At 51.5% G+C, this 115,343-nt stretch carries 92 protein-coding genes, 2 pseudogenes, 2 riboswitches and 1 other annotated feature (1 of these 97 running past the window's edge); of the genes and pseudogenes, 13 read left to right on the top strand and 81 right to left on the bottom strand.

Going from position 1 to position 115,343, the window contains the following annotated elements; all coding sequences use genetic code 11:
* From ACQ76X_RS17145 to ACQ76X_RS17135, 3 genes are all read left to right on the top strand, one after another.
* Nucleotides 1–909, top strand: the 3' portion of a protein-coding gene (locus ACQ76X_RS17145) for a glycosyltransferase (RefSeq protein ID WP_438495150.1). 105 nt of this gene lie to the left of the window's left edge; only the last 909 of its 1,014 coding nucleotides appear in the window; its start codon lies off the left edge, out of view; the stop codon is at nt 907–909.
* A gap of 363 nt (nt 910–1,272) precedes the next feature.
* On the top strand, nt 1,273–1,545 hold the full coding sequence (locus ACQ76X_RS17140) for a hypothetical protein (protein ID WP_438495149.1): 273 nt from the start codon (nt 1,273–1,275) through the stop codon (nt 1,543–1,545).
* 88 nt (nt 1,546–1,633) lie between these two features.
* The gene (locus ACQ76X_RS17135; protein ID WP_438495148.1) at nt 1,634–3,028 is read left to right on the top strand and encodes a SpoVR family protein; all 1,395 of its coding nucleotides are present in this window, start codon (nt 1,634–1,636) and stop codon (nt 3,026–3,028) included.
* A 210-nt stretch (nt 3,029–3,238) separates the two neighbouring features.
* On the opposite strand, the gene ACQ76X_RS17130 is transcribed toward ACQ76X_RS17135, so the two are convergent.
* The 4 genes and pseudogenes from ACQ76X_RS17130 to ACQ76X_RS17115 all read right to left on the bottom strand — a co-directional run bounded on the left by ACQ76X_RS17130 (nt 3,239) and on the right by ACQ76X_RS17115 (nt 11,208).
* On the bottom strand, nt 3,239–3,745 hold the full coding sequence (locus ACQ76X_RS17130) for a GyrI-like domain-containing protein (RefSeq protein WP_438495147.1): 507 nt from the start codon (nt 3,743–3,745) through the stop codon (nt 3,239–3,241).
* A gap of 104 nt (nt 3,746–3,849) precedes the next feature.
* Nucleotides 3,850–4,149: pseudogene (locus ACQ76X_RS17125) on the bottom strand (helix-turn-helix domain-containing protein); the annotation flags it as partial.
* 147 nt (nt 4,150–4,296) lie between these two features.
* Entirely contained in the window at nt 4,297–8,847 is a 4,551-nt protein-coding gene (locus tag ACQ76X_RS17120; protein WP_438495146.1) for an S-layer homology domain-containing protein, read from the bottom strand.
* Nucleotides 8,848–9,312: 465 nt separating this feature from the next.
* Nucleotides 9,313–11,208: a PrkA family serine protein kinase gene (locus ACQ76X_RS17115; protein WP_038588431.1), complete on the bottom strand. Its 1,896-nt coding sequence runs from the start codon at nt 11,206–11,208 to the stop codon at nt 9,313–9,315.
* Between the two features lie 248 nt (nt 11,209–11,456).
* Here ACQ76X_RS17115 and ACQ76X_RS17110 point away from each other — a divergent pair, with 248 nt between their 5' ends.
* Entirely contained in the window at nt 11,457–12,305 is an 849-nt protein-coding gene (locus tag ACQ76X_RS17110) for a DUF2161 family putative PD-(D/E)XK-type phosphodiesterase (RefSeq protein ID WP_438495145.1), read from the top strand.
* Nucleotides 12,306–12,308: 3 nt separating this feature from the next.
* Here ACQ76X_RS17110 and ACQ76X_RS17105 read toward each other — a convergent pair whose 3' ends face one another.
* The 5 genes from ACQ76X_RS17105 to ACQ76X_RS17085 form a co-directional block, all read right to left on the bottom strand.
* On the bottom strand, nt 12,309–13,082 hold the full coding sequence (locus tag ACQ76X_RS17105) for a hypothetical protein (RefSeq protein ID WP_438495144.1): 774 nt from the start codon (nt 13,080–13,082) through the stop codon (nt 12,309–12,311).
* Between the two features lie 24 nt (nt 13,083–13,106).
* Nucleotides 13,107–13,799, bottom strand: a complete 693-nt coding sequence (locus ACQ76X_RS17100) for an ABC transporter ATP-binding protein (RefSeq protein WP_438495143.1) — start codon at nt 13,797–13,799, stop codon at nt 13,107–13,109.
* Nucleotides 13,800–14,087: 288 nt separating this feature from the next.
* Nucleotides 14,088–14,663, bottom strand: a complete 576-nt coding sequence (locus ACQ76X_RS17095) for an HAD family hydrolase (RefSeq protein ID WP_438495142.1) — start codon at nt 14,661–14,663, stop codon at nt 14,088–14,090.
* Between the two features lie 546 nt (nt 14,664–15,209).
* Entirely contained in the window at nt 15,210–16,427 is a 1,218-nt protein-coding gene (locus ACQ76X_RS17090; RefSeq protein WP_438495141.1) for a PLP-dependent aminotransferase family protein, read from the bottom strand.
* Nucleotides 16,428–16,493: 66 nt separating this feature from the next.
* Nucleotides 16,494–17,150 carry a response regulator transcription factor gene (locus tag ACQ76X_RS17085; protein WP_076113063.1) on the bottom strand — a complete coding sequence of 219 codons (657 nt, stop codon included), beginning with the start codon at nt 17,148–17,150 and terminating at the stop codon, nt 16,494–16,496.
* 281 nt (nt 17,151–17,431) lie between these two features.
* On the opposite strand from ACQ76X_RS17085, the gene ACQ76X_RS17080 reads away from it, so the two are divergent.
* Nucleotides 17,432–17,839 carry a hypothetical protein gene (locus ACQ76X_RS17080; RefSeq protein WP_038588412.1) on the top strand — a complete coding sequence of 136 codons (408 nt, stop codon included), beginning with the start codon at nt 17,432–17,434 and terminating at the stop codon, nt 17,837–17,839.
* Nucleotides 17,836–18,903 (top strand): phosphodiester glycosidase family protein, encoded by a 1,068-nt coding sequence (locus tag ACQ76X_RS17075; RefSeq protein ID WP_438495140.1) that lies wholly within the window; start codon nt 17,836–17,838, stop codon nt 18,901–18,903. The genes ACQ76X_RS17080 and ACQ76X_RS17075 overlap by 4 nt, the downstream gene beginning before the upstream one ends.
* A 26-nt stretch (nt 18,904–18,929) precedes the next feature.
* Here the strand turns inward: ACQ76X_RS17075 and ACQ76X_RS17070 are convergent, their stop codons facing one another.
* From ACQ76X_RS17070 to ACQ76X_RS16975, 20 genes are all read right to left on the bottom strand, one after another.
* The gene (locus ACQ76X_RS17070; RefSeq protein ID WP_438495175.1) at nt 18,930–19,070 is read right to left on the bottom strand and encodes a hypothetical protein; all 141 of its coding nucleotides are present in this window, start codon (nt 19,068–19,070) and stop codon (nt 18,930–18,932) included.
* A 196-nt stretch (nt 19,071–19,266) separates the two neighbouring features.
* Entirely contained in the window at nt 19,267–19,521 is a 255-nt protein-coding gene (locus ACQ76X_RS17065) for an AbrB/MazE/SpoVT family DNA-binding domain-containing protein (RefSeq protein ID WP_341091264.1), read from the bottom strand.
* Nucleotides 19,522–19,645: 124 nt separating this feature from the next.
* On the bottom strand, nt 19,646–20,110 hold the full coding sequence (gene trmL / locus ACQ76X_RS17060) for a tRNA (uridine(34)/cytosine(34)/5-carboxymethylaminomethyluridine(34)-2'-O)-methyltransferase TrmL (protein WP_438495139.1): 465 nt from the start codon (nt 20,108–20,110) through the stop codon (nt 19,646–19,648).
* Between the two features lie 160 nt (nt 20,111–20,270).
* The gene (gene serC / locus ACQ76X_RS17055) at nt 20,271–21,362 is read right to left on the bottom strand and encodes a 3-phosphoserine/phosphohydroxythreonine transaminase (protein WP_038599110.1); all 1,092 of its coding nucleotides are present in this window, start codon (nt 21,360–21,362) and stop codon (nt 20,271–20,273) included.
* A 105-nt stretch (nt 21,363–21,467) separates the two neighbouring features.
* Entirely contained in the window at nt 21,468–22,352 is an 885-nt protein-coding gene (locus ACQ76X_RS17050) for a hypothetical protein (protein ID WP_438495138.1), read from the bottom strand.
* Between the two features lie 131 nt (nt 22,353–22,483).
* Nucleotides 22,484–25,219 carry a GH36-type glycosyl hydrolase domain-containing protein gene (locus tag ACQ76X_RS17045; RefSeq protein ID WP_438495137.1) on the bottom strand — a complete coding sequence of 912 codons (2,736 nt, stop codon included), beginning with the start codon at nt 25,217–25,219 and terminating at the stop codon, nt 22,484–22,486.
* 500 nt (nt 25,220–25,719) lie between these two features.
* A complete protein-coding gene (gene glnA, locus ACQ76X_RS17040; protein ID WP_038588392.1) occupies nt 25,720–27,144 on the bottom strand; it encodes a type I glutamate--ammonia ligase in 1,425 nt (474 codons plus the stop codon).
* 285 nt (nt 27,145–27,429) lie between these two features.
* Nucleotides 27,430–28,476 (bottom strand): 3-deoxy-7-phosphoheptulonate synthase, encoded by a 1,047-nt coding sequence (aroF, locus tag ACQ76X_RS17035; protein ID WP_438495136.1) that lies wholly within the window; start codon nt 28,474–28,476, stop codon nt 27,430–27,432.
* 337 nt (nt 28,477–28,813) lie between these two features.
* Entirely contained in the window at nt 28,814–29,770 is a 957-nt protein-coding gene (locus tag ACQ76X_RS17030; RefSeq protein WP_438495135.1) for a 4-hydroxy-3-methylbut-2-enyl diphosphate reductase, read from the bottom strand.
* Between the two features lie 58 nt (nt 29,771–29,828).
* On the bottom strand, nt 29,829–31,277 hold the full coding sequence (locus ACQ76X_RS17025) for a sensor histidine kinase (protein ID WP_438495134.1): 1,449 nt from the start codon (nt 31,275–31,277) through the stop codon (nt 29,829–29,831).
* Between the two features lie 2 nt (nt 31,278–31,279).
* A complete protein-coding gene (locus ACQ76X_RS17020) occupies nt 31,280–31,969 on the bottom strand; it encodes a response regulator transcription factor (RefSeq protein WP_438495133.1) in 690 nt (229 codons plus the stop codon).
* Between the two features lie 122 nt (nt 31,970–32,091).
* A complete protein-coding gene (locus ACQ76X_RS17015) occupies nt 32,092–33,744 on the bottom strand; it encodes a S1C family serine protease (RefSeq protein ID WP_438495132.1) in 1,653 nt (550 codons plus the stop codon).
* A gap of 335 nt (nt 33,745–34,079) precedes the next feature.
* Nucleotides 34,080–34,733 (bottom strand): response regulator, encoded by a 654-nt coding sequence (locus ACQ76X_RS17010; RefSeq protein ID WP_076113054.1) that lies wholly within the window; start codon nt 34,731–34,733, stop codon nt 34,080–34,082.
* A 3-nt stretch (nt 34,734–34,736) separates the two neighbouring features.
* Nucleotides 34,737–35,774: a HAMP domain-containing sensor histidine kinase gene (locus ACQ76X_RS17005; protein WP_438495131.1), complete on the bottom strand. Its 1,038-nt coding sequence runs from the start codon at nt 35,772–35,774 to the stop codon at nt 34,737–34,739.
* Nucleotides 35,775–35,776: 2 nt separating this feature from the next.
* A complete protein-coding gene (gene liaF / locus ACQ76X_RS17000; protein WP_438495130.1) occupies nt 35,777–36,865 on the bottom strand; it encodes a cell wall-active antibiotics response protein LiaF in 1,089 nt (362 codons plus the stop codon).
* Between the two features lie 274 nt (nt 36,866–37,139).
* A complete protein-coding gene (locus tag ACQ76X_RS16995; RefSeq protein WP_438495129.1) occupies nt 37,140–37,277 on the bottom strand; it encodes a hypothetical protein in 138 nt (45 codons plus the stop codon).
* A 126-nt stretch (nt 37,278–37,403) separates the two neighbouring features.
* On the bottom strand, nt 37,404–38,012 hold the full coding sequence (locus ACQ76X_RS16990; protein WP_438495174.1) for a 3D domain-containing protein: 609 nt from the start codon (nt 38,010–38,012) through the stop codon (nt 37,404–37,406).
* Nucleotides 38,013–38,367: 355 nt separating this feature from the next.
* On the bottom strand, nt 38,368–40,305 hold the full coding sequence (gene thrS, locus ACQ76X_RS16985; protein ID WP_076113052.1) for a threonine--tRNA ligase: 1,938 nt from the start codon (nt 40,303–40,305) through the stop codon (nt 38,368–38,370).
* Nucleotides 40,306–40,826: 521 nt separating this feature from the next.
* On the bottom strand, nt 40,827–40,997 hold the full coding sequence (locus ACQ76X_RS16980; protein ID WP_038588362.1) for a toxin-antitoxin system HicB family antitoxin: 171 nt from the start codon (nt 40,995–40,997) through the stop codon (nt 40,827–40,829).
* A 12-nt stretch (nt 40,998–41,009) separates the two neighbouring features.
* Nucleotides 41,010–41,852: an SPFH domain-containing protein gene (locus ACQ76X_RS16975; protein ID WP_438495128.1), complete on the bottom strand. Its 843-nt coding sequence runs from the start codon at nt 41,850–41,852 to the stop codon at nt 41,010–41,012.
* A gap of 190 nt (nt 41,853–42,042) precedes the next feature.
* Here ACQ76X_RS16975 and ACQ76X_RS16970 point away from each other — a divergent pair, with 190 nt between their 5' ends.
* Nucleotides 42,043–42,225, top strand: a complete 183-nt coding sequence (locus ACQ76X_RS16970; RefSeq protein WP_438495127.1) for a transcriptional regulator — start codon at nt 42,043–42,045, stop codon at nt 42,223–42,225.
* Between the two features lie 293 nt (nt 42,226–42,518).
* Here ACQ76X_RS16970 and ACQ76X_RS16965 read toward each other — a convergent pair whose 3' ends face one another.
* The 4 genes from ACQ76X_RS16965 to metA all read right to left on the bottom strand — a co-directional run bounded on the left by ACQ76X_RS16965 (nt 42,519) and on the right by metA (nt 50,699).
* Nucleotides 42,519–46,898 (bottom strand): bifunctional 2',3'-cyclic-nucleotide 2'-phosphodiesterase/3'-nucleotidase, encoded by a 4,380-nt coding sequence (locus ACQ76X_RS16965; protein WP_438495126.1) that lies wholly within the window; start codon nt 46,896–46,898, stop codon nt 42,519–42,521.
* Nucleotides 46,899–47,166: 268 nt separating this feature from the next.
* Nucleotides 47,167–48,303 carry a cyclic dehypoxanthinyl futalosine synthase gene (gene mqnC, locus ACQ76X_RS16960; protein WP_438495125.1) on the bottom strand — a complete coding sequence of 379 codons (1,137 nt, stop codon included), beginning with the start codon at nt 48,301–48,303 and terminating at the stop codon, nt 47,167–47,169.
* A 234-nt stretch (nt 48,304–48,537) separates the two neighbouring features.
* On the bottom strand, nt 48,538–49,716 hold the full coding sequence (locus tag ACQ76X_RS16955) for an aminotransferase class I/II-fold pyridoxal phosphate-dependent enzyme (protein ID WP_438495124.1): 1,179 nt from the start codon (nt 49,714–49,716) through the stop codon (nt 48,538–48,540).
* Nucleotides 49,717–49,781: 65 nt separating this feature from the next.
* Nucleotides 49,782–50,699 (bottom strand): homoserine O-acetyltransferase MetA, encoded by a 918-nt coding sequence (metA, locus tag ACQ76X_RS16950; RefSeq protein WP_438495123.1) that lies wholly within the window; start codon nt 50,697–50,699, stop codon nt 49,782–49,784.
* Nucleotides 50,700–50,817: 118 nt separating this feature from the next.
* A riboswitch (SAM riboswitch) is annotated at nt 50,818–50,951 on the bottom strand.
* Nucleotides 50,952–51,377: 426 nt separating this feature from the next.
* On the opposite strand from metA, the gene corA reads away from it, so the two are divergent.
* Nucleotides 51,378–52,313, top strand: a complete 936-nt coding sequence (gene corA, locus ACQ76X_RS16945; RefSeq protein WP_038588344.1) for a magnesium/cobalt transporter CorA — start codon at nt 51,378–51,380, stop codon at nt 52,311–52,313.
* A 97-nt stretch (nt 52,314–52,410) separates the two neighbouring features.
* Here the strand turns inward: corA and ACQ76X_RS16940 are convergent, their stop codons facing one another.
* From ACQ76X_RS16940 to ACQ76X_RS16855, 18 genes and pseudogenes are all read right to left on the bottom strand, one after another.
* Nucleotides 52,411–52,707, bottom strand: coding sequence for an immunity 53 family protein (locus ACQ76X_RS16940; protein WP_076111532.1), 297 nt, complete (start codon nt 52,705–52,707; stop codon nt 52,411–52,413).
* Nucleotides 52,708–52,924: 217 nt separating this feature from the next.
* Entirely contained in the window at nt 52,925–53,941 is a 1,017-nt protein-coding gene (locus tag ACQ76X_RS16935; protein ID WP_438495122.1) for an HRDC domain-containing protein, read from the bottom strand.
* Between the two features lie 209 nt (nt 53,942–54,150).
* Entirely contained in the window at nt 54,151–55,032 is an 882-nt protein-coding gene (locus tag ACQ76X_RS16930; RefSeq protein WP_438495121.1) for an ROK family protein, read from the bottom strand.
* 221 nt (nt 55,033–55,253) lie between these two features.
* Entirely contained in the window at nt 55,254–56,102 is an 849-nt protein-coding gene (locus ACQ76X_RS16925) for a hypothetical protein (protein ID WP_438495173.1), read from the bottom strand.
* Nucleotides 56,103–56,378: 276 nt separating this feature from the next.
* Nucleotides 56,379–57,119, bottom strand: a pseudogene (locus tag ACQ76X_RS16920) (cobyrinate a,c-diamide synthase); the annotation flags it as partial.
* Nucleotides 57,112–58,227, bottom strand: coding sequence for a cobalt-precorrin 5A hydrolase (locus tag ACQ76X_RS16915; protein ID WP_438495120.1), 1,116 nt, complete (start codon nt 58,225–58,227; stop codon nt 57,112–57,114). The gene ACQ76X_RS16915 and the pseudogene ACQ76X_RS16920, both read right to left, overlap by 8 nt.
* The gene (gene cobM, locus ACQ76X_RS16910) at nt 58,220–59,023 is read right to left on the bottom strand and encodes a precorrin-4 C(11)-methyltransferase (protein ID WP_438495119.1); all 804 of its coding nucleotides are present in this window, start codon (nt 59,021–59,023) and stop codon (nt 58,220–58,222) included. The genes ACQ76X_RS16915 and cobM overlap by 8 nt, the downstream gene beginning before the upstream one ends.
* On the bottom strand, nt 59,020–59,730 hold the full coding sequence (cobI, locus tag ACQ76X_RS16905) for a precorrin-2 C(20)-methyltransferase (RefSeq protein ID WP_438495172.1): 711 nt from the start codon (nt 59,728–59,730) through the stop codon (nt 59,020–59,022). The genes cobM and cobI overlap by 4 nt, the downstream gene beginning before the upstream one ends.
* A gap of 1,092 nt (nt 59,731–60,822) precedes the next feature.
* Nucleotides 60,823–62,052 (bottom strand): precorrin-6y C5,15-methyltransferase (decarboxylating) subunit CbiE, encoded by a 1,230-nt coding sequence (gene cbiE, locus ACQ76X_RS16900; protein ID WP_438495118.1) that lies wholly within the window; start codon nt 62,050–62,052, stop codon nt 60,823–60,825.
* Entirely contained in the window at nt 62,045–63,145 is a 1,101-nt protein-coding gene (locus ACQ76X_RS16895; RefSeq protein WP_438495117.1) for a cobalt-precorrin-5B (C(1))-methyltransferase, read from the bottom strand. Before ACQ76X_RS16895 ends, cbiE begins: the two co-directional genes overlap by 8 nt.
* 372 nt (nt 63,146–63,517) lie before the next feature.
* Nucleotides 63,518–64,192, bottom strand: a complete 675-nt coding sequence (locus tag ACQ76X_RS16890; protein ID WP_438495116.1) for a precorrin-8X methylmutase — start codon at nt 64,190–64,192, stop codon at nt 63,518–63,520.
* A 44-nt stretch (nt 64,193–64,236) separates the two neighbouring features.
* Nucleotides 64,237–65,022 (bottom strand): precorrin-6A reductase, encoded by a 786-nt coding sequence (gene cobK / locus ACQ76X_RS16885; RefSeq protein WP_438495115.1) that lies wholly within the window; start codon nt 65,020–65,022, stop codon nt 64,237–64,239.
* Nucleotides 65,023–65,027: 5 nt separating this feature from the next.
* Nucleotides 65,028–66,203 carry a sirohydrochlorin chelatase gene (locus tag ACQ76X_RS16880; protein WP_438495114.1) on the bottom strand — a complete coding sequence of 392 codons (1,176 nt, stop codon included), beginning with the start codon at nt 66,201–66,203 and terminating at the stop codon, nt 65,028–65,030.
* Nucleotides 66,200–67,774, bottom strand: coding sequence for a precorrin-3B C(17)-methyltransferase (cobJ, locus tag ACQ76X_RS16875; RefSeq protein ID WP_438495113.1), 1,575 nt, complete (start codon nt 67,772–67,774; stop codon nt 66,200–66,202). Before cobJ ends, ACQ76X_RS16880 begins: the two co-directional genes overlap by 4 nt.
* 126 nt (nt 67,775–67,900) lie before the next feature.
* Complete coding sequence (locus ACQ76X_RS16870; protein ID WP_438495112.1) at nt 67,901–68,743, bottom strand: energy-coupling factor ABC transporter ATP-binding protein; 843 nt, start codon at nt 68,741–68,743, stop codon at nt 67,901–67,903.
* Nucleotides 68,744–68,813: 70 nt separating this feature from the next.
* Complete coding sequence (gene cbiQ, locus ACQ76X_RS16865; protein WP_438495111.1) at nt 68,814–69,605, bottom strand: cobalt ECF transporter T component CbiQ; 792 nt, start codon at nt 69,603–69,605, stop codon at nt 68,814–68,816.
* Nucleotides 69,589–69,885, bottom strand: coding sequence for an energy-coupling factor ABC transporter substrate-binding protein (locus tag ACQ76X_RS16860; protein WP_038588318.1), 297 nt, complete (start codon nt 69,883–69,885; stop codon nt 69,589–69,591). Before ACQ76X_RS16860 ends, cbiQ begins: the two co-directional genes overlap by 17 nt.
* The gene (locus ACQ76X_RS16855; protein ID WP_438495110.1) at nt 69,885–70,649 is read right to left on the bottom strand and encodes an energy-coupling factor ABC transporter permease; all 765 of its coding nucleotides are present in this window, start codon (nt 70,647–70,649) and stop codon (nt 69,885–69,887) included. The genes ACQ76X_RS16860 and ACQ76X_RS16855 overlap by 1 nt, the downstream gene beginning before the upstream one ends.
* 262 nt (nt 70,650–70,911) lie before the next feature.
* Nucleotides 70,912–71,100: riboswitch (cobalamin riboswitch) on the bottom strand.
* A gap of 163 nt (nt 71,101–71,263) precedes the next feature.
* Between ACQ76X_RS16855 and ACQ76X_RS16850 the strand changes: the two genes are divergently transcribed.
* The gene (locus tag ACQ76X_RS16850; protein WP_438495109.1) at nt 71,264–72,241 is read left to right on the top strand and encodes an ArsR/SmtB family transcription factor; all 978 of its coding nucleotides are present in this window, start codon (nt 71,264–71,266) and stop codon (nt 72,239–72,241) included.
* A gap of 198 nt (nt 72,242–72,439) precedes the next feature.
* Here the strand turns inward: ACQ76X_RS16850 and ACQ76X_RS16845 are convergent, their stop codons facing one another.
* The 13 genes from ACQ76X_RS16845 to ACQ76X_RS16785 all read right to left on the bottom strand — a co-directional run bounded on the left by ACQ76X_RS16845 (nt 72,440) and on the right by ACQ76X_RS16785 (nt 82,607).
* Nucleotides 72,440–72,715 carry a DUF6171 family protein gene (locus tag ACQ76X_RS16845; protein WP_038588311.1) on the bottom strand — a complete coding sequence of 92 codons (276 nt, stop codon included), beginning with the start codon at nt 72,713–72,715 and terminating at the stop codon, nt 72,440–72,442.
* 13 nt (nt 72,716–72,728) lie between these two features.
* Complete coding sequence (locus tag ACQ76X_RS16840; RefSeq protein WP_438495108.1) at nt 72,729–74,225, bottom strand: alpha-N-arabinofuranosidase; 1,497 nt, start codon at nt 74,223–74,225, stop codon at nt 72,729–72,731.
* A 202-nt stretch (nt 74,226–74,427) separates the two neighbouring features.
* The gene (locus tag ACQ76X_RS16835; RefSeq protein WP_438495107.1) at nt 74,428–75,354 is read right to left on the bottom strand and encodes a 5'-3' exonuclease; all 927 of its coding nucleotides are present in this window, start codon (nt 75,352–75,354) and stop codon (nt 74,428–74,430) included.
* A gap of 28 nt (nt 75,355–75,382) precedes the next feature.
* Entirely contained in the window at nt 75,383–75,748 is a 366-nt protein-coding gene (locus tag ACQ76X_RS16830; protein WP_438495106.1) for an arsenate reductase family protein, read from the bottom strand.
* 415 nt (nt 75,749–76,163) lie between these two features.
* Nucleotides 76,164–77,150, bottom strand: a complete 987-nt coding sequence (locus ACQ76X_RS16825) for an RluA family pseudouridine synthase (RefSeq protein ID WP_438495105.1) — start codon at nt 77,148–77,150, stop codon at nt 76,164–76,166.
* 1 nt (nt 77,151) lies between these two features.
* Nucleotides 77,152–77,715, bottom strand: coding sequence for a cob(I)yrinic acid a,c-diamide adenosyltransferase (locus ACQ76X_RS16820; RefSeq protein ID WP_038588302.1), 564 nt, complete (start codon nt 77,713–77,715; stop codon nt 77,152–77,154).
* Between the two features lie 174 nt (nt 77,716–77,889).
* The gene (locus ACQ76X_RS16815) at nt 77,890–78,786 is read right to left on the bottom strand and encodes an alpha/beta fold hydrolase (RefSeq protein WP_438495104.1); all 897 of its coding nucleotides are present in this window, start codon (nt 78,784–78,786) and stop codon (nt 77,890–77,892) included.
* Between the two features lie 36 nt (nt 78,787–78,822).
* The gene (locus ACQ76X_RS16810) at nt 78,823–79,449 is read right to left on the bottom strand and encodes a TetR/AcrR family transcriptional regulator (RefSeq protein ID WP_438495103.1); all 627 of its coding nucleotides are present in this window, start codon (nt 79,447–79,449) and stop codon (nt 78,823–78,825) included.
* Nucleotides 79,450–79,633: 184 nt separating this feature from the next.
* Complete coding sequence (locus ACQ76X_RS16805) at nt 79,634–79,885, bottom strand: aspartyl-phosphate phosphatase Spo0E family protein (RefSeq protein ID WP_438495102.1); 252 nt, start codon at nt 79,883–79,885, stop codon at nt 79,634–79,636.
* 31 nt (nt 79,886–79,916) lie between these two features.
* Complete coding sequence (locus ACQ76X_RS16800) at nt 79,917–81,137, bottom strand: aminotransferase class I/II-fold pyridoxal phosphate-dependent enzyme (RefSeq protein ID WP_438495101.1); 1,221 nt, start codon at nt 81,135–81,137, stop codon at nt 79,917–79,919.
* Between the two features lie 13 nt (nt 81,138–81,150).
* Nucleotides 81,151–81,651 carry an Lrp/AsnC family transcriptional regulator gene (locus ACQ76X_RS16795; protein ID WP_038588292.1) on the bottom strand — a complete coding sequence of 167 codons (501 nt, stop codon included), beginning with the start codon at nt 81,649–81,651 and terminating at the stop codon, nt 81,151–81,153.
* Nucleotides 81,652–81,926: 275 nt separating this feature from the next.
* Nucleotides 81,927–82,313, bottom strand: a complete 387-nt coding sequence (locus ACQ76X_RS16790; protein ID WP_438495100.1) for a spore coat protein — start codon at nt 82,311–82,313, stop codon at nt 81,927–81,929.
* Between the two features lie 60 nt (nt 82,314–82,373).
* Entirely contained in the window at nt 82,374–82,607 is a 234-nt protein-coding gene (locus ACQ76X_RS16785; RefSeq protein WP_076111483.1) for a hypothetical protein, read from the bottom strand.
* Nucleotides 82,608–82,789: 182 nt separating this feature from the next.
* Here ACQ76X_RS16785 and ACQ76X_RS16780 point away from each other — a divergent pair, with 182 nt between their 5' ends.
* Nucleotides 82,790–84,028, top strand: a complete 1,239-nt coding sequence (locus tag ACQ76X_RS16780) for an NAD(P)/FAD-dependent oxidoreductase (protein WP_438495099.1) — start codon at nt 82,790–82,792, stop codon at nt 84,026–84,028.
* A gap of 69 nt (nt 84,029–84,097) precedes the next feature.
* Here the strand turns inward: ACQ76X_RS16780 and ACQ76X_RS16775 are convergent, their stop codons facing one another.
* The 12 genes from ACQ76X_RS16775 to ACQ76X_RS16720 form a co-directional block, all read right to left on the bottom strand.
* Nucleotides 84,098–85,648, bottom strand: coding sequence for a flavocytochrome c (locus ACQ76X_RS16775; protein WP_438495098.1), 1,551 nt, complete (start codon nt 85,646–85,648; stop codon nt 84,098–84,100).
* Nucleotides 85,649–86,307: 659 nt separating this feature from the next.
* Nucleotides 86,308–87,465 carry a DUF4367 domain-containing protein gene (locus tag ACQ76X_RS16770; protein WP_438495097.1) on the bottom strand — a complete coding sequence of 386 codons (1,158 nt, stop codon included), beginning with the start codon at nt 87,463–87,465 and terminating at the stop codon, nt 86,308–86,310.
* Nucleotides 87,447–88,004 carry an RNA polymerase sigma factor gene (locus ACQ76X_RS16765; protein ID WP_256718140.1) on the bottom strand — a complete coding sequence of 186 codons (558 nt, stop codon included), beginning with the start codon at nt 88,002–88,004 and terminating at the stop codon, nt 87,447–87,449. The genes ACQ76X_RS16770 and ACQ76X_RS16765 overlap by 19 nt, the downstream gene beginning before the upstream one ends.
* Before the next feature lie 506 nt (nt 88,005–88,510).
* Nucleotides 88,511–90,031, bottom strand: a complete 1,521-nt coding sequence (locus ACQ76X_RS16760; protein WP_438495096.1) for a serine hydrolase domain-containing protein — start codon at nt 90,029–90,031, stop codon at nt 88,511–88,513.
* 258 nt (nt 90,032–90,289) lie between these two features.
* Nucleotides 90,290–91,843 carry a M14 family zinc carboxypeptidase gene (locus ACQ76X_RS16755; RefSeq protein ID WP_438495095.1) on the bottom strand — a complete coding sequence of 518 codons (1,554 nt, stop codon included), beginning with the start codon at nt 91,841–91,843 and terminating at the stop codon, nt 90,290–90,292.
* Between the two features lie 260 nt (nt 91,844–92,103).
* A complete protein-coding gene (locus ACQ76X_RS16750) occupies nt 92,104–92,820 on the bottom strand; it encodes a response regulator (protein ID WP_438495094.1) in 717 nt (238 codons plus the stop codon).
* Nucleotides 92,821–93,117: 297 nt separating this feature from the next.
* Complete coding sequence (locus tag ACQ76X_RS16745) at nt 93,118–95,079, bottom strand: AraC family transcriptional regulator (protein ID WP_438495093.1); 1,962 nt, start codon at nt 95,077–95,079, stop codon at nt 93,118–93,120.
* Nucleotides 95,080–95,125: 46 nt separating this feature from the next.
* Nucleotides 95,126–96,730, bottom strand: a complete 1,605-nt coding sequence (dcuS, locus tag ACQ76X_RS16740) for a DcuS/MalK family sensor histidine kinase (protein WP_438495092.1) — start codon at nt 96,728–96,730, stop codon at nt 95,126–95,128.
* Nucleotides 96,731–96,767: 37 nt separating this feature from the next.
* Complete coding sequence (locus ACQ76X_RS16735; protein ID WP_438495091.1) at nt 96,768–97,976, bottom strand: MFS transporter; 1,209 nt, start codon at nt 97,974–97,976, stop codon at nt 96,768–96,770.
* A gap of 72 nt (nt 97,977–98,048) precedes the next feature.
* The gene (locus ACQ76X_RS16730; protein ID WP_231578399.1) at nt 98,049–98,591 is read right to left on the bottom strand and encodes a hypothetical protein; all 543 of its coding nucleotides are present in this window, start codon (nt 98,589–98,591) and stop codon (nt 98,049–98,051) included.
* Between the two features lie 134 nt (nt 98,592–98,725).
* Complete coding sequence (locus tag ACQ76X_RS16725; RefSeq protein ID WP_038588259.1) at nt 98,726–99,145, bottom strand: DUF350 domain-containing protein; 420 nt, start codon at nt 99,143–99,145, stop codon at nt 98,726–98,728.
* Nucleotides 99,146–99,175: 30 nt separating this feature from the next.
* A complete protein-coding gene (locus tag ACQ76X_RS16720; RefSeq protein ID WP_438495090.1) occupies nt 99,176–101,545 on the bottom strand; it encodes an endonuclease MutS2 in 2,370 nt (789 codons plus the stop codon).
* A 140-nt stretch (nt 101,546–101,685) separates the two neighbouring features.
* Here ACQ76X_RS16720 and ACQ76X_RS16715 point away from each other — a divergent pair, with 140 nt between their 5' ends.
* Nucleotides 101,686–102,033, top strand: coding sequence for a phage holin family protein (locus ACQ76X_RS16715; protein WP_038588253.1), 348 nt, complete (start codon nt 101,686–101,688; stop codon nt 102,031–102,033).
* Nucleotides 102,034–102,116: 83 nt separating this feature from the next.
* Here ACQ76X_RS16715 and ACQ76X_RS16710 read toward each other — a convergent pair whose 3' ends face one another.
* A complete protein-coding gene (locus ACQ76X_RS16710; protein WP_438495089.1) occupies nt 102,117–103,259 on the bottom strand; it encodes a diguanylate cyclase in 1,143 nt (380 codons plus the stop codon).
* A gap of 225 nt (nt 103,260–103,484) precedes the next feature.
* Between ACQ76X_RS16710 and ACQ76X_RS16705 the strand changes: the two genes are divergently transcribed.
* Nucleotides 103,485–103,877 carry a cupredoxin domain-containing protein gene (locus ACQ76X_RS16705; RefSeq protein WP_438495088.1) on the top strand — a complete coding sequence of 131 codons (393 nt, stop codon included), beginning with the start codon at nt 103,485–103,487 and terminating at the stop codon, nt 103,875–103,877.
* Nucleotides 103,878–104,078: 201 nt separating this feature from the next.
* Here the strand turns inward: ACQ76X_RS16705 and zapA are convergent, their stop codons facing one another.
* The 3 genes from zapA to pheS all read right to left on the bottom strand — a co-directional run bounded on the left by zapA (nt 104,079) and on the right by pheS (nt 109,991).
* A complete protein-coding gene (zapA, locus tag ACQ76X_RS16700) occupies nt 104,079–106,244 on the bottom strand; it encodes a cell division protein ZapA (RefSeq protein WP_438495171.1) in 2,166 nt (721 codons plus the stop codon).
* A gap of 206 nt (nt 106,245–106,450) precedes the next feature.
* Nucleotides 106,451–108,895 carry a phenylalanine--tRNA ligase subunit beta gene (pheT, locus tag ACQ76X_RS16695; protein WP_438495087.1) on the bottom strand — a complete coding sequence of 815 codons (2,445 nt, stop codon included), beginning with the start codon at nt 108,893–108,895 and terminating at the stop codon, nt 106,451–106,453.
* Between the two features lie 61 nt (nt 108,896–108,956).
* Nucleotides 108,957–109,991, bottom strand: coding sequence for a phenylalanine--tRNA ligase subunit alpha (pheS, locus tag ACQ76X_RS16690; RefSeq protein ID WP_076111454.1), 1,035 nt, complete (start codon nt 109,989–109,991; stop codon nt 108,957–108,959).
* Nucleotides 109,992–110,048: 57 nt separating this feature from the next.
* Nucleotides 110,049–110,337, bottom strand: a binding site (T-box leader).
* Nucleotides 110,338–110,943: 606 nt separating this feature from the next.
* On the opposite strand from pheS, the gene ACQ76X_RS16685 reads away from it, so the two are divergent.
* Nucleotides 110,944–112,545, top strand: coding sequence for a diguanylate cyclase domain-containing protein (locus ACQ76X_RS16685; protein WP_438495086.1), 1,602 nt, complete (start codon nt 110,944–110,946; stop codon nt 112,543–112,545).
* Nucleotides 112,546–112,653: 108 nt separating this feature from the next.
* Here the strand turns inward: ACQ76X_RS16685 and pulA are convergent, their stop codons facing one another.
* The gene (gene pulA, locus ACQ76X_RS16680; protein WP_438495085.1) at nt 112,654–115,050 is read right to left on the bottom strand and encodes a type I pullulanase; all 2,397 of its coding nucleotides are present in this window, start codon (nt 115,048–115,050) and stop codon (nt 112,654–112,656) included.
* Nucleotides 115,051–115,343: the final 293 nt, after the last annotated feature.

The raw sequence follows: 115,343 nt of genomic DNA, 5'->3' as shown, positions 1-115,343 counted from the left end.
AGCGGACCGGCTTACCGCGGAATCTTCGACATGGCCGAAGCCTTCGGCTGCACCGTCCTGACGCATGAGACCAACCTTGGAAAAGGACGCGCTCTAAAGACCGGCTTCCGGTATATCCAGGAGACCGGACTGTCCGGCTATGTAGTCTGCGCGGATAGTGACGGCCAGCATCTGCCTCATGATATTAAGCGGATTGTCGAGGTGCTCCAGAACCAGACCACACCCGGAATTGTGCTGGGCAGCCGCCGGTTCAGCGGCACCATTCCCCTGCGCAGCCGTTTCGGCAACTCGGTGACACGGGCAGTCTTTTCCCTCACTACAGGCACCAAGATCTATGATACACAAACCGGCCTGCGCGGCTTCTCCTTCCCGATGCTTGACTGGCTGTGCCAGATTCCCGGAGAACGGTTTGAGTATGAAATGAACATGCTGCTGACTGCCCATAGGGAGGGGTATACCCTTACCGAGAAATATATTGATACTGTGTATCTGGAAGATAATAAATCGTCCCATTTCCGGCCTCTGGTAGATTCCTTCCAGATTTATCTGCCGATTCTTATGTTCAGCACTTCATCGCTGCTGTCGGCCCTGCTCGACTTCACGCTGTTGTTCCTGTTCCAGACTCTCAGCCACAACCTGTTCCTGTCAGTCGCGGCCGCGAGATTGTGCAGCTCCATCTTCAACTATTCCATGAACCGGAAATATGTGTTCACCGGCGGCAAGGCGTCCAGGCTCCAGGAGTCGCTGCCCAAATACTTCGCGCTGGTCATTCTCGTGCTGTTGTTTAATTACGGGCTGCTCTATTTCTATAATGAAAAGCTGATCATCCCGCTTGTCGCCGCCAAGCTGCTGACTGAGGTCTCGATCTTCCTGTTCAGCTACTGGGCGCAGAGGAGGTTTGTGTACTGAGGCATGAAGCATTAAGAGGCTGTAAGACTGTAAGACTGCAAGACTGCAAGACTATAAGACTGTAAGACTGTAAGACTGTAAGACTGCAAGACTGCAAGACTATAAGACTGTAAGACTATACCTTTCGGGTTTGGTCGTGACTGCGGGGAATGTTTGGACTTCCGGCCGCTGTTATGGACCAATTTCCTGATTTCAAACCGCTGATCGCGGTAGAAATTGGTCCATAAAGGCGGACGCGTTCGCTCCTCCAGTTCCAAACTTCCCCTCCGTCACTTTCCCTTTTGGTTGGGTTTCAGACTAAATCAAAATCAAAACTAAAATTCAAGTTCAAGCTCAAAGTGCACCAAGTCCTTTCAACGAGGAATGGAATCTGAATCAGACTCCAGCGGGTCACAGGCAGCGGAAACCGCAGGAAAACGGGCCTTCCCGCCTGAGCCGGAGAAGGATATCGTCTGGTTCAACCAGCAGTATTCGACCGTGCTGGGGGACTGGCAACGCGACATTATGATAAGGCCTGTGGGTACCTACTCGAACGATCCGACTCTTCGATTACCATACTCCAATTTACACGAAGTCTATTTATCCAACTCCCGATTCACGGCATCATACTCACTCCCCTCCTCCCATATACATTAAGAAGAACAGAACCGATCTAACGGAACCTCTGCGGTCTAGCCGGAATAGGTTGCAGCAAACACAGCAAGCTGGAAGGAGCGATGGATTCATGCCCGGGGATGAGATTAAAGCGCTGGAGCGGGCGATTGCCGAGATCACGGAGATTGCGACCGGATTTGGGCTGGATTTTTACCCGATGCGTTATGAAATATGTCCTGCCGATATTATTTACACGTTCGGGGCCTATGGAATGCCTACCCGATTTGGACACTGGAGCTTCGGAAAAACGTTTCACAAAATGAAATCGCAATACGATTTCGGACTAAGCAAAATCTATGAGCTCGTCATTAACTCCAATCCCTGTTATGCCTTCCTGCTGGACGGAAACTCGCTGATCCAGAACAAGCTGATTGTCGCGCATGTGCTGGCGCATTGCGATTTCTTCAAGAACAACATGCGCTTCTCCATGTCCAACCGGGATATGGTCGAGAGCATGTCAGCCACAGCCGACCGGATTGCCGGCTATTCGGTGACCTACGGAAGGGATACTGTGGAGAGCTTCATTGACTCCGTGCTGGCCATTCAGGAGCATATCGATCCCAGCCTGATCCAGCCGCGCAAGCTGGGCAAAACCCATCTGCTGGAAGCCAAGATGAAGGAACGCAAGGATGCCCCAGCCGGCGGTAACGCTACGCCAAGTCCTTATAGCGAGCTATGGAATCTGGATCCGGCTTCAGCAGAGCCACAGGCAGCGGAAACCGCAGGAAAACGGGCCTTCCCGCCTGAGCCGGAGAAGGATATCGTCTGGTTCATCCAGCAGTATTCGACCGTGCTGGAGGACTGGCAGCGCGATATTATGACGATGCTGCGTGACGAAATGCTCTATTTCTGGCCGCAGATGGAGACCAAAATCATGAACGAAGGCTGGGCCTCCTATTGGCATCAGCGGATCATGCGCGAGCTGGACCTGACTCCTGAGGAGACAATTGAATACTCGAAGCTCAATTCCTCAGTCGTGCAGCCTTCGCGCCAGAGCCTGAACCCTTACTATCTGGGGCTCAAAATCTTTGAAGACATCGAACGCCGCTGGGACCGCGACAAAATGTTTGAGGTACGTGAACTGGATTCCGACATTTCATTTATCCGTAGCTACCTGTCCAAAGAGCTGGTTAATGACCTCGACCTCTATGTCTTTGAGAAAAAAGGTCCGGAATGGAAAATCACCGACAAAGCCTGGGAAAATGTACGCGATCAGCTCGTGCTCGCCCGGGTCAACGGCGGCTCTCCCTACCTTGTTGTTCAGGATGCCGATTACGAGCGCAATGGCGAGCTGCTGATCGCCCACCGCTACGAGAGTATTGAGCTTGACCTGAAATATCTGGAACGCACGCTCCCGCACATCTATGCCCTCTGGGGCAGGACCGTGCACCTCCAAACCGTAGTAGAAGACAAAAAAGCCCTTTTTACCTATGACGGTAAAAAGGTGCAGCGGAAGTTTGTGTAATAGATTGGTAGTAGCACATACTTTGTGCGAGCGGGCTATTGTTAAGGTCGCTACCCACAGCGACCTTAACAATAGGAATAAACAGGCAAAGGCTATGGAGGTGAGCGTAACGGAGAGAATTTTGGAACTGTAGGAGCGATAGCGGCCGGAAGTCCAAACATTCGCGCAGTGAAGCCCATTCACCGATCAGCCTTTGCCCCCTTTCAAATTTTACAGTCGCGCCCTCACCGGAACATAAATCTCCATCACCGTATCCACCCTGGAATGGCAGCGTTCGTCGTAGAACTCGTAATCTAGCTTGCCTTCGTCATAGACATACCCGCTATCCTTGAACCATTCCTCAAAGATATACTTCCAGGTGCACTTGATCACCTGAGCAAAATCCTTCTGCTCCTCATCCTTCGATGTATCCACGGGCGGTGTGGTGAATACCGCATAGACTGCCTCAGGCACTTCAACTGTCAGCATCTCATCGGTCACCCCGCTATAATCGTCAACGATCACGCCAAGCAGGTAAGTGGCGTTTCCGCTCTCAGCGGCTGGAACACATAAGCCGACTTCTCCGTGCCTTGGGGGTGCGAGAATTTCATACATATTGGATTCCAGATTCTCTCCATCATAATGGCTCCAGAAAGAAGCGATGTCCTTGGTATAATTGCCTTCGGCCACATTGGTTTCAATACCGTAACCAGCGACCTTAAAGGCCGGTTTATGCATATTAAATAACCTCCGATTTTGACAACAGAACCGCCCTGAAGATAACCGTCCATACGCGACGCATACTGTGATGGGCTATAGCCATAGGCCTTGCGAAACGCCTTAGTAAAACCGCTTGGCGTCTCAAAGCCATACTCCAGCGCAATATCAATAATTCTCCGCCCGCTGAACAATTCGACCGCTGCCAGTGACAGCTTCCGGCTCCGTACATATTCCATTACAGACATCTCCTTGCACAGACTGAATACCCGGCTAAAATGATATAGCGAATATCCGGCCTCGGCGGCAATCTTCTCAGCAGTCAGATTGTCTTTAATATTTTCCTCAATATAATCGATACATCTCTCAATATCCTTGCTGTAATTCAATGAGTCACCCAGCCTTTCCCCGTACGGTGATTTCATTATAACAAGCAGTTTGCAAGCGGGCTGTTCCTCGTTTGCTGTTCGGAAGCACACGCTAAAAAAACAGGCAAGCCCCGTATACCGGAGGCTTGCCTGTTGTATATATGATGCTTGTAAGCATATTGTGTTGCTGTGCAGGAGATCTGCTTAAGGAATCGTAATGGTCAGAGAATCCCCTGGATCTACGACTCCGGCTGAGGCTTTGAACTTCAGATTGAGCGTATAATCCTTGAAGTTATTCATGTCATTGACTCTATCGAGCTGGTAGTTTCCGTCAGGCAAGAGTACGGTGAATTTCCCGTCTTTTATTTGTCCTGAATACGAGTTGTTGTTGTCAGTGTCATGCAAGTATAGAACAACGCCAGTCATAGGTTTACCGCCTTTAGTAACTGTACCGGAATACTCCACAGGCACGGTAATCACAAGCGGATTTGGCACTGACTGTCCAGCTGCAACACTAAAGGAATAGTAGATTTTAATGTCCTTCTGACTGGCTTCATCAGTAAATTTATCCACTGTGTAGTCAGCCTCCGGGAGATACAAGGAGAACTGTCCGTCCTTGATTACAGCAGAGTATGCCTTGTATTCGCTGCCCCCGACACTGTGGAGAAAGATTGTTCCATTGGCAACTGGTGTTCCATCTGCACTAATGATTAAGCCCGAAACTTTTGGAGGAAGCTTCAGAATATACGGCTGCGGGTTAAGATGTCCATCAGTTACAGTGATGCCAGTATATAATGGAATATTCTCCCGGGTAACATTGTCGGTTACACTATGTATCTTATACTTTCCATCGGGAAGATAAAGACTGAATACGCCATTTTGTGAAGATGTACCATAGCTCGTATATGTCCCTCCATCAGTGCTAATATTTAAGTAGCTCCTACCAAGTGCTGTATCATCAGCATAGGTTACCTTGATCTCGCTCTTGAAAGGGATGGTAATATCCAGGATTTTCATTTGCTTATCAACAATTTCGAATGAGTAGAGCGGAATCGCTGAATTGTTATAGTCATAGGCTTCATACTTTCCCGGGGCCATGGCAAGCGTGAATTGTCCGTTAGTAACAGCAGTACTTGCTCCGATAGTCAAGCCTTTGAATGATAATTTGCCATCAGGAACCGCCGATCCGTCCGGATATTTAAGTGTACCCGTTACATTATTATTGGGGATCCTAATATCCAGCATGGCCGGGACCGGTTTCCCTCCGGCTACCGTAAAGTTGTAGGTGAGATAAATATTCTCCTGTGAGCCTGTGACGTTGTATCTGTGCACTTTATACTTGCCGTCAGGCAAGTAAGAGCTAAACTTCCCGTCCTTCACTTGAATCGTTATATAGGCTTGGGTGGTCTCTTCTGTAATGGACAGAAATCCATCCTTTATTGTTGAACCATCCTCGAATTGCAACGTCCCCGTTACATTCTTGAGTTGCACGATAACAGACAACGGAGCAGGTAAGCTTTTCTTATTCACTACTTTGAACTTATAGGAGATCTGTAACGATTCCTTGTTGTTTTTACTATAATGACTGACGATCTCATAATCTCCATCCTCAAGATAGAGCCTGAAAGATCCTTTTTCCACTTGGGCATCGATAGAAATAGGATTTGAAATATTTCGCTTAGTAATGTGCAGCGTACCATCCTCAATATCTCTGCCATCCGAATACTTTACAGTCCCTGCGACATTTTCCGAAGGAACGACAATGTATAGAGTGCTTGGAACAGTACGTCCTTCCGTTACTGTGAATGAATAGCTGAGTGGGGTCCTCTTGTTTTGTGCGTCGTAGAACATTTCTGCCTGATAAGTACCGTCCGGCAGAAAGAGCGCGAACCTGCTGTCTTTGATATCCGCATTATACTGGACTTTGGGACTGGTCGTACTGTACACATACAGTTTGCCTGAATCAATCGGATGGTTGTCTCCATCTACAATGGTTCCCGTAAGCTTCTTGGGAACGACAATCTTGATTGGATTAGGAGTAGATTGACCGCCCGCAATGGTCAAGCTGTAGTCCAGTGATATTCTCTCAGAATTATCTGTATTATGGAATTCACTCAACTGGTACGTGCCGTCAGGCAGGTAGACCTTAAATTGCCCATCAATCACCTGGGAAGAGTAGCTAGGATTGCTGTCACCTGTTGCAGTGTTCAGCACGAACACGGAACCATCGCCTAGAGGACTTCCATCTGAATAACTTAACGTTCCCTTGAACAGCTTCGGCAGCGTAATTTCAAGCGGACTCGGATTAGTCTGGCCGCCGGTCACACTGAACGTCTGGTTGACGCCCATCATCACCGTATTATCCGAAGAAAACAGATTATTGATACGATAATCCCCATCCGGCAAGTAGAGAGTGAACTGTCCTTCCTTTATTCCGGCAAAATAGCTTGAATTATTGCCGGAATCCGTCCGGCTCACATTCATCGTTCCGGAAGCAACCGGTGTTCCGTCGAAATTTTTGAACTTTCCCGTAACAGCTGCAGGTATTATAAAGCTTAGGGGACTCGGTGTGGAGTGTCCTCCTGTAATGGTGAACGTATAGTTCACTGCTATATTCTCTTGGATATCGGAACTATATAAACTATGGACCTGATAATTGCCGTCAGGCAAATACAGACTGAAGGCTCCGTTCCGGAGATCAACACTGTAATTGGAAGAAGGATTGGTATTGGAACTGCTGATACTCAGGCTTCCATTGCTGATGGTGCTGCCATCCGAAAATTGAATGGTTCCTGTCGATTTAGGAGACAACTTGAGTTCCAGCATCCCTGAATCCAGCTTCCCATCTGCAACCTTAAATGGATGGAACAAAGCGATAGTTTCTTGATTCTCCTGGATATAAAGCTTGTTTAAGTAGTACTGACCGTCCGGCAGCTCTATACTAAACCGTCCGTCCTCCAGCTCCACTTTATAAGAAGTTCCGACTCTATTCTCCATCCTGTAAAGATACAGGTATCCATCCCCAAGCATTGATCCGTCTGCATACGTAAAACTTCCCTTAACATTGCCGCCCAATACTGGCGGTGTTCCAGTTGGCTCCGGCGTTGCTGTCGCTACCGGTGTGGCTGTCACCACAGGTGTTGCTGTCGCTACCGGTGTGGCTGTCACCACAGGTGTTGCTGTCGCTACTGGCGTTGCTGTCACCACAGGTGTTGCTGTCGCGGCTGGCGTTGCTGTCGCCACTGGTGTTGTTGTCGCGGCAGGTGTTGCTGTCGCGGCTGGTGTTGCTGTCGCCGCTGGTGTTGCTGTCGCCACTGGTGTTGTTGTCGCGGCTGGTGTTGCTGTCGCCGCTGGTGTCGGGGTTGCCGTTGTCGACGGTACAGCCGGATTAGTGTTTCCCACCGCTGTTGGTGATGGCGTCGTAGCCGACTTGTCAACACCTCCAATCTTGACCTTAACATCGGAGCCGCTGTCTTTACCAGCTTCCAGCTTGACTGGCGAAGTTTCCATCGTAATGCCTACGGCATTGATGACCGCAGTGTCAATTTTACCTTTGCCTGTAACATCCAGGCCAGTATTGATATTCATCGTTGTGATGCTGGCTTCATTCATCAGTTTATTGCCTGTGGCTTCTTTAGCCACGTTTAGACTCTGAATCGTGCCTTCAGGAATATCTACAGCAATATTATGTGCTTGAATATTGACTTCCTTAAAGCTGCCTTTCAAGCTTATCTTGGCATTTGCCGGCAGCTCTTTCGATAAGGTTACTGCACTTACAGCTGCCCCCGTGATCGATTCAATCGCCGCTTCCGATTGAACCTGCAGATTGGCAACCGTTGTCGTTCCTTCTGCCACAATTCTTACACTGCCATTCTTTTTGTCGATGATGACCGTACCAAGAATGCTCTTGTCAAAATGAATGCTGTGAGCACCGCCGCCGGAGACGGTAGTCGTTCCCTTGACGGTCACATTCTCAAGGACCGCTTCGCCTTCTGCGATACCTTCTCCCAAGAGTAAATTACCGCTGATGGTCGTATTTCGGAGTTTGATATCCGGCGAGTTGATGATAACATTCTGAAGGGTTGCGGCATTCCCTGCTACAGGGCCATAGGTACCTGGTGTACTGTATGTTACGCTTACTGCAGAATTATGTATGTCCAGAGTTCTATCCAAAATAACTACAGCCTCGGCGCGGGTCGCCGGATCACCCGGATGAAAGCTGTTGTCTGCAAAGCCCTGCATGATCCCCTTCTCCTGCACTGCACTGATGGCGTCTTTGCACCATGCCGGACTGTCCGCTGTATCGCTGAAGTTGGCATCTGCTGTTGCAGTTAATCCGAGCAGTTTACTGACAATGACCGCTAATTCCTGACGGGTTACCTTCTTGCCCGGTCCAAAAGAGCCGTTGCCATATCCGCTAATGTATCCAGCAGCATTTGCTTTTAACAACTCCGGATACACCCAGCTTGAAGCTGCCACATCCTTGAACTCCACGGACTTGGTCTCCACAAATCCAAAGGATTTGTTGACTAATGAAACCAGTTCGGCTCTGGTGATGGGAGTGGCCGGTTTAAAGCGGCCACCTGGATATCCAGAGATGAAGCCTTTTTCCATCCACTTGCTAATTTGCGGTTCGGCCCAATTCCCGGAAATATCCGAAGCCGTCCCGGCGAATACGGAGGTATACGGAGATAGCGTGAAACAAATCACAAGTAATAAGGCAAAACCTTTCTTCAAAATATTCCTCTTCGACAAAATTCTTCCCCCCAATGATAAAAAAAATGAATCCGCTATTAAATTACACGATCTCCTAAATTTCGACTATAAGAAAAAATTGATTTCCTATGAAAATGTCGACTTTTGTATGTATTTTTGGTGTCTTTCAGATAGATTTGCACTTCTCGCGGACTGGGATGCAGCTTTTTCTCCATATTCGCTATATTTAACGGCATTTGCAGCATCATAAGGACTATACGGTCCGCGAATCTGGGGATATGTGCTCAAAGTACATAAATAAGTGCTGTTGCCCCCTGGACAAGTTCAGCATATGTCGTGCATCAGCTTTCTGCTTCAGCGTTTTGCATTCGCGTTCAGAAGTACATTTCACTTAAAAAACACCACAAAAAGGACCGCCTTATGGCAGTCCGCAGTGTTGCAGTTACATATAAAAGTATGCAGCTTGCAGATTTCTTGTTCGGAGAATGTGCCTAATGAATGCGGTCACCGGTTCAGCAAACTTCCGACATATTTCAGCAGCTCGTTGGCGCAGATCGGGCAGTAGTTATGCTCGTCAATCAGGCGTCTGGATACCTCGTTGATCCGTTTGAGCTGGCTTTCATCCGGCGTTTTGGAGGAGGTGGTAATCTTGACGATATCCTTGAGATCGGTAAACAGCTTCTTCTCGATCGCTTCCCGCAGCCTGTCGTGGTTGTTGTACTCAAACTTTTTGCCTTTGCGGGAATAGGCGGAAATACGGATCAGGATTTCTTCACGGAAAGCTTTTTTCGCATTTTCGGAAATGCCAATCTGCTCTTCAATGGAGCGCATCAGCCGCTCATCCGGCTCCATCTCCTCATCTGTCAGCGGATCACGAATTTTGGCCCAGTTGCAGAAGGCTTCGATGTTATCGAGATAATTCTCAAACAGCGTTTTGGCGGACTCTTCAAAAGAGTAAACGAACGCCTTCTGCACTTCGCTTTTGGCCAGAATATCGTATTCCTTGCGGGCGATGGATATGAAATTCAGATACCGTTCCCGTTCCTCCTTAGTAATCGAAGGGTGCTGATCCAAGCCATCCTTGATCGCCCGCAGCACATCCAGTGCGTTCATGCACTGCAGATCGCCTTTGATCAGGGCGCTGGAAATCCGGTTGATGACATAACGCGGGTCTATGCCTGACATGCCTTCATCCAAATATTCGGTTTGCATCTCCTTGAGGTCGGCTTCCTTGTAGCCTTCAACCTCTTCACCGTCATACATGCGCAGCTTTTTGATCAGGTCCATCCCCTGCTTCTTGCTCTCCTTCAGGCGGGTCAGGATTGAGAAAATCGCAGCGGCGCGCAGCGCGTGGGGCGCAATATGCACATGCTTCATGTCGCTTTGGGCGATCAGCTTGGCGTAGATTTTTTCCTCTTCCGACACTCTCAGGTTGTACGGCACAGGCATGACGATCATGCGGGACTGGAGCGCTTCATTCTTTTTGTTGGAGATAAAAGATTTGTACTCCGTTTCATTCGTGTGGGCAATGATCATCTCGTCCGCCGAAATCAATGCGAAGCGCCCGGCCTTAAAGTTGCCTTCCTGGGTCAGCGACAGCAGGTTCCACAAAAACTTTTCATCGCATTTGAGCATTTCCTGGAACTCCATCACTCCGCGGTTCGCTTTGTTCAGTTCCCCGTCGAAGCGGTAGGCGCGCGGATCGGATTCCGAACCGAATTCGGTAATCGTGGAAAAGTCGATGCTGCCTGTAAGGTCAGCGATATCCTGCGACTTCGGATCGGACGGACTGAAGGTCCCGATGCCCACCCGCTCCTCCTCCGACAGCAACACCCGTACAACCTTCACCTGCTCGATGTCGCCGTGGTATTCATTCTTCAGCCGCATTTGGCAGGAAGGGCAGAGATTGCCCTCGATCCGCACACCCAGTTCTCTCTCGATCTCAGGGCGAAGCTCCAGCGGAATCAAATGAAGCGGGTCCTCATGCATCGGGCAGCCTTCAATGGCATACACCGCTCCTGCATCCGTACGCGAATACTGCTCAAGGCCACGTTTCAGCAGAGTAACCAATGTCGATTTCCCTCCACTGACCGGTCCCATAAGCAGCAATATCCGTTTGCGTACGTCTAGACGCCGGGCTGCGGAATGAAAATATTCCTCCACCAGCTTCTCCACCGCCCGGTCGAGTCCAAAAATCTCCTGCTCAAAAAATTTATACCGCTTGCGTCCATTAATGTCCTCTACGCCGTGTGACTTGATCATGTCGTATACGCGGGAATGAGCTGTTTTAGCGGGAGAGGGGTCTTTTCTCAGCAGTTCTATATAGTCCTTGAAGGTGCCGCTCCACGCCAAACGGTCGTTCTCAGCCCGATACGAAGCTATACGCTCAAAAATATCCATTGCTCGCTACCTCCTCTTGCGCTCCTACTTGCTCCACAGCTTTAAAAGTGTATTACATACCTATGCGGCGAGCCCGGAATAGTTTACCTCTTTTTTGCTGTGCTATAATAGAGAATCATGATTTCCCTTATAAAATACCGGCACAAAGTGCGGGCTTGTCCTCCAAGCTTATTCAGACACTTTGCCATTCAACCGTAAACCTATAGATTCAGCTGGGGACGCAACATTAGGACACAGGAGTGACAAATATGGCCGTAAAGCATGAAACGGAGCTATATGCTCCTTTGAAGAGTTTTTTTGAGAGACAAGGCTATGACATCAAAGGCGAGGTGCGGACCTGTGATTTGGTAGGCCTGCGTGAGGGTGAGGAGCAGCCGCTGATCGTGGAGATGAAAAAATCGTTCAACCTCGCCCTGCTGCTGCAGGGGGTTGAACGATTGCGGTTAAGTCCCAACGTTTATCTCGCCGTGGAGCGCGTGCGTGACAAAAAAGGCGCGGTGAACCAGCGCTGGGGCGAGCTCAGCGGGCTATGCCTCCGCCTTGGCCTTGGGCTGATCACTGTGGTCTTTTACAAGACCAAGGCACCGCTGGTCGAGGTGCTCGCGGAGCCGGGCGACGCGCCGCCCCAGCCCCGCAGCCGCACACGGCGGCGCGAGCAGCTGCTCTACGAGTTCCGCGAGCGCAGCGGCGACTACAACACCGGCGGCAGCACGCGCGTCAAGCTCGTGACGGCCTACCGCGAGAAGGCGCTGCGCGTGGCACTCGCGCTGCAGGCCGCCGAGGCCGAAGCCGCCCTTGCGGCGGCCGGCCTCGCCGGGAAGCGCGCCGGACGCGGCGGCGCGCCAGGGGCAGACGCAGCAGCGGACGCCGCTGCGTCTGCCCTTAGCCCGGCGGCTGCGGACAGCCGGGCGAAAGCTCCGCTCGGCGTCACACCCGCCGAGCTGCGCAAGAGAAGCGGCGTACCGGGCGCCGCCGCATTCCTGCAGAAGAACTACTATGGGTGGTTCTTCCGGGTGGGGCGCGGCCGCTACACGCTCACTGCCGCCGGAACAGCGGCGCTGATCGAATATGCGAATATCACCGGAAGCCGAGCCTAAGCTTTATTTTCCATACAGCTCATATTTCCGTCCGTTCAGCAGAAGGGCTGCCCCACTGCCTGCAACACAGGCGACCAGCAGATTCATGCCAATAGACTGCCAACTGATCGTATCGTTAATATTGGCCGCCTGCTCCTGATTGATGGGACTGACCGTCAGCAGATTGGCGTATTGCTTGAAGGACTCATTAGCCGACGTTCCTATGCTCCAGTGCGAGCTGTCTTGGATAACCAGAGCGAACTGGACAGTAACAACCGCACCAATCAGGACAGCAATGCAGAGATGGCTTAACAACGGTTTGCGTTGTCTTTTGCCTGCAGCCAGCGCCAGTCCTATTAAGGCCAGTCCGGCAGGAATACTGCACAGCTTGGACAACAACAGATACAGGATTCCTAGCGCCGGACTGGCCGAATCAGCAATCCTCGCCTGATATAAGCCATCAGGATTTAAAAACACCTCCAGCAATGTCGTCGACCATACCGCCGTGGTGCCAAGCATAAAAACAGCCGATTTTACCAGAAACAGCGATGAAGTCTTGACGGGCAGCATATGATTAACCGGCATCGTACCCGTGAAGAATTCCCTGTAATAATCCACATAGATGTACACCGGGATCAGAATGCCGATGACCATGTTTACGGTGAGAATCAGAAATGCCAGATCTTGGCCTGAGCTGAACAGGAAATACAGGTTGATTAAGCAGCTTAATCCGGTTAACGAGGCGAACATTGCAAAATGTCTTTTGCACTCCAGTTTAAATTGATGGACTAGAATCACGTAACTACTCCCCTTCTCAAATGGTTAAACGATGCTTTTAAACAAATCCTCAATGGGCAGGCCATACTCTCGTTTCAATTCCTCCACGCTCCCCTGCAGCTGCACTTTTCCTTCGTCCACAATCGCTATATGCGTAAACAAGCTCTCGACATCACGAATCAGGTGGGTACTGATCAGAATGGAGCTGTCAGAGTCAAAATTATCCAGGATAATCTGCATGATTTTATCACGCGTTGATGGATCGACAGCCGCTAATGGTTCATCTAGTACGAATAATTGGGCCCGGCGTGCAAACGTAAGCGATAAGCTCACACGCTCCTGCATTCCTTTGGACAGGGACTTCACCTTATCTTTAAGATTCAATCCGAGCATCTCTATCATTCCGCAGGCCTTGTCCCGCTGGAAATCGGCAAAAGCGTGATGATAAAAATCAATGCACTCCTCAATACTCATCCATGAATACAGAAATTCTCTGTCCGGCAGATAGGATACAATCTTTTTAGTTTCCACACCGGGATGTTGTCCACCGACTGTAATCGTCCCTTTATAATTCCGCAGCAAAGACGCGATCAGCTTCATAAGCGTCGTTTTTCCCGCCCCGTTCGGCCCCAACAGCCCTACTATACTTCCCTTGGGAACTGTCAGATTCAGTCCGTTTAAAGCAGCCTTTTTCCCATACATTTTCGTCAGGTTCGTACATTCCAGTATATTTCCCAAAATGCCCCTCCTCTTCATTCGATCTTTCTTATATCCATATATATACATTCAAAATCATTAGACTCCTGTACTCGAAACATCCCTGCATGCTGCGCTGAAATGCCATATAGTTACATAAACAAAAAGCAAGCCCCCCATACCGGAAGACTTGCCTTTTCACCAATACTAGCCTGCACACTGCCAATACCCAACTATTTATTATAAATCGACTATTACATACTGAACTAATTCCTTAAGATCTTCAAATATTACATCCGCCTCTACATCCGTAGAAAACTGTGTACTTTGTTACCATGCTGCTCTGAGGCCTGCGGCGCGGCTCGCCCGGATATCATTGTCCGGATGGTCGCCGACAAACAGCGTTTCCTCCGCCTTAACCCCTAGCTTAGTCAATGCCCGAAGGAAAATCGCCGGATCCGGCTTGCGCAGACCTTCCCACTCTGAAATCAACACCTCATCGAACAAAGGGCTGATCCCCAGAGCTTGAAAATTATCATATTGGAATTGTCCAAAGCCGTTGGATACCAGCGCGAGTTTGATTCCGTTTGCCTTTAATGTCGTAAGCATACTCAACATATTTGGAAATCCGATACAATGTCCTTGAAAACCATGCAAATAATCATTCAGAAGTTCTGCCCAGCTTAGCTCCCGGATAGAAAACTCCTCAAGAAGCTGCTGATACACTCTATCTTTCCAGACATAACCGTGCTGATCCAGCTCGACAAACCGCTGCAGAAATTTTTCTTTGGGAACAGACTGAAATTGTGGATATCGTTCATACTGATCGCGGACAAAAGAGACTAGAGAGGACTCGCGGTCCAATAACGTTCCATCCAGATCGAAGAGCACCGCTTTAATTTCCATCTTCCTGCCCTTCCACACGTAAGCGCGTTGATTATTGAGTTATCTGCTGCTGACTCCCGCCAACCTCTTGATTGTTGTTTGCTGCGGATGAACTCTGGTTTAGGTTGCTTGCTCCGAGTTCAGATAAGTGTATTTGGTGCAGCTATTCGGGAGCAATATAGTTGTTTCAAAGATATAATTGTATGCTCTGCAATTAAAAATGGCGAATCCTTTCGTTTTGCCCGAATGACATCTATTTAGTTGTACGAAGTGCAGCTATCTCCTCATTCGCCCATCCATATGGAGTTTTAGATGTATAAAGTGCAATTATCGCGTAATTCGCTCATAGGGTAGAGATCACGCCCCCATGTTCACCCAAAAAGCCCATTCTCGCCCAATTCTCCTGCACAGAATGCAACAGAATCCTATCAGACTGCCAAAAAAGGGAAATCTATTGTACTAAATACAGCAGACGCTACTCATAGCCTCTCATATGTCACAAACTACAACCTCTAACTTCTAAACTCTAACCAATCAACCCAGCTGTAATCAATAACCCCATTCCCCTCAGCTCCGGGCCGTAAACTCCGTCACGGCCTCGCTCATCAGGTTCATGCCCAGTAGCAGCTCATCCCGGCCGGGATGGCTGAAGTTGAGGCGGATGCGGTTGCCGCCGCCGCTGACACAACACAGCGGGCCGGGCAGGAAAGCTACGCCTTTAACCAGCGAGGCCTTAAGCAGTGCCATAGCGTCCAGCCCAGCCGGCAGCGATACCCACAGGAACATGCCGCCTTCCGGCAGACTATAGGTGCTGCTCTTCCAGGCCGGACGCTTCAGCAGTTCAGCCATTAGCTTGAGGCGGGTATTGTATTCCCGGTTCAAGAGGGCAATATGCTCGCGCAGATCAAAAGAGGTGACATCCAGCAGATGATGCAGCAGCCGCTGATTCAGGGAGCTGGACTGCCAGTCGGCCATCTGCTTTGCGGCAGCCATCATGCCGATAAGCTCCCGGCTGCCTGCCGCCCAGCCCGTCCGCAGAGCGGGCGCGACCGTTTTGCTGAAAGAACCGATGTAGAGCACATGTCCACCCTCGCTTACATTCTCCAGCGCATATAGCGACGGATATTTTACGGACGGATGCTGGCCATAACGCTGAAAATGCAGATCACCATAGGAATCGTCTTCGACAATCAGCACGCTATGGCCGATACACAGTTCTAGCACCTCCTTGCGTCTTGCCAGGCTCCAGAGAATACCGCTTGGATTCGTAAAGCTCGGTGTTGCAAACAGCATCTTCGGCCGGTGCTGCCGGATTTGGGCACGCAGATGCTCCGGCAGCAGTCCGTCTCTGTCTCCCTGCACGGGAATAATCACCGCGCCCTGCATACGAAGCGCCTGCAGAATGCCTGGTGAGGTGGGATTCTCTACAAGAACCCGGTCTCCGGGATCTATGTATACCCTGGACAGCAAATCTATGGCTTGTTGACTTCCCGTTGTCAGAAGAACTCCGCCCTCGGCAACAGCCACACCTTTGGCTTTCAGCCAATCTCCGGTAAGCCACTCCCGCAGCGGGCCGTACCCTTCCGGATCACCGTACTGCAGTGCCCCGGCATCTGCGGAGATGACTGTGGACGCGGTTTCGGCAAGCAAGGACAGCGGGAACAATTCTTCCGCCGGAAGCTCTTCCGCCAGTGAAATCAACGTGCCCCGGCGCGTCTTGGTGCGGATACTCAACAGCGGTGAAGACAGCAAGGTATGTGCGCGGGCAGAAAACTCATATCTCATATGTTCCCCCCTCCCCTGGTACCAAGAATATTCCAGCCCAGCCGGCAATATGTCGTTAGGGTGATCCTATGCGTAGATTTGCTTGTTCTGCCTTGAGAAAAGAGCAAACTTCTCGATAGCCTGCGCTCTCGTCGACACTTCAAGCTTCACATAAATTTTGCGCAAATAATTGTCTATGGAACGCCGGCTTACCTCTATTTCTAGTGCTATTTTGTCATAAGTGATTCCCTGCACAATTCGCTCCATGATGAACATCTCAGTCTGGGTCAGCTGCATGACGGCATCCAGTCCCTGTGACGATGGTGCGAGCCGAAATCCTTTTTCAATCCAGTCAAACGGTATGGAGAGGAAACCTTCCCGCAATCCGTCAATCATCAGCAGCAACTGGCGGGGAGAAGCTCCCTTGGAGAGTATTCCGCTTGCCCCAAGCTCAAGCAGCGGCTGAAATAAAGTCTTGTCCTCTTCTTCCGTCATGATGATGAAATGAGAATTTGGCGAACTGCTCTTCATCTCCGGCAGAATGCTCTCCACATTTCCTTCCGGCATCTGATAATCCGCCAGCACCAGGTCCGGCTGACTTTCACGCACATTGTAAACGCCTTCGTTCCAAGTCGAATACATCCCCAGAATTTCCAGCTCTCCCCCTTCCTCCAAAATCAATTTTGTTCCAAGCATACTTGTGGGATGACATCCCACGATGATCCCCCGCCACACCTTCATCATTAACTCCCTTACCTCCTGCTATCTATATAATTTACCCGGAGTGGAAAACGCCTCGGGGTTTTACGGTTATTACGCATGCAAGGATGGTTGCATTTTTATCCTTTCTTCCTTCTTTTACCTTGTATACGCCCATCAGATATTCCAATCTATAGAAATTGTATCGCAGTAGTTTAATAGGATGCAATTACTTTTTCACGTTTTCAGACTCTCTTTCACTTTTGCGAAAACTCAAAAAGTCTGATAGAATGAGGACTTGAAAAAAAACAGCCTGAGGTGATGTAATGCAACCGCTAGCGGAATCGACCCCGGTACACTCGCGCCGTACTGCAGCGAGAAGCGGCCCTTCCGTAAAATGGTTTTTACTGTTCTGGATTTTGATGATCGGGCTCGGCTTCTATGCCGTGTACAGCTATACCAACCATCTAAAGCAGCAGGTGCTGAGCGAACTTGGCACTCAAAGCCAGCAGCAGCTTACCGTTTTGAAGACCGATTATGAATCGCGAATCGCCGTTCTCTCTGAAGAGGTGAAGGAATTGCAGAGCACTGTTCAGAGCTTTAATGAACTGCTCACCTTTACCAAAGACAATGCAAGCAGCAAGACAGACAACAGCAACAAGCTGTATACCCAATTAAACGAGGTCCGCAAGCAACTCGATGCCCTGAAGAAAGAGATGGATCTGCTTAAATGAGAACCCCTGTCCAACGAGTCAACCGGTTCTTTATGCTGCTGACTGCTCCCTTCTTCGGGTTATTGCTCTGTCTGTGGTGGTATCAGCCGCCGCTTAACCTGAAGCTGAACACAGAACAGTTCGCTGCAGCCCCGGGGCCGCTTGAATTAACAACCTCTTTGAAGAATGATTTGAAGCTGGCCGAGGCCTCTGCTTCCTATACCATAGATTCAATAGGTGCCAGTGCACAGCTCTACAAACAAACAACAAACGCGATGAATGCCATTGTTAATACCGCCAAAGCCCAGGCATCCCGCCCGGAGCAAATCTATAACCGGAGAATTTCAGCCAGGCTGGGAATTCCTGCCGATATTGTGAACAGCGACCGCATTACCATCGAACTTTACCGCTTAAATCCCGGTAACTATAAAGCCTATGCCCTAAAAATTAAGCTGAAGGATGCTTCCGCCATGAAAATGAGCCTGGCCGGAGACGGCTCCGGCGGAGCTGAAACTACCATGCGCGCCGTCAACCGTTACGGTGCAACAGCCGGCATCAATGCCGGAGGGTTTGCCGATAAGGGCGGTAAACGTTATCCCTTGTCCACAACCGTTGTAGACGGCCAATATTTGTACGGATTCGAGCCGAGTTACAAGGATCTCAGCTTCGTTGGCCTGAATAAATCAGCACAGCTGATCGGCGGTAAATTCTTCAGCCGGACACAACTCGACCAGTTGGAGCCGGTGTTCGGCGCCACCTTTGTCCCGGTCCTGCTGAAGAACAACACCAAGATGGTGATCCCGGATAAGTGGAAGACGAGTCCCAAACGTGCCCCACGCACCGTAATCGGCAAGTACAAGGATGATCAGCTTCTCGTGCTCGTGGCCGACGGCTACAACGAAAACGGCAACTCCGGAGCTACGCTGGAGGAAATCCAGAACAAGCTGTACAACATGGGTGTGATTGATGCCTACAATCTGGATGGCGGTGGATCTTCGTCCCTAATCTTTAGAGGAAAGGTTATTAACAATCCATCAGACGGAAATCTACGCCAGGTGCCGACCAGCTTCCTGTTTTTCAAATAACTTTTTTCAGTTGTCTATGCGGCATCTCACATTTTTCTTTTGTTTTTGATATAGACCAGGTTATAATCAGGATAACGAATACAGATCCTTATGGAGGTGTCCAGCATGTCGTTTTCCTTGACCTTTTGGATAATAACCCTGGTATTTTTGCTGTTCCTGACCGGCATTTTAACCTCCTCCTACAACGACGATAAGACCAAGGGCTTATAAAAGCCTGGATGGACCAAAGCATTCGCTGCTTCAAAAAAAGAGCACCGCACATCTGTGCGGTGCTTTTTTTAGTAATGGAGGCGGCAGACACCCTCTGCGGCCATACTATGTACAATTAAATTTGCTTGCTTTCAGCAGGAGAAAGCGTAATTTCTAGGCGTGTCTTGAAAGCTGAGTCATTTCCCCAAGACATTCAGCACAAATATAACGATCTTTATATTCACTTACACCTTCAACTGATCCGCAGAATACACATTTGGGGCGGTAACGCTCCAGAATGATATGGTCGCCCTGTACCAGAATTTCTACCGGGTCGCCTTCATTCATTTGATACCTTTTACGCAGGGACTTAGGCAGAACAATTCTACCCAGCTGATCTACTTTCCGAACAACGCCAGCAGGTTTCATATCTAACTTACACCTCTCCTGTTCAACTAATAATTAGTAACTACTACTTTTTTCGGCACTATTCAACTATTTCGTTAATCAATTGTCGAATCCTGCTGAAATAAATAGAAATTCATGTCCGTTTTTAGAAAAGTTGCGGGAAGTCCAGCTGGCGCAGCGCCTCATAGACAATAATGGCCGCCGAGTTTGACAAATTAAGCGATCTGACAGCCTCGCTCATTGGCATGCGCATTCTCGTTTCTTTCCCGGCTTCCAGAATATCGGCTGGCAGACCCTTGGTTTCCTTGCCGAAAACGAAGAAATCCCCATCCTGAAAGGCAAAATCGGTATAGCGCTTTTCGGCCTTGGTTGTAGCATAGAAAAACCGGCCTTCCTTATACTTCTCCAGCACTTCCCCAAAAGAATCATGATATTCGATATTTACAGCGTGCCAGTAATCGAGTCCTGCCCGTTTCAGCGTAGCGTCGTCTGTACGGAAGCCCAAGGGGCGGACCAGATGAAGATGCGTGCCTGTTGCCGCGCAAGTGCGGGCAATATTGCCGGTATTCGCCGGAATTTCCGGTTCTACCAGCACAATATGAAGTGCCATAGTGTGAATGCTTCCTCTCTGTAGGCTCTAACAGCCCTATAATGTGTTAGTAAGGACAGCCTCTAAGGTGAAGGCAGCGCTTATAGATCATACACGGCGCGTGGTGTGTCACGCAGAAAACCTTCCGCCTGCAGGCGGAAGGTTCAGAAACTTTCATTCATTAGCCCTGAGTTTGCCGGAAATGCTGCATGAAATCGGTAAGCGCCTTAACGCTCTCATAAGGAACCGCGTTATAAATGGATGCACGCAAGCCTCCAACACTACGGTGGCCCTTAAGACCGACAAAACCTTCTTGTTCGGCGGCTTTGACGAATTGCTTCTCAAGCTCTTCCGACTGCATCCGGAATGTAACGTTCATGATGGAGCGGCTGCCTTGTTCCGCAACCCCGCGGTAGAAACCATCACTGCCGTCAATATGATTATAGAGCAGCCCGGCTTTGTCGCGGTTCTTGACTTCGATACCTGCAAGCCCGCCCTGCTCCCCAATCCATTTTAACACTTCATTAACCATATATACAGAAAAGGATGGCGGCGTATTGTAGAGAGAGTTGTTCTTATAATGCGTATCGTAACGCAGAATCGTCGGGATATTGGAAGGCGACTTCGCGATCAGCTCTTCTTTGGCGATAACTACAGTTACGCCTGACGGTCCGAGATTCTTTTGTGCGCCGGCATAAATCAGTCCGAATTTATTCACGTCAAAGGAGCGGCTCAGAATGTCGCTGGACATGTCTGCAATCAGCGGAATGGAGCCGGAATCCGGAAACTCCGCATATTGTGTTCCTTCAATCGTTTCATTCGACGTAACATGCAGATACGCTGCGTTATCCGCTGCCTTGATGCTGCTAAGCTCTGGAATCGCCAGAAACTTCTTGTCCTCTGAGGATGCGGCGACATGGGCGCCACCAACCAATTTGGCTTCCTTGAGGGCTTTATCCGCCCAGCTTCCTGTCATAACATAGCTGCCCACTTGGCCCTCGGAGACTAGGTTCATCGGAAGCATGGCGAACTGGGTGCTTGCTCCGCCTTGGATGAACAATACCTTATAGCCCTGCGGATTGCCAAGGAGTGACAGCAGACGTTCCTGAGCTTCGTTATGAACGGACTCGTATACAGCCCCACGGTGCGACATCTCCATAATGGACATTCCGCTTTCCCGGAATTCGACAAACTCCGCTTGTGCGCGTTCCAATACTGCAAGCGGCAGCGCCGCCGGACCTGCATTAAAATTGTATGCTCTCTTGCTCAAAATTGCCCCCACCCTTTCTCTCCTGCGAATATGGATAGAGATTATGATAGCAGTAATCTAACACACCATCAAGTATAATTATTCACATAGAAGGTATAATCGCCAGGCTTAAATGGTGAAAAACTGATAGCTGCGGCTCCAATCCTTGCTGTGACGCGGTAAAATGCTGATGTCCGCAAAAACTTCCGGCGAAATAACATGCTTCTCGCCCCACAGCGCCATCTGTTCCGGCTGGAAATTTCCGTATTCCCTGATCCCAACTCTGCTTGGCTGATGAGTGATTTCCCAATAAAAGGAATTTAATGCATCTTCCCAGCCTCCCAGCTTACAGTAAAAGGGTCGGTCCGGCTCATTCTTCCAGCTTAGTTTATCTCCGGTTCGGCTGAGCAATTCCTCTGTATAAATGGATTCCGCCTGCTCTACCCTGACATTGTCCGGCAATCTCAGTTCATACCCTGATCCGACATTTTTACCGTTAATTCCAACAAAATTATGATTGTACTCCTCCGTCAGAAGCTCCTTTGACCCTCTGTTCTCCAAGGTGTAAGAGATATTCAGCTTGTCTTCGTCAAGCGAGATCCTCTTGGTCAAAAGCATGCTGTACCCCCGGCATTCCATCGGCTGCACCGAATAAGTAACCGAATCTGTAGTGTGTTCTTCAATCACCTCAAAGGGAATCAGCGGATAACTTCCGGCAAAAAAATAGGGAGCATCTTCCTGCTTCTGCAGCAGCCCTACTCCCGGCTTTGGAAACCATTCTCCAACTTCTGCATCGTCATAGCCAATTGCCCGGGAAATGCCGAATTCATTACATAGCCCAAAACCGCCAGTACCCTGCCCGGGCACGAGGCTTTCCGGAACGCAAAACGTATGTTTACCCTGCTCCAGTGTTACCTGTGTAATAAACCCTGTCCAATCAAATCTAGTGCCGTTATAGGCTCCAGTATCAGCAATCTCCACAGTAAGTATCCCATTAGTGAGAGTGTAAGCCATAAGTTATTCTTCCTCTTTCTTTTGCTTATTATTATTGTTACCAATATTCTCAGAACCTCTTCACCGCTGAAAAAAGCGCCTGCATTCGCATTTCCTGCTAAGCAGGCGCCTTTTCGTATACTTTTATGCAGTTAGGCCAGCTCCACCTGCAGGAGATGCAGCTCTCCTTCCGGCAGCGCACGGAGTACGCTGCGCGGTATCACAGCACCCTCTGAGACGCGCTGAAGCGTCACCTCAGCGCCGTTAAGCAACGCAGAGTGTATTTCATACTCCCCGTATTCTCTGCTTCCTGTGGACGTATAGGAGATCTCCAGCATGCGTTCCGCAAAGATCGTCTTAATCGTTGCCTTCCCCTGCTCATCGAACTGTTCCTTCACCAGTTTGGGCTGAAGCAGCAAATCGCCGAGCCGGCCCTTTACACCAAACACCTCTGTGACCATCGTCAGCAGCAGCCAGCTCGCTGAACCGGTTAAATAGGTGTACATTCCTCTGCCCTGCTCATTGATATATTCGGGAATGCCGGGATACATCCGGCTGAGCTCGAAATTCGCGCTGAGCTTGTACAGTGAATCCAACACTTTGCGTCCTTCCTGAACAAAGCCGCGTTTATACAGCGCGTTCCCGTACATCACAGTCATATGGCTGAACATAGCCCCGTTCTCTTTATGACCAAAGGCAAAACCAAAAGCACGGCCCAGATTCTGCTGGATGCCGCCAAAATTGGTATTCAGCCGGTATCCGATATTGTCATCCAGCAGGTTGCGTTCTACCGCTGCGACGATATGCGGAATCTGCTCTGGCGCTGCTGCATGGCCGAGCAGCGGGAATACCTGGCCTGTCAGCGTCATGCGTACACCTTCGGCATGTTCGCCTTCGACACGGTCTCCGTCGTTATTATAATAACCGTTGAACCAGCCGTCACCATGATCACTTTGCACCCACTCCTTCCGGCGCAAGTGATTAAATATCCATTCTGCCTTTTTCGCCAGATCATCTGCCACTTTCGCTATTGGCAGAGTTACCCTGACTCCGCTTACTTTGTTAGGCGCAGCGGCGTAGTAAAGGTTCAGCTGTTCCCGCTTGGCTATTACAGACTCATAGTTCAGCGATTTCCCCAGTGTATCCAGCAGCAGCGTCATCTCTTCCGCCAGCTCCAGCGACTCTAGCCCGGTACGTTCCTGAAGAGTGCGCAGCAGCACGGACAGATCGTACAGGTTGCTGCCATAGAAGGCGGTGAAGGTCACACTTTCTCCCCGCTGGGCCGCCATATCCAGCCCGTCATTCCAGTCCGCGCCCTCCAGAAGAATATTGTTATGCTCCCCCACATTGAAGAACGGAACTAAATTCTGCAGCAGAATATGCTCCAGAATCGTCCCTTTGTAGGTCTCTCCAGTCGAGGTCCGCAGATGGCTTCCCCCCGCAGCATCCCAGGAGGCGTCGCGTTCCCGGCACCGGCTCATGAAGGAGTCGCGGAAATAGCTTTGCTCCTGCAGCAGAAAATCCAGATCCCCGCTCTGGTCCAGGTACAGCATAGTGGTCAGGAACGGCCAGGCCCCATGATCCATCCAAACCCGGGGAATATTGTTGCGGTCAGCAATAAATTCGCCCGGCTGCTGGCCGATAATGGTCGCGTTGCTGCCATCGATTCGCACACCTGCATAATTATTCAGCAGCAGACTCCGCACATCTGCCGGCTCCATAATAAGCAGCGCCAGGCAATCCTGCCATAGATCGCGCCAGCCTCGCCCGCCTCTTCCGTAGTCATGATAAGGAAGGAAAGAGTTGCCGTACAACCTGCGCAGCACAGGCTGCAGCGTTACCCATTTCATCCACTGGTCAGCAGCATGATCTCCGGTATGAAACTCAACTGTATTCACCTTGTCCGCCCAGAAAGCCTTGTTTTCTTCCAGTAAAACGTCAAAAGCCGCGGTGGATCCGTATTTGGCCATTAACCCCGGAATATCAATTCTTTCACTTTCAATGGCCAGAATCACCACATAGGAACGGCTCTCTCCGGGAAGCAGCGATGCGGTGGAAAAACGCAATCCGCCGAGAGCTTCATAACCTTCTTTATGTACGCCTTCTTCGCCTGTCTGAGGAGCCAAATTCCGTACAACAGCCTCAGGCCAATCCAGACTTCCACCTTCACCGATAAATTCCTCCTGCACCGGGAAGAAGCCCACAGGAGTTCTTCCTTCTCCTTCTACACCGAAGACGCCATAAGAGGTATGGTTCACGCGATGGCCCCGCTCATCAAAGGAAAGCGCCGGCTGAACCTCGACACCATGTGCTGAAGTATAAATCCGGTTGAGCAGAGAGGTCACATGCCGGTGATCGCGCAGATCATCCGCTGAACGGGCATACAGTGGAATAGCCGCAGTCGGAGTTATGGTGATCTCAGCAGCCCCGGTATTCGTAAGCACTACCTGCATCAATTCTACCTTGTCTTGGCCGCAGGGTACAATGCTAGTGATTTGCGCCTTGATACCAAGCTCACGGCTCTCACGCGTTACCCGATGCCATAGGAGCCCTGCTTCCAATTCCGAATCATCAGAGGCAGGCTCATAGGCCTGTGCATGCTGTCTGGCTGAATTCCCCGCTGCCGACCAGGCACCTTTGCCCTCAATATATACCCAGAAATTGCGGGAAGCACGCGAATTATGCAAATCCTCCACCGAAAGCGGCGGAGTAAGAAATGTATTATGACCTGAAGTGGCTTGGCCATGAAGATTCGGAGTGACCGAAGACATCATCCCTCCCTCATTCACCAAAGGAAAATACAAAAAACTGCTTCTTTCGGGGTGCTGAAGTTTAAACTCTCCATTTGTTCCGGTAAATTCCCAACCTGACTTAGACGTTTGTTCCACTGCAATCATCCTCTCCATAGCCTGTTGTTTTGTTACTTTTTTATCCATTTTACAGAAACCGCTTTCGGTTTTTATTATCACATCGTTAGATATCGTTGTAAAGAAATTTCCGTTTGTAAACTCGATTAACAATAAAACATAGAATAAAGTCTGATATATCAAGTGTTATAAGGTTTAACATGTAGGGTGTCACTTTTTATTAATCAATAATAACCACAATAGTTGGACCGAAACTATTTTCGATAATTCATATTTACGATAAAATCCACTCGAACGGACCTCAAAATCTTGAATTCCCTTATCAAAAAACGCCTTAAATCAATCACATTACATATAAAATCTATGCCGAATGTACTCTACTATGTAAAATAATGTTATATTAACGAAACTTTTCGTAATTTTCGTAAATTGTTTTTAATTTTGAGACATTGATAAAGAGATATAGACCACAAAAAAGCCCCCGGGATACCCGGGGGCTTCTTAACAAAAATTAAGCTAACTTATAGATCGAAGTACAAGGAGTATTCATGCGGATGAACACGAATCGCAACTTCTTGAGCTTCAGAACGTTTCAGAGCGATATAGTTATCGATGAAGTCTTTAGTGAATACGCCGCCTTCAGTAAGGAATTCGTAATCAGCTTCCAGAGAATCAAGCGCTTCGCTCAGGCTGCCCGGAACGCTGCGGATTTTTTCTTTGTCTGCATCGGACAGTTCGTAGATGTTCTTGTCCAGAGGACCGTAACCCATTTCTTCCGGGTTGATCTTCTTCTTGATTCCATCCAGACCGGCCATCAGCATAGCTGAAAATGCCAGGTAAGGGTTGGCTGTGGAATCCGGTGTACGGAATTCGATGCGACAGCCTTTAGGTGTCACAGCAGCTACCGGGATACGAACAGCAGCGGAACGGTTGCCTTTGGAGTAAACCAGGTTAACCGGTGCTTCATAACCAGGAACCAGACGTTTGAACGAGTTAGTGCTTGGGTTAGTCAGCGCGATCAGTGCCGGAGCATGATACAGGATACCGCCGATATAGTGCAAGGCCATCTCACTCAGGTTGGCATAAGCGCCTTTTTCGTAGAACAAAGGAGCGTCGCCGTTAAAGATAGATTGGTGAACGTGCATACCGCTACCATTATCGCCAAACAGCGGTTTTGGCATGAATGTTGCCACTTTTCCGTATTGGCGTGCAGTGTTTTGCACAATATATTTGTAAGTCAGCAGATTATCAGCTGTTTTCTTCAAGGTATCAAAACGGAAGTTGATTTCCGCTTGGCCTGCAGTTGCCACTTCATGGTGATGACGTTCAATTTCAAGTCCGGCTTCAGCCAGCAAACGGCACATTTCACTGCGGATATCCTGTTGGGAATCCACCGGCGCTACTGGAACATAACCGCCTTTAACGCCAACTTTGAAGCCCAGGTTCCCGCCTTCGTCTTTACGGTTGGTATTCCATACCGCTTCTTCGGAATCTACAAAGTAGGAAGAGCTGTTCATTCCGCTCTCATAACGCACATCATCGAAGATAAAGAACTCGGATTCTGGTGCGAAGAAAGCTGCTGTACCCACACCGCTTGCTTGCAGGAATTCTTCTGCTTTCACTGCGATACCGCGGGGGTCGCGCTCGTAACGTTCACCATCTGGAGTGAAAATATCGCACATGATGTTCAGCGTCGGATGAGCTGTAAAAGGATCGATATATGTAGTGCTTGGATCAGGCATCATTACCATGTCAGATTCTTCAATACCGCGGAATCCTTTGATGGAAGAGCCGTCAAACGCAACACCATTTTCAAATGTTTCTGCTTCCACTGCGGATGCTGGCAATGAGATATGGTGAGCACGTCCACCCAAATCTACAAAACGAAAATCCACCCACTCGATATTGTTTTCCTTGATTGTCTGCAACACTTTTTCAACCGACATGAATATATTCCTCCCCAATTTCCGAACATTAGGCCGCTCACAGTATCAAATGTTCTTGTTTATAATTTTTTTGCTGTCGTCATTATAAATCTCAAACCTAACATCGTCAATGCTTATGTTAGGTATTTCTGAAGACAATGTAAGATATTCTAACGCTTTAGTGAAAAAAGCAACTTTCTCTATTTCCTATGTCACATTCATTCAATACGATACATAAAAACCGCCCTTCCCTACGCCCGTAAGCGGAGAAGAGGACGGCCTAAAGGCTGATTTCTGCTTCTTGTACTAAAGAATCGGGGCAGGCTCAAGAGACTCCGAGAACTTGCGTCCCACCAGCGGAGCAAGCTTCTCCAGATCTCTCAGCAGGTTATCAAACTGCTCAGGGAACAGAGACTGGACCCCATCGCCTGTCATGGAATTGTCGGGATCGGTATGCATTTCGATAATAAGCCCGTTGGCTCCCGCAGCAACAGAAGCTTTGGCCATCGGTGCAACCAGTTCACGCCGTCCTGTACCATGGCTCGGGTCAGAAATCACCGGAAGATGGCTGAGGTTCTGAAGCACCGGAATTGCTGACAAATCCAGCGTGTTGCGGGTGTAGGTTTCAAAGGTGCGGATTCCGCGCTCACAGAGCATGACATCACGGTTGCCGCCGGCCAGAATGTATTCCGCCGCATTGAGGAGCTCATCGTAAGTAGCACTGAAGCCGCGCTTAAGCAATACCGGACGTCCGCAGGTCCCCAGCTTGCGCAAGAGGTCGAAATTCTGCATATTGCGTGTGCCCACCTGCAGTATATCAGCATGCTCCGCACAAATATCCACATACTCCGGTGTCATTACCTCGGTAATGGTCAGCAGACCATGCCGCTTGCCGGCTTCCGCCATCATTGTCAGTCCTTCTACACCGACACCCTGGAAGCTGTAAGGTCCGGTACGCGGCTTGAACGCACCTCCACGCAATACTTGGCCACCGGAAGCTTTCACCAGCTGGGCGATTTCGTCAATCTGCTCCGGGGATTCAACGGCACAAGGCCCACCCATAATGACAAGATTTTCTCCGCCGATCTTCACGCCGCGGATATCGATAATTGTATCCTCCGGATGGAAATCACGGCTCGCCAACTTATAGGATTTGGAGATTTTCAATACGTTCTCCACGCCTTTCATCTGGCGCAAATGCTCGGCAAGCTTCGGTGTGACACCACCGATCAGGCCGATAACCGTATGATCCGCCCCCCGGGAGAGATGAACCTGCAAACCTTCCTTTTCGATAACAGAAATAATATCATTTACCTGCTCCTGCGGTGTTTGATTGGATGTAATAACGATCATAATATAGCTCCCCTTTTAGGCAATTATTTAGTAAATGTTACCTTATAAAAAAACACGACACTATCACGCTACGACGCGTGTACGCTTTTAAGCACTAAAGTAATTTTACCGCATTTTGTTCTTTTCGTCAACCTTCAATTACAGTCCCAACTGCACTAGTTACCATTTATTAGTATTCATGAAGCTATGTATCTGGTGCACACTGGAACTTCGCTTGGTATAGTATGGAATAATGAAAGGGCTTTCCTTCCAATAATAAATAGCACACAGGTTCCGCAGCCGGAATCTGTGTGCTTCATATTTACCTAATTTATAAGTTCAAATGCCGGGACAAATCTTAGGTAGCGCTCGCAGTCTTGTTCTTCACCGGAGGCAGCAGCTTCGCCATATTCACCGTACGTTTGATTTCCCATGTCTCCGGAAGCGCCGGATCATACTGCTCCAGGTAACTGATAACTTCCTTCGTAATCGGTGTAGGCGTCGAAGCGCCGGACGTTACCCCTACCTTGGACACTCCCTTAAGCCACTCTGTATTCAGTTCCGACACGTCGGAAATACGATGGGCAGACACGCCTGCGATCTCTTCTGACACCTGTGCCAGACGGTTGGAGTTGTTGCTTCTAGGGTCGCCAACGACGATGACCAGATCACATTGACCGGCCTGCTCTGCTACAGCTTCCTGCCGTACCTGGGTAGCCATACAGATCTCGTTATGCACCTCAGCGCCGGGGAACTTCTCCAGCAGCTTTTTCATGATATTTTTAATATCCCACTGGCTCATTGTGGTCTGGTTCGTAATAACGATACGGGAAGAAGGCACAGACAACCCTGCAATCTCCTCTTCCTTCTCAATCAGGTGGACATGCTCCGGGGCAATGCCAACAGCGCCTTCCGGCTCCGGATGGCCCTTCTTGCCAATATAAATAATCTCGTAGCCTTCCTCTGCCTTCTCCTTGATGAGGTCATGCGTTTTGGTCACATCGGGGCAGGTGGCATCTACGGTCGTCAGCCCCTTGGCGCGGGCCATCTTGCGGACCTCCGGCGAAACGCCGTGTGCGGTGAAGATAACGGTACCACTGTCGACTTTATCGAGAATATCCAGACGGTTATGCCCGTCTAGAGTAATAATTCCGTCATCCTCAAAAGAATTGGTAACATGACTATTATGAACAATCATGCCCAGTATATAAATCGGCCGGGGCAGATCAAGATTTTGTGCGGCCTGCCGTGCCATTACCATGGCGTCGACGACACCGTAGCAATAGCCCCGGGGAGATATTTTGATAACTTCCATGAATTCACCGGCTTTCTGCTGTCAATGACGGCTGTAATAGGACCTGCCTAATTATACCCTATTCCAGCGGCGGAGCAAAGAGAAGGGGCAGCCAGATGACAAAAGTAGTCCCCTCGCCCTGGCGGGTAACGACCTCCACTGAACCGCCATGCTCATCAATAATCCACTTGGCGATGGACAGCCCGAGACCAATTCCTTCCGTAATTCCCCGCGACTCATCGGCCCGGTAGAACCGGTCAAAGATATGCGGCACCTCATCCTTGTCCATCCCGATTCCTGTATCCGTGATGCGGATCCCCACCTGGCTCTGATAAAAGACAGCGTCCAGCGTCACTACACCGGAAGGTGTATATTTGAAGGCATTATCGATAAAAATGAATAACATCTGCTGCAGATAATCCTTGTTGCCGACAATATATTTGCCGTTCAGATGCCCCATAGCCCCTACAGACCATTCCGCCTGCCGCGGCAGGAAGGACGCCCGGCGGGCGACCTCAGTCATCATCGGCTCGAGCGCTACCGGCTCCTTATCAAAGGTCCGCCCGGTATCGGAGCGTGCCAGCGAGAGCATATCTGCGACCAGCCGGCTCATGCGCTGCGATTCATCGGCAATATCCTTCACCGACTCAATAGAGAGCTGGCGGATTTCCGCCTCGCTCATTCTGCTCTCGCCCGGCTCCATCTCCCATATTTTTTGCAGCAGGTCGATGTTCCCGCGAATCGTGGTAAGCGGAGTCCGCAGCTCATGCGAGGCATCGGATACAAACCGGCGCTGGGTTGCATACGAATCCTCAAGGTCCTTATAGAAATCCTCCATCCGCCCCAGCATGCTGTTGACCGTTTCAATCAGCCGCCCGATTTCATCCGGCGGACCGTCATATTCAATCCGGGAGCTCAGATCGGTTCCCGTCTGAATTCCGTTCGCAGCTTCAATGACCATGCCGATCGGGCTCATGGATTTACGGGCTAGGAACAGGCCGAAGGTGAAAGCTGCGATCAGCGTGGCAAAGGAGCCGACGAGCAGGATGTTCTTGAGCCGGGTCAGCATTGTCACTTGTTCCCCAATATATACTGCAACCTGAAGTACACCTGCATGATTGCCGCTGCTAGTAGCAACATCAACTGCCTGCTGGTAGATCAGAAAGGGATTCCCGCCATAATAGGACTGAGAGAATCCTTGCTGTTTCTGGACGTTTTCTTTCGCGGGAAATTTGAATTCCAAATTGATCTGTGTCATGTTCGTGCTGAGAATCAGCTTTTCCAGGTCATAAATATACACTTGTGCAAACAAGCTTTGTCCTGCAGGTCCTCTAAGCACTGGCCCCAAAGTACCGTCATTGTTCAAACCCATGTCGGGTTGAACCTGCTGTGCCTGCAGTTTAAGCCGGTCCTTCAAATCACCATAAGTATTAAAATAGACAAAACCGTAAATTGCGGCTGATAAGGCCAGCAGCATAACGGCCAAAATTCCTGAATACCAGGCTGTCAGCCGCAATTTAATAGACATGTTTAATTGTCACCTCTTAGAATGTAACCGGCTCCCCGGATCGTCTGGATCAAACGTTTGCCGCCGTGCTCCTCCGTCTTCTGGCGCAGCATGGCAATATAGACCTCAAGCACATTGGACTCCCCGCTGTAATCATAGCCCCAAATTTTATCCATAATCAGGTCGCGGGACAATACGCGCTTCGGATTCTGCATGAACAAATGCAGCAGTTCAAACTCCTTGGCCGTCAGCTCCAGACGTTTGCCCGCGCGAGTGACTTCGCGCGAGTCCACATCCAGCGTAATATCCTCATACGACACTGCCTGCTCTGAGCCGCCTCCCTGCTCGCTCTTACGGCGAAGCAGTGCGCGCACCCGGGCCAGCAGCTCCTCCAGCGCAAAAGGCTTCACCAGATAATCATCTGCTCCGAGATCCAGCCCTTTGACCCGGTGTTCGATTTCATCCTTGGCTGTCAGCATCAGTACAGGCACACTGCTTCCGCCTTCCCGCAAACGACGGCAGACCTCAAAGCCGTCTACCTGCGGCATCATCACATCGAGTATGACTACATCGGGATCGCTGTTCAGTACAGCACGCAGTCCATCGGCCCCGTTGGCCGCAGTTTTAACATCATAACCCTCAAAGGCAAGACCACGGCGCAGCATGGAAATAATTTTTTCATCGTCATCAATAATTAGAATATTCGGTCGCATCAAGCAGCCCCCATTGTCTAAATCGTTTATCTCTATTGTAGCATGAATGCGCGGCCCAGCGCCCTGTGCAGCAAAAACGGAAGGTTTCCCCCTTCCGCTGTTCACTTTACCGTCCAGTGTATTTACTGCTTCTGAGTTTGGGTGGTGTCAAAATCATTTTTGTTGCCGATGGTAACCGGAAGCTCCAGCGTTTTGCCGTCACGGACCACATTCATTGTGACCTTGTCTCCAACCTTCAAGGATTGAATATAAGTAATCAGATCCTGACTGGTTGCATATTTCGTTCCGTTCACACCTGTAATGATGTCATAAGGACGCAGGTCGGCGGAATAAGCCGGTGATTTAAAGACAATCTCAGCAACTACAGATCCTTCTTTGATGTCAGTGCCCATTTGTTTCGCCACTTCATCTGTAATGGTCATGAGCGAGGCACCGATAAATGGAACAGGTTCTTTCGGAATTTCCTGGTTGGCTTCAAGTTTGTCTACTACCTCTTTAATGGTGTTGACTGCAATGGCAAACCCGATACCTTGAGACTGCGTGCTTACAGCGACGTTCATTCCGATGACCTGGCCGTTCATGTTAAGCAGCGGTCCGCCAGAGTTACCAGGGTTGATCGATGCATCGGTTTGAAGCAGGTTTTTGTAATTGCGTGTCCCGCTGCCGTCTTCTTCGTTAATATCAATGCTGCGGTCCTTAGCACTCAGCACACCAGCAGTGACTGTATGATCGAAGCCTTGCGGGTTGCCGATCGCGACAACTTCAGAGCCTACCTTGATGCTGTCAGAATCTCCAAGAGCCACTGTAGGGAAGTCTGCCCCTTCGATCTTCAGCACTGCCAAATCCAGATCTTTGCTGGCGCCGAGCAGTTTCGCCTCATAAGGTTTGGTGGTTCCATCAACAGTTACTTGAATAACATCTGCATTATCAACAACATGCTGGTTCGTCAGTATATATCCGCTCGAATCATAAATGAAGCCTGTTCCAATACCGTAAGGAGTTAGCTGGGATGAATCCGACTCTGGTTCCGACTGGGAATTCTGGTCCGTCCCGGAGGATCCACTGCCTCCGAATTGATCGCCGAAGAAAAATTGTGAGAACGGATCGCTCGTGTTTGGATTGGTTGAGCTTCTGCCGGAGCCCGTTTTGACCAATGTCTCGATTTTGACGACTGCCGGTCCAACTCCATCTACTACACTCGACACATCACCTGATCCGGTAACAAGTGCGGTGGTGGACGTCGAAGGAGTAATATTGGCATTGCCGACTGCCGTCTTGGCTGCCGGGCTGGCCACTGTAGCTGTTGCCGCCTGATCACCACCTGTGAACCAGTTACCGCGGTCTGCCATGATCATCGAGCCTGACAGCACGACCATCCCGGCGAGGAAAGAAATCAAGGCGGTTTTTATCGGTCTCTGGGGCTTGCGGTTATACTGCCAGCCGTTGCCGCCATCCGCACCGTTGCCGCCATTGCCGCCCCGTCCACCGCCGTCATTTCCGGTAGTGCGAAGTGAAGTGCTGTAAGGGGCCGGTTTGATCGGCTGCGGAGGAGTGACTTCTACCCGCTCCGACTCCATCCGGTTGTAATGCTGTACATCATCCGGATTCATCTCGTCTTTGTTCAAAGATTTAAAAGGTCCATAGGAATAGTAGTATGAGGATCCTGAATCGGTTGATTGGTTATTATTGCTGCTGTCATTGTTCTTAGTATTATCCCATTCCCGATCCGGTGAAGGTTCATTATCACGATTGAAGTTGTTTTTGTTATCGTCCATGTTTACGTTCCTCCCGTGCCTTGCCTGTTCGACAAGGAGTATTGTGTTGTTCTCTTGTTCTTATTTTGTACTTTAAACCTTAAGGTCACATTAAAAACAATTTAAGCGGAGATAAAAGATAATAGGGTTCAGACATCGTAGCAGAGGAATAACAACCAAAGCTGTTGTATCTGTTACTTCGGGATACAAAAAACAAAAAGGCCCGCGCGCACATTGCCGCGCCGGCCCTTAACAACATCTTATTATGATCAAGCTTCACTCTGCCATCCAGTAAATAGTCAGGTCCTATTTACTGATAGATTCCTATAAAGCCATTTGTAATGAATCCATTTCCTTTATCCCTGCGCCCAGCCCTTGCGGTGGGCGTAAATCGCCAGCTGTGTGCGGTCGTCCAGTTCGCATTTCATCAGCAGATTGCTGACATGTGTCTTCACCGTCTTGATGCTGATATGCAGCTCCTCGCCGATGTCCTTGTTGGTTTTGCCTTCGGCAATAAGCAGCAGCACTTCCTTCTCACGCTCGGTTAGGCCGGAGGAATCCCCCTGTACGGTCCGCTGGCGGATACCGCGGGTCAGCGCCTGTGAGACATCGCCGGTCATGACCGGCATCCCGCGGTACGCTCCTTGCAGCGCGTAGATCAACTCCTCGGCCGAGACAGTTTTGAGCACGTAGCTGACAGCTCCGGCTTCAATGGCGTCTACGACCAGATCATCTTCCAGGAAGCTGGTGAGGATGACAATTTTAAGCCCGGGGAATTCGGCTAGGACGGCCCTCGTCGTTTCGGCACCATTCATCACCGGCATCATCAGATCCATCAGCACGAGATCGGGCAGACCGTCCTGTCCGCCGGCTTTCAGCATTTCCAGCGCTTCCTGGCCATTCGCCGCTTCACCGATAACCTCGAAACTGGGTTCCAGCATCAGATACGTTTTGAGCCCCATCCGCACCATATCATGATCATCCACAAGCAGCACTTTTATAAGACTCATGTTTTATTCCCCCTGTTCCTGATAGCCCTGCACAAACTTTGGAATATGTACGCGGATCGTCGTTCCCGCTCCCTTGCGGCTGATAATTTCCACTTGGCCGCCAAGCTTTTCCGCACGCTCGCGCATCGTGGTGAGCCCGTAGGACCCCTGCTTGTGCTGCACATGCTCAAAGCCCTGACCATCATCGCTGATGCTCAGTACGACCTGCCTCGGCACTTCGCGCAACGACAGGCTGACCACCCTTGCTCCTGCATGTTTGACGATATTGGCCATCGACTCCTGAATAATCAGGAACAGCTGATGCTCGATCGCTTCCGACAATTCGCCCTGCAGTTCAAGCTCCTTCACACCTTTAAGCCCATTCTGGCGGCAATAGTCCGGAAACCATTTCTCCAGCGCTTCAAACAGATTATGGCCTTCCAGTTCCACCGGACGCAGCTGTGCAATCAGCGCTCTCATCTGCTTTTGCGCCATTTGGGACATCGTAATTAACTGGTTCATCACTATCTGGCCCTGCTCTTCATTGCGTTCCAGAACTTTAGGCAGCGAAGAAGCGGACATATGAATCGCAAAAAGCTGCTGGCTCACCGTATCATGCAGATCCCGGGCCATTCGCCTCCGCTCTTCCAGTACCGCGCTCTCCGCCGCCTTTTCTTTTTCAATCACTTCCTGTTCCCCAAGCCGCTGCAGCAATTGCATCTTGTTCTCCACGGTGTCCATCATAATGTTGAATTCATGGTAGACCCGCGCAAAGGACTGATCATCACTTTCAGGCATCCGTACAGACAAATTGCCTTTGGCCACCTGCAGCATGTTCAGATCCAGATGATCGATCCGGCGCTGAATCCGCTGTCCCGCCACATAGCCGATAACCACGGTGAACAATACAATCCCAACACACAGGTACACCCACATGCGGTAATCCACAACTTCGATATAGCCCAAGCATGTTCCGGCATACACAAGTCCGGCAGCCAAACCTCCGCTGAGCAGGAAGTAAACAAGCAGCATCCATTTGGTATTGCTAAAGATCGTCCCCATCCTTAACCTACCGTTTTGACTTTAATGTCGCCGATGAAAGCACTCACGTTAATACGAACCTTTTTGCCTGCTTCCTTGTAATAAGGTGTCTTGCACTGCACATTGCTCATAAACCCGCTGCGCGACTGTTCCAGCACCTGCATGTCACCGATAAAGGAACTGCTGGTCACAGATACCCCAAGATTCATATCATCGGGAATATACACTTTGATGTCGCCGACAAACGCGGAAATATTAATCTTCGTCTCCCCGTAAGGAATTTGCGCATTGGTCAGGTCCAGCACCGTGTCACCGATAAATTGCGAAACGTTGGTATGCTTCAATTGAAAATGCTCACGTCCCATATGGACATCTCCGATAAAAGCAGAACGGTTCGTCGTTTCCTTATGATCGTCTGTCTGATGAAACTCCTCATGCCACTCGCCGTGTCTGCGGGCATGCCGGTCCTGGCGCTCCTGCCGTCTGCGTTCATGACGTTCCCGGTTCTCCTGCCAGCGCGATTCCGCAGCCGATTGAAAACGGCCATCCTTAGGGTCAATCTCTTCTTCATTAGTGTCTTTATTTAAATATTCATTCCAGTCACGCTCTCCGGCAGGTTTGCCGAACTTCTGCTCAAACTGCTCATCCAGCGTCGATTCCAGCGGCTTTGGAGGCGGGGCATCCGGTGAACCCTGGCCCGGCGGGTAGAAGCTTGGCGGCGCTGGCGGTGCTGGCGGTACGGGAGGTACCGGTGGTGTAGCATTGCGCGGCTTGAAGATCACAAACAGTCCTCCGCCGATCAGCATGACGGGTATCAGCAATTTAAAGAAGTCGCCTGCTGAAACATCGAACCAGTCCAAGTTGCGCCCCAGAAAAAAGAACCCGAGCGCCAGAAAGAAAAATCCGCCAAGCGCTGATGAAAATTTAGATTGATGGTCGTCCGTGGATAGTAAACGCTGCACACCCATATAAATGAGAATAACCGGCCAGTAGTCAGAAATTAGTGATCCTATGCTGAAATCGGTGTAACCCATCTGCCTCAGCAGGAACACCGCGCCGAGTCCAATCAGGATCAGACCGCCAAGTACCTGGCTTGTGAACCTTCTTTTCATAATCCATTTCCCCTTTAGTTGTTATAGCAATCATGTGATCCGTTTCTTATAGCCTTAGTCTACAGGAATACTGGTGCGGGGAACAGCGGCGCGAGAAGTAAATAAGCCTCAGTCTCTGGACCGAGTCCATTGGTATTAATAGTAAGAAATTTCATCGATTATTTCAATGGCTACTGTTTAAAGCCGCAAAAAAAGCTGCCCCTCAGCTCAATATGAGCGTGATCAGGACAGCCTGTTTCAATGCTTTTAGATGTATTCCGAGCCCTTCACCGCATTACTGCTGCGGTTTTTGGACCGGTTTGGAGATCGTGTTGCTTTGCGTTGTTGCGCCTTCATTCTCAACAGCAAACTCAGCATTGTATTTTTCATTCGGTGTTTTGTAGTTTTCTTGCACCTTTGGTTTTTTAGCCACGGAATTCACCTCCCTTTTCGGAAGAGGCAAGTGTTTTGCCCCAGTCCGTATTATGGGAAGTGAAGGGCTGTATTATGCATACCCAAGTGAAAAAAACTTCAAGCTGGCTAACGTCCGTAATTGCTTTTAAACGATTTCCTCCAGCAAGTCTTGAGGAACGGTCTTGTAAGTCTGGATCGCCCGGCTGAGACTCTTCAGCATGCTCTCCGTGCACTTTCCATTACCGCGTTTGATGAGCTGAACCACAACTGACTTTTTGCCCCACTCCTTATACACCTGCTTGGTAGTGGAAAAATACAAGTCGATCTTCCGTCCTTTAATCGCCGATCCGGTATCTGCGACAACAGCGTAGCCATATCCCGGAATATAAAGGATACTTCCCAGCGGCAGAATCTTCGGGTCCGCTGCTATGGTGGAGACGGCATTTTTGTCCCTGCGTACTTTGACACCTGAATACGTGATCCCGTATTCCGGATGCTTCGAGGTTTTGCCTGTAGACTCAAATCCGGCCGTATAGCCGGTTGCCATGACCTTCAGCGAAGTGATGATCTGCTCCGGCGCCGGTGCGGCTACAGGCACGGTGGCCGGCAGCTTGGAAGCAGCATTGGTCTTCTTGCGGCTCCCCGTTCCTTCCGCTGGCTGAGGCGCCTGTGTTGCGGCAGGGCGCGTTGATCTTGAGGCGCCGCCGAGTGAGGATGCTCCGCTGGAGATCGTCTCCTGGGAATGCAGGATCACGCGGCCGGTAGCCAGCACCTCTGACGGCTTGGTATTGCGAACACTTGTAAAAACAGCTGAATCCTTTGTATTTTGAGAAGCCTCTGACTCCGTTGTACGGACGTTTAGCGGATTGGCAGTGTCTCCCGTCCCGCTCGCCTCAACCGACTTGCGTCCATAATCCGGATAGATATCCGCAGCAGCCAGCATAAGCACGATGGTAACGAATAGACACCAAAACCTCTGACATAAGCCCATTTTGTTCATTTGTTAAACCTCCCCCTATTAGCGAAGGTTTCCCGTTTCACAAAATTTTATACATGAAGCACCAGGTTCCGGCTTCATGGGGCCTATGACAGAGGTTCATATCAGGTGACTAAATTACACGCTCAGCGATCTCTTTGGCAAGGGAATCAATAACTTCCTGCAGCGGCTGGGCACCGATATCGCCTTCCCCGCGCTTGCGGATAGAGACGGATCCCGCGTTCATCTCGTTCTCTCCCACGACGAACATATAAGGAAGTTTTTCCAGTTGGGCTTCACGGATCTTATAGCCCATCTTCTCGTTGCGCAGATCCACTTCAGCACGGATGCCGCTCTTCAACAGCTTCGCTTCCACTTCTTTGGCATATTCGTCAAAAGCAGAGGATACCGGAATAATCTTCACCTGCTGCGGAGAAAGCCACAGCGGCAGCGAGCCGGCAAAATTCTCCAGAAGGAATGCTACGAAACGCTCCATGGTGCCGAGAATTCCGCGGTGAAGCACGACCGGACGATGTTTCTGACCATCATCGCCTACATATTCAAGCTCAAAGCGCTCCGGCAGCAGGAAGTCGATTTGCACAGTGGACAATGTTTCTTCCTTTCCCAGAACTGTTTTGATCTGAACGTCCAGCTTCGGACCGTAGAAGGCGGCTTCGCCCTCTGCTTCGAAGAACGGCAGGCCCGCTTCTTCAACAACCTCGCGCAGCATCCGCTGTGCAGTTTCCCACATTTCATCATTAGGGAAATATTTCTCGGTATCCTTAGGATCACGGTAGGACAACCGGAACCTGTAATCGGAAATCCCGAAATCGCTGTACACCTGCTTGATCAGCTCAAGCACGCGTGTGAACTCGCTCTTGATCTGGTCCAGGCGGCAGAAAATATGGGAGTCATTCAAGGTCATGGAGCGTACACGGTGCAGACCGGTCAATGCGCCGGACATTTCGTAACGGTGCTGAATGCCAAGCTCGGCAATACGGATCGGCAGATCACGATAGCTGTGCATCGAGCTCTTGTAGATCATCATGTGATGCGGGCAGTTCATCGGACGAAGCACGAATTCTTCGTTGTCAATTGTCATCTTAGGGAACATATCTTCCTGATAATGCTCCCAGTGGCCGGAAGTTTTGTAGAGTTCTACGTTGCCCAGCACCGGAGTGTACACATGCTGATAGCCAAGGCTTGCTTCCAGATCCACAATATAACGCTCCAGAATGCTGCGCAGCTTGGCGCCCTTCGGCAGCCAGATCGGCAAACCTTGTCCAACCAGCTGGTTGAATGTAAAGATCTCCAGCTCCTTGCCCAGCTTGCGGTGGTCACGTTTCTTAGCTTCCTCGAGAAGGTGCAGATGCTCGTCCAGCTGTGCTTTCTTAAGCCAGGCTGTGCCGTACACGCGCTGAAGCATTTTGTTCTTGCTGTCGCCGCGCCAGTAGGCACCGGCCACATTCATCAGCTTGAACACTTTGATCTTGGCAGTTGACGGCAGATGCGGGCCGCGGCACAGGTCAAAGAATTCGCCCTGTTCATAAATAGTAATCACGCTATCCTCAGGCAGCGCTTCGATCAGCTCCAGCTTGTAAGGATCGCCCAGCTCGCCAAAGCGATCCAGCGCTTCCTTGCGGCTAACCTCTTTGCGTACAATCGGCAGGTTCTCGGAAACGATGCGATCCATTTCCTTCTCGATCTTCAGCAGATCCTCGGGATTCAGCGGATGCTCCAGATCCATATCATAATAGAAGCCATCCTCAATTACCGGACCTACTCCCAGCTTGACTTCCTTTGTGCCGAATAGACGTCTTACCGCCTGGGCCATCAAGTGGGCTGTACTGTGGCGCATAACTTCAAGGCCTTCCGGCGAATCCAGCGTTACAATTTCCACCAGCGCGTCTTCCTGCAGTGGAGTCGACAAATCTACGACAATCCCGTTCATTTTGCCCGCTGCGGCATTCTTGCGGAGTCCGCTGCTAATGGAGGCGGCCACATCATCGATGCTGCTGCCATCGGCGTATTCCCGGACCGAGCCGTCCGGTAGCTTGATACTTACTGACATTGTTGTTCCTCCTAAAAGTTTTGTTAGCATTTGCTTCTTGAGTTTTCTTCGTACAAAACTACTTCGGAAGCATACGCTTAAGTTTTGTTAGCATTTGCTTCGGAGCGGAATGATCCACGCACACAAAAAACACCCGTCCCGCAAAGGGACGAGTGATTGCACCCGTGGTTCCACCCAAATTCGATTCCTCCCGGCTAGCTGGCCATAAATTAAAAGCAGCCATTTACGGGATTACATCCTTCGTCAGCATGGGAATAACGGCCATGAACCGGCGGTTCTTACTGTCCCGCAGCGGCTGTCTTCAACAAGCAGCATTCGGGAGTTCATAACCGCAGCTACAAAGGGGTAAATCGGAAGCCGGATACCGGAGGAACTTGCAGCCTTGTTTCCTCTCTCTGAAGCGGTCCTGAGCTAACGGTCCATGTCTTTGTCGGAGCTGATAACGTGAATTATGGAGTAATTATAAATCTGTCCTCACCTTCCGTCAAGCCTGCAGCCTGCCCGAAATTCCGTAAGCTGTATTATTCTTCCCGGCGTTTACTTCCCGGCAAGCGGCCCGAACGCTTCAAAGACTCACGCAGCAGGTACTCAATATGTCCGTTTACGCTGCGGAATTCCTCTGCCGCCCAACGTTCCAGTGCCTCATGGAGCTCAGGATCGATCCGCAGCGGAAAGCTTTTTTTGGCCGCCATGATGAACCGCCTCTAGTACAACGAGCCGGCGTTAATGACCGGACTCGCTCCGCGCTCCGACACAATCGCTACCATCAGATTGTTGATCATCGCCGCTTTGCGCTCTTCATCAAGCTCAACGACTCCGCTCTCTTTAAGCTGGCGGATGGCCAAATCCACCATTCCAACTGCGCCTTCCACTATAATCTGGCGGGCAGACAGAATAGCGGATGCCTGTTGGCGCTGGAGCATCGTGCTGGCAATCTCCGTAGAATAGGCCAGATGAGTCAGCCGGGCTTCAATGACCTCTACACCGGATAAGGACAATCTCTCCTGCAATTCGGTTGCCAGCTCCTTGGCAATTTCATCCGCATTGGCACGCAATGACATTCCTGATTCGTTGAAATTGTCATAGGGATACTTGCTTGCTACATGCCGCAGAGCCGTCTCACTCTGGATTTCCACAAAAGCCATATATTTATCTACATCAAACAAAGCCTTGGCCGAATTGATCACTTTAAACACAATGACAGCGGCAATCTCGATCGGATTGCCTTCCACATCATTGACCTTCAGCTTGACGCTGTTGAAGTTCCGTACACGAAGCGATACCGTCTTGCGAATGCTGAACGGAATAACCGCCCATAAACCGCTTCTTGAAATGGTTCCGACATATTGTCCGAAGAAGGTCACTACCACTGACTTGTTAGGCTGAACTACTGTAATACTCGTACACAGTACAGCAGCTAGAGCGAACAAGATGAGCGGTACTGCCACATACTCCTGAGATGCACCGTAAATGCCTCCGCCTAAACAAATGACAATTAAAGCGACAACCCAGAAACCGCTGACCGGGCGCAGTGTTTTCTCTTTCATAAAGACACCTCCATAAGATATGTATTTGATATTATTATGATATCACTTTTGGTTGTATATGTAAATCCCTTTCTCGCCTACTTTTTTTATTCCCCCAAAAATATCACTGCGTTATTGCTCGTGTTTTCCTATACTACTAATCTAGCAAAGCTAATGTGATACACAAAAATCAAACGAGGAAGTGGAAAACATGAGTGTTAAAGAAGAGGTATTGGATATTATCAAAGCTTCGCCGAACCCGCTTAGCGCAGGAGAAGTGGAAAAGCTGTCGGGACTGGAACGCAAAGCCATTGACAAAGCCTTCACCGAGCTGAAGAAAGAAAATGCGATTGTTTCCCCCATCCGCTGCAAGTGGGAAGCTGCAGCGAAGTAATCCCTGAGCAGCCGCAGCAGTCACAGGTTGCAGAGATCAACTTTCTGCCGGATAATCCTCTTAATAAACAATGGAAGGCCCATGCGCATAACCGCATGGGCCTTTTTTACAAAGCAAATAAACATTCTTGGCACAAGTGGAAACGACTTCGCCGTCCTCAAAAGGACGGTATCCGTTTCAGCGAGAAATAGAAGGATAATTTATAACGTGAAGCATATAAATTCTATATTTTAAAAAAAGATGTTCCGCTGCCCTCTAAGAGAGCCGGCGGAACATCCGGGTAAAAGCTGAAATTAAGATGCTTTATTCTCCAGCATGCGGTAGATGATCACCGCTGCCTGAGCACGGTTCGCATTTGATTTCGGCGCAAACTTGGCGTCATCCATCCCATTCAGAATTCCAAGCTCTGTCAGCTGTGCAACAGCTTCCTGGGCATAGGAGGCAATGGAGGATTTGTCGGCGAACTTTGCCAAAACCGCAGTCTTGTCTACGGAAGGCAGCTGCTCTTTAAGCGCACTCGCAATCATAATCGCCATTTCCTGGCGGGTAATTACACGTCCCGGCTCAAAGCGGTTATCTCCGGAGCCTTTTACAAGACCGGCATTCACTGCAATGGAGATCGGCTCAGAATACCAGGTTCCTTGCTTGACATCCTTGAACGTTGCATTTCCTGGCGTGCTAAGGTTCAGTGAACGAACAAGCATGGTTACAAATTCTGCTCTGGTTACAGTTTTCGCCGGAGCAAAAGTATTACCGTCCAGGCCTTTGACTATGCCTTTGGCGGCCAAAGCACTGATCGCTTCCTGTGCCCAGGCTACCTTGCCCAGATCCTTAAATACAGGAACCGCTGTTGCACTCGGCACCGGCGTTGCGTTAGGCGCTGAAGTTCCCGCCGGCGCAGGTGTTGCGCTAGGCGACGGGCTTGGTGATGTTGTTGGAGAAGGTTTTGGTGTTGCTGTCGGTAATGTACCGCCTCCCCCTGTGCTAGGAGCCGTAAGATTATTGACGATACGTCCTTCAAGCGCCGCAGTAATGGCACCGCCCTTGAATGTCTTCACAACGTAGTCATAGAACACGTCGAGGTCAATAGGTCCCGGCAAAGTTGCGCTTGCCTTCGTCAATACGCTGTAATTGTCACCGCCTGCAGCCATGAAATTGTTGACTACTGCCGTATAGCTCTGAGTCATGCTGATCGCGGTTCCGTCAGCCTTGGTAAGGTTGGCCACACGGTCAGCAACCGGCAGGTACATGTTGGCCGTATATTTCAGACCGGAAATCTGCAGTGTTTTTGTATCTACCGTTCCATCGGCTTTAACGTTCCACTGCTGCTGAAGCAGCGTTTTGATTTGTTCGCCGGTCAGGGTCAGCTTCACCAGCGTGTTGCCGAACGGCTGGATTTTGGCCAAATCGCCAAATGCCACATTTCCCTTTGGAAGGTCAGCGCGGATGCCGCCCGGATTCATAAAGGCGAAATCAGCAGTCCCTTTGCCGTCACCGAAATTGGCTTGGCGCATCGCATCGGCAATCAGGTTGCCGAGATTGGATTCCTTGGTGTAGGCATCGTTGCGGTTAATCGTTCCGTCTGTAGTGCCTACAGGCTGAGTCAGCTCTGGATGAAGCGCCAGATACTTATTCACCAGTGCCTCAGTCTCGGCATCAGGTGTGATATTTTCCTGGAATGTGGTCGTAACTACAGCCGTTTTGCTCTTCACATCACGGGTAATAGGATCAATAACAAGCTTGATGTCTTCAAAAGCGGTGCCGTAAGAGTAAGCCTGAACAACCAGCTTGCCGTTCACAACCCCATTGGCCAGCGCATGGTTATCTCCGGCTACGATAACGTCTACCGGCGAGTTGGCCGGAAGCGCGTTGGCCAGATCGGCAGCTTCGCCTGTGGTCACATCATTTTTAGTTGTAGCGGGATCATGGGCAAGTACAATGATCGTTTCCACGCCTTTTTGCTGCAATTCCTTGGCGTATTTCTCAATCGCCGCAACTTCTTCCTCAGCCGACAGGAATTTCACGCCAGCCGTTCCGGCAGGGGATACTTTGCTTGGCGTCGCTTTGGTAACCACGCCGATAAAGCCGATTTGGATACCGCCAACTTCCTTAATAACGTAAGGCGTGATGATCGGTTCTCCGGTTTTGCTGTCTACTGCATTAGCATTGATGTAATCAAAATCCGAACCCGCATGATTAACTTTGCTGTTAACCGGGTCAACACCGCCGAAAATTTGTGTTTTCAGCGCCGCAACACCTTGATCGAACTCATGATTGCCCAAGGTTCCCACATCAAATTTCATCAGGTTCATCCATTCGTGGGTCGGCTCGTCGCGTTCAAGCGAGGATACCGGTGCAGATGCACCCACGGAGTCACCGTTATGGAACAGCAGGGAATTCGGATATTTCGCGCGTGCCTCTTTCAAATAGGTGGCGAGCACAGCTGCAGTACCTGCCTTCTTATCGCCCACCATAGATGTTGTATCCAATTGGCCGTGGAAGTCATTGATTCCGAGAAGGTGAACCTCGACATCCCCGGTAGGCGGAGGAGTGGTTTCCTTCAATTTCAAATTATAGATTTCAAAATCACGTCCGTCACGCTCACCGGTATCCGTAATGTTCCCGGTCATCACTGCAGCTGCAGCTGGAGAAGAGGTAAAGGTAACGTTGACATTCCCCTTGATCGGAGCAATCGACCAGTTGTTGTCAGCAGTTGGATCAATTGTACCGGCAGTGGTAATGTAATCCATCAGCACCTGGCGGTTCTCTTCCTGGGAATTCAGGATCATGACCGAGTCCTTCACACCTGGGAAGTTGCCGCCGCCGCTGGCACGATAGTTGTTCGTTACAACGACGAATTCCTGATTCATATCCAGCGGCTGATCGTTGTAGGTCACTTCCGTCACCCGGCTGGAAGTTGCGTCATTGATAGACCCGTCCGGCTTGTACTTCGCGTTCTTGGTCACATCAATTTGGTATTTAATTCCGTCAATTACATCGAAATTATATACGGCAAAAGAAGGATTAAGCAAAGACTGCGGGGTTGAAATGCCCGTTTTGATGCGGTTGAAGGCACCGGCGCTCATTTCAAGCCATTCTTTGACTGTGCTGCCTTTGACCAGAATCGCTTTCAGCGTATTGTCATAGAGATAGAGGTCGCTGGCGCTGCGGATCGTCAAATCGCCTTTATCAATTTTGGTGTATTCGTCAGGGCCATTTCGTCCCGCTTTGAAAGGCGCCCCGACACTGAGAATGGGCAGATCCTTGTATTCAGGTGCGCTAGTGGCGATGTAATTCTCCACGTACCATTTTTGCGCATAGGTTACGATCTGCACTGTCGGATCATCCTGTACCATAGCGAAGTAGCTGTTCATCGGTGCCGTAGTTTCGCCCAGCTTCTGGCCGGTGTACGCGATTGTAGCTTCATGGTCGGCAGCAACCGCCGCATCCACTTCGGCATCCGGAGCAACATTTGCGATGTTCACTTTGTTTTCTGTGCGGTAGATCGAACGTGTGGAGGATTCAGAGTTGGCTTTATCCACCTTCCAGCCGCTTTCTCCGTCTTTGACAACCGAGAGATCGATGATGCCCAGGTATGCACCGCCGTAGCCGGCTTGTACAGCAGGAACATTATTGATGTGTCCCTTTGCATTGTCGATGACCGCTTTGTCGTTGTTGTACGGCAGCTTGGTCACGGGATCTTTAAAAGAAGCATCCAGCAGGGCGTCATTCCCGTTGGTCGGGAATACCTTGTGGCTGTGGGAGAAGGTAATGGCATCAATACCCGGCACTTTGCTCAGCGCATTGACGTCATTTTCGGAAAGATCTCCCTTCACGGCAGATGCATCAAATCCGGTATGTGCCATCGCCACGATTACATCTGCGCCCGCTTGCTCCATTTGGGGAACAAACTTCTCTGCAGTTTCGGCAATATCCTTGGTGATATATTTGCCTTCCAGATTCACTTTGTCCCATTCCATAATTTGCGGTGTTACCAGTCCAAGGAGTCCAACCTTGATCGTCTGCGTCTGACCGCTGCTATCAGTAACCGTCTTAGGAATGATGATATAAGGCTTATAAGCATTGACGTCATCTGCAGGATCCGCATTATGGTCGTCAATATAAATGTTTGCATTCACATATTTAAAATCAGCATTCGTAGCTTCGCTGTCTTCCTTACTTCCATTAACTACCCGATCCAGATACTCCAACCCGTAGTTGAATTCATGGTTGCCGAAGGTGGCTGCGTCATAGCCCATCACGTTCATTGCTGCGATCAGCGGATGAATTTTGCCCGCCTTTGTCATAATGTCCGATTTGGTTGCCATATAAGTGCCAAGCGGAGTGCCTTGAATCAAATCACCATTGTCGAGCAAAAGATTGTTCGGATTCTCTTGTCTGGCCGTTTTGACCAATGTTGCCGTGCGGTCCAGACCTACCGTCAAGGATTTATCATTCTTGAAGTAGTCCCAGCCATAGACATTTGTATGCACGTCTGTTGTGCTCATGAGCCGCAGTTTAACTGTGGCCGAAGAGTCTGCAGCAGCACCTGCGGCTTCAACCTTTTCCGCTCCCAAAACTGAACCTGCAAACATCCCCCCCAACACTTGCGCACCAAGAACCGTGGCCGCCAGTATTGAAGCGATAGGCTTGTTCCATCTTGTTACTTTCATAAGTTAATAATCCTCCCACTTTGTCTCTTTATACCGACCGCAAAAAGTGTATCATGACAAAGTTAAGGAATCTGTCGAAGTTTATCAAATCTAATAAATAGTTTTGTAAAACTTGAAATATTAGTAGATTCGACATAGCCGCTGGTTAGTTATCACCACGCAGGGCACACAGCAAAAAGCACCCGCCCGTGAATTGCCAAGTACACGGACAGGTGCTCTAACGTATTGATATGAAGGTATATTAAACTTAGAATATCAGCGGAGCTTTCTAGTTCTGCATCACAAAATCATTGTCGATCTTTGCATTGGCGTCTTCAAACGTCCGCAGAATATCGTAGCGTGTGTTGCGCTGCGCCGGGATCTTGCCCGCCTCACGGATAAGCTGGGTGATCGACTCGATGTTGACCTTGTAGGTCGCACCCGCCGAGGAAACCACGTTCTCTTCAATCATTGTACTGCCGAAATCGTTGCAGCCGTATTGCAAAGACAACTTGCCAACCTCAGGACCCATCGTTACCCAGGAGGATTGGAAGTTCTTGATATTATCCAGCGCAAGCCGGCTGATGGCTACCGTCTTCAGGTATTCCTCCGGCGTCTGTCTGTCCAGCTTCAGGTTAGTGTTGTCCGGCTGGAATGTCCAGGAGATGAAGGCCAGGAATCCTTCGGAGTCATATTTATTGGCGATACACTCATCTTGAGCTTCACGTACACGCAGCAAATGAAGGGCGCGCTCTTCCATACTCTCTCCCAGGCCAATAACCATCGTTGCGGTCGTGTTCATGCCAATTTTATGTGCGGTCTGCATAACGTCCATCCATTCACGCCAGGAGCCTTTCAGCCGGCTGATCTTGCGGCGGGTACGGTCATCAAGAATTTCCGCTCCACCGCCGGGCAGCGAATCTAGTCCTGCGGCATGAATCTCCCGCACCACCTCTTCCAGTGAAAGGCCGGACACTTCCTTCATCTTCATAATCTCCGCCGGGGAGAAGGAATGCATCGTAATTTCCGGGAAACGCTGCTTAATGCCGCGCAGCAGATCCGTATAGTAGCTGAACGGCAGATTCGGATTCGTGCCGCCCTGCATGAGGATTTCCGTGCCGTTTACGGCTATGGTTTCGGCAATTTTTTGATAGATGGTCTCATCCGGAAGCACATAGCCCTCCTCGGAGCCGGGTCTGCGGTAAAATGCGCAGAAACGGCAGTACACATCGCACACATTAGTGTAGTTAATATTGCGGCCGATCACGAATGTGGCCAGCGGGTCCGGGTGCCAGCGTTTCATAATAATATCTGCGGCAGCGCCCATTTTCTCAATTTCGTTGCTCTCGAACAACCGGATAGTGTCCTCCAATTGAAGACGTTCGCCCTTCAGCGTCTTATCCAGAATAAGATCTATCGCACTCATCGTTCGCAGCCTCCTCTTAAGCCCATTTAGTATGATGGATGAATTAAATTTGTATAACATTTGAATAAGCTCGTTTCTTCATCGTATCACAATCAGGGCGGCTTGAGAAACTTTTTGCGTACACGAGATTCCTCAGCCGAGGCAGGCATGTTTTTACATTCCTAATAAAACAAAAAACAGCAGCACCATCAAGCGGCGCTGCTGCCGGTACCTTTATCATCCGTCTGTTTTTACTTAATTCGCAGCTTCCTCAAGCTCGATCCGCGCTGCTTCCAGCGCCTGGCTGAGATCGCTCTTCAGATCATTCACATGCTCTATTCCGACGGAGAAGCGCAGCAGGCGGTCATCCACGCCTACGGCATCGCGAATCTCGACTGGAATGTCGGCATGGGTCTGCACCGCCGGATAGGTCATCAGCGACTCGACACCGCCCAGGCTTTCGGCGAAGGCGATCAGGCGGATATGGCGGAGCAGCGGCTCCACATATCTGGCGTCTTTTACCTTGAAGGAGAAGATCCCGGTGTTGCCGGAGGACTGGCGGTTCTGAATCTCGTAGCCCGGGTGATCAGGCAACCCCGGATGGAATACCTCTGCAATAGCCGGGTGCTCCAGCAGATAATGAGCCAATTCCAGCGCATTGCTCTCATGCCGCTCCATACGCAGGGCCAGCGTCTTCATGCCTTTCATCAGCTGGTAGCTGTCATTTGGTGCAAGCACGGCGCCCAGAGAGTTATGAAGAATGGCCATTTCTGCCGACAGCTCGGTGCCCTTGGTAACGATAAGACCCGCAAGGACATCGTTATGGCCACCCAAATATTTGGTGGCACTGTGGACAATAATATCCGCGCCGAGTTCCAGCGGACGCTGGAAGAACGGGGTAAGCAGCGTATTGTCTACGATTGTGAGCAGCCCATGGCGGCGGGCCCACGTACACACGGCTGATACATCCGTAATCATCATCAGCGGATTGGTCGGGGTTTCAATAAATACAGCCTTCGTATTCGGAAGGCGTGCCGCTTCCAGCGCATCAAGATCGTTTGTATCCACATAGGAGGCTGTGATCCCGTACTTGGACAGAATCCGCTCCAGCAGCCGGTATGTTCCTCCGTACAGATCCAGCGAGACCACCAGATGGTCACCATGCCCGAACAGCGCAAACACTGTGGTCAGCGCAGCCATCCCGGAGCTGCAGGCAAAACCGGCGTCCCCGGATTCCAGCTCCGCAGCCGCCTCTTCCAGCACGGAGCGGGTTGGGCTTTTGGTGCGGCTGTAGTCAAAACCTGTGCTTTGTCCGAGTCTAGGGTGGCGGAATGCCGTTGCATTATAAATCGGATAATTTACTGCCCCTGTAGCGGGATCTTCCTGTGAACCAATTTGCGCCAGTCTGCTTTCAATCCTAAGTTTCTCGTCCATCTGTAAGCCTCCTAAATGTGGTGTGAATTATTCTATATAGTGTGAAGCAGTTAACGTCTTCTCCTTTAAATAATCGGCCCAATATCGTAAGGAGTCTCCTGGTATACATAGTAATTGAGCCAATTGGCAAACAATAAGTTGGCATGGGCCCGCCAGACGGCCGGCGGTGTGCGCTGCGGATCATCCTTTGGATAGTAATGCTTCGGCAGTGCGACATCCATCCCCTTGGCTACATCCCGGTCATACTCCCATTTGAGGGAAAAAGGATCATATTCAGAATGACCGGTAACGAAAATCTGTCTGCCGTCATGTGTCGCTACCAGATAAATCCCGGCTTCCTCCGATTCGGCCAGAATCTGCAGATCCGGATTAGCGAGGATATCCTCACGGGAAATGTCGGTATGGCGGGAATGTGGAACATGGAACACTTCGTCAAATCCGCGCAGCAGCTTGACGTTATTATGGCTCAGGGTGTGCGGGAAAACTCCGAAGCATTTCTCGTCCAAGCTAACCTTGCGCACTCCAAAGTGGTGATACAGTCCTGCCTGGGCAGCCCAACAGATATGCATGGTCGACGTAACGTTGTGTTTGCTCCATTCGAAGATTTCTTTCAGCTCTTCCCAGTAGTTCACATCCTCGAACTCCATCTGTTCTACCGGGGCGCCGGTAACAATTAATCCATCCAGACGGCGGTGGCTGATTTCGTCAAAGGTTTTATAAAAGCTCTTCAAGTGCTCTGCCGAAGTGTTCTTGGAGGTATGGGAGCTGGGATGCAGCAGAATCACATCAACCTGAAGCGGCGAGTTTCCGATTAGGCGCAGCAGCTGCGTTTCCGTTGTTTCCTTAGTCGGCATTAAATTCAGAATAGCGATTCTCAAGGGGCGGATGTCCTGGTGGAAGGCCTGGCTTTCATCCATTACAAAGATATTCTCCCCGGATAATACCTCTTTGGCCGGCAAGCTGTCGGGAATTTTAATTGGCATTGTTGTGTCCACTCCTTAACTGAATTTGAGTGCCGCTAATACGGCTTGTGTTTAAAATACAACCAAAAAAGACCTTTCTCGGGCGAGAAAGGTCATAGATTTGCAGTCATATGCGCCTCTCTCATCTGCCAGAGAACTTCTGCCGGGATTCAAATATCCCCTGCAAAGCTTCCGCAAGAATTAGCACCGTGCGTTCACACGCCGGTTGCCGGGTTTCATCGGGCTAGTCCCTCCACCTGCTCTTGATAAGATTTAGCTGTATTCAGTTAGAAAAATCTAAAATGTCAAACGTTGTTTTTCTTAAAATTCACTTTAAATCATGAACCTCCTTTTCGTCAAGTCCATACAATGCTAAAGAGCCCCTGAAAAGTGAAAAGAATTTTGCTTGAAAGAGGCATACCCCGGCGTTATACTAGACAAGTGTTTCATACCATAAATGACGAAAAGAAGAGGTGAGAGAAGAATGGAAGGCGACCCGGGTGCGCAGTTAAGCGTGCAAAGTGAGCTACCACACAGGATTAACATCAGCTTGCCGGCGGCGGGAGCAGTTCTTCTTCATGCTCTCGAAACGTCATTTGGCCTGATTCATTGATTGTACCACCGGCCAAGCTGATTTTTTTCTCTGTGCTTTAATTAGCATATCCCTGGAGAAGACCGGGGACAGAAGGAGTGAATCAGATGAAAATCCGGCTGGTGAACGCAGGGGTTTTTACAACTATTGAGGATATTGAAGAAACACTGACAGCCCCTACAGAGGGCTTCTACTGGATTGATGCGGATGTTGAGGATTTGGAGCTGCTTCAGCCCCTATACAATCTGCATGACCTGGCCGTTGAGGATTGCCTCAGCGAAGAGGAGCAGCGCCCGAAGATTGAAATTTATGAAAGCCATTATTTTATAGTTGTCAACAGTATCCGTTTTGATGACGAGGAGATTTTCCTCCGTGCACTGAACGTGTTTCTCGGCAGACATTACATTATTACCGTCACCAAACAAAAGATCCATGAACTGCGTGTGCTGAAACCCATCCTGTGGGAGCAGGAGGTCAGCGAGCCAGACCGCTTCCTGTACCATCTGATCGACACTGTCGTGGATAACTATTTCTCCGTCGGCGACCGGATTGAAGTGCGGATTGAGAAGCTGGAAGAGGATATCCTTATGCATACCAAGAAATCGCATCTTAGCGAGATTATCGGTCTGCGCAGCGAAATTCTCTGGCTGAAGAAGATGCTTGGACCGCAGAAAGAGGTTATCAACACCCTAAATAAAAAAGACCTCCGCCTGATCGATGACCAGCTGCAGAAGTATTTTAGCGATATTTATGAAAATGCGGTCAAAATCTCTGAAACCTTCGAGACCTACCGCGATCTTATGGGCAACTTGCGCGAGGCGTACCAATCGAGTATTGCCAACCGTGCCAACGAAATTATGAGAGTATTTACAGCCATTACAACGATATTCATGCCGCTGACCGTAATTACCGGGATCTACGGGATGAACTTTGACAATATTCCCGAGACCCATTCAGAGTACGGCTACTATGGCGTTATTGCCGTTATGGTGACGCTCGGCTGCGGGATGCTGTTTGTTTTCCGCAAAAAGGATTGGCTATGAACAACAACGGGCGAATACGCTAGGCGAAGGCACCAGTACCGCAAGGGAATGGAAGCCTTCGTCTTTTTGTTTAGAAGAAGCTGAATAGCATCATTTCCTAATCTTCGTTAAGCATTGCCCATTGCTGAAATATTTGTAGGATCTCTTCTAAATTGTTCACTCCTCCTCTTCCCTGGAAAATATTATCGCTTACCTTACCGTATACCCAGTCGACATCCGACCTGTCAATATTCAGCAGTTCAAAACCTTTATCCTCCAGTTCGGTTCCCCCCAGAAAAATGTCAACAGACCACCCGGGATTATCAAGTGTCGTGATGCTGACAACCTGACTGTGTTCCCAATCTCCGTCACATTGCCGTGAATACCACACTTCAAGCCATTGTAAGACATTCATGTATACAGCTCCAATCCAGAATATGTTCAGCGGCGATCCGCAAATCCCCTTTGATCATCTGCCTAAAGGTTAATGTTCATTACCCTGTTTGCATATTTTGTAATACAAATCAAAAAAAAACCTAAGCGGAACTCTCTCCTGCAAGGGAAAAATCCCGCTTAGCTACAATTCTTTCGCTTAGGCAACTTCATTTCGCCTCGGCATCGAAAGCCTTATTCTAAAACCCCGTAGCCATTTCCACTCCGTTCTCCGTACCGCGCCGGAAACGGATCCGGATCAGCCGCAGCCGTTCATAATACATATCCAGCCCTTCAGCAGGTGAAAATTCCTCTCCGTATGCTTTATACAGCACAGGCTTCAGGAAGGAATCGCCCAACAGTTCATAGGCGGTCCATATACTGTCCTGCTCGTTTGGTGAAATTCCCTGTAGTTCCAGCTCAATCAGCTTCTCCACGGAATATCCGTCCTTCTCCAGTTCTTCTACCGCTTCGAGCACTTCACGGCGGCTAACCCCGCTCGTCGCTTTGAGCTGGTCCATTCCCAGGCCGTTTTCAATCCCCTGGAGCACTATGCGCCGCAGCCGCAACCGTTCCAGCTGTTTCTTGTACTTAAGCTCTTTCTGCTTATAAAGCCATGAGCTGAAAGCTTCCTCTTCAACAGCCTCGTTGACCCAGCTCAGCGGATAACTGTGATCACGCGAAGCTCCCGAAGTGATGTTCAGCCATTCGCCCCCATATTGCGAAGCCTTTCCCTCGCCGACCCCGGGGATTTGCAGCAGTTCCTCCGGCGTGCGGGGAAGAAATGCGCTGAGCATCCGCAGCAGACGGTTGCTGGCCAGAATATAAGGCGCTTTGCGCTCACTGGATGCCCTGCCCCTGCGCCAGGCGCAGAGCTCCTCATAAATGGCTTCGTTAGCGTGCTGTTCGCTGTAATGCTGCAGCTTGAGCTGCTCCTGATTACGGCTGTTCAGACCTTCTTCTTCATGGAATACACCGTCGATTAACGGACGGTAGCCGTCCCCCATCTTTACCGCCAGCTCATGCCTGTATACACATAACATCTCATTCCATGAGCCGCCCTCATACCAAATGTTGTCGCTCAGCTCCTCGGCTCCGGAAAAATCGCGCCAGCCCAGACTCCAAATGCCTTCTTCCTCGCCAATCCATAGCTGGGCAAACGCCTCCTGGTCCGCCCCTGACATTCTCGACAACCGGTTCATAAATACGATCTGCATCCCGATCCCTACCTTCCTCGTCTTACAGCAAGCATGATCGCGTCAACGCCGGAGCTTCCGATCTATAGAGCACGACTGCTATATAGACCCCTTGAACGCACAAAAAGCACCTCTCTCACGCTGAACGTGAAAGAGGTGCTCCCTCTTAAATGCTATACTGTTAAATCCTAGGATACCATAGATTGCCGAACAGTCAATCTCTTTTTGTGCTAGGCTCTGTCCAATGCTATTTTGGCTAATCCAAGCGCTCCGGACAGTCCGGCATTGTCTCCAAGCTGTGGTGAAACAACATAGTTGCCGATGCCTTCATTCAACGCAGGATGCTGCACATAGCCCCCCAGCAACTCTTGCAGCTTAGCATGGATTAACGGGAACAGCTGGCTCTGCTTCATGACACCGCCGCCCATAACGATCTTCTGCGGAGACAGAATAAGCACATAATTCATTAGTGCATGCGCCAGATAATGGGCCTCCATGGCCCAAGCCGGGTGATCCGCAGGCAGCTCGCCTGCCGGCTGGCCCCAACGGCTGCCGATTGCCGGACCTGCAGCCAGGCCTTCCAGGCAATCCCCATGATAAGGGCAAAAGCCTGCAAAGTTGTCCTCCGGATGGCGCGGCACGAGAATATGCCCCATTTCAGGATGGGATAAGCCGTGAATCAGCTCACCGCCGACCACTGCCCCGGCCCCGATACCTGTGCCAACGGTAATATAAAGACAGCTGTCCAGCCCCTGAGCCGCGCCCCATTTGTATTCACCCAACGCTGCTCCATTCACATCCGTATCAAAACCGATCGGCACATTGAATTGTCCGCCTACGGCTCCTACCAAATTATATTGTCCCCAGTGAGGTTTCGGAGTCGTCGTAATATATCCATACGTAGGGCTGCCTAGCACCGGATCAATGGGTCCAAATGAGCCAATGCCGATAGCTTCCACTTGTTTATTGCCAAAATAGTCGATCACGAGTCCCATCGTCTCTTCGGGCGTTGTCGTTGGAAAGCTGACCCGGTCAATTATCGTCCCGTCCTCATTCCCCACTCCGCATACAAACTTCGTTCCCCCTGCTTCAATCGCTCCCAACAATTTCATTGCAGTGTTCCCCCTTCTCCATGAACGGCTGGCCGTTATCAGGCTCTACCGGTAGTTATACAATATTAAAGCGCTCTCTTGCCTTTATTATACGTGGGTTGCAGGGTTATGACAAGCGGTTGACATACTTCTGTTTCCCGAAAAAAAAGGACATTACACGCTATCCCCTGTTTAACCGGAGCAGCTGTTTTGTCCTTTGTCATAGCTGGTAAAGCTCTGGCTTACTTACGTTCATGATAGGTCCGGCATGCTGCGACAAACCGTGCGGCCGCCGGCAGATAAGAAGCTAGATGAATATGGGCATAAGCTGCCATCACATTGCCGCTTACATAACCTTCCGGCTGGCTGCCGCCCCTCCCTTTGCTCTCATACGCAAAGGTCCTCGGCTCTCCATAGTCATAACTCATGACGGAGTAATGAAATTCATGTCCGCGCAGCGTCTCTCCCTGCTGCAGCAGCAGGCAGTCCCTGATCGCGGTAACTTCCCGGTAACCAAGCGCCGCACGGCGTTCCTGCATAACCGTATGGGCCGGAATAATCCCGGCCATCTCATGCAAGTTCCCGCTGCGGTCGGTCAGACTGCGGACCAGTACCATATAACCGCCACATTCGGCATAGAGCGGCATTCCGTCCGCCGCAGCTGACCGGATGCCGTTCAGGAAAGCCTTGTTCCCCGCGATCACGGAAGCGAACTCTTCTGGAAACCCGCCGCCGATATAGATGCCGTCCGCATCCGGCGGAATGCCCTCGCCGCGCAGCGGGCTGAATTCAACTAGTCTTGCACCGGCTTGAACCAAAAGCTCCAGATTGTCGGTGTAATAGAAATTAAATGCCGCATCACGGGCGACGGCAAGAACCGGGCGGTAGTCGGCTGGTTCAAGGGACGGATGGATGGGGTGAACCGGCCTGGAGCTAGCTGACGCGAGTGACGGAGGGATCGGGCGAACCGGCGGCTGGTGGCTGGCTGACGCAAGTGACGGAGCGATAGGGTGAACCGGTGACTGGTAGCTGGCTGACGCAAGTGACGGAGCGATGGGAAGATGGCCGCCTAGTGATACAGCATGGGACACGGCATGGGATACGGCTGGGGATACCGCCGCGGATTCGCTGCCGGTTGTCGGCTTTTCTGGCCGCTGGGAAGATGCTGCCCGTTCACTTTCCACACCCCCGGAAAGGTGCAAACCGGGAGCTGGATTAGTTGGCAATCCTGTTTCCGCGATGCCTGCCGGTTGATCTTCACGCAGGCAACCGGACGCCGCCGCCGGGTAGTCTTCAGCTGGCGACCCGTCCTGTGGAGGGTCGCCAAACAGGGAGATCTCTGCCAGCGGGATCTCCGGTAAGAGGAGCGGATGCCGCAGCGGGGGCGCTGCTCCGGCAAGCTGCAGCAGCACCGAGAGGTCGGTGCCCTCCGCCAGCAGATCGGCGGCACGGTCGAACAAGGGCTTCAGCTCCCCCCGCTCAACGGCGGGCAGCAGGCCCAAATGCCGCTCCGGAATGTCAAGCCCGCTATCCCGCAGCAGCCAGCCCAGCACGGGAATCCCGCAGGCGGCTTCAATCGCCGCCTTCACCGTCTGGTAATGGCTGGCACTGCCGCAGCGGTTCACGATAACCGCGGCAATACGTACGCGCGGCTCCAGCTGCTGGAAGCCCAGCACCATTGCCGCCGCACTGCGGCCCATGCTGCGGACATCGAGCACCAGCAATACCGGGCTGTCTGTCAGGATGGCGATCTCGGCGGTTGAGCCGGTTAGCCCTGTCGCTTCTTTGCCGTCATATAGCCCCATGACCCCTTCGATCACCGAAAGATCCGCTTCCGCTGAGGAGCGCAGAAAGTACTCCAGCAAATACTGACCTGAGGTCATCCAGGAATCAAGATTCCGGGGTGATCGTCCGGTGACAGCGGCATGATAGGCCGGATCAATATAATCCGGGCCGCATTTGAAGCCCTGCACGTTTAGTCCAAGCCGGGCAAAGGCCCGCATCAGTCCAAGCGTTACCGTCGTTTTTCCCGAACCGCTGCCTGTACCAGCTACAAGGATGCGGGCACGCCGCTGCAACGGAAGCCCGTCTCCTTCCCGCTCATACATCTGCGTCTTCCTCCCCCCTGTCAAAAATAACCCTGGCCACGGCAATCGTCACATTGCCGCTTTTTTTCTTGGGCAAAAGCAAGTCCCTCGCACCGGAAGACAAAAGGGCTGCAGGCTCGCAAACACCATAGGCTCCGGTCGCCTTGAATACGATCTCTGACGGCTGGTCCAGCGGCACCGTATTCAGCTGCTCCGGCGGATACAAAGCCAGCTCCCAGCCGTGCTTGGCGCACAAAGCGAGCAGTCCGGCTTCATCACCTTTGATCCCGGCAGTGGCCGCATTTCGCACGCTTAGGAGGGACAGCCCCAGCTCTGCCAGAGTTTCCTCTACCACGGCTTCCAGCTCCGCCGCCGAAGTGCCGCGGTTGCAGCCCAAGCCGAGCACCAGGCTGCGCGGTCGGTAGACTACGGTCCGTTCCGGCAGCACCGCCGCTTCCGGCGCTTTCAGCAGCCGGTCAGTTACGACAATTGCCGCGCTGAAGGAAGCCGCGCGCATTTCAGCCATATCGCCGCAGAGCTGCACATGCTCGGGCAATGCCGCTCCAGTGTGCAGCCAGCCGCGCTCCCCGCGCTCCTGCAGGAAGGCTACCCTCTCGCCGTTCACCAAGGCGGCGCTCACCGCCTTCATGTGGGCGAAGCTCTCCGGCCGCCAGCCGAATTCACGGCCTATCAAGTCCACCGCGAACGTCCCCTGAACATCCGAGGCGGTTGTGATCACGGGATGGCTGTCCAGCAGCCCGGCAATCTGCAGCGTCAGCCTGTTGGCCCCGCCCAAATGGCCGGAGAGCATGCTGATTACATGCTCTCCGCGTTCGTCAATCACGATGACGGCGGGGTCGGTTTTTTTGTCCTGCAGCAATGGCGCAGCTAATCTTACCGCTGCGCCAAGCGAGAAGAAAAGAATCAAAGCCTCATAACGTTGGAATAAGACCGGCAGCAGCTCTTTTAGCGGCTCGGCAAATATCCGGCGTTCCCCCGGTATCGCTTCAAGCTCCCCGCTGTACTTGGCGTAGCAGAATACTTCGGTACCGCCCAGTTGCTCCCCCAGCCTCAGCGCAAGCTTAATGCCGTTCCGCGTGATGGCGACTGCCGCATATTCCTTATCCATGATTGCCGGTCCCTTCCCGGCAGCCGTGGGTAAACGTCTTGTCGTACAGCTTTGAGCGGTGGGCATCGCGGTCGACCAGCCCTGGATCCAGCGCCCAGCCGGCCAGAATCATCGCATGCATCGTAATGCCCGCTTCACGCAGGTCAGTCTCCAATCCCTCTACCGTTGTCCGCAGAATCTGCTGATCCGGCCAGGTGGCCCGTTTGACCACAGCCACAGGCGTGTCCGGACTCCACCCGGCGGCGAGGAATTCCTCCGCCGCGTGTCCGGCCAGTGAAGCGCTGAGGAACAGCGCCACCGTGCAGTGATGGCTGGCCAGACGGCGCAGCTGCTCGCGCTCGGGCACGGGCGTGCGCCCTTCGGCACGGGTCAGAATGACCGTCTGCGTCAGCTCCGGCACCGTCAGCTCCGCGCCAAGCGCCGCCGCTGAGGCAAAAACAGAGCTGACACCCGGCACGATCTCATAGCCGACGCCGCACAGCTTCAGCAGCGACATCTGCTCCAGGATCGCACCATACATCGAGGGGTCGCCTGTGTGCACACGTGCTACGCTTTTGCCGGCCTGCACCGCTTCTGCCATCAGCTCCACCTGTCGCTCCAGATCCATCCCTGAGCTTTGCAGCACCTCAGCACCGGGCTTCGCGCTGGAGATCAGCTCTTCACTGACCAGCGAATCGGCGTACAATACGAGATCGGCCGAGCGCAGAATACGGCTGCCCTTAACGGTAATCAGCTCAGGATCGCCGGGTCCTGCCCCGACGATGTAAACCTTAGGTTCCAGCTGTACTTCCGTCATTTGCTCACCACCATCAGACTCAAATACTCCAGATCCGAGCCGCGCAGCTCGCGGGCATCCCGCCAGACGGTCTCATAGGGAGAAGTCACCTTGGTGACAACGGACGCTTTTCCTCCAAGACCCAGTTCATCCAGCACCTCCAGCACCAGATCAAGCACCTTCGCCACCTTAAGGAACACTACAGTATCATGATGCAGCAGTGCTTCCTTCAGCGCCTCGCGGTCATCGGTAGCCGGAATAATACCCACCCGCTGATCGCCGTCGGCAAGCGGCTGTTCGAGTGCCGCAGCGGCACCCAGCACCGAAGAAATTCCGGGAACCGATACAATCGGCACAACGGGATGCTGCTCTTGCATTAAACGGGCCAGATGAATAAAGGTGCTGTACAGATTGGGGTCACCCTCCGTCACAAAAGCAACATCATTGCCAAGGCGCAGCTCATTCCAGCACAGCTCCACAGTCCAGCGCCACCCGTTCTCCAGCTGCACAGGGTCTTTGGTCATCGGAAACACAAGTCCCAGCATGACCTTTTCCTCCTCATTTACATAGGTGTCGACGATCTCCTGTGCATAGGATTTGCCGCCTTTTTTGGCAGCCGGATAGGCGATCACCGGACATTCTTTCAACAGACGGCAGGCTTTGACCGTAATCAGCTCCGGGTCCCCGGGACCGACACCCACTCCATACAAGGTACCTACAGCCAGCAAAGCAGCCTTAGACTCAATTTCACTCTCGGCCTCCAGCTGGCCGTCAACAAACTCATACTTTTCCACAGCAGTTTGGGCCATCGCTTGGGCTGTCCCTTCACCGGCAGTATACTGCCCGCTTGTGGGCACCAGTTGCGGTTCCGCTTGATTGTTTGTCATCTCCAGTTTCTCCTTTTATTGAGCTGTATGTTTACTTGGATATATCTTTAGATCACCACTGCCTATGGCAGGGGGATATATGCGACGACAGTTTCGTGTATGTACGGCACGCAGGTATGCATATAAGAGTTCGGATTGGCACGCACGGGTGCACGTATGGACTGAAGCTGTTATTGACTAAATCTGGTAGTGACTAACTCAGATTTGGATTAATCTTCCATGTGCTTCGCTTTAGATTGCCGATTGCATATCCGGACGATAGTCAGATGATTCCCTTGCAACTGATGGATGCGGCACTCAGCTTCTCAAGGGGGATTGGCACAGAATGCTTGGTCCATCACTCATGATCCGAGCAACTGGTGGCTACGCGGACTGGAGAGGCGCTATTTGCAGATTTCTTGCTGTTTTTCCCTCTTCTCGGACTCCAGAGACGTTATTCACATCATTTACCTCCACGGTACAGCCCAGCGAATGAAATAGCGACGCTGGGGTCCGTTTACTTGGAAAACTAAGGCTCATTGATAAAATAACGTCGCTGGGGTCCGCCTCTGCACATAGCTATCCTCGTATCGCTACCTTCTTCGCATCGTGCCGTCTAGTCGTTCTCGTATCGCTACCTTCTTTGCACCGTAGCCGTCTAGTCGTTCTCGTATCGCTACCTTCTTCGCACGTAGCCATTTAGCCGTCTTCGTATCGCTACCTTCTTCGCACCGTAGCCGTCTAGTCATCCTCATATCGCTACCTTCTTCGCATCGTAGCCGTCTAGTCGCCTTCGTATCGCTACCTTCTTCGCACCATAGCCGTCTAGTCGTCCTCGTATCGTTACCTTATTCGTACCGTAGCCGTCTAGTCGTCTTCGTATCGCTACCTTTTTCGCACCGCAGCCGCTATCCGCCTCATACCTATCTTTCGCTGCCCTGCAGCGTTCATCGGTTAAACCGTCTTTTGGCCGCTGACCAAATAGACGGGATTCAACCCTTCAAACCGGGTCATGCCAAGAATCGGTTTGCCCCGTGAGGCCTGCAGCATCGTTACTTCCGGAGCAAATCCGGCGAGTGCCAGCGCCTCCATGCTGCCATACAGCGTCTCAATCGTGATGGCTCCCACAACGATCCGCCCTCCGGGCCGCAGCCGGGCCGCACTATGTGCAATTATAGCTGCCAGCTCGCCACCGCTGCCGCCGATGAACACAGCGTCAGGGTCTGGAAGCTTATCCAGCCCCTGCGGGGCTTTTTCATGGATAATTGCAAAATCCGCACGAAACTTCCGCCGGTTGGCTTCAATGTTGGGCAGATTATCTGCCCCTTTTTCCAGGGCATAGACCCTGCCAAGACGGGCAATCCGCGCACACTCCACCGCTACTGCACCGGAGCCGGAGCCGATATCCCAGACAATCGCATCCTCGGACAGATTCAGCTCCGACAGGACAAAAGCGCGGACCTCTCGTTTGGTAATCAGGCCCTTTTCCGGCTTTCGCTGCTGGAACACCTCATCGGGATATGCGAATCCGCGCCGCACCTCCACCGTACTTCCCGGCTTCCGCCGCAGAATCACTACATTTAGTGCTGCAAACTCCGCCTGCTCCAGCTCCTCCAGTTCCCAGAACCGGCAGACCTCTTCCGGGCCGCCCAACCGCTCGCAGACAAAAGCCTGATACTCCGTCATGCCAAACTCCCGCAGGTAAGCTGCAATCCGCGCAGGAGTATTGACTTCATCCGTCAAAAGAGCAATCTTCTGCCTGCCGTCAATCCGCTGGGCCAGCCCGTTAATCGGCCTGCCGTGCAGACTGATAAGCTCTGCATCCTGCCAGCTGTCACCCAGCCGGGAAAAAGCAAGCTGCACACTGCTGTAATGCGGAATCACTTCGACCTGCTCCGGCCCGAACCTTTTGGCAAGGTAGCCGCCAATCCCAAAAAACAGCGGATCCCCCGAAGCCAGCACTGCAATACGTTTTCCCGCTTTCCACAATCCCTCCAGCTTATCGGCAAAAGGCTTCAGCCCGCCCTGCAGCGTGATCTTTTCCCCATCGTACCGGCTGAAAAACGACAGTTGCCTCTCCCCGCCGAGCAGTACCTCGCTCTCCTGCACTTTTCTCAAGCTACCCGGCGTCAGCCCGCCTGCGCCATCCTCGCCAATACCGATGATATAAATTACATTAGCCACAGATTTCCGCCCTTCCCAGCACTCGGCCTTTCATCGTGATCAGCACCATTTCTACCGTCATCTCCCCATTCATGTGAATCAGGCAATGTCTGCAGGCATGAAGGCATAATTGTTCAAAAAAAGCGTAATTCCCGGCTGCCGTCATCATGTCCACAACCTGCGAAGCCGTATTGGCGGCAGCAATCTCCTGCACCAGTTCTTCGTCAACCCCGGCTTCGGACGCTACTTGGGACAGGAAACCGAAATCAACCGGCGCATTTTTCGAGTGAATCAGCATGGCTCCCTGTGCTACTTTGGAATATTTGCCCGCCATGCCGACAAGCGTCACCTTGCTGAATCCAAAGGCTTTGGCATGGCCGAGAGAGAACCCCACGTATTCGCCCATCTGGATAAAAGCTTCCTCCGGAAGCTCCGGGAACATTGCCATGGCATATTTTTCACTGCTGCCGCCGGTAGTGAGGATCAGCCCCCTGTTCCCTGTAGCAGCTGCAACCGATATGGCCTGAACCACACTCGCCTTATAGGCTTCAGTGGAGAACGGCGTAACTACTCCCCTTGTGCCGAGTATCGAAATACCTCCTACGATGCCAAGGCGCGGATTGAGAGTCTTGAGCGCAATGGCTTCGCCTTCGGGCACACTGATTACCACCCGCAGTCCCCGGGCGGCGCCACGCTCTTCCAGCACCTCGGATACAGCTTCCAGAATCATACGACGGGGCACCGGATTGATCGCGGCTTCTCCTACCGCTACCGGCAGCCCCGGCTTCGTTACTCTGCCGACGCCCCGCCCGCCGTCAATCTCCACACCGGGATGTTCCAGCCAACTAACTGTGGCCTCGATCCAGGCCCGGTGAGTGGCATCCGGGTCATCCCCGGCATCCTTCACCGTGGCACAGGTTGCCGTGAAATTATCCTGACGCTGCCATCCGGTCAGTTCGAAGGTATGCCGGAATCCCGCCGGCAAGTAAAGCTCCACGCTCTCCTGCGCATCGCCTGTGATCAGCAGGAGTGCCGCGCCTTTGGCTGCGGCGGCAGCACAGGCGCCGGTGGTATAACCCCGGCGCATAGGTTTCGAAGCGGTCTCCTCGGTCATGCCGATCCCTTCTTTGCTGTATGTTATGGGTCTCTGTTGATACCGGTAATTGCTGTACTTGCTTGACTCACTAGATTTTAACTTAGTGCTTCTACGTACTTATTGCTCTTATTGCTCTTAGCGCTCTTAGTGCTTCTTAGCTTATTAGTGCTCTTAGTGCTTCTTAGCTTATTAGTGCTCTTAATGCTTCTTAGTACTTACTTGATGTTTCTTTTCACTTGTGGTCTGCATGTTCTACTCTCTCTTTGGTTCTCATTAATTCGCTTCTTCTTGTCTTGGCTTGTCTTCTTGGCTTGTCTTGGCTTGTTTCTTCTTAGTTCCCGACTTCTATGATTATTTATTCTTTATTCGTATAAAACCCTACCTTGCTGCCTACCGTCCAGATTCCTGTTGCTCAGTGTCCTGCCGGACAGCCAGCAGGCTTAAGGCATTCACCGCTGCTACAACGACCGTACTGCCGCCTTTGCGGCCTATGTTCGTAATGTAGGGAATGTCCAGCTTGCGCAGCTCATCTTTGGATTCGGCAGCGGATACGAAACCAACGGGCATGCCGATGACGAGTCCGGGATGGGCCGCTCCTTCTTTTACCAGACGAATCAACTCCAGCAGCGCCGTGGGCGCATTGCCGATAACATATATCCCGCCGGGAGCTTCATTACAAGCTTTGCGCGTTGCGACAATTGCCCGGGTCGTCCCCAGCATTTTGGCTTCTTCGATGACATCCGGATCGGAAATATGCACCCTGACATCTCCGCCGTATTTATGTATCCTTTCCTTGGCGATACCGGCCTCTACCATCCGCACATCGGCAATGATCGGCTTGCCCTGCAGAATGGCAGCTATACCCGCTTCAATCGCCCGGGGATGAAACACCAGACTCCGCCCCAGCTCGAAATCGGCAGATGCGTGGATGATCCGCTGCACCACCGGATACTGCATAGCGTTAAAATAATGTACTCCCAGTTCCTTCGTGATCATTTGAAAGCTCAAGCTCTCAATTTCCTGCGGCTGCACCGTCAGCGGTTTGAAATCCGTTCCAAAGTCCACGTCCATTCCCCTTTTCATAATTCAATAGATGTTTCCACATCGTTTCAGTCATGCACCGCCAGTACTGCTTTTACCGCACCAGCTATCTCATCCATTGCATGATAGACACTGCCAAAATCGCAATAAGGCGTGTCCGGACGTGTTATCAAAATGACATAAAGCCCCATATCCAGTGCAGCATGCAGCTTCTCATCAAGAGATCCCTCGGCTCCGCTCTCCTTAGTGATCATGACCTGCGTGCCGTATTGCCGGTACATCGCTTCGTTCATTCCCCTTGAAAAAGGACCCTGCATCCCAATAATATTCCGCTGTTCTATCCCAAGCGCAAGGCATTTCTCGATGTTCTCCAGGCAGGGCAGCAGCCTGACCGTCAGGCGCACCTCCGGATCGCCGAGCAGCTGCTCCGCAAAAATCTCCAGTGTTTTCCCACCAGTGGTCAGCATGACCGAGCCTTTTAATTGTTTTGCTTTGCGGGCCGCAGCTTCATAAGAATCTACACAAATCAACCGGGGATGACTGTCAAAATGAAGGCTTCGCCGCTCGTAGCGAAAATAGGGTAGCCCCAGCGCTTCCGCAGCGGCCATTGCATTGGCATGGGCCTCAAGTGCAAAGGGATGGCTTGCGTCTACTACAACACTGTAATTCCCCTCTTGCAAAAAGGAGATCATCCCCGGGAGGTCCAACCTGCCAACCGCAGTCCGTATTGCGGCTGCTTCAAGCCGCTCCGCTGCACTTGGCGTCACGACAGAGGCCACCAGCGGCAGTCCGTGACATGACAAGGTCAACGCTAATTCCCGGGCATCACTCGTTCCGCACAACATAAATATCATAGCGTTCAGAATTCCTTCGGTCCGTTAGCTGAAGATACTGCCTGTACTGAAGGGTCCTGCCCAGGCTGTATCTTGCCGTCCGTATCCATCTCGGAGTGATGCTCCTGTTCATGCTGCCCGCTGCAGCACTGATGCCCATGAGCCGCATGATTATGGCCACATCGCCCGTGCTCCTGGTTATGGTTTTCTCCGTGATGATGGTGATGGAGGTGATGCCCATGCTCGTGATTATGCTCTTCCCCATGATGATGATCATGCCCGTGTCCCTCTTCATGATCTTCCTCACCAAGGTGGTGGTGATGATGGTGGTGTGCGGCCGCCTCAACACGGTATTTGCAGTTATCGCAGTTGGCGAAGGATTGGCCTTCCAATGTCTCTTCAATTCGCTCCGCAAGCATGTCGGACAGCAGCGGGTGAGAACCAAGGTAACTGCCTTGCTCAACCTCGACCTCCGGATGCCCGGCAGCGAACTGCGAGATGATATCGGAAAACTGCTTCATCAGTACTCCGGTGAAAAGCAGATACGGCAGCACCACAATTTTACGCGCACCCAATGCCAGACAACGTTCCAGTCCCTCGGGCAGCGAAGGTTTGGCAATGGCGATAAAGCAGCCCTCTACGCTTTTATAAGCAGTCCTTTCCCACAGCAGGCGGGTCAGCTTATAGAAATCACTGTTGGCATCAGGATCGCTGCCTCCACGGCCCATAACAAGAATAATGGTGTCTTGGTCCTCCACTTTCGAGATTTTCACACCCGCGTCACTCGTATTCTCCCCCGATGTCAGCATCTTGTCTTCCGGCTGGTCCGGCTGTCTCCACGCAGTTGCTTCTGCGATCCGGTCCAGCAAAATATCCACCGCCCGCTCCTGCACGCCGACCGGACGTCCGTACACAAATTCCACGCCGGGATACTTTAGCTTCGCCTGGTCAATGGCCAGCGGAATGTCCAGCTTGGAATGGCCAGCCGCGAACAAAATAATCGGTACCACGTAAACCGTCGAAGCGCCTCCTTTTACACAAAGCTCTATGCCCTCAGCAATCGAAGGCGAAGCCAGTTCTATAAAGCAGGTTACAAAGGTCAGCTCCGGCTTGCGGGCAGCAAGCTCACTTGTGAATTTCCGTAGTTCATCGTTGCCCTCCGCTACCCGGCTGCCGTGTCCTACGAGCAATACTGTTTTCATTCGTTGTGGCCCCCATGCTGAAAAAATGTATAAAACCGTTCATTGATTTTGCCCTGCGAACCGTATCGCAGGGCAATCGCTGTAACTGCGGCTATGAGCTCATCTTCATTCATTCCTTCGCGGAACAGGCTGCCTGCATGTGCGCCTCGTCCCGACTTCTTCCCGCCAAGGTACAGATCGAAGCTGCCCTTGGAGTACACTACGCCGATATCCTCCAGCACAGCTGAGCTGCAGGCCATGCCGCAACCAGCTACACCGATCTGAAGTTCCCGCGGCACCGGCCGTCCGTGGAGCAGCTTATGAAGGCGGATAGCCGCATTAAGCCCGTCTTTCTTTCTTAATTCACAGAAGCCGCACGTCTTCACTTTCACAAAATCCCCCGGCAGGCTCACATTCAGCCCGGCCTTTGCCAGCCGGTACGCCTTATCCTCCTGCTCAGCCCCACTACTGCGCAGCAAAAAATGTCCGTCCCGCGTATACACCAGCTGACCTTCATCGCCTGCAAGCTCCGCAAGCAGCGCCATCTGTGCGCCGCTATATCTATGGCTGCCAAGTGCCGGCGAAACCTCCAGTTCGGAGGCTTCGAATTGCACCGCCGGCGAAACGGCGGAAGCAAAAGCCTTAGGCAGCTCCGTCCGGGCCGCTACAGAAGCAGCTCCGCTCTCCGCAGTAGCCGCGCTGCCCATAGAGCCAGCAGCGTCATTCGCCTCTGCTGCGGCCTCTGCGGCAACCGCCGCCGCAGCCAGCGACCACGGCTCTGCCGCTGTCCGCAGCCGCTCATGCGGCTTCAGCGCCTGCGTCTCGGCGCCAAGACTGTACTTGCGCTCATAGCCGCGCGGCGTCACCATCAGACCTTCATAGACGGTAGTCGCGGAGTTGCCGACCACAACTGTGGAGAGCATGCCGATCTCATGCTCCAGCATATCCTGCAGCGTAGTTACAACCGTCTGCTGGCGGTCACGGTAGGCGCTTTTGACAATGCCAACCGGCGTGGACGGATCGCGGTAGCGAAGCAAAATGCTGCGGGCTTCCTCAATCTGCCGCGTCCGTTTGCCGCTGCGCGGATTATAGAAGGCAATTACAAAATCCGCCGCACCCGCCGCATCGACACGCGCCGCGATGCTCTCCCACGGCGTTAGATGATCGCTCAGGCTGATCGTGCAGGCATCATGCATAATCGGCGCTCCCAGCAGTGAGGAGCAGGACTGGATCGCCGATATTCCGGGAATCACCTCAACTTCCACACCGCCCGCACGCTTCCAGCCCCGTTCGATCAGCACCTCGTACACCAGTCCGGCCATCCCGTACACACCTGCATCCCCACTGGAAATGACCGCAATGCTCTGTCCCGCTTCCGCCCTGCGCACCGCTTCCTGGGCCCGGCTGACCTCTTCGGTCATACCGGTGCCGACAATTTCCTGATGCTTCAGCAGCGGCTTGATCAGCTCTACATAGGTGTTATAGCCGATAACAGCTTCACTTTCCTCAAGCGCAGCCAGTGCGCGGCCTGTAATATGCTCCAGGGCACCGGGGCCAAAGCCGATAATCAGCAGCTTTCCTTGTTTCTTCATCCTTTTTCCCCCGTCCACAAAATAACTTGATTTCATGCTTTCCCTGCTGCTTGCTACAACGCTCTATATCTAGCAGATGCTTCTGCCCAATCAGGTACTTTCACATCTGTCATTGACGTAATCACTCTATTGAATTTCCCGCTTCAGAATGGCTTTGAACTCTTCTGCATTCCGGGGAGCAGTCTGCCCGGCAGTCAAACGGCCGGGCAGGCTATGCCATAAATCAGCGAGCAGCGGCAGGTCAAGGCCGATCGCCCGAATGTCTTCCCCGTCTGCAAAAATATCCTCCGGCGATCCGGCTGCCCGGCAGACGCCTTTATCCACCACGATGATCCAGTCCGCCCAGCGGTAGGCCAGATTCATATCATGCGTCGCCATGACCACCGTGGTGCCCTTGGCATAAATGCTCTCAAGTCCCGCAAGCAGCTGTCTCTCGGAGAGCGGGTCCAGATAGGAGGTCGGCTCATCCAGCAAAATCAGCTCCGGCTCCATCGCCATGACCCCTGCGAGCGCCGTGCGCTTTTTTTGGCCCAGACTGAGCTGATGAACCGGCTTGTCTTGCAGAGCCAGCAGATTCAGCTGCTCCAGCACTTCCAGGCAGCGCTTCTGAATAGCGGCCTCATCCATGCCCGTCCCCCGCAGTCCGAAAGAAATATCCTCGATAGGCGTACTAAGAATCAGCTGCTGCTCGGGGTCCTGAAAGACGAGGCCCACGCGGCGGCGCAGGGCGGCCAGCTCTTTTTTGGAATAGGTTAGCGGGGTACCGCCCTGCAGCACCTTGCCTTTCTGCGGACGCAGTACGCCAACCGCATGCAGGAACAAGGTTGATTTGCCGGAGCCGTTGTGGCCGAGCACTGCTGTTTTTCGTCCTTTGGGGATGGAGACAGTCAGCTCCCGCAGCGCAGGTTCCGCCGTGTCCGGATAACTGTAGGCGACCCCCTCAAAGACCAGGCTATATTCGTTATTCATTGCAATCTCCTTACTCTTAGTTCAGTCTCCACTTTAACTCCTGCCGTTGGCCGCTTCCCTAATCAAGAAATCACCAGCTCCGCAAGATCCATAGCTGAGCGAGCAGCAGCAGGGAAATACCGGTGCAGGCCTGAACCGCGAATCTGCGCGGCACCGGGCGTGACACATAAGGCGGCAAAATGATCTCACCCATGTACCCCCGGGTTATCAGCCCTTGCGACAGCCCGTAGTAGCGGTGCATCGTATTCGCAAACAGTGAGCCCGCCATTCCCTCAACTTCCCGCAGTTTGGCCACCCGTCCTCTCCTGCCGCCGCGCAGCCGCCGGGCCAGCATCATTCCATGTGCGGTATCGCTCAGCAGGAACAGAAAACGGTACATAATCAGCATGAGCTCCAGTACGATCTGCGGCATCCGCAGCCTGCGGAGTACCTGCAGCAATTCTCCGAACGGTGTTGTAAATATGATAAAAAAGCAGCAGGTCAGGCAGGCCAACACGCGCGCCAGCAGCAACCCTGCCCGGTGCAGTCCCTCCGCTGTAATGTATAGTGAACGAGTCGAAGCCGGGAGCTGCAAGGACATTACCGCCTCACCGGCAGTTGGACGGCCAATTTCAAGCAATAGTGCCGGCAGGCTCAGACAAAAGAACAAAAGTGCCGTACCAAACAGCAGGCCGTAAGCGCGCAGCGGGATTTTGGCGTACAGGACGCACCACACGGTCATCCAGCCCGCAATCACAAGCTGCAAGGCCGGATGAAGCGCATAGGAAAGGATGAACATGAACGCTGCGAACAGGCTTTTCCACATCGCGGGCAACTGCCTCAGCGCATTGCTGTAGGATAACGCATCAATTCTTCTGATCATTAAGCTTGCGCCGGTCCTGTCTGCCTTTCAGCAGGCCGATGGAATAGCCAATCACTCCGGCCCCGATCGCCGCCTGCAGCGCGAACAGCATGCTTTCCGTTTCGCCAGGCAGCTCGGTCAGCGGTTTGAACCAGGGCTCATAACCGGGATCAATCTCTGTAATTACACCCTCTGCGGCATCGTCAGCCCCGCCGAATTCCCCGTTCACCAGCAGCAGAGGCAGCACCACCAGCAAAATCACCGCCAGCAGCATCAACCCATTTTTCCACTTATTGCTCATCACAGACTTCCTCCCTTGGTTTGCCGTTTCAGCAGCGACAGCTCATTCGGGCTGTAGGATTTCAGCCAGTTCCAGAGCAGCACGGTCAGCAGCCCCTCGCTGATGGCGAGCGGAATCTGCGTCACGGCAAAAATACCGCCGAACTTAATCAGAGAAGCCAGCACACCTCCGTCTGCCGCCGGAAAAGCCACTGCAAGCTGAACCGAGGTCACCACATACGTCATGAGATCGGCCACTGCCGCCGCCATAAAGACTGCCAGCTTTTCACGTCCATTCACCTTCATCATCAGCTTATAGACCGCATACCCGGCAAAAGGACCGGCCACCGCCATCGAAAAGGCATTCGCACCGAGTGTCGTTATCCCCCCGTGTGCCAGCAGCAGCGCCTGGAACAGCAGCACAACAGACCCGATTACGCTCATCGGCAGCGGCCCCAGCATTACAGCACCAAGTCCCGTTCCTGTAGGGTGGGAGCTGCTTCCGGTTACGGAAGGCATTTTGAGTGCCGACAATACAAAGGTAAATGCACCCGCCAGCCCAAGCAGCAGCTTCAGCTCCGGGTTGTCCTTGGTCATTTTCTTCAGCTTAAGGACTCCAAGGGCAAAAAACGGCAGAAACGCCGCCCACCAGAATACGGCCCAGCCTACCGGCAGAAAACCCTCCATAATATGCATCGCGTTAGCAGTGCCCGGCTCATTCAGCAAAAAATAAACGGTAAATCCGGCAATGAGTGCAGCAAAACTCCAAAATCTGCGTTTGTTCATCCTTTTCCCTCCATCGATTCGTCATTTTGTGCGTCATCAAATCAAAAACTCCCGCCCCGGGGGGTGGGAGTGCTATGTACGTCATCAGATATGTAAGAGATGGTGGTCGCGCTGCAACAGCGCGGAGAATCGCAGAATTGTAATGTGGGGGAGCTGAAGCTGGCACTTGCTCTGTACCAAATCTTCAAAATCCACCGTCTCCAAAACTGCATGCCTTCATCTCTTTAACCAATTCGTACACCGCTCCTATCCGCGTAGAGTCGTGGTGCGCGCAAACAAGGTAGGTCTCCTGGCTCGGGATCATAACGCCTTCCTTCGTCTTCCCCGGCTGTTTGCCGAGTGACATGCTGAAGTTCAGCTCTTCCTTACAGTGGCGGGACCGCTCGGGATTTGCACCCGATTCCCTGTTACCCCTTGTAGTTACAAGGGCACCTTGTCTTATCGCTAATTTGTCCTGTACATTATAGTGGACTTCGCCGGGCGGTGTCTGTGATAAAAGTGGAGCGGCAAAGTTCTCCAGCGCACCATCCGTTGAACCCTACGGGTTGTAAGAAAGCCATTTAAGTAATATAATTATTAACTATATAACTTGAATCCGGAGGCGTACCCAGAAAATGAAACTTGATCTTACCGAAGATTCCCTGCCGGTGTACGAGGCGCTCTCAAGCGCTGTACGTCTGCGAATGCTGCAGCTGCTTGCTGTTCAGCCCATGAACGTAAAGGAATTGGCGGGAGCGGTCAAGCTGAGCAGCGCCATTATGACAATGCATGTGCGCAAGCTGGAAACGGCCGGCCTGATCCGCACCCATATGGCTCCCGGACGAAGTGGACTGCAGAAGATTTGTTCTCTTGCCGCTGAAGGTGTGGAGATCATCTTCCCAATTCAGGCCAAAGCAGAGCGCAAGGGTCACCGGAAAGAAATACCGGTCGGACATTATTCCGACTTTGAGATAGAGCCAACCTGCGGGCTGGCCACTACCGAGCATATCATCGGCAGCTTCGACGATCCGCGTTATTTCTGGGATATGGAGCGGATGAATGCCGGAATTCTCTGGTTTGGCAAAGGTTATGTTGAATACAAAATACCCAACTTCCTGTTGTCCAGCCAGCAGCCGGAGGAGCTCATCATTACGATGGAGATTGCCTCCGAAGCACCGTCAACCAATAATAACTGGCCTTCGGATATTGCGTTCACGCTGAATGGCCAGAAGCTCGGGTATTGGACCAGCCCGGGCGATTACGGAGACAGCCCGGGGAAATATACCCCTGCATGGTGGCCGGCATACACCAATCAATACGGCCTGCTCAAGCAGCTGCGCATTACCCCAAAAGGAACCTATATGGACGGCTTAAAACTCTCCGACATTACGCTGGAGCAGGTTGCAATCCGCAACAAGCAGTGGACCTTCAGGCTCTCGGTGGAAGAGGATGCCGAACATATCGGCGGCCTCACCTTATTCGGCAAAGGCTTCGGCAATTACAACGAGGATCTGGTCGTAGAGCTGTTCTATACCGATGGATTCAATGGTGCTGACGCGGATAAAAGGGATGCAGCAGCAGGTACTGACAATGGGAATGGAACAGTTTCCTAGCCAAGCGATGCCTGCTCTGTCAAGCCCATCTATAAATTTTTCTCAAACAAACGCCCCATCACTCGTGGATACAATACCGCGAGGGATGGGGCGTTTAAAGTTTCAGTATGCCTGGGACTCCAGGGGGTTCTTTCCGGTATTCACAGCCAATGGACACTTCCTCTGTGACAAAGGTTCTCCAACGGCTTGACGGAACCGCTACTCAGTGACCGGACTCCACAATCCGCCGCCCGGCAACGGGCAGCCACGCTCCTTCAGCTTGGCCACGACCGGAATGATACAGCCGCAGGCTGTGCATGTTACGCCATCCTGGAGCTTCGGGCAGGCTGAGCAAAGGGCAACCCGCTCCCTGTATACTTCATCTGAAGCGGTGTTGTCCGGGGTGAACATTGATGAAGCCAGAATCCGGGCAATCTGGGCATCCGTCACCTTGTACTCTTCCCGGCAGCCCTTGCAGGTCGATAAAGTACTCATATCGGATGCTCCCTTAAGCCTTCGGGGTAATTTCCAGCACGGTCACCGACATCGGAGGCAGCTCAACGTTAAGCTTGCCGCCTTCCAGCTTAAAGCCGGTAAACGGCTGTGGCGTCACTGCCTCCGGCTGGCTGAATGTATTGTGGGCATCAATTGCTGTTCCGGCCAGCGTCGTTCCTGTAATCTCAACCTCTTTCCCGGCAAGTCCGCGCAGCTCCAGCGGAAGCGATGCTGCTGCAGCATGATTCAGGTTGCACAGGCTGACATGAATTACACCCTCCGCCGTAATGGAAGCTGAGGCCGAGACTTCCGGAATCTCGCGGCCTTCGAAGCTATAGGTGCCACTCTCCAGCGAAAGATCAAGCAGTTCCGCATCCTGATGCACCTTGTACATGTTGAATACGTGGTACGTAGGAGTCAGCAGCATTTTCTCGCCTTCAGTAAGAATTACAGCCTGCAGCACGTTGATCGTCTGGGCAATATTCGCCATCCGAACGCGGCCGCTGTGCTTATGGAAAATGTCGAGGGTCACACCCGCAACCAGCGCATCACGGATCGTGTTCTGCTGATAGAGGAAGCCGGGATTGGTTCCAGGCTCAACATCATACCAGGTTCCCCATTCATCGACAATGAGGCCCACACGTTTCTCCGGATCATATTTATCCATAATTACACTATGGCGGGTTACCAGCTCATCCATGCGCAGCGCCTTCTCCAGCGTAGAGAACCATTCGCCGGTTTCAAATCCGGTAGCCGCCCCCTTCTGTTCCCAGGCAGGACCCGGAATGGTGTAATAATGCAATGTGATGGAATCCATATAGCGGGTGGCTTCACGCATCAGGACCTCCATCCAGTGATAATCATCGACATTCGGACCGCAGGCAATGCGATGGATCTTATTGTCTCCATAATTGCGCACATAGGTCTGATACCGGCGGTACAGATCGGCATAATATTCAGGACGCATATTTCCGCCGCAGCCCCAGTTCTCGTTGCCCACGCCAAAATATTTCACGGCCCACGGCTCCTGCCGGCCATTCTCCTGACGCAGCTCCGCCATTGGCGAAACGCCGTTAAACGTCAGATACTCCACCCACTCCGACATTTCCTGGACCGTGCCGCTGCCGACGTTGCCGTTGATATAAGGCTCACAATCCAGCATGGCGCATAGCTCCATAAATTCATGGGTGCCAAAATGGTTGTTCTCCACCGTACCGCCCCAATGCGTGTTGATCATCCGTTTGCGGCCTTCGCGCGGACCGATGCCGTCTTTCCAGTGATATTCATCGGCGAAGCAGCCGCCCGGCCAGCGGAGCACCGGAATCTTGATTTCTTTAAGCGCTTCCACAACATCGTTGCGGATGCCGTTCGTGTTCGGGATCGGCGAATCCTCACCTACCCAGATGCCTTCATAAATACAACGTCCCAAATGCTCGGAGAAATGTCCATAAATATTCCGGTTGATTGTTCCCTTGCAGATATCCGCATTTAATACTGCACGCTGAGCCATTTTAATAATCCACCTCTCAATAATTAATATATATATTAACCACTTAATAATTATATTAATATTATAAACACTGCTAAACCCCTTCGTCAATCTTTATATAACATGTTCCGCCCCGTTCGCAAAAAAAGCACTCTGGAACCTATATGGGTTCAAGAGTGCTTTTGCAAAAAAGTAATCAACCTGTATCAGCGGCTGGCGAAGGTCAGCCCAGATCCCCAAGCTCGATCTGTACAATGCCCCGCTCATCCTGCACACTGCCGATCAGATGCATCAGGCTGCCGAATTCCAGCTCTTGGAACTTGCGGGCTGCCGTCTCGCGCTGCAGCGCCCACAGGCATTCAGCCAGCGTGCAGACTACCGGAACATCACAGCGGATTTCCGCCAGCTCACGGGACAGGTGAAGCATATCAAGATCGGCCTCAATTTTGGCACGCACGCCTTTGGGAAGCAGATGAAGATTCTCGATTACGCCTTCCACCGTACCGTATTCGGTCAGCAGCTTCAGCGCCGTTTTCTCGCCAATGCCTTTTACACCGGGGTAGTTATCGCTGGTGTCGCCCATAAAGCCCTTCAAATCGATCACCTGGGCAGGGGTGAGGCCCTTTTCCTCCAGCAATTCCGCCGGATCATAAACTTTATAGTTCGAGCGGCCTTTTTTCATAATGACGACTTTGACGTTATCGTTGACCAGTTGCAGCATATCGTGATCGCCGGTGAGAATGTACACCTCGGATTCCCCGCTGTAGCATGAAGCAAGCGTACCGATGCAGTCATCCGCTTCATAGCCCACCAGTCCAATATTCGGTACACCCAGTTCAGCCACGACTTCCTTAACCAGATCAAACTGTGGAATCAGCTCCAGCGGCGCATCAATCCGGTTCGATTTGTAGCCGTCATACTTCTCGGTGCGGAAAGTCCCTTTGCCCATATCCCAGCAGCAGACCACATGGGAAGGCTCAAATGTGCCCACCGCATCGAAAAAATACTGCAAAAATCCGTACACCGCATTGGTCGGCAGTCCGGCCTTCGTCTTGCGGATATATCCTCCATAAGAGGTCGCATAAAAGGCCCGGAACAGCAGAGCCATTCCATCGACGATCATTACCCGGCCCGTTGTTACTGAACTCATGTGTAACCTCTCCTTATATTCCATCTTATTAGGCGTTGCTCCAGGCTTCGCCGTATTGCTCTTCTTTATAGCCTACAGTGACTTTCTTGCCGTCAGTGACTACCGGGCGTTTGATCAGCATCCCGTTGCTGGACAGCAGTTCAAGCTGCTCATCTTCACTAAGGCTGGACAGCTTGTCCTTCAGCCCCAGCGCTTTGTACACCTCACCGCTCGTATTAAAAAACTTCTTCAACGGAAGCCTGCTGTTCGCGACCAGCAAACGCAGCTCTTCCACAGTGGGCGGCTGCTCGGCGATATGCTGAAGCTCCAGCTCATGCCCCTGTTCCTTCAGCCATTTGACAGCGCTGCGGCAGGTTCCACATTTTGGATATTGAAATACTTTCAGTTGACTCATAGCAGCTCCTTTGGCAGTTCCCTTTAAAATTTATAGTGAATTCAATTGTAGCCCAACTGCAGCTAAGGAGATGACCCGTGGTGCAGTCATGTATCATTCACAGATAGAATTGTAATTTCGGCCTATCTTTTCGTCTTGCAGTGCATTAGATCAGTAATACGGGCGTTACTAGAGGGAAATATGCCCGCTAGTTCCGGCCGAACCCTCAATTATAAAAGGATAGCGGGAATTACTCCCTCTATAATTGTAGAAATCACGCTATAACACACTATCGATAAAATTACAGGTAGTAAATCCTGCTATTCACTCCGCTACTTTCAAAAGCGATAATTATAGGGACCTTTTCCCGTTAATCACGAGGTCCAGGTGTTGCGGCGACATATGCTTGTGCAGGTGCAGTGCAGGTGCAGTACCGCTACTCCCCAGCCTTCTCCTTTTCCAGCTTCTGCTCAAGCAGCGACATATCCGGCGGCAGCGGCGCTTCAAAGACCAGCTCCGCAAGCCCGACCGGATGCTTGAACGACAGCCGCACCGCATGCAGCGCCTGCCGCGGAATTGAGGCATCCAGCTCCGCGATGCCCGCAAGCCATGCCGCTTCCTCCGAAGTCAGCTCCTCCTTGCCATACAGCAGGTGGCGGTACATGCCGTCACCGATCAGCGGGCAGCCGATGGAGCTCATATGCACCCGGATCTGATGGGTGCGGCCGCTTTCCAGCTTCAGCTCCACCCTCGCCGCACGGCCCGGGTAAGCTGCCTTGACCTCGTACCGGGTCAGGGAAGGATAGCCGTCCGGCGTCACGATGCGCCGGTGCGGTTCTGCCGGGTCACGGTCGATGGGACCGTCGATATCACCGCGCGGCACCGCAGGAATTCCGTGAACAAAGGCCGCATAACGTTTGTCCACGGTTCCGGCAATCATCTGCTCGGAAATATGCTGGTGGCTATAAGGATTTTTCGCGATTACCAGTACGCCCGACGTCTCCTGGTCCAGCCGGTGAACCGGACGGAAGCGGTACTGTTCTCCCTTTTGCGCCCAATAATGGACGACCCCATTTGCCAGTGTGTCAGTATAATGGCCATGGGTCGGATGGACAATGATTCCAGCTGCCTTGTTCACGACCAGCAGATGCTCGTCCTCATACAGGATATCAAACGGAAGGTCCTGCGGCAAAATATCCTCCGACGTTTCCTGCTCCATCCGGATGTCCACGGTGTCTCCGGCGCTGACCCGGACGCTGATATAGACTCGCTCGCTGTTCAGCATAATCCCCTGCTCTGTCATCTTCAGGCGGGAGAGCAGCTTGCGGGACACATCCATCCGCTTCTGCAGGATGGTCTTCAGCAGCCAGCCGTCCTCGGACGGCGGCACAATATAGGAGATCGGTGAATAATAGCTTGTCATATTATTTGCGGAACACCTTTTTGCTGCGCACATACTCAACATCAGCAATCTCCAGCCGGGTATTCGCTGTGCGGGCCAACGCAAAGAAATAGTCCGAAAGCCGGTTCAAATAAATCACAGCTTCCGGATTAATATCTGCGCTGCGGCCCAGCGTAACCGCCCGCCGCTCTGCACGGCGGCAGACGGTGCGGCAGACATGCAGCACTGAGGACAGCTGGCTGCCGCCTGGCAGAATGAAGCGCTCCAGCACAGGATTCTCCGCCTGCAATTCGTCGATCCAGCCCTCCAGGCGAACCGCCATCTCACTCTTGACCTTATATTTGCTCTCGCTGATTTTTACAAAAGCCAGATCCGAACCGCAATCGAACAGCTCATGCTGGATCTCCAGCAGTTGTTCCCGGACATCGGCGAACCTCTCATCCTCCATCAGACTGCGGGCCTGACCCACAAAGCAGTTCAGCTCATCAATCGTTCCGTAAGCCTCGACGCGGACATCATCCTTGCCTACCCGGCCGCCGATGACCGATGTTTCTCCCTTATCCCCCGTACGTGTATAAATCGCCATCTCTTTTCTGCCCCCTTTACTCTCAACATCACATATTCATAGTTTAATCGGTAGGATGTAAAGTTGGCAAATGAAGATCGGTATTTCTGCCATGTTAATAACTGCCTGAGTCCTGACGGTCCATGGCAAGTTCAGTCAAATTACGGTTTTCGCGTTTTTGTATAGCCTCTTCTATCACACCTGCGCCTCCTGTTCCTGCAGAAAGCTGATAATCTCCCTGTTGATGATCTCCGGCTGCTCATGATTAACCCCATGCCCTGCATCCCCGATCACTTTATAGCGGAAATCCCCATCCTTCAAAATCTCCAGGAAATCCTTCTTGTGGCCCAGCTTGTAATCCCCCACCAGGAAGTAAAGCTTGTCTCTGATCGCAACCGCCTTCTCTTTATCATAAAGCTGAAGCTGATGAACAAACATGGCCTGCTGATTATGATTCTTCATTAACAGCACCAGATGCTCGGCCACTTCGGGATGCTTGTCAAAAAGTCCGGAGTTTGGCGAGCTTAGCTTTCGGGTGACCTTAAGCAGATTATTGCGGGTCGGAACGAGAATTTCCGGGAACATCATCATTAACGTCTGGATCATCGCCTTCATCGGAGCAGTAATCATCCCGCCTTCCATGCACACTACCCCGTCTACTCTTTCAGGCAGGCAGGTCGCATAATTAAAAGCCATGTAAGCACCATTCGATACACCCGCCAGATGGAATTTTCCCATCCCCAGCCCATCGGCTACGGCAGTAATCCAATCCACCTGTGAGAACGTCCGCTTGCTGAAATTGGCGTTAGGAATACTTTTTCCGGGTCCGCCTATCGTGTCTACCGCGATGCAATAGAAATGCCGGGATAACTCCTGCATATTGAGCATCCACATCACTGCTGAATTATCACCCACCCCGTGAAGCAGCAGCAAGGGCGGATTGCCGTCATCTCCTGCCGCTATACAATGCGTTGATCCGTATTCCGTTTCAATATCCAGCTCGCGGAATTCCGTCGCCCAGCGTCCCAGCAGCTCATTATAGGAACGCAGCACCCTCTCCTTGCCTGCTTCACGTTTAAATACCTTGACCATGGCTGTTCTCTCCCTTAGGTTCAATGTCCGCTTCTGTTAGCTTCTCTTCAAAAAGCGCAGCACCAGCTCTGTAGTAGGAAAAGACGTCTGCTCCGTGGCCTGAACTCTTGCGATTCCCAGCCCCTGGATGAATGAAAAATAAGCAACCGCCAGCTCCAGCGGGTCGCCCTCCACAATCTCCAAGGCCTGCTGGCCTTCCATAATAAGCGGAATCAGATGCTCAAAAGGCTCCCTGATCTTCTCCTTCGAGATCCGCTTCGCTTCTTCCGGGATGGCTTCGGAGGTTGCCGTCTGCAAAAGAATCAGCCGCCAATGCTGCATCGCAAGACTGCCCGGGGACAGAAACGCCTCGGTCAGCCAAGTGATTCTCTCCATAGCAGTCCCCTCCAGCTCCGCTGCATATTGCACGGATCGTCCTGCCCCTTCTGAGGCCAGTTCGACAATCTTGGTAAAGATCTCCTCCTTCGATTTGAAATACATATATACATACCCCTGGCTGAATCCTGCACTGGCCGCAATATCCTTGATTTTGGTCCCGGCAAATCCTTTCCTCGAAAAAACCTCGAGTGCGTGAGTTATAATTTGGCGCGTTGCCTGATCTGGAGCGAGTTGCTCAAAGCCGTCGATAAATCTCTGCTCCAGCATTTTGCTTTGAATGCTCATAGACACCTCCGTAAAATGAATGATTGTTCATTCATAACCCATTATAAGGAATTTACTAGTAATATGATACATCTATTTTCGGCGAGAAATAGAAGGATAATTTATAGCGTGAAGCATATAAATTCTTATATTTTCAAAAAAGAGGGCCCTAAGGCCCTCCATCTCCAAATGGATGTATGTGCAGTCAATCCCTGCGCATACGTCCTCTCATATATTCATTAATCTTCAGGTCCAGCAAAGCGCTGATTTCAATCACAATATCCGAGGTGAAGGATTTCTCCTGTATAAAGAGCTGCTCCATTCTGCTGCGAAGTGCCTGAATCTCATCTTCCAGAGAGAGTTTGCGAGTTGAAGCATCACCCTTGCAGGACCGTTTTCCGTTTCCCGGATAACATTCCCCGCTATAGGAAGGCAAGTAACAATCGGCGCAGAGCACAATCATCCCTCCTAAACTTCATCTCACTGCCTTATTCAGTCCGCTCACGTTCCAGCTGTAAGACGAATTCACCTATCCGCTCTATCGCCTCGTTCAGCTGGGATACCGATGTGGCGTAGGAACAGCGCAGATAACCTTCGCCGCCTAAGCCGAATACACTGCCAGGAACAGCAGCTACCTTGTACTCCAGCAAGAGACGTTGGGCAAATTGATCCGAGGTCAGTCCGGTGCGGCTTATGCTTGGAAAAGCGTAGAACGCGCCCTGCGGCTCGTGGCAGTCCAACCCCGCATCGCGCAGGCCTTTGACGATCAGGCGCCGCCGCTGATTGTAGGAATCCGTCATCCGGTCCTTCTCTTCCATACCGTTGGTCAAAGCCTCCAGTGCAGCTACCTGCCCCATGGAAGGGGCGCACATTACTGTATACTGATGAATCTTCAGCATGGCCGAGATCAAATCGGGGTGGCCGCAGGCATAACCCATCCGCCATCCGGTCATCGCAAACGCTTTGGAGAAGCCGCTGACCAGAATGGTCCGGTCAATCATCCCCGGCAGTGAAGGGAAGCTCACATGATTGCTTCCATAGGTCAATTCGGCATAGATTTCATCTGAAATCACAATGAGATCATGCTTCTTGACGACTTTGGCAACCGGTTCCCAATCTTCCCGGCTCATGATCGCCCCCGTCGGATTGCTAGGGTAACAGAGGATCAATATTTTCGAGCGCGGTGTAATTTTGGCTTCAAGCGCCTCTGCCGTAAGTTTGAAGTTATTTTCTCCAAAGGTCTCGATCCCGACCGGAATGCCGCCGCCAATTGCAGTGATCGGCGAATACGAAATATAGCAGGGCTCAGGAATGAGAATTTCATCTCCCGGTGCGATCAATGCGCGGAGTGCCAAATCAATTGCTTCACTTCCGCCTACCGTGGCGATAATCTGATTAGCGGGATTATACTCAACAGCGAAACGAGATTGAAGATAATTGGCAATGCCTTCACGCAGCTCCGGCATCCCTGCATTGGAGGTATATCCGGTAAAACCTCTCTCAAGCGAATAGACACAGGCTTCGCGGACATGCCATGGGGTCTTGAAGTCCGGCTCCCCGACCCCGAGAGAAATGATGTCCTTGCTGCCAGCCGCCAGGTCAAAAAACTTGCGGATGCCTGAGGGCTGGATTTGCTGAACCAGCGGTGCCAAATATGAATTCATTGATTTACCTGTATCTCCGGTTGGTTTGGGTTCATTGGTGATCATATCATTACTTCCTTTACGGAGATATCATCAGACGCTTGTCCTCTTCATGCTCTTCAAAGATGATACCGTCCTGTTTGTATTTTTTGAGGGTAAAGTTGGTTTTAGTAGAGAGCACCGAATCAATCGGAGACAGCTTCTCGGAGACAAAATTGGCGACTTCGCGCAGGTTGCGTCCTTCCACTTCCACCAATAGATCGTAGGCACCGGACATCAAATAGACCGATTTGACCTGCGGGTACAGATAGATCCGTTCGGCAATGCCTTCAAATCCGCGGCCCCGTTCAGGCGTGATCTGTACCTCGATCAATGCGGTCACCCGTTCGTCGTCCACTTTATCCCAATTCACGACAGTAGCATATTTTACAATGACATGATCTTTCTCCATTTGCTCAATAACTGTCTTAACATCATCTTCTTCCGCTCCGAGCAACGTCGCCATCAGCGCCGTAGAGCTTCGGGCGTCCTCCTTGAGCAGTTCCAGCACTTTCCGCTTCAATTCATTCATTTCCTTCATGCCTTCCCTCCGGATAGTTCGCACCGGCAACTGCGTAAAGATCACGCATCGTCCTGCGAAAAGAGTTTAATACTAATATGACACGAAAATGACGGTTCTGCAAACAAAATAACCCCGCAGGGAAGACGGGCCAGTGCTCAAAATAAGGGCCGCCAACAGAAAAAACCGTCCACCCCTCCGGAGGAAATCCGGCGGATAGCGGACGGCTTTAGCTGCAGAGGTTTTTACGCACGAACAGGTTAGGCCCTTCGTTGCTTCACCCCCCGGCAGGAAGGTTACATATAGTAAGAGCTCTGTACGTTCTGCTGGTGCTGGGGAACATTTCCATAATGTTCATTTGTTCCGGTTGCACCTGTTTTTTGCTGCACGAACTGCTGGCATTTCTGCTGGGTCTGGTGAGCGGTCTGAATCTGCTTGTCAATATCTTGGCGCAGTGCCTTGCCTGGCGTAGTGTACATGTTCATTTGGGACATCTTCGTGTACAGTTCCCCCTGCAGGTGTAAAGTATCCATGGTCAGGTCGTTGAACACCCGGCGTACCGTCGGACAATTCGACTCCGTAGCAGCGGTCGTATATTCGCGTACCGTCCGTTTCAAATCTGCGAGCACTGTGTTGAGTAAATCCTCATCCGACATAAATGCCGATCCGTTTTGTGCGTACACAATATTACCCCCTCAATAGTTTAGTGTTGAAATTGTTTTCCATACCAACGCCCGACCGCTTTATTGCGGCTGTGTCGGTGCGTATTGCTGATGCTGCTCCAGCAGCTGTACAAGTGTATTCATATGACCAGTATGGCTTTGGATTTGTTGCACGCAGATTTGGTGCACCGTGGCGTTCTGAGTCGTCCCGGCGGTTGCGGCCAGCTGCTTGATCAACAGATCCTCATTAGAGATGGAGTCAGCGATGTATTCCACTTCTTTGCCGCTAAGCGCCTGCATTTGGTTCGATTGCATAGTGTGTATTTCCCTCCTTCTAAATGGTTCAAGCAGTCGTTATTATGCCGCGTACCCAGGCACATTATGTGTGCATGGATGTTATGCTTGCTCCCGGATGAATGCCGGTTAAACCCGTGCATAAGAGCGGGTAAAGCCGGCGAAACTACCCTATCGGTATCTCATAAAGGAGAGATCAACAAATGAAACTAAACAGCGGGCAGCTGCCTTGGGGCAGCTCTTTTCCAAATCCTCCATCCTATCCTGCGCTTGAAGGGGATATTACATGCGATTGCCTGATTGTTGGCGGAGGCATGGGCGGAGCCATGTCCTCCTACCGCTTATCTTTAAGTGGAGCAGATACAGTTCTCATTGATAAAAGAGCAATTGGAAGCGGAAGCTCCCATGCCAATACCGGCCTGCTGCAGATAGCCAACGACAAATCGCTGACTGCGTGCATGAATACGTTTGGAGAAGCAAACGGTGTGCTGTTCTATAAGCTGTGCCAGCAGGCTACCCGGAGAATTCTGGAGCTGCCGGACAAGCTAAACATTGATCCCCAGATTATTCCCCGCAGCAGCCTGCTGTATGCAAGCACACCGGAGGATGTGCCAGCTCTGGAGCTGGAGCATGAGAATCTGGTATCGCACGGCTTTGATTCGGAATTCTGGGAGCAGGACAAGATCAGCTCACATTACGCCTTCTCCAAACCAGCCGCGCTGTATTCCAAAGGCGATGCGGAGACAAATCCTTTCCGTACTGTTCACAGCCTGATTGACAAGGCCCATGACAACGGAGTCTGCGTCTATGAGCATACCCGGGCACGGCATTATGAATACAGCGCCGAGGGTGTGACCTGCATTACCGAGAACGGACGGATCTTCGCCAAGAAAGTAATTTTTGCCATGGGCTACGAAACCCAGGAGATGAAAAAAGACCGTGGCGCCGAGCTCATTAATACCTACGCCATTATGACAAAACCGCTTGAACATTTGCCTAAGTGGTATGAGCGGAGCCTGATCTGGGAAACTGCCCGCCCGTACCTCTATTTCCGGACTACGCCGGATAACCGCATTATTGCGGGAGGCAAAGATGAGCCGTTGACCGATCCGGAGCGCCGGGATATCCGCGTACTCTCCCAGGGCCAGCGGCTGCTAGAAGAGCTGGAAGCTCTTTTCCCGGAAATCCGGGGGATCGAAGCGGAATATTCATGGGGAGCCGTCTTCGGCTCAACCCGGGACGGACTGCCCTATATGGGCCCGCATCCAGAGTATCCCCACTGCTATTTCATTGAAGGCTATGGCGGAAACGGCACGGTCTACAGCATGATCGCTGCCGAGCTTCTGGCCGATACCCTTGCCGGCAAATACCGGCCCGAGCTGGAGCTGTTCTCGCTGAGCCGATCAAGCAAGCCGTCTCCTTCTCCCGCCGTACAGGCATAAAAGCAGCAAAAAGCTTGGACTCTGTTGAGTCCAAGCTTTTGTTTGCCTAGTAGAAGAGGTATTGATTACTTATTGTGCTTTTACGAATTCAGCAGATTTAATACCTGCCTGACGGCCGAAAATAATGATTTCCGCTACAGAGTTGCCGCCGATCCGGTTTTGTCCGTGCAGGCCGCCTACAACTTCCCCAGCCGCAAACAGTCCTGTAATAGGTTTGCCGTCTTTATTCAGAACTTCTGTGTTCGTGTTGATTTTTACGCCGCCCATGGTGTAATGGATCCCGGGGCCGATTTTAATAGCACAGTATGGCGCACCGGACAAGTCGTTGTCCATTCCTGTAGTTCTGCCGAATTCAGCATCCTTTTTATTCTTCACCGAGCTGTTCCAGGTGTCCAGTGTCTTTTGCAGCTGATCTGCCGGGACATTCATTTCTTTGGCCAATGCCTCGATAGAATCTCCTTGGATCACAAAGCCCATCTTATCGTACTGTTCAATCGCTTTAACACGGGTCTTTACGCCGGAATCAAATACAAGGAAAGCTGATTTCTCAGGAAGTGTATTGATTGCAGCGGTGACTTTGTCTCGTGTGTCCAGTTCATTGGTGAACCGTTTGCCTTCACTTGAGACAAGCAGAGCACCTTCACCGCGGACAGCTTCCCCAATGAGATAGGATTTGTCCTGCTGCACCGTCGGGTGAACCTGAATTTGATCCATATCGACTGTCGTGCCGCCGAGCTTCTCAATCATCTGGATGCCGTCACCGGTACTGCCGATCTGGTTTGTAGTCACATATCCTTCCAAGTCAGGTCTCACTTTAGAAATCATATCCATATTCGCGCCGAAACCGCCGGTCGTCACAATGACAGCTGCCGCTGTAATGGTTTTCTCATCCTTTTGGTTAAAGAGGACTTTGACGCCGTTTGCCTTGCCGTCTTTTTCAGTTATCTCTTTAACATCCGCGTTCACAAAAAGCGGGATGCCTTTTTCTTGTACGTTTTTCACCAAACCTTTGACAAGGTATTGTCCGACCGCTGAACCATCTTCAGGACGGTGTGTACGTTTTTCCTTCATCCCGCCAGTAATCGTGATGTTGTTCAAGCGAATTCCGATGGAATCCAGCCAATCAATTGCGCTTGCTGAATTGTCAACGAAGAAACGGAGCATTTCTTTATCGTTGGTATCATGACCGCCTTTTAATGTCTCTTCATAAAATAAATCATTGCTGTCTTCAATGCCCTGCTCTTTTTGGAATTTCGTTTGCGAAGCGTTCATTCCGGAAGATGACTTTGTTGTGTTCCCGCCGGCAACCGGCATTTTTTCCAAAATAACCGGATTCATGCCTTTTTCTTTTGCCTCAAGTGCAGCAGACATCCCAGCCCCGCCTGCACCGACAATGATAATATCATATTTATCTTTTAATTGATCGAACGGTGTATAGCTTGCTTCGGATGCCCCCGAAACGGCTTCAGTTTCTTTCGGCGCGTTTGTCGCGCTGTTCTTGCTCTTGTTCTCATTTGCGTTGCTGCTGGTATTGTTGTTGCTGTTTCCGTTACCGCATCCAGCGATAACAAGCATGACGGAGAGAATGAGAAGAAGAGCAGCTGCTGTTTTCTTTTTCATGTGTAATCTTTGCCCCCTTGTGCATATTTTCACAATAATCATAGCGGCAAAGATGCTGTTCTTGGAAGCTTACGTAATTAAAAAAAATATTTAGTAACTAAAGTAACTGGATTTTGCTGCTGGGGCAGCGGAACGCTTACGGAAGATGGAAGCAGAGGTCTGGAAAGTACTTGCAGAGCGTGGCTGGCGGAATTCTATAAAAGTGCCGGACTCTACAACGTGGGGAAGACTGCTGCTATCTAAATCTGTCGTAGCTCCTTTTACGTTGCCGATTCCTGAGAATGGCCTGTGGAAGAAGGGCGTAGCCGCCAACCCCCACCGATGTAGGCCTTGGCTCCTTTCTTGCGCTCAAACCCGCCTTGCTCAGGTTGTCCAAGCGCTGAGAAAGGGTGAGACTGTAGTTACTACATATAGAAATGGCCCATTTGTTGCTTCGCAAATCAACACGCATGCACCGAATCAACTTTAGGTCAACCTAAACATTTCTATTTCGTCAAATTTTGTCGAACTAACGTTCGTAAAAAGTTCATATGAGAGCAATGCACGAATTCTTATAAAATCTCACGAATATGCAGTCCTTCGCACATGCAAAAAACGCTCGAGGGCTGTCCCGCTATCATAGCTAGCGAAACAGCCCTGAGCGTAATATCTGCGTTCGTTTAATTCATCATACCGGCAGCAATGCGGATGACCTCATCCTTGGTCAACTCAGATTTCTCCTGGCGAACCGACACATTATAGACGATCTGCGCTTCGGGGTCAGACCAGACCAGGTTATACGTATACCCCATGTCGATCTCCTTGTTGCTGGAGTTTTCGAGATAAATGAGCTGCTTGCTGCCAATCTCAATATTCTCCACCTTTGTCGTTTTCGTCCACGACAGCGGATATGCCGGTTTATCTTTGTCATCAACACGTGAGGCACCGATTCTCACCTGAACCTTCCCCTTCTTGTACACCAGTGAAGAAGAAAGATAGGCAATGTTCTCCGCCTTCTCCACTCTCCAGGTCAGCCGGAAGTTGTCTCCCAGGTCTCTCACGCTTCCGCCTTCAAGCTGCTTCTCATCTGGAACTTTTATGAAAGAAGGCCTGATGGCCGCCTCGTCCAAGGCATACCCTTCCGGCATATACCCCGGCTGCTTCACTATCGGAGCGTTGTGCTTCTCTACACTGGTCTCATAGGCGGCATAGTCCTTGAACGTGATCGGCGGACGGTACATGCTAAGACTACGATCTTCTTTCCGGTCTTCACGTGTGATAACATAGGTGGCATACTCTCCAGGAAGCAGCAGCTTCTCCAGGGTGTTGTAGCCCTTTGAATATTTCATGTTGTAGAGTTTATTCTCTTTGTAGATTTCATCCTCTGTACTCGGCTGTACCTCGGGAGGTAAGGGAATCAAGGGTTCTATCGCCTTCTCTATCATACCACCTGATGTCGTCGCCGGAAGCGGCTTATACGGCAGCACCTTATACTGAGCTCCAGCCCCCTGCCGGACTTCACCGGAATACTGGGTATAGCCGCCGCCCAGCAAGACCAATACAAGGAGTGCCGCCACCCAGCCCTGCACCGGAATCCGCAGGAATCTCCTCCGGCCCCGCCCAGCCGCGGCTTCTGTCTCCAGCCTGCGCATCACGTTAGGAGCCCCTTCGTTTGGCGGAAGTGTCTGCAGCGCTGTCTGCTCTTCTGCAGCAGGTAAGGTCCCGCCAAGCCCGAGCGCTTTCATTACCGGTCCATGAACATCAACGGGGATCAAATTGGCCGAACGGTCTCCATCCTTCAGAAACTGCTCCTCCGAAGTCAATTCACTCTTGCCCATAATTGTTTCTCCTTTCTCTCAATCGCTTTTTTAAGTTTGCCTCTGGTCCGTTCATATCTTTTGCGTGCGGTAGCCGTACTGACGCCCAGAATTTCGCCGATTTCCGCAAACGATTTATCTTCATATATTCGCAGAATCAACAAGTTCCGGTCTTCCACATCAAGCTTCCCCAGAGCGGCCGAGACCGGCTCGCTGAACAAGCGGTTCTCAACCATTTGTTCGGCGCTGTTCACCGCAACGTCCTGCCGGAGCAGCTTGCGCAGTTGAAGCTGAAATTTCTGCCGCCGCAACTGATTCAGACAATGGTGGTAAGCGATCTTGTAGAGCCATGATACGAAATCCGCCTGCGGCTTGTATTGCCCGATATTCTGATAGGCCTTAATCAGGACATCCTGCACCGCATCCTCCGCCTCTTCCTTGCTGTTCAGCAGCCGGAAGCAGTAGAGGTATATCCGCTGCTGGTACAGCCTGATCACATCTGAGAACAGGCGGGCCTCACCGGCCTGTATTCTTCTAATCTTCTCTTCTATAGAATCCACGTTGATCTCCTTTCTTCTATTTGTGCTGTTACTATAGATATAACACTTGAGTAGCCTCAGGCGTGACATTTATTTCTTCCGGCTGCACAGCAAAAAAGACCAACAGATGAATCCCTGTTGATCTCCCTGGTGTAGAGCCTGCTTCCGAAACCGTCTGCTCTACTCTAACTCGACGGTCTGGTTGAGGTTCAGCTCCGGGTCATCATAGCCGGTCTTCAGGAACGCCTCGCAAATAAAGGCAGGGCCCTACATTGGTCGCGGTTGGCGGCAGTGACTTTCTCTCGCTGGCCTTTCTTAGGGATCGGTAACGTAAAGGGAGTTACACTTAGCTTAGCTGGCAGCAGCCCGGCTCCACGATGTAGAATCCGGCACTTTTACTGCAAGCTATCCGATGCGCTCTGTAAGTACTTTCCAGACCTCTGACTGGCCCTAAAGTTGATTCCCTGTTGACTGAAGATATCGAATCTTCCGGCTGGAGCGGTCGGCCCCGGTTCCTCTATTCAATTCTAGCTGGCGATCGCTTTCCCGCTTCCCTTCATTCTGTGCAGACGCAGATTATGAACCAGTACAATCAGCTTGGCAGTACCGATCCCGAGAGATAGGATACTCAGGACAAAGACGAGATGTCCAACTCCAGGCAGAAAGGAGACCACCACTCTCCACGGGGCAAAAATATGACTAGGACCGTATAAAACCGTAATCGGCAGCACTACATTAAACAAAAGCAGGCAAAATGCGAATACGCTGGTCCGCAACGGGGTAAATCGAAAGCTTTTCTTGCGTTTAAACAGGTTGAAAACCGACACTCCTAGCATAATTGCCACTGCTGCACAAGCCAGATCAATGAAAATATGAGTACCGGCAACGCTGCCCGCATCCTCGACCGGCTCGCGGCCATGTATAATGTCAAGAATTCCATCAGCCACCATGCTTAATTTGTAGCCGCGGACCAAATAATCATGAGCATTGATCAATACCACAACACCTACGTCCCCGTCCAGCTTCATATCGGAGTGAAAGCTCTCAACATCACCCGCATGCTGAACAATACCATTAACGATCTCCCAGCCCATACCGTATTCACTACCGTCGGTGGTAGGGTCTTTTATGGCCGGCTGATGCATCTTGGCAACACTTTCCGCAGTAGCCACGCTGACATCATGGAACTTCCCGCCATTGTTTTGAGCAATTAAATAATGGTTCATATCTTCTGCGCTTGAGATCAGATAGGCGGACGCAAGCATGGATTGGTTGTCCGGCTGCTCAAAAGGAACCATGAAACCAAAGACGGACTTGTATCCTGTGGCCAATCCCTGTAGCTTCGCTTCGGGTGTAGAAGTAAAACTGTTCTGCATATCCAGAGGAGCATACACATGATCCTGAATATATTCAGCATAAGACTTGCCGGAAACGGCCTGAATAATTCCCCCGAGTATATCGTAATTGGCATTGGAATATTGAAACTTGTTGCCGACGGCCTCGGTTAAAGGTGTGTCTTTCAGATTATGTATAAGTGCATCTATAGTTGGCATCTTGTTGGTAAAAGCTGACCGCCCATGTAAAGTGGACAGTCCGCTGTTCTGATTCAGTAAATGCCGGACCAGAATGGTTTTGGACGCTTCCTTGTCCGCAAGCTCGAAGTCCGGCAAATAGTGCTGTACCGGCGCATCCAGGTCAATCTTCCCTTGTTCAACCAATTGCATGATGGCCAGCGCCGTAAACGATTTGGAGACCGAGCCTAGAATAAAAGGGGTTTGCGCTGTAACGGGCTGACCCTCAGGGCCGGAATTTCCATATCCCTTGGTATAGACGGTCTGGTCTCCCTGCACAATGCCGACAGCCACACCCGGAATATCCAGCTTCTCGCGCATCGTTTCCACAAATTTGTCAATTCGGGCCGTATCTACAGCAAGTGGAGCCGCTTCCGCCTGGGCCATCCCCGGTTGCAGTAAGGGCAGCACGCTGCCTGTGACCATAACCAATATGATCATTAATGTTTGCATTATAGTCCGCTGTGTTGCTTTCATCTCTCTTTACCTCTTCTCCTGATTCTGTCCCTTTTCTCATTGGACGTATGAATCAAGAATATCTCTTCAACCTTTCAGCTATATTTCGAGAATCTTAAGTTAATCTTAACTAGCCTGGCGCAGATGCTTATAGATTGCTGAAAGCGAAAACGGCAGACCTGTAGTTTCGGGTCTGCCGTTTCTCATGATGCTATAATTTAACTGTCACTTCCGCAACACTCACCGTCCAACAATTCCACTGCCTTCTGCAGAGCTGCTTTATTCAGAGATGCCACTGCTTTCCGCTGCGTTACTGTTTTCTTTGGCGGGTGCTTCTCCTTCATTAATACTGTTGCCTTCAGTGCCGGCGCTGTTATTCACTTCCTCCGCACCCTGCTGCACTTCCGTAGTGTCCACAGCCTCTACCAGAGTAAGCGAAGTTCCGTCAATCCACCACGTCCCGTTCAAAGTCGAGACCAGCAGCCAATTGGCGTACTTGCCTTTAACCTGTACCTTCTGTGGCGGAAGGATGCCCGCCTTGGGAGCCAGAAGATCAGGATACTTATACAGCTTTGTTTGTGCATTTAATTGAGCAGTGGCTTCTACGGCCTCCACGACAGCCAATGTGCCAGGTGCAGGACAAATCCACCCCACACCGCTGCCGTACTTGATCTGGAACCAGTTTCCCTTGCGTGCGATTACATATACTTCCTGTGGCTGCTGCGTACCTATGGCTGGCGAATTGCCGGTACCGGAGAATACTGCCGATTGGGTGAATAGATTCATGGGTAGCCCAACCTGCTCCAGCGTCTGCTTCTTGAGCCAAAGATCATATGAGACCGCCGCTGCATACACTCCGACTTTCTTATTCTTCGCCCAGATGTTATTAAAAGCGCTGAGCGGTAGTGGCCCCTCACCGGCGTACGAGCCGATTTCAATCGTAAGGCCAGGTCGTTTAAACTCCTGAATGAACCAATCCTTGTAGCCTCCACCGGATGGATTCTTCTCAGGCTTCACAAGAGAATAGCCGGTAAAGAGTCCGACATCGGCGGCGATTTTTTTGTCCCGTCCCAGATTGGCTGCCAGCGTGTTGAAGTTCCAGAAAACAATCTCGCCGGAGCTGTGATAGGAAATGGTCATTTCCGGATCCAGCGTATAAGTGAAATCCATCATAAGCCGGATCTCCGGCGCTTGCGCCGGTTTCACACCCTTGTAGTTCTGGTACGACGGATAAGGCGAAGTATTCCTGATCGTGCTCCAGCTCGCTGGATACTGGCGGTTCAGGTCGAGCCCTTGCATATTCGCTTTCCAGCGTTTGAAATTACTGCTTCCTCCGTTGTAGCCTACCAGTGTGGAAGCTAAACTCTTAGACAGACCCGCTGTGCCCTGCTGAGCCAGCGTGACACCATCCGGATTCACCATCGGCACGATCCAGATACTGACATTGTTCAGCATATCTCTCACCTTATAGTTTCCCAGCTTCTGATCCTGGACATAGGCCTCAGCATACGAATCTGCCATTTTCATGAGCAGTGAAGTCGTCATCCATTCCCGGGCATGGTGCGAGCCATTCAGAAACAGCGAGGCTTCCCCGCGCCCTAGCTGAACCGCCCACAATTCGCGTCCGTATATCGTCTTACCCAGCGATTTGTAAGTGATCAGTCCAGGATATTTAGCGGCCAGACTTTTGATATCTCTTTCCATAGTGGAATAGGAATAGACCTGGCCAGGGTTCACAATATTAGCCGAACCTAGCGACGGACGCGGAAAAACAGCAAGACCCAGAATTAACAAACATAGTACCATACAAAACTTGTAAAACAATGATTTCATCGACAACCCTACCATCCTAAGCATGATCCTCTCTACCAATATTTGAGTTAACACTAGTCAAAAAGGCCTAGCATTGTCAAGTAGATTCGACATATTATTTAGAGAAAGGACCAATATGCCTAGTATTTGCTTCTTAAATTCATAGAGGAGTGACGAAATCCCAAATCCATGGCGTTTAAACGAGTAACCACGTCCGGTTCAACGATTGTCCGGTTCAACAAAAAGGGACCCGAAGGTCCCTCTTGAGTGGCAGCTGCCGCTTATATATATTTAGCTATAATTTCATGGCCCGTAGCAGATACTGTGTACATATATACCGGCCTGCCCACCGCTCCATAGCTGATCTCCATCTCCAGCACACCGGCCTCCGTGAGAAAAGCCAAATATTTGCGGACAGAGATCCGCGAAAGCGGGGCACTTGCCGTAATATCCTCGGTGGAGAATACCGGTCTTTCCAGCTGCTGTATGGTGTTCCAAATGCTCTCCAGCGTCCCTTCCGCAAGTCCCTTGGGCAGAGTGCCCGCTTTGTCTTCCTCGGTCCCCAGGGAATGCCGCAGCAGCTTGTCAAGCTGCTCCTGGCTGAGATGCTCCCTATGCTTCATCAGCAGATGATCCTCCCGGTATGCAGACAGCGCCGCCTGAAAACGGGCGAACTCAAAGGGCTTGATCAAATAGTCAACAGCCCCGTGCTGCAGCGCTTTACGGATGCTCCCATTGTCGCTGGCTGCGGAAATCACGATAACGTCAACCATGCTTCCCTGCTCCCGCAGGGAGGACAGCAATTGCAGCCCGTTGGTATGCGGCATATAAATATCGAGCAGTATCAGGTCTACTTCACGATCCACAAGCATCTTTGCAGCCTCATCGCCTGAAGAGGCCCAGCCTGCGAACTCAAAACCCTGCACCTGCTCCAGATAATGGCGGTTGAATTTCGCCACCATCGGATCATCCTCAACAATCAGCACCTTAATGTTCATACAGTTCATCACCCTTTACAGCATATGGCACATCGGCCATAAACGTTGTTCCCGGCTTCCTATCATCTACAATCTGAAGCTGGATCAGTAACTTCTCCATTCATTCTGCCGCACCTGTCCCTCACCTTCGAAGAGGCTCATAATGAATACGACTACAAACATAATATCATTACGGCAGATAATTTTGGAGGTAAAGGCCTGAATCTCCCTGCTGCCGGATAATCTGATCCCGGAAAATAATATAGAGCACCAAAAGGAGACTCTATCCTCAGACAGAGTCTCCACAGCATTTACGGTTTATAGGTTAGCTTTCGCTGCAGCAGCCAGCCAATCGGCTAAATCATTGATTTGATTAAGCATTGCAATGGGATCGCGGTACCAGGAACTCGATTCATTCCACAAATATACGCGTCCTTCCTTGATCGGAGGAAGAATTCCCCAGATGGGATCAGCCTGCAGCTGCTCCAATGAGGATTCGGAGGTTAGCACAAGATAATCTCCCATATACTCCGGCAATAGCTCCAATGAAAATTCAGCATAGGATTCCTGAAGCATTTTTTCGGGTACTGCTGCGGGTGGGTTCATCTCCAACTGCTCGTACATAATACGTCCGCCTCTGCCGGACTTGCTGCCAAACAAATATACAAGACCATCAAACTCTTGCATAACAGATACCGTTTCATTCTCTGAGACAGCTTCCTGTACCTGTTGCTTCGCGCTAGCTATCTGCTCCTGGAATTGTTCCTTCCATTTCCGGCTTTCTTCCTCCTTACCAAGCACCTTGCCGAAATAGTCCATTTCAGCTTCAACGGATTCAAATGCATTGTACGGCATCACAACAGTAGGAGCAATCTGTTTATACTTATCATAGGTTTCTTGATCCGTTACATGACTAATAATCAGATCAGGTTCCACCTCAAGCAGCTTTTCCAGCGAGTTGCCCACATCCACCACACCGTCAAGCATTCCTTCAAGGTATGGACTTGACATTAAAAATTCCTCTGCCGCAATGGGCTTAACATCCAGTGCAAGCACAGTACCCAAATAGGAAATAGCAGCCACCCGTTGAGGATGAACAGGAATCTCCACTTCACCAAATGTCGTAGAGACAGTTTTGGTTTCCTGCGGCAATCCGTCATCCGGCTGAATGGCCGGAGTCGATACCGTTTTATTCTGTTGTTCATTTGGCGCCTGGCTGCTCCCCGCAGCTTGTGATCCGCCTTGAGATGTTCCGCATGCAACAAGCAGCAGCATGACACATAAGCTGAGCATTGTGGTCATTTTCTTGTAATGGTTAAGCATATCGAACTCTCCATCCTCCGTATATTGATAATGATTTTCATTATCATCAATATGATATCGTTGGATAAGTTTCATAACAAGAGACGGATTTAACTTCTTTATAGCATGATCCGAAACACCCCTTTGCCCGGCTTCTAATTGTGCTCTAAACATTCCGGGAGCAACACCCATGTTTTTTTTAAATATACGGTTGAAATATACAACGTCAGTATAGCCAACATACGTAGCGATTTCCTGCAAAGAAGCATTGGTAGCAAGCAGCATCTCCTGTGCTCTATGCATGCGAAGTTTGATGACATAGTCAAGCGGACTGTAGCAGGTCTGCTCTTTGAATTTTCGTGAAATATATTGAGGACTGTAATTAAGCTGCTGCGCTAGCCGTTCAATGGATACCTGACCACGATAATGCTGTGACAAATACCGCACAACCTGCTCCGCTACTGATGGCTTGGCTGCTTTCCAGTACTGCTTATCCTTTAAAGCGTGATGGAGGAATTGCATAAACATTCCTTTTATCAGCAGCTTACCTATAGGGCTTTTGTTAGTATGCCAGCCCTCCAGCATCTGCTGGGCAAGACTGAGCAGTTCCAGCGGCTCTGCTGGAGAAATCCCCCACATATGATCGAAGGGGCTGTCCGTTTGCATCAGGATATGAAATTCACGCAAGGAGTTCTGCGGCAAAACAGCTTTATAGAAAATGAAATACAGCTCCATACCCTTCTCCGTATTTACTTTAAGGCTCCTGCCTTTGCCTGCGTGCAGCAGATAAAAACCATCAGCCAGCCAGATCTCTTCATCCAGCCAAAGCTCGCCGCTACCGTGCGTACAAAATATAAAAGAACTTGCAGGCAGGACATAAGGCAGATGAAACTCACCTGCTTCTACCCGCCGCAGCCGTATATCCAGCACTCTTAGAAGCACCTGATCCCAAAGCTGCAGGTGATGATCGTTGTCCATAATCAATGTTCTCCTTTATCTTCACGGCTGGACAGCACCTTAATGGTCATACAACTTCATCACCCATTGCAGCATATGGCACATCGGCCATAAACGTTGTTCCCGGCTTCCCGTCATCTACAACCTGAAGCTTGCCCTGCAGCTTCTCCACGCTTTTCCGGACCAGGTACAGACCGATCCCCCGTTGCTCTCCCTTGGTGGAGAAGCCTTGAACAAATACCTGCTCCCGCAGCGCCTCTGGAATGCCCGGTCCGCTGTCCCGCACGGTGCAAATCAGGCGCCCCCGTTCATAACAAAAAGCAAGCTCTATCTCCTTGATGTTATGCTCCTTCAGTACCTCCATAGCGTTGTCCAGTAGATTGCCGGCAATCGTGATCAGTTCATGAATGCACTGCGGGTCTGCCGATTCCGGCAAATAGCTGTCCCCGGTCAGCTGCAGATCAATTCCCGCTTCGCGGGCCCGGCTCAATTTCCCCAGCAGGAAGCCTGCCATCACGGGGTCCTTAATCTGTCTCGTAATGGAGCCAATTTCCTTCTGGTAGTTGCCCACCATTCCCGAGATGTACTGCTGCAGCTCATCGTACAGGCGCATATGTGTCATTCCCATAATGACATGCAGCTTGTTCATGAATTCATGCGTCCCGGCCCGCAGGGCGTCCGCATATACGGAAATGCCGGACAGCCGTTCAACCAACACGGCAAGCTCGGTCTTGTCCCGGAATGTAGCGATGGCTCCCGCAATCTGGCCATTCACCCGGATCGGAACACTGTTGACGAGCAAAGTGATGCCGTTCAGCTCAAGATCCTGATCCACCTTTGCTTCCCCCGTGGCCAGCACGGGCTCAAGACGCAGCTCAGGCCAATAATCTGCGATATGCCGGGTCATCGCATTTCCAGTAATGCCCACCGTTCCCAGAAGCCGCTCTGCTTCCACATTGATCATTGTGATCCGGGCTTTATCATCTACCGCAATAATACCTTCGCGTGCAGACTGCAGCATGGCGCTGCGCTCTTCCAGCAGCTTGGAAATATCCGAAGGCTCCATGCCGAACATCATCTGTTTGATTTTCCGGGCCAGCACGATCGCCCCTCCAGCTCCAAGCACGGCACCGGACAGCAGAATCGCAATGATAGTCCATTCATTCTGCCGTACCAGACGGTGTACGCGTTCCAGCGAAAGTCCGACTACGACTACTCCCACCTGAGAACCTCTGTTGTTATACACTGGCACAAAAGCGCGCAGTGACTTGCCCAGCAGCCCCTCGCCTTCGGAGATACTCTCTTCCCCGCGCAGCGCCATCTTCTGTCCTCCACCCACAAAGTGCCTTCCAATCATTGAGGCATCAGGATGGGAATAGCGGATACTGTTCATATCGATTACGACTACAAACATAATATCATTGCGGCGGGTGATTTTGGAGGTATAGGCCTGAATCTCCTTGCTGCGACCCTCCCCTAGCCCTTCCGACACCAGCGGCATCAGGGCAAGCGTGCGGGCAATCGTAATGGCTTTATCCTCCAGGGCATGGCGGGTCTGCGGGATAATCTGATTCCGGAAAATAACGTAGAGCACCAGCATGACCAACATCACCACAGCGGATACCATAACTGCAACCTTCGTCCTTAGGCCATAACCTCTTTTCTTGGCCAAAACTTAACCTTCCCCCTATCCGGTCATCTCGCCCTCTTCAAGACGGATGATATTTGCCGCCTCTCAGCAGACGGCGCAAAACCAGCCAGCTGCCCAGCGGAGATGCACCCAGCAGCAGCATCAGCAGCGTGATAACCTGTGGTGAGTCGTTCACAGACAGCACCGCAATGAATACGAACACCCCTAGCAGCCGTCCGCTCATGAGGCTCAGCTCCCTCAGCACGACAAGCTCGACCCGTTTGCCGGCAGCCTCCGCTGACAGGCCCATCAAGTCAAAGCTGGTCGAAACCATAGGCAGCATATACAGCGGAATACAGAGCGAGGTTCCTATGCCCATGATCAGCAGCGTCCCGTAGCTGACTTTCCAGAGCAGCGGCGTAATCACAGCCACCAGCAGCAGGCCACCGGCCAACATGCCTGCGGAGCGGAATTTGGGCTTGAACCACTTACCGGCAGCAAAATAACTGATCAGAGATACAGCTGAGGTAATTAGAGCAAACTGCCCCAGCTTACTCTCCTCCCTAGCCGCTATGTACACTAATAAGCCGATCAGAAATGAAAAAACGCCCTCACGCAGACCTTGAAACAGCAGCGCAGCCGCTGCCGGTCTCCATGGGCTCCCGGCACGTCGGAGCTCTTTCCATGGCTCCAGCCAAAGGTAGGTCCCTTCGCTCTTACGCTTCTGCAGCAGAAAGCTGAGTACGGCTGAAATACCATAAGTGCAGAGCGAGATTATAAATACGACGCGGTACCCGCGTTCCCCTGGCCACAGCGAGATCAGCCAACCGGAAATCCACGGTCCGACAATGCCAGTAAAAGAACCAAGCAGCCCCATCCACCCATTGAAGAAATCGCGGTTCACCGCTTCGGTAATTTCGAAAAATACGATGTTGAACGCAAGCCAGAAGAAGCCTATCGAGAGCCCCAGGATCAGGCCTAGCGGCCAGATATAATGTACTGCTTGTCCGCCAAGCCACAGCACCAGCAAATAAAAAAAGCCCGAAACGGCGATTCCCAGCCGCAGGGCATTCATCTTATTATGCTCCTTCACCCATTTGCCGCCTACCCAGAAGCTGAGGCCAACAGCCACCTGCTGAGCAACCGTAAACCAGCCGATCATGGCAAAATTTTGGCGGCTTTTCCACAGATAGACGTTCAGAAAAGTGCCTGCCAGCACACTCGCCAGCATATACAACCCGGCCACGGCAAGCAGCAGAACCGCCTGATTACGCAATAAGCCTTTCATAATTAACCCCCTGCCTTTTGGACATTCCTAGCTTTAATATGTCCAGAAAGCAGGGCTGACATGAATCGGCATTTATTCCGCAGAGGTGCTCAGGTTACGTACAAACTGAATACGGTCTTCCTGCGCCAGATTGTGCTGAACATGAAAACATGAAGGGCATACATAGAGATTAAGCGCAAACGGCGCTTTCAATACAGCTCCACCCAGTGCTTCGGGAGTTGATGGCTCAAAGCTGTCTACCTTCTGTGTACCGGCAAGCACCATCAGTTCATGACATTGCGGGCACTCGGGCGCTTCAAGCTGTGCAGCAAGAATTGCAGAAACGCTATGCTCATAACGCTTCATATCATAATCGTCGCTGAATTGGCTGGCAGTATTGAAGATTGGCACTACGCTCTCCTTGTCGCTGTCGTCCCACAAGTCCTCATCGCTGATTTCCTCTGACTCCGGTTCGTCCTCAGTCTCCGGCTCGTCTTCTTCCAGATCGTCACTGCCCAGAGTGACTGTACGGTAGCCGCTAAGCTCATTGTTGCAGTGGGGGCAAGTCTCTTCGGGTCCAAATTCCTCGTCCCACACGATTTCGGTATGACACCAAGGGCATACGGTTGTTTCCATCACTAAAATCTCCTTCTTACCTCACATTTAAATTCAATTCACCATTAAATAAATAATACCGGCCGCTATAAAAGCCAGGGCAGAGAAAAACAGAATCCGGATCAGCATCTTCATGGTTTTCCTACTCCCCGAGTTTAGAATATAGCGGCGCCAATTACATAAGACAGTGAAACCGAGATCAGCATGGCCGTCAATCCGACAGCACGGTTATCTGCGGCAATTTCATCATCAATTGAAAAAACAGGGGTTAAAAACTCGAACAAAAAATAGGCCAGCAAGAGCAGCAGAAATCCGACAACCGACCATTTCATCGTCTCGTAAATTGATGCCCCTGCCTGTATGCTGAAGCGCAGGATATTGCAAATGCCGAAGATTTTGCCGCCTGTCGCCATGGCTACCGCCAAATTCCCTTTGCGGATTTCTTCCCAGCAGTTATATTTCGTCACCATTTCAAAAAAGGACAGAAACACCACCAGCCCCAAAATCGCCACGGTGAAGTAACCGATCAGCGCGCCCAGCGGATGGCCCAGCATAAGATCAATAGTTTCTTGCATCTTTCCCCCTCTTTCCGCCAGGCTCCGCCGCTATTGCAGTTCAGCCACGGTTACGCCCGCGCCGCCCTCATTATAATTCCCGAGCCGGTAGCTTTTGACATGCTTATGCTTGCGCAAGTACTCCTGAATGCCTGTTCGCAGCACGCCGGTTCCTTTGCCGTGTATGATCGAAATCTGGCCCAGGTTGCCGAGAAAGGCTTCATCAATAAAGCGGTCGGTCTCCATGATTGCCTCTTCCAGGTTCGTCCCGCGCAAGTCCAGCTCACTGCGAATGTTCTCGTCACGGGTACGTTTCACTGTAGTAGCCCGGCGAAGAGCAGGAACGGGGACATCCGGGGCGGAAGCCAGGAACTCCAGATCGTTCAGATTAACCTTCATCTTCATAATGCCGAATTGCACCAGCGCTTCCTTCGTTCCGCTCAGCTCCACGACGAAGCCTTTCTGATTCACGCTCGGCAGTTTGACTTCATCTCCGGGCTGAATCCGCCGCGGCGCTTTGCTGCTGCTGCTACGGGATACCGCCTTCTTACGCGGTGCCGGCTCGGCTTCATCGAGGCGGCGGCGTGCTTCAATCAGCTTATGCTCCTTGACGGAGGCACCTTCCTCCATCGCCAGCCTCCGCAGATCGCTGATGATTTCCTCCGCTTCCTTACGCGCCTTGTCCAGAATGGCACTGGCGTCTTTCTCCGCCTTCTCCAGCCGCTTGTCACGCTGGCTCTCCAGCTTCTCCAGCTCCAGCTGCTGCCGGTTGCGGAATTCTTCCGCTTCACGGCGGACCACTTCGGCACGCTCGCGTTCATTCTCTGCACCCAGACGGTTCTCTTCAAGTGAAGCAATCATGTGCTCCACGCGCAGATCCTCTTCCTTGACCTCGCCGCGGGCATGCTCAAGAATGTCACTCTGCAGGCCGAGGCGTTCGGCAATGGCAAATGCGTTGCTTCTGCCCGGCACACCAATCAGCAATCTATAGGTTGGGCTGAGACTTTGCACATCAAATTCCATGCTGGCATTGATGACCCCTTTGCGTTCATAGGCATAAGCCTTCAGTTCGCTGTAATGCGTGGTGGCCACCATCCGGCATTCTATCCGGTGAATATGCTCCAGAATCGCAATGGCGAGTGCCGAGCCTTCGGCCGGATCTGTTCCCGCTCCCACTTCATCCAGCAGGATCAGACTTTTCGGAGTCATACGCTTCAGTATGGATATAATATTGGTCATATGGCTGGAAAAGGTACTGAGGCTCTGCTCAATGCTCTGTTCATCCCCAATATCGGCATAAATCGCATCAAATACACACATCTGGCTGCCTTCCTCTGCCGGAATGAACAATCCGGACATCGACATCAGGCTCAGCAGGCCGATGGTCTTCAGCGTAACCGTCTTACCGCCCGTATTCGGCCCGGTAACGATGATTGAGCTGTATTGATTGCCAAGCTCCACATCCAAGGGAACGACTTGTTCCGCCGGAATAAGCGGGTGGCGTCCCTTGCGCAGCTTGAGGTAGCCACGATCATTCATCCGCGGCTGGGTCGCTTTCATATCGCGTGCCAGACGCGCCTTGGCAAAGATGAAATCAAGCTCGCCAAGGATATCGACATCATAGGTCATCTCTTCAGCAATGTCACCTACCAGCGCGGTCAGCCGGTGGAGAATGATCTCAATCTCGCGTTCCTCGCGCAGGCGGGTCTCCCGCAGCTTGTTGTTCATCGCCACAATGGACTCCGGCTCAATGAACAGCGTTGCCCCCGAACCGGACTGGTCATGCACGATTCCGCCAAAATGGGCGCGATATTCGGCCTTGACCGGAATGACAAACCGGTCACCGCGGATCGTCACCAGCTGATCCTGCAGCATCTTGGCCACTGAGGAGGAACGGATCATCGAATCCAGCTTTTCACGGATTCTCGTCTCCCCTCCGCGCAGCTCCCTGCGGATCGTGGCAAGCTCATGGCTTGCCGAATCGAGCACATCCGCATTCTCATCAATGCAGGCCCGGATGTCATCCTCTACATGCTTCTGCTCCGAGAGCAGATCGCTTAAGGCAAACAGAGAATGGATCTTCTCATCCTCATGCATGGCAGCCAGAAACCGCTTGACCCGGCGGGCTCCGCCAATGGTATTGCCAACCGACAGCAGCTCCGTCGTTCCCAGCATGCCGCCGATGGAGGCGCGTTTCAGCGCAGGCCGAATATCGCTGACCCCGCGGAAAGAAGGAATTCCCTTCAACCGGTCAACGTTAGCCGCCTCATCTGTGGCCTGCAGCAGTTTCTTCACCCCTTCAAAATCACCGGAGGGCTTCAGGTCTTCCGCCGCCAGCCGTCCCATCGGAGTTTGCGTATATTGCATCAATTTATTTAAAATCTTGCGATATTCAAGCGTATGCAAAATCTTGTCGTCCAATTACTGTCACAGCTCCCTTCATAGATGTTTACATTATACCTAATTCGGCCCATTTGCGCTATTTAGGCATAGAATCGGCGATTCAGGCCACAATAACAACTGCACATATCCTTGAAACGAAGGCAAAGGAGGTTAGTTCAGTGAAATTTTTGGGTCATGTCGTCCGTTTCATCGTTGCAGCCATCGTGCTGCTGGTTGTCGGCTGGATTGTCCCGCAGTTTACGATCGGCGGTTTCTGGAGTGCGCTTGTCCTTGCCCTGGTGATCGCTCTGCTTGGCTGGGTTATTGAGGGCATCTTCGGCAAAAAAACAACGCCCTTCGGCCGCGGAATCGTCGGTTTTATCGTCAGCGCGTTAGTCATCTGGATCGCCCAGTTTGTCGTGAGCGGTGTCAGCGTCTCGATCCTTGGCGCGCTTCTGGCAGCACTCGTCATAGGGATTATCGACCTGTTTCTGCCGGTATCCACTCCGTTTGAAGCGGGAAAATAACGTATCGCCTATCAGTGGCTCTGCAGACAACGAAACCCCCTATTTCCGGATTATAACGGAATTAGGGGGTTTATTATAGTAACTTACGCATAGGACATGACCGGATCATCGTCATGGGCTACAGATGCGGTAACCACAGTATTCTTTCCGCTCCGCTTGGCTTCGTACAGGGCATTGTCTGTCTTGCGGAACAGCCGCTCTTTGCCGTCTCCGAGCTGGTAATCACATAATCCGATGCTGACCGTAATCGGCTTGTCACCGGCATAGGGATGCTCCATCTGGGCGATGTTTATCCGCATCTTCTCTGCAGCGGCATAAGCATCGTGAAAGCTTTTATCCGTGAAGATCACCGCGAATTCCTCACCGCCATACCTCGCTGAAAAATCATTTAAGCTGATCAGGCTGCCCATCTTGGCCGCAACCTCCTTCAGCACAAGGTCTCCGACCCAGTGTCCATAAGTATCATTCACCTGCTTGAAGTTATCAATATCAAACAGCGCCAGCTGCAGCCGCAGCCCGTTGCTTTCACACTGCTCCAGCAGCGAGTCCAGATATTCATGAAATGACTTGTGATTGTAAAGACCGGTAAGTGCATCAATCTTCAGCATCTTATCGGAAATTGCCCGCTCGACCATAAGTTCCTGTTCGGATATGGTCAGCTGCTCCAGATGCTCACGGGCTTCACGTGCCCGGACAATTACAGCCTGAGCCATCACAACGAACACAATAAACACGCACTCTACCATCAGAAACTCCAACAGCGGCTTATCCAGCAACGGCCGTTCCAGCCCCAAATAAACACCGGCATAAAACAGTAAGCTGATCAGTCCCAATCCGTGCAGCAGTCTTTGATCGAAATAAACAAGCGCAATCATAATTGGCATCATCAGGGTCATTTGTGCACCGTCAACAAACGGCTCCAAGACGAAATACATCAAATAGGACACAATAAACCCGCAAACAACAACAGCCTGCTTGTGATATTGCAGGGTAGTGCGCAACCACATTTCGGCGAGTATCATCGCGATCACAATCATTAAATTACATCCTATAAATAGGTGCCCCTTGCTCGGAATCAGCACTGTCTTGACTTCAGGCAGATGGGTGGACAACATAAAGATAAGCTGGGCAGCCAGCATAAAAATTACCAGCACCCAATACCCGCTTAATATTCTCCGGTGCCATATCTCCGCATTCAACGTATCATTAGCTAAATTGATGTACATCCCCTACTTCTAACCGTTAATATAATAGCTTTCATTATAATAAATTTAATTTATTTTTGCATCATTTATTTGCATTTTTCGACAAACTTCGGACATATTTCCGACAAACTTCTGCGCCTGATTGTTCTTCAACAGTTTTGAAAAGTTTATCCAAGACTTCCGCTTAAAAGTAAGCTATGCTATTGTCACCAAATGGTATCAAAATATAGTTATAGGAGGATGAAGATGATCCGAAGATCAGCCATGCTGCTGTCCATCGCATTTGTTCTTATACTATCGGCCTGTAGTGGAGGCAACGGCAAGCAAGCCGGCTCCACCAGCAATAATGGCACTGCCGCTTCCGGCATCAAGCCGGAGGATGAACTCGTCATTTCTGCTACGAATTACAGCTTTGACCAGGAGGAATATCATTTAAAAAAAGGCGTGCCGGTGGAGATCACCTTTAAGAACGAAAGCGGCAATCACGGAATTCTTGTTCCTGAGCTGGAGCTTCAATTAACCGCCAAGGATTCTTCCCGCGTCATTGTTCCAGAGGAAGCAGGAACCTTTGAAATGACCTGTGCCATCATGTGCGGCTCCGGGCACAGCTCGATGAGCGCTAAGATTATCGTGGAATAATAGCATACAGTTATCCGCAGATGCCAACTTGATATCTAACAAGTGGAAACGGCTTCGCCGTCCTCAAAAGGACGGTATCCGTTTCAGCGAGAAATAGAAGGATAATTTATAGCGTGAAGCATATAAATTCTTATATTTAGATAAAGACGGGGCCCAGGCAGAATTCACTGCTGGGCCCCGTCTTTATCTTGCGTCCGCCATTCAACTATCCTGTTCGATCAGTTGAATCCATTCATTATATTCACTTTGCAGCTTGGCATATTCCCCTTGGAGATTGCGATGCTCCTGAGAGAGCTTATCCAGCTCACCTTGCCGCAGTTCGAACTGCGCCTGCACCAAACGAAGCTGTCCCTGCACGAGCTCGTAGCTCTCACCGATTTCTGCGAGCTGCTGCTGCACCTCGCTGCGCTCCCGGTTCATGGATTCAGCCTCGGCTTCAGCTTCTCCGGCCTGCTGCTGCCAGATCTCAATTTCCTCGCGCAGAGTGGCTTCCGCTTCGCTCCACTGCTGCTGACGCTGCTGAAGCTCTTCATACTTATGCTTCCAGGATGCCTCATACTCCCTCGCTTCCTTCAGCACTTCCTGCTGCTCCGCTGCAGTTACGGCAGCTTCACGGCTGGCTTCGTAGAGCTCTTCGAGACGCCGTGTAGACTCTTCACTTTCGGCTTCCAGCAGCTCGTATCTTTCGCGAAGCTGCTCGCCGTCCTGCAGAACATCATCATACTGCGCAATGAGTTCCTCATAACGCCCGCGCAGCGCCGAAAGCTCCTTGCGGGCTTCTGCTGCAGCTTCGCGCTGTGCTGCGCTCTCCATTTCCGCTTCTGCACGCAGCTGGGCCTCACGGTCGAGCTGCTGCACCATTCCATCTGCCTGGCCGCGGAGCGTATCAATCTCACGCTGCAGTCCTGCTGACTTCTCTTCGGCTTCCAGAAGGTTCATCTCCAGCTCGCTGATATCCTCCATATGCTTGTCCGCAAGCTCTTGCCAGTTCCCGGCTTCTTCTGCTGTACGGGTAAGCTCCGCCTGTACGTTCAGCAAACTGTCCTTGGTTCCTTGCAGCGACTTGCGCAGCTCTGAGGATTCTTGCTGTGCCAGCTCATACCGCTGGCGCAGTCCCTCCAGCTCATCGCTGAGCAGCCCTCCCAATTCCGCGGCAGAACGCAGCTCCTCCTTGGTGTGGCTCAAGGTATCGGTTGTTGCCTGCAGCGATTCTCTGAGTTCACTGGCTTCGCGCTGTACCTGCTCATAACGCTGGCGCAGCTCTTCCAGCTCCCCATTCAGCAGTGTTCCCAGTTCCGTAGCGGAGCGCAGCTCTTCAGAAAGCTGCTCCTCCCGGCTTAGAACCGCTTCATATTGCGCCAAAAGCGTCGTACGGGCATCACGTTCACCCTTCAGCCCCGCTTCCGCCGCTCTCAGCCTGGACTGAAGCTGCCCGGTTCCGCCGCGCAGCTCGCTAAGCTGCTTCTCCAGCTCTCCGAGCTGCTGCTTATGCCGGTGCTCTTGGGTACCCTGTGACTGCCGCAGCTCCTTATTCTTGGCAAGCTCTTTCTGCAGCGCTTCTCTTTCGGTGCTGAGTTCTTTGTCCAGCGCGGATTTGGTATCCGCCAGCTCCTTGCTCAGCGAAGTGCGGATCTCCACAACCTCGCTTCCCAGCGACTCCCGGGTCTCGGCCAGTTCCTGCTGGAGAGCCGACAGCGTTTCCGCTTTCTCCTTGGACAATGTCTCCCGGAGAAGCTCCAGCTCCAGCACATGCGCCGCTTTCAGTTCTTCCAGCTGCTCCAGACGTGCAGCTTCAAGCCGTTCCAGCTCCTGCCGGTGACTCTCGCGGGCAGCAGCCTGCTCATTCTCATTCGTATCCCGCAGCGCCTTCAGTTCCACCTCGCGGGCCTGCAGCTCTTCAGCCAGCTTATCCCGGTCCGCTGCGGCCGTCTTCCCTGCTTCAAGCAGCTGCTCAGCGTGAACCTTGCGCTCCTGTTCCTGTATCTCCAAATGCCGTTTGCGTTCCTCTTCAGCGGCAGCAATCAGCCGTGCTGCCTCTTCTTTGGCCGAGGCATCCAGCCGTTCGAATTCCTCCTGCCGCTCCCGCTGTACTTCGAGGAGACGCGATACCTCCACGCGCAGCTCCGTGCGCTCGCCGGTCAGCATATTCAGCTCGTTCTTAAAGTCCTGAACCTGAATGGCCTGCTCTGCCATATGTACGGCTGCAAGCACCGCAATCCGCGGTGTATCCAGTCTGGAATGTGATTTGGAAATTGCGCGCATGTGCTCGTCCACATAACGGGCAACCTGCTTCATATATTCAGTGCTGCTTCCGACAAGTTTATAGGAAGTTCCATATATCTCCACGGCGACACGAGTCCGGTCCATAGCCACAGTTGTGCCCTCCTTTGTATGTGTGCGGATTCTAAGTTGCTATCCCTGCTTCTATTGTAGCGTTATTCTTAAACATTTGGCAAAAAAACGTCTTCATTATTTGATTTAGTCCATATCCGCCGCACCTTAGACTTATTAGAAAAAAGCCGCAGCGAATCTCTGGTTCTAAATGGATTCGCTGCGGCTTTGCACAATTCCTGCTACTTTCTTAATTCCGCACCAAAAGTTTGCTGAAGTGCGGAAACAACCTTATCATGCACTTCCCCGACTTCCTCGTCGGTCAGTGTATGTTCCGTATGGCGGTAGAGCAGCGAGATCGCTACGCTCTTCTTCCCGCTTTCCATTTTGCCGCCGGTGTACACGTCGAATACCTGTACATTCTGCAGGAGTGTTCCCCCATTCTCACGGATGGAAGCCAGCAGATGGCCTGCCGGAACTTCCGAATCCACAACGACTGCAATATCCCGTTCCATTCCCGGGAAGCGCTGCAGTTCACTGTACTGCAGGTTAGCGCGCGCGGACTCATAGAGCGGCTGCAGCAGGATCTCAGCTACATAGGTATCCTCCAGATCAAGCTTGCGCTGCAGTTCAGGATGAAGCTGGCCGATCGTTCCGATCTTCACGCGCCCTTCATCTCCCAGCAGATACACCGAAGCGGAACGGCCCGGATGATAGTCTTGCGGGGCATCAGCCTCATAAACTACGCGTCCGGTAAGTCCCAGATGGGCAAACACGGTTTCCAGCGCGCCCTTAAGATCGAAGAAATCGACAGGCTCTGCCGTCACATTCCACTGTTTGGCTGCGCGGTTTCCGCTCAGCAGCAGTCCCAGCACCGGCAGCTCACGCGGCTGGCGGGTGAGCTGCTCTTCATCGGTGAAGAAGACATTGCCGATTTCAAACAGCGCCAGATCGCTTTGTCGGCGGTTGGTATTGTAGAGGGCAATATCCAGCAGCTGCGGAATGAGGCTGGTACGCAGCACGCTACGTTCCTCGCTCATCGGCATGGCCAGTTTCACAGAAAGTTGGCCTTCTGCAAGCGCAGGGAACCATTTGCTCTGCTCCGGCTGGATGAAGGAATAACCCATGACCTCCTGATATCCGCCAAGGGACAGCAGGCGGCGCAGCTCGCGGCGCAGGAACTGCTGTCTAGTGAGTGCTCCAGGAGTGGTAATGCCTTCCATCAGGGTTGTCGGGATATTGTCATAGCCATACAAACGGGCAATCTCTTCAATGAGATCCACATCATAGCTGATGTCGCCGCGTCTGGTTGGCACCTGAACTTCAACGACTCCCTGGGAGGCATCGCCGCATTTGAAATGCAGACGGCCAAACAATGTCTTCACTTCCAGCAGCGACAGCTCCGTGCCGAGATAGTTGTTCAACTTCTCCAGCGACAAGGTCAGAACCTTCTCCTGTACAGAGTCTCCTCCTGCCTGAACAATACCTTCATGCACTGAACCCCCGGCATAACGCGCAATCAGCGCTGCCGCCCGGTCCAATGCCGGAATTATGGCATTCGGATCCACTTCTTTCTCGAAGCGCAATGATGCTTCAGAGCGGAGGCCGAACTGGCGTGAAGCCTTGCGGACCGTTCCACCGTCGAATTTGGCCGATTCCAGCACCAGATTCACTGTTTCTCCAGTTACTTCCGTTGCCAGTCCGCCCATCACTCCGGCAAGCGCTACGGCTTTTGCCCCATCAGCGATCACAAGCATTTGCGGCTCCAGCTTGCGTTCTTGCCCGTCGAGCGTAGTCAGAACCTCGCCTACCTGCGCAAAGCGGACACCAAGCACGCCGCCTTCCACCTTGTCACTGTCAAAGGCATGCAGCGGCTGTCCGTATTCCAGCATGACGTAGTTAGTGATATCCACGATGTTATTGATCGGACGGACACCTGCAGCCATCAGCCGGTTCTGAATCCAGAGCGGAGAAGCAGCAGGCTTCACTCCGGTAATATAGCGAACTGCATAGTGGGAACAGTATTCGTCATTCTCGATTTTTACGGAAATAGAGTCGGATGCCTTGCCCCCGGTCTCTACCAGATCCGCTGCCGGATCGGGCAGCTTCAGATCCCGGCCAAGAATCGCACTTACCTCATAGGCTGCGCCAATCATGCTTAGGCAATCGGACCGGTTCGGTGTCAGATCGAATTCAAGAATTTCATCATTCAGGCTCAGCACCTTCAGGATATCCTGGCCGATCTCGGTATTCTCAGGCAGAACAAGAATGCCTTCCTGCAGTTCTTTCGGCAGCAGCTTGTCATTCAGCCCAAGCTCCTTGGCCGAGCAGATCATGCCTTGCGACAATACGCCGCGCAGCTTGGCTTTTTTGATGTCCAGGCCCGGAAGCTTCGCGCCCACCAAGGCTACAGGCACCTTTTGCCCCGCTTCGACATTCTTTGCTCCGCATACGATCTGCAGATCCTCGCCCTGTCCTGCATCCACGATACATACGTTCAGCTTATCGGCGTCGGGATGTTTTTCTTTCGATTTCACATATCCGGTTACAATCCCGGAAAGCCCCTTGTTGCGGCGCTCAACACCGTCAATCTCGATGCCTGCAGTGGTGATTTTGTCCGCCAGCTCTTCAGCGGTTACTCCCTCTAACGATATATAATCAGCCAGCCATCCGGTTGATACTTTCATGTCCGCTCACTTCCTTTATTTCAGATGTATTTATCTACCAGCCCGCTCACCCGTCAAAAATCTAAATACCCTTGAACTGCTTCACGAAGCCCATATCATTGGTATAGAAATAACGGATGTCGTCGATGCCGTATTTCAACATGGCAATCCGCTCCGCACCTACTCCGAAGGCGAAGCCGCTATACTCCTCAGGGTCGTATCCGCCCATTCTGAGTACATTCGGATGCACCATGCCAGCACCGAGGATTTCCAGCCAGCCGCTCTGTTTGCACAGCCGGCAGCCGTCTCCGCCGCATTTGAAGCAGCTGACGTCAACTTCAACGCTAGGCTCGGTGAATGGGAAGAAGCTCGGGCGAAGACGGATCCCCGCACTCGGGCCGAACATTTCTTTCATGAACTGCTGCAATGTACCCTTCAAGTCACTCATGCGGATACCCCGTCCAATGACCAGACCCTCGATCTGATGGAACTGGAAGGAGTGGGTGGCGTCATCATCATCGCGGCGGAACACTTTGCCCGGACAGATGATTTTGACCGGTGTTTCGCCCTGCATTGCCTGCATGGTGCGGATCTGTACCGGAGAGGTCTGCGTACGCATCAGGAGATCATCCGTCAAATAGAAGGAATCCTGCATATCGCGTGCCGGATGGTTCTTCGGCAGATTAAGCGCCTCGAAGTTATAGTAATCCGTCTCTACTTCAGGGCCTTCTGCTACCCGGTAGCCCATGCCGATGAAGATATCTTCAATCTCCTGCACCACCCGGGTGAGCGGATGAATTCCGCCTTGCGGCAACCCGCGGCCCGGCAGCGTAACATCGACTTTCTCTGCCTGCAGGCGGTTCAGCGTTTCCTGCTGCTGGAATGCCTCCTGCTTGGAGCCGATAATATCTTCAATCGCGCTGCGTACCAGATTCGCCACCTGGCCGATTACCGGACGCTCTTCCGCGCTAAGCCCTCCCATTCCCCGCAGAACCTCGGTTAACTCGCCTTTTTTGCCCAGATACTTCACGCGTAAGTCATTTAGAACCTGCGGATCGGTTACTTCCTGCAGCTTAGCCAATGCCTCAACCTTCAACGCTTCCAGCTTCTCTTTCATGGCGTGTACTGCCCCCTTAATCATCATATTGTCAACAAAAAAAGGCCTTTCCTCCCGGTAAGGGACGAAAAGACCGTGGTACCACCCTTGTTAGACTGCTGTACCACTTCCCTTAAGAGCTGTATTCCCTCTTTCGGTGCGGTAAAGACATGCCTCACTTTAACAGAAATAACGGTCTGCGGCCGGTTTCCCCTACTGTTTTCCTTCAAGAAGATCTTGAAGTGAATTCAGGGAACTGCTCCGGAGTGAACTTCGGCAGCTCTGCTCTCCTAGAAACGCTCTCAATCTGCGGCGTCTCCTCCCTGTAAGCCAGGCACTGCGTACTCTTCTCCATCACTGCATTTATAATGATGTTGCTGGGAAACTGCATCTTCTTACTCAGAAGATATGTCTATTCATTATATGCACAAAATGTCGTTTTGACAAGCCGACAAATTCAGAGGAATTAATCCCTAAACTCGCCGGGAACGAACCCGCTAACCTTTAATATAGGAGACGGGAGCGGCAGCTATGATATTTTAGCGCTTAGCACAGAAAGGGAGTATCGTTTGTAGAAAACTTGGGTAATAGGACTCAGGGGTTGGAGTATGAATTAGTCAGTACTATACATAATGTTTAAATCTGAAGCTAATTATATCAAGATCCCCATCTCCTCCCGGCTTACCGGATCGCTTGATGACCCGAAAGGTCGGCTGGCAGGGGATTTTGGGCATTTCAGGCTCGGATCAACCTCTTATATTCCATACTCGGCCCGGATGCCCTAAGCAGGACGTCCTACATACTGATGAGAAGGATCCCTAATCGTACTGGAAGCACTATGTTTCTATGACTATTTGAAAGACACTCTCTCGTTGTCCCTGCGGCCAATTACCCGCAGCTGGGATTAGTTCCGCATAGGTATCATCTACTATCAAAGAGATTTCTCAAAGTTTTATGCGGGGAGAGGATGACAGTGGCTTTATACAAAATCAAAAACACACGCAGATTAATCCTTTTATTTGCCGCTATCTCCGTTATTCTGGTGGGCATCAGCACCGCTTCTCTGCTGTATCTGAACCACACAATTAACCGGCTTTCAGATTCACTGTACAGCGATGTCTACCAAAATTCAGAGCTGATTCTGAATGCCGACCGGGATCTCCATCAGGCTGCCCTTGCGCTGCACACGGTGATGAACCGGAACATTACGCGTGAACAGCGCAGCCTGCTGTCTCAGGAGTTTCATGACAATAATGCCCAGGTGAAGCAGCGGCTGGGTATGGCCAGCTACAACATCAACGCTATGAACCATCCGAAAAAGAGGATGACACAGAGCAATCGGCTGCTCTCCCAGCTGAGAAACGAGCTGCTGAGCTTCGAAGACGCTTTTGAAAACTGGAAGAATACCGGGCAGGAACTGATCTCCCGGCGTATGGAAAGCAATTGGAACCCGGATACGTACTCAGCTACCATGATCAACACCCGGCTGAGTGAGGTCCGCAGCAGTCTGGATCAATCCGAGAACCTGATCGATAACTACGGACAGCAGATTACCCAAGAGTTCCGTGAGCGAAAAAGCACCCTGTTCGCGGCCTACTCGCTGATCTTGTTCCTGCTTATGCTCGTTATTATTTATCTCTGCCGCAGAGTAGTTTCGCTGCAAAGTGAGATGCAGGAAGATCAATCCCTATATCAGCTGATCGGTGAGACCATGTCTGACTTTATTATTTTGACCGATCCAAACGGCATGATCCTGTACGCATCGCCTTCCCATTCCAGCGTGCTTGGCTACGTGCCGGACAAAGGTGTTCCTCTCTCCAACTACATCCGCGAAGCCGAATTCTCCTGGGCGAAGCTGAAGAGTGTGGTCCAGGGGACTCCGCGGATTTCGGAGCTGCGCATGCGTTCGGCAGAAGGCCACTGGGTGTGGCTGGAAACGAAAATCTCACCGATCACCGGCAGCCGTGCTTTTCCCGCGCAGTATATGCTTATCTCTCGTGAGATTACCCAGCGTAAGCAACATGAGGAACGGCTCCACAAGCTGGCCTTCTATGACCATTTAACAGCAATCCCCAATAGAGCCCATTTTAAAATGTACATGGAGAACCTGATAAATCAGCCTGAGGACCGCAGACAGGAAATAGCAGTTGCGCTGCTCGATTGCGACAGGTTCAAGCAGCTTAATGATACTCTTGGCCACTTGGCCGGAGATGAATTCCTTCAGCTGCTCTCCCGTGAGCTGCAGCAGACGGTTAAAGGATTCGGTCAGGCGTTCCGCATCGGCGGCGATGAGTTCGCCGTCGTGCTTCACCGCTTTACCAATCCAGAGATGCTGGAGGAAATGCTGGACCGTTTGCTTCAGCTGTTCAACAAATCCTGGTCCGTCAATCAAGGCTCCAGCTTTCATACTTCCGCCAGTATCGGCGTAGCCCTTTATCCGCAGCATGGCGGCAGTATCAACGAACTGCTCCACGCCGCCGACCTGGCGATGTACCGCTCCAAAAACAGCGGCGGCAACGAAGCCAATCTATACAATAAGCTTGTGGATGAAGAGCATTCAGACAAGCATAAATAAAGAAGCAGGCAGCAAAACAGGCTGTTCCGGAATCACTGCCCAAACGGCGGCGAATCTGGAACAGCCTTTATCAGTTGAGTGGCTATCCGTTTCTTCTATATCTTAACTTCAGCTGCTTAACTGAAGCGGATTATCTGCATCGCCGCTGCTTGCACTGCTGCGGTCTTGCACCAGTACCTTAAGCAGCGCTTCACTGCCGGAGCAGTCAATAAAGCGGTCTCCGCTGCCATCCTTCTCTTCCCAGTCATTCAGCCGCAAAATATATCCAACCGACTCTGTTCCCGGCACCACTTCGATCCGCGCTACCGCACGTCCATCCTCCATCTGCCGGAAATCGCACTGCCCATCCTGGATGCCTGTACCCCAAACCCAAAGATTCCAGCCGCGGTAATCGCCGTCAGGGCGGTCATAATGAACCTCAATGATTTTTGCCCGCGGTGCAGGCTCGCCGTAGACATCATACAGTACCATCATCGACAGTCCTTCAAGCTCTACTGCATGATCTGTAGCAATACGGAAGGCTTCTGTTCCGGCACGGGAATGATCTACCACAATGTTCCAGCAGCCGCCTGTCTCAGGCAGCTGCTGAGTAACAGGCCCCCAATTGGCGTTGAAGATAACAACGATGTTGTTCCAGACATCACCGCCTGCATTATCCTTCAGCTGATAAGCGACGACGCCGTCTTCACAGCGCAGGAACTCCAGTGAGCGCTCGATCTCCTGCCGTCCATGCAGACGGAAGGCCGGATGCTTCCGCCGCAGCTCAATAAGCCCTTTATAGTATTGAAAGACAGGCATAAATGTCTCTTTGTTATCCCAGCGGATCGCATTGACGGCATCAGGGGAACGGTAGCTGTTATGATCCCCACACTTGCTGCGCAGTATTTCATCTCCAGCATGCAGAAAAGGAATACCTTGGGAGGTTAAAATGATCCCGTTCGCCAGCAGGGATCGGCGCACAGTTTCATTGCCAAGAACATCCTGCGGGTCGATTGCGAAGTACGGATTTGCTCTAGCAACCGCCTTTTCGACCTCTCCGCCGCCCTTCAATCTTCCGTTCTCCAGTTCAGGCAGATTCGCCGCCTGGCGCTGGCCTTGGGAAGCAAGCACCTTATCCCAAAGATTCAAGTTATCATGAGCGGTTACATAATTCACCGTTTCGACAGGCGAGTCGGTAAATTCATGAATCGCTCCTTTTATTCCCGACGCCACTGCGCCTTCTTTGCCGTATTCACCGGTTGCGAAGCCTTTGCCCCAACCATCGCTGTCGCCTTTTATTGCCGCGCGGAAGTTGTCATTGAACATGGCATAACCTTTGCCCCGCTGTACACCCTTCAGCGTTTTGTCCGCCAGCGGAGAGTCCCCTCCTGTCCACGGCTCCCCGTAGATCAGCAGATTCGGATTAATGGCAAGGCGCAGCTCTTCGGTAATTTCACGCATGGTTACGCTGTCCATCAGACCCATCAGATCAAACCGGAATCCGTCGATATGATACTCTGACGCCCAGTATAACAAGGAGTCCTTAATATATTTGCGCACCATAGGCCGCTCCGTGGCAATTTCGTTGCCGACTCCCGAACCATTGGACAGTCTACCCAAATAATCATGACGGTAGAAATACTCCGGCACCAGCGGCTCGAATGGCCCCTTCTCAACAGAATACGTATGGTTGTACACCACATCCATAATGACCGATATGCCTCGGCTATGCAGCGCCTGCACCATTTCTTTAAATTCGCGGATCCGGGTCCCCGGTTCAGCCGGGTTGGTACTGTAGGACCCTTCGGGTACATTATAATGCTGTGGATCATACCCCCAGTTATATTCGCTGTAATGTCCCGCTTCGGTGTCCAGACCATTTGCATTCAGTTCGTTTACCGTCTGGAAATCGAATACCGGCATTAGATGCACGTGGGTAATCCCCAGTTCAGCCAAATGATCAATCCCCAGTGCATTCCCTGCGGAATCACGTAATCCGGTTTCCGTAAAAGCTTTGAACTTCCCTTTATGCAACATGCCAGAGCTCTCATGGGCGGAGAAATCCCGCACATGCAGCTCATAAATTACCGCATCTGCGGGATGTGGCAACTGGGGTGAACGGTCCTCTGCCCAGGAGGGCGGATCGGTCTCACGCAAATCCACAATCGCCGACCTCATCCCGTTCGCCGAAACAGCGGTTGCATAGGGATCGGCGGCCTCCCTTATACTGCCGTCGGCAAATACGGTGCGGTACATATAATATTTGCCTTTCAGATCTCCGGTAAGCTGCGCCTGCCAAACACCGCCGTCCTGGCGCTGCATGGGGATAATCACTCCACTGTCTTTGGAATAAACGGCTGATACATCTGCGCCGGTCCCTCCGGTCTCGTACAATACAACCGATACGGTAAAGGCCGTTGGGGCCCATACTTTAAACTGGCTGCAGCCAGCAGTGTAGGTTAGTCCAAGATCTTTGCCTTCGTAGGTCTCTATTATTGTCTCTGTATTTATATAATTGCTGTTCATGTATTCCACCATCCCCCTGTTCTCCGCCATATTGCCGGATAACGGTTTACTTCACTTAAATCCAACTATTTCCACTACGGAAGAAATTAATACTTGCACAGATCTGCAAGCGAAGTCTATAGAGTACTGTCTTTCTTTTGAATCATAATATCATATGTAACACTATGTTCACAGGTTTGGGTTCCACCCGTTTTATGTGCCCACATTCTATTATCGGCTGCTGCACCCAGGCATTTGAGCTTGTCCTTATAAATGACAGCACGAACAACAGATGATGTACTGCTGCCGACAAC

The sequence above is a fragment of the Paenibacillus sp. IHBB 3054 genome (assembly GCF_051594305.1).
Lineage (GTDB): Bacteria > Bacillota > Bacilli > Paenibacillales > Paenibacillaceae > Paenibacillus_AQ.
This window is presented reverse-complemented; position numbering and strand designations above follow the sequence as displayed.

Excerpts from the sequence above, each read along its gene's own strand:
- ACQ76X_RS17140 (WP_438495149.1), top strand. The coding sequence starts at position 1,273 with ATGGAATCTGAATCAGACTCCAGCGGGTCACAGGCAGCGGAAACCGCA.
- ACQ76X_RS17135 (WP_438495148.1), top strand. The coding sequence starts at position 1,634 with ATGCCCGGGGATGAGATTAAAGCGCTGGAGCGGGCGATTGCCGAGATC.
- ACQ76X_RS17130 (WP_438495147.1), bottom strand. The coding sequence starts at position 3,745 with ATGCATAAACCGGCCTTTAAGGTCGCTGGTTACGGTATTGAAACCAAT.
- ACQ76X_RS17115 (WP_038588431.1), bottom strand. The coding sequence starts at position 11,208 with ATGGATATTTTTGAGCGTATAGCTTCGTATCGGGCTGAGAACGACCGT.
- ACQ76X_RS17110 (WP_438495145.1), top strand. The coding sequence starts at position 11,457 with ATGGCCGTAAAGCATGAAACGGAGCTATATGCTCCTTTGAAGAGTTTT.
- ACQ76X_RS17095 (WP_438495142.1), bottom strand. The coding sequence starts at position 14,663 with ATGGAAATTAAAGCGGTGCTCTTCGATCTGGATGGAACGTTATTGGAC.
- ACQ76X_RS17090 (WP_438495141.1), bottom strand. The coding sequence starts at position 16,427 with ATGAGATATGAGTTTTCTGCCCGCGCACATACCTTGCTGTCTTCACCG.
- ACQ76X_RS17085 (WP_076113063.1), bottom strand. The coding sequence starts at position 17,150 with ATGATGAAGGTGTGGCGGGGGATCATCGTGGGATGTCATCCCACAAGT.
- ACQ76X_RS17080 (WP_038588412.1), top strand. The coding sequence starts at position 17,432 with ATGCAACCGCTAGCGGAATCGACCCCGGTACACTCGCGCCGTACTGCA.
- ACQ76X_RS17075 (WP_438495140.1), top strand. The coding sequence starts at position 17,836 with ATGAGAACCCCTGTCCAACGAGTCAACCGGTTCTTTATGCTGCTGACT.
- ACQ76X_RS17070 (WP_438495175.1), bottom strand. The coding sequence starts at position 19,070 with ATGCCGGTCAGGAACAGCAAAAATACCAGGGTTATTATCCAAAAGGTC.
- ACQ76X_RS17065 (WP_341091264.1), bottom strand. The coding sequence starts at position 19,521 with ATGAAACCTGCTGGCGTTGTTCGGAAAGTAGATCAGCTGGGTAGAATT.
- trmL (WP_438495139.1), bottom strand. The coding sequence starts at position 20,110 with ATGGCACTTCATATTGTGCTGGTAGAACCGGAAATTCCGGCGAATACC.
- ACQ76X_RS17050 (WP_438495138.1), bottom strand. The coding sequence starts at position 22,352 with ATGGCTTACACTCTCACTAATGGGATACTTACTGTGGAGATTGCTGAT.
- glnA (WP_038588392.1), bottom strand. The coding sequence starts at position 27,144 with ATGTCGGTTGAAAAAGTGTTGCAGACAATCAAGGAAAACAATATCGAG.
- aroF (WP_438495136.1), bottom strand. The coding sequence starts at position 28,476 with ATGATCGTTATTACATCCAATCAAACACCGCAGGAGCAGGTAAATGAT.
- ACQ76X_RS17030 (WP_438495135.1), bottom strand. The coding sequence starts at position 29,770 with ATGGAAGTTATCAAAATATCTCCCCGGGGCTATTGCTACGGTGTCGTC.
- ACQ76X_RS17025 (WP_438495134.1), bottom strand. The coding sequence starts at position 31,277 with ATGTCTATTAAATTGCGGCTGACAGCCTGGTATTCAGGAATTTTGGCC.
- ACQ76X_RS17020 (WP_438495133.1), bottom strand. The coding sequence starts at position 31,969 with ATGCGACCGAATATTCTAATTATTGATGACGATGAAAAAATTATTTCC.
- ACQ76X_RS17015 (WP_438495132.1), bottom strand. The coding sequence starts at position 33,744 with ATGGACGATAACAAAAACAACTTCAATCGTGATAATGAACCTTCACCG.
- ACQ76X_RS17010 (WP_076113054.1), bottom strand. The coding sequence starts at position 34,733 with ATGAGTCTTATAAAAGTGCTGCTTGTGGATGATCATGATATGGTGCGG.
- ACQ76X_RS17005 (WP_438495131.1), bottom strand. The coding sequence starts at position 35,774 with ATGGGGACGATCTTTAGCAATACCAAATGGATGCTGCTTGTTTACTTC.
- liaF (WP_438495130.1), bottom strand. The coding sequence starts at position 36,865 with ATGAAAAGAAGGTTCACAAGCCAGGTACTTGGCGGTCTGATCCTGATT.
- thrS (WP_076113052.1), bottom strand. The coding sequence starts at position 40,305 with ATGTCAGTAAGTATCAAGCTACCGGACGGCTCGGTCCGGGAATACGCC.
- ACQ76X_RS16980 (WP_038588362.1), bottom strand. The coding sequence starts at position 40,997 with ATGGCGGCCAAAAAAAGCTTTCCGCTGCGGATCGATCCTGAGCTCCAT.
- ACQ76X_RS16975 (WP_438495128.1), bottom strand. The coding sequence starts at position 41,852 with ATGAAAGAGAAAACACTGCGCCCGGTCAGCGGTTTCTGGGTTGTCGCT.
- ACQ76X_RS16970 (WP_438495127.1), top strand. The coding sequence starts at position 42,043 with ATGAGTGTTAAAGAAGAGGTATTGGATATTATCAAAGCTTCGCCGAAC.
- ACQ76X_RS16965 (WP_438495126.1), bottom strand. The coding sequence starts at position 46,898 with ATGAAAGTAACAAGATGGAACAAGCCTATCGCTTCAATACTGGCGGCC.
- mqnC (WP_438495125.1), bottom strand. The coding sequence starts at position 48,303 with ATGAGTGCGATAGATCTTATTCTGGATAAGACGCTGAAGGGCGAACGT.
- ACQ76X_RS16955 (WP_438495124.1), bottom strand. The coding sequence starts at position 49,716 with ATGGACGAGAAACTTAGGATTGAAAGCAGACTGGCGCAAATTGGTTCA.
- metA (WP_438495123.1), bottom strand. The coding sequence starts at position 50,699 with ATGCCAATTAAAATTCCCGACAGCTTGCCGGCCAAAGAGGTATTATCC.
- corA (WP_038588344.1), top strand. The coding sequence starts at position 51,378 with ATGAAAATCCGGCTGGTGAACGCAGGGGTTTTTACAACTATTGAGGAT.
- ACQ76X_RS16940 (WP_076111532.1), bottom strand. The coding sequence starts at position 52,707 with ATGAATGTCTTACAATGGCTTGAAGTGTGGTATTCACGGCAATGTGAC.
- ACQ76X_RS16935 (WP_438495122.1), bottom strand. The coding sequence starts at position 53,941 with ATGCAGATCGTATTTATGAACCGGTTGTCGAGAATGTCAGGGGCGGAC.
- ACQ76X_RS16930 (WP_438495121.1), bottom strand. The coding sequence starts at position 55,032 with ATGAAATTGTTGGGAGCGATTGAAGCAGGGGGAACGAAGTTTGTATGC.
- ACQ76X_RS16915 (WP_438495120.1), bottom strand. The coding sequence starts at position 58,227 with ATGGATAAGGAATATGCGGCAGTCGCCATCACGCGGAACGGCATTAAG.
- cobM (WP_438495119.1), bottom strand. The coding sequence starts at position 59,023 with ATGACGGAAGTACAGCTGGAACCTAAGGTTTACATCGTCGGGGCAGGA.
- ACQ76X_RS16895 (WP_438495117.1), bottom strand. The coding sequence starts at position 63,145 with ATGACCGAGGAGACCGCTTCGAAACCTATGCGCCGGGGTTATACCACC.
- cobK (WP_438495115.1), bottom strand. The coding sequence starts at position 65,022 with ATGATATTTATGTTGTGCGGAACGAGTGATGCCCGGGAATTAGCGTTG.
- ACQ76X_RS16880 (WP_438495114.1), bottom strand. The coding sequence starts at position 66,203 with ATGAAAACAGTATTGCTCGTAGGACACGGCAGCCGGGTAGCGGAGGGC.
- cobJ (WP_438495113.1), bottom strand. The coding sequence starts at position 67,774 with ATGAAGAAACAAGGAAAGCTGCTGATTATCGGCTTTGGCCCCGGTGCC.
- ACQ76X_RS16870 (WP_438495112.1), bottom strand. The coding sequence starts at position 68,743 with ATGAATAACGAATATAGCCTGGTCTTTGAGGGGGTCGCCTACAGTTAT.
- cbiQ (WP_438495111.1), bottom strand. The coding sequence starts at position 69,605 with ATGATCAGAAGAATTGATGCGTTATCCTACAGCAATGCGCTGAGGCAG.
- ACQ76X_RS16860 (WP_038588318.1), bottom strand. The coding sequence starts at position 69,885 with ATGAGCAATAAGTGGAAAAATGGGTTGATGCTGCTGGCGGTGATTTTG.
- ACQ76X_RS16855 (WP_438495110.1), bottom strand. The coding sequence starts at position 70,649 with ATGAACAAACGCAGATTTTGGAGTTTTGCTGCACTCATTGCCGGATTT.
- ACQ76X_RS16850 (WP_438495109.1), top strand. The coding sequence starts at position 71,264 with ATGAAACTTGATCTTACCGAAGATTCCCTGCCGGTGTACGAGGCGCTC.
- ACQ76X_RS16845 (WP_038588311.1), bottom strand. The coding sequence starts at position 72,715 with ATGAGTACTTTATCGACCTGCAAGGGCTGCCGGGAAGAGTACAAGGTG.
- ACQ76X_RS16840 (WP_438495108.1), bottom strand. The coding sequence starts at position 74,225 with ATGGCTCAGCGTGCAGTATTAAATGCGGATATCTGCAAGGGAACAATC.
- ACQ76X_RS16835 (WP_438495107.1), bottom strand. The coding sequence starts at position 75,354 with ATGAGTTCAGTAACAACGGGCCGGGTAATGATCGTCGATGGAATGGCT.
- ACQ76X_RS16830 (WP_438495106.1), bottom strand. The coding sequence starts at position 75,748 with ATGAGTCAACTGAAAGTATTTCAATATCCAAAATGTGGAACCTGCCGC.
- ACQ76X_RS16825 (WP_438495105.1), bottom strand. The coding sequence starts at position 77,150 with ATGACAAGCTATTATTCACCGATCTCCTATATTGTGCCGCCGTCCGAG.
- ACQ76X_RS16820 (WP_038588302.1), bottom strand. The coding sequence starts at position 77,715 with ATGGCGATTTATACACGTACGGGGGATAAGGGAGAAACATCGGTCATC.
- ACQ76X_RS16815 (WP_438495104.1), bottom strand. The coding sequence starts at position 78,786 with ATGGTCAAGGTATTTAAACGTGAAGCAGGCAAGGAGAGGGTGCTGCGT.
- ACQ76X_RS16810 (WP_438495103.1), bottom strand. The coding sequence starts at position 79,449 with ATGAGCATTCAAAGCAAAATGCTGGAGCAGAGATTTATCGACGGCTTT.
- ACQ76X_RS16800 (WP_438495101.1), bottom strand. The coding sequence starts at position 81,137 with ATGATCACCAATGAACCCAAACCAACCGGAGATACAGGTAAATCAATG.
- ACQ76X_RS16795 (WP_038588292.1), bottom strand. The coding sequence starts at position 81,651 with ATGAAGGAAATGAATGAATTGAAGCGGAAAGTGCTGGAACTGCTCAAG.
- ACQ76X_RS16785 (WP_076111483.1), bottom strand. The coding sequence starts at position 82,607 with ATGCAATCGAACCAAATGCAGGCGCTTAGCGGCAAAGAAGTGGAATAC.
- ACQ76X_RS16780 (WP_438495099.1), top strand. The coding sequence starts at position 82,790 with ATGAAACTAAACAGCGGGCAGCTGCCTTGGGGCAGCTCTTTTCCAAAT.
- ACQ76X_RS16775 (WP_438495098.1), bottom strand. The coding sequence starts at position 85,648 with ATGAAAAAGAAAACAGCAGCTGCTCTTCTTCTCATTCTCTCCGTCATG.
- ACQ76X_RS16770 (WP_438495097.1), bottom strand. The coding sequence starts at position 87,465 with ATGGGCAAGAGTGAATTGACTTCGGAGGAGCAGTTTCTGAAGGATGGA.
- ACQ76X_RS16760 (WP_438495096.1), bottom strand. The coding sequence starts at position 90,031 with ATGAAAGCAACACAGCGGACTATAATGCAAACATTAATGATCATATTG.
- ACQ76X_RS16755 (WP_438495095.1), bottom strand. The coding sequence starts at position 91,843 with ATGAAATCATTGTTTTACAAGTTTTGTATGGTACTATGTTTGTTAATT.
- ACQ76X_RS16750 (WP_438495094.1), bottom strand. The coding sequence starts at position 92,820 with ATGAACATTAAGGTGCTGATTGTTGAGGATGATCCGATGGTGGCGAAA.
- ACQ76X_RS16745 (WP_438495093.1), bottom strand. The coding sequence starts at position 95,079 with ATGGACAACGATCATCACCTGCAGCTTTGGGATCAGGTGCTTCTAAGA.
- ACQ76X_RS16735 (WP_438495091.1), bottom strand. The coding sequence starts at position 97,976 with ATGAAAGGCTTATTGCGTAATCAGGCGGTTCTGCTGCTTGCCGTGGCC.
- ACQ76X_RS16730 (WP_231578399.1), bottom strand. The coding sequence starts at position 98,591 with ATGGAAACAACCGTATGCCCTTGGTGTCATACCGAAATCGTGTGGGAC.
- ACQ76X_RS16725 (WP_038588259.1), bottom strand. The coding sequence starts at position 99,145 with ATGCAAGAAACTATTGATCTTATGCTGGGCCATCCGCTGGGCGCGCTG.
- ACQ76X_RS16710 (WP_438495089.1), bottom strand. The coding sequence starts at position 103,259 with ATGTACATCAATTTAGCTAATGATACGTTGAATGCGGAGATATGGCAC.
- ACQ76X_RS16705 (WP_438495088.1), top strand. The coding sequence starts at position 103,485 with ATGATCCGAAGATCAGCCATGCTGCTGTCCATCGCATTTGTTCTTATA.
- zapA (WP_438495171.1), bottom strand. The coding sequence starts at position 106,244 with ATGGACCGGACTCGTGTCGCCGTGGAGATATATGGAACTTCCTATAAA.
- pheT (WP_438495087.1), bottom strand. The coding sequence starts at position 108,895 with ATGAAAGTATCAACCGGATGGCTGGCTGATTATATATCGTTAGAGGGA.
- pheS (WP_076111454.1), bottom strand. The coding sequence starts at position 109,991 with ATGAAAGAGAAGCTGGAAGCGTTGAAGGTTGAGGCATTGGCTAAGCTG.
- pulA (WP_438495085.1), bottom strand. The coding sequence starts at position 115,050 with ATGAACAGCAATTATATAAATACAGAGACAATAATAGAGACCTACGAA.